The 115343-nt window shown below is 49.8% G+C and carries 86 protein-coding genes, 1 tRNA gene and 2 pseudogenes (1 of these 89 running past the window's edge); 48 read left to right on the plus strand and 41 right to left on the minus strand.

The window, feature by feature from the left end:
* Positions 1-7830, minus strand: partial view of an autotransporter-associated beta strand repeat-containing protein gene (locus tag ACX9GV_RS10455; protein ID WP_473195471.1) — the start only. The gene continues 9231 nt to the left of window position 1, outside the view; 7830 of the gene's 17061 nt are visible here — the first part of the coding sequence; it begins with the start codon at positions 7828-7830; its stop codon lies beyond the left edge, outside the window.
* Between the two features lie 636 nt (positions 7831-8466).
* On the opposite strand from ACX9GV_RS10455, the gene ACX9GV_RS10460 reads away from it, so the two are divergent.
* Positions 8467-8542, plus strand: a tRNA-Asn gene (locus tag ACX9GV_RS10460).
* 401 nt (positions 8543-8943) lie between these two features.
* Here the strand turns inward: ACX9GV_RS10460 and ACX9GV_RS10465 are convergent.
* The 3 genes from ACX9GV_RS10465 to ACX9GV_RS10475 form a co-directional block, all read right to left on the minus strand.
* On the minus strand, positions 8944-9618 hold the full coding sequence (locus ACX9GV_RS10465; RefSeq protein WP_065683270.1) for a DUF4405 domain-containing protein: 675 nt from the start codon (positions 9616-9618) through the stop codon (positions 8944-8946).
* A 14-nt stretch (positions 9619-9632) separates the two neighbouring features.
* Positions 9633-10298, minus strand: coding sequence for a flavodoxin (locus tag ACX9GV_RS10470; RefSeq protein ID WP_473195472.1), 666 nt, complete (start codon positions 10296-10298; stop codon positions 9633-9635).
* Positions 10299-10467: 169 nt separating this feature from the next.
* The gene (locus tag ACX9GV_RS10475; protein WP_473198017.1) at positions 10468-11457 is read right to left on the minus strand and encodes an alpha/beta hydrolase; all 990 of its coding nucleotides are present in this window, start codon (positions 11455-11457) and stop codon (positions 10468-10470) included.
* A gap of 329 nt (positions 11458-11786) precedes the next feature.
* On the opposite strand from ACX9GV_RS10475, the gene ACX9GV_RS10480 reads away from it, so the two are divergent.
* The 5 genes from ACX9GV_RS10480 to ACX9GV_RS10500 all read left to right on the plus strand — a co-directional run bounded on the left by ACX9GV_RS10480 (position 11787) and on the right by ACX9GV_RS10500 (position 16384).
* Positions 11787-12479 (plus strand): heavy metal response regulator transcription factor, encoded by a 693-nt coding sequence (locus ACX9GV_RS10480; protein ID WP_473195473.1) that lies wholly within the window; start codon positions 11787-11789, stop codon positions 12477-12479.
* 11 nt (positions 12480-12490) lie between these two features.
* Complete coding sequence (locus tag ACX9GV_RS10485; RefSeq protein WP_473195474.1) at positions 12491-13930, plus strand: heavy metal sensor histidine kinase; 1440 nt, start codon at positions 12491-12493, stop codon at positions 13928-13930.
* Between the two features lie 263 nt (positions 13931-14193).
* Positions 14194-14616: a carboxymuconolactone decarboxylase family protein gene (locus ACX9GV_RS10490; protein ID WP_260514189.1), complete on the plus strand. Its 423-nt coding sequence runs from the start codon at positions 14194-14196 to the stop codon at positions 14614-14616.
* A gap of 54 nt (positions 14617-14670) precedes the next feature.
* Complete coding sequence (locus ACX9GV_RS10495; protein WP_174334496.1) at positions 14671-15141, plus strand: (R)-mandelonitrile lyase; 471 nt, start codon at positions 14671-14673, stop codon at positions 15139-15141.
* 169 nt (positions 15142-15310) lie between these two features.
* Entirely contained in the window at positions 15311-16384 is a 1074-nt protein-coding gene (locus tag ACX9GV_RS10500; protein ID WP_262186265.1) for an alpha/beta hydrolase, read from the plus strand.
* Between the two features lie 31 nt (positions 16385-16415).
* Here the strand turns inward: ACX9GV_RS10500 and ACX9GV_RS10505 are convergent, their stop codons facing one another.
* A complete protein-coding gene (locus ACX9GV_RS10505; protein WP_473195475.1) occupies positions 16416-17303 on the minus strand; it encodes a LysR family transcriptional regulator in 888 nt (295 codons plus the stop codon).
* Between the two features lie 108 nt (positions 17304-17411).
* Between ACX9GV_RS10505 and ACX9GV_RS10510 the strand changes: the two genes are divergently transcribed.
* The 5 genes from ACX9GV_RS10510 to ACX9GV_RS10530 all read left to right on the plus strand — a co-directional run bounded on the left by ACX9GV_RS10510 (position 17412) and on the right by ACX9GV_RS10530 (position 20701).
* Complete coding sequence (locus ACX9GV_RS10510) at positions 17412-18263, plus strand: aldo/keto reductase (protein WP_473195476.1); 852 nt, start codon at positions 17412-17414, stop codon at positions 18261-18263.
* A gap of 698 nt (positions 18264-18961) precedes the next feature.
* The gene (locus tag ACX9GV_RS10515; protein WP_473195477.1) at positions 18962-19108 is read left to right on the plus strand and encodes a lmo0937 family membrane protein; all 147 of its coding nucleotides are present in this window, start codon (positions 18962-18964) and stop codon (positions 19106-19108) included.
* 217 nt (positions 19109-19325) lie between these two features.
* Positions 19326-19658, plus strand: coding sequence for a BON domain-containing protein (locus ACX9GV_RS10520; protein WP_473195478.1), 333 nt, complete (start codon positions 19326-19328; stop codon positions 19656-19658).
* A 287-nt stretch (positions 19659-19945) separates the two neighbouring features.
* Complete coding sequence (locus ACX9GV_RS10525) at positions 19946-20428, plus strand: hypothetical protein (RefSeq protein ID WP_473195479.1); 483 nt, start codon at positions 19946-19948, stop codon at positions 20426-20428.
* 27 nt (positions 20429-20455) lie between these two features.
* Complete coding sequence (locus ACX9GV_RS10530; protein ID WP_473195480.1) at positions 20456-20701, plus strand: glycine zipper domain-containing protein; 246 nt, start codon at positions 20456-20458, stop codon at positions 20699-20701.
* Positions 20702-21059: 358 nt separating this feature from the next.
* Here ACX9GV_RS10530 and ACX9GV_RS10535 read toward each other — a convergent pair whose 3' ends face one another.
* The 4 genes from ACX9GV_RS10535 to ACX9GV_RS10550 form a co-directional block, all read right to left on the minus strand.
* Positions 21060-21794 carry a Crp/Fnr family transcriptional regulator gene (locus ACX9GV_RS10535; protein WP_473195481.1) on the minus strand — a complete coding sequence of 245 codons (735 nt, stop codon included), beginning with the start codon at positions 21792-21794 and terminating at the stop codon, positions 21060-21062.
* Positions 21795-21994: 200 nt separating this feature from the next.
* Positions 21995-22624 (minus strand): Crp/Fnr family transcriptional regulator, encoded by a 630-nt coding sequence (locus ACX9GV_RS10540; RefSeq protein WP_473195482.1) that lies wholly within the window; start codon positions 22622-22624, stop codon positions 21995-21997.
* A 600-nt stretch (positions 22625-23224) separates the two neighbouring features.
* Positions 23225-24322 (minus strand): ISAs1 family transposase, encoded by a 1098-nt coding sequence (locus ACX9GV_RS10545; RefSeq protein WP_473195483.1) that lies wholly within the window; start codon positions 24320-24322, stop codon positions 23225-23227.
* Between the two features lie 62 nt (positions 24323-24384).
* A complete protein-coding gene (locus ACX9GV_RS10550; protein ID WP_473195484.1) occupies positions 24385-24861 on the minus strand; it encodes a lipid-binding SYLF domain-containing protein in 477 nt (158 codons plus the stop codon).
* 332 nt (positions 24862-25193) lie between these two features.
* Between ACX9GV_RS10550 and ACX9GV_RS10555 the strand changes: the two genes are divergently transcribed.
* Entirely contained in the window at positions 25194-25565 is a 372-nt protein-coding gene (locus ACX9GV_RS10555; protein WP_473195485.1) for a PRC-barrel domain-containing protein, read from the plus strand.
* Positions 25566-25737: 172 nt separating this feature from the next.
* Positions 25738-26232 (plus strand): YbaY family lipoprotein, encoded by a 495-nt coding sequence (locus ACX9GV_RS10560; protein ID WP_473195486.1) that lies wholly within the window; start codon positions 25738-25740, stop codon positions 26230-26232.
* A 335-nt stretch (positions 26233-26567) separates the two neighbouring features.
* On the opposite strand, the gene ACX9GV_RS10565 is transcribed toward ACX9GV_RS10560, so the two are convergent.
* Entirely contained in the window at positions 26568-26831 is a 264-nt protein-coding gene (locus tag ACX9GV_RS10565) for a hypothetical protein (RefSeq protein ID WP_473195487.1), read from the minus strand.
* Between the two features lie 293 nt (positions 26832-27124).
* Here ACX9GV_RS10565 and ACX9GV_RS10570 point away from each other — a divergent pair, with 293 nt between their 5' ends.
* Together ACX9GV_RS10570 and ACX9GV_RS10575 are read left to right on the plus strand one after the other, a co-directional pair.
* Positions 27125-27724, plus strand: a complete 600-nt coding sequence (locus ACX9GV_RS10570) for an ESPR-type extended signal peptide-containing protein (protein WP_473195488.1) — start codon at positions 27125-27127, stop codon at positions 27722-27724.
* A 545-nt stretch (positions 27725-28269) separates the two neighbouring features.
* Positions 28270-34769, plus strand: a pseudogene (locus ACX9GV_RS10575) (autotransporter outer membrane beta-barrel domain-containing protein); the annotation flags it as partial.
* A 216-nt stretch (positions 34770-34985) separates the two neighbouring features.
* On the opposite strand, the gene ACX9GV_RS10580 reads toward ACX9GV_RS10575, so the two are convergent.
* Complete coding sequence (locus tag ACX9GV_RS10580) at positions 34986-35657, minus strand: hypothetical protein (RefSeq protein WP_473195489.1); 672 nt, start codon at positions 35655-35657, stop codon at positions 34986-34988.
* A 311-nt stretch (positions 35658-35968) separates the two neighbouring features.
* Here ACX9GV_RS10580 and ACX9GV_RS10585 point away from each other — a divergent pair, with 311 nt between their 5' ends.
* Positions 35969-37411 (plus strand): protein adenylyltransferase SelO, encoded by a 1443-nt coding sequence (locus ACX9GV_RS10585; protein ID WP_473195490.1) that lies wholly within the window; start codon positions 35969-35971, stop codon positions 37409-37411.
* On the opposite strand, the gene ACX9GV_RS10590 is transcribed toward ACX9GV_RS10585, so the two are convergent.
* The 6 genes from ACX9GV_RS10590 to tmaR form a co-directional block, all read right to left on the minus strand.
* On the minus strand, positions 37408-37890 hold the full coding sequence (locus tag ACX9GV_RS10590; RefSeq protein WP_023490964.1) for a glutathione peroxidase: 483 nt from the start codon (positions 37888-37890) through the stop codon (positions 37408-37410). The genes ACX9GV_RS10585 and ACX9GV_RS10590 overlap by 4 nt on opposite strands.
* A 286-nt stretch (positions 37891-38176) precedes the next feature.
* A complete protein-coding gene (locus tag ACX9GV_RS10595) occupies positions 38177-38818 on the minus strand; it encodes an ABC-type transport auxiliary lipoprotein family protein (RefSeq protein ID WP_473195491.1) in 642 nt (213 codons plus the stop codon).
* A complete protein-coding gene (locus ACX9GV_RS10600; RefSeq protein WP_473195492.1) occupies positions 38815-39756 on the minus strand; it encodes an MlaD family protein in 942 nt (313 codons plus the stop codon). Before ACX9GV_RS10600 ends, ACX9GV_RS10595 begins: the two co-directional genes overlap by 4 nt.
* A gap of 3 nt (positions 39757-39759) precedes the next feature.
* The gene (locus ACX9GV_RS10605; protein WP_473195493.1) at positions 39760-40560 is read right to left on the minus strand and encodes an ABC transporter ATP-binding protein; all 801 of its coding nucleotides are present in this window, start codon (positions 40558-40560) and stop codon (positions 39760-39762) included.
* A complete protein-coding gene (locus tag ACX9GV_RS10610) occupies positions 40554-41699 on the minus strand; it encodes an MlaE family ABC transporter permease (protein ID WP_473195494.1) in 1146 nt (381 codons plus the stop codon). Before ACX9GV_RS10610 ends, ACX9GV_RS10605 begins: the two co-directional genes overlap by 7 nt.
* 359 nt (positions 41700-42058) lie before the next feature.
* Positions 42059-42376, minus strand: coding sequence for a PTS system regulator TmaR (tmaR, locus tag ACX9GV_RS10615; RefSeq protein WP_023492162.1), 318 nt, complete (start codon positions 42374-42376; stop codon positions 42059-42061).
* A gap of 312 nt (positions 42377-42688) precedes the next feature.
* On the opposite strand from tmaR, the gene sbcB reads away from it, so the two are divergent.
* A complete protein-coding gene (gene sbcB, locus ACX9GV_RS10620) occupies positions 42689-44116 on the plus strand; it encodes an exodeoxyribonuclease I (protein ID WP_023492161.1) in 1428 nt (475 codons plus the stop codon).
* A 69-nt stretch (positions 44117-44185) separates the two neighbouring features.
* On the opposite strand, the gene ACX9GV_RS10625 is transcribed toward sbcB, so the two are convergent.
* From ACX9GV_RS10625 to yieE, 3 genes are all read right to left on the minus strand, one after another.
* Positions 44186-45556, minus strand: a complete 1371-nt coding sequence (locus ACX9GV_RS10625) for an APC family permease (RefSeq protein ID WP_473195495.1) — start codon at positions 45554-45556, stop codon at positions 44186-44188.
* A gap of 513 nt (positions 45557-46069) precedes the next feature.
* Positions 46070-47545 (minus strand): amino acid permease, encoded by a 1476-nt coding sequence (locus tag ACX9GV_RS10630; protein ID WP_023492156.1) that lies wholly within the window; start codon positions 47543-47545, stop codon positions 46070-46072.
* Positions 47546-47704: 159 nt separating this feature from the next.
* Positions 47705-48595 (minus strand): DNA-binding transcriptional regulator YeiE, encoded by an 891-nt coding sequence (gene yieE, locus ACX9GV_RS10635; protein ID WP_473195496.1) that lies wholly within the window; start codon positions 48593-48595, stop codon positions 47705-47707.
* Between the two features lie 131 nt (positions 48596-48726).
* On the opposite strand from yieE, the gene ACX9GV_RS10640 reads away from it, so the two are divergent.
* The 6 genes from ACX9GV_RS10640 (at position 48727) to ACX9GV_RS10665 (ending at position 57750) form a co-directional block, all read left to right on the plus strand.
* Positions 48727-49806 (plus strand): YeiH family protein, encoded by a 1080-nt coding sequence (locus ACX9GV_RS10640; RefSeq protein ID WP_473195497.1) that lies wholly within the window; start codon positions 48727-48729, stop codon positions 49804-49806.
* A gap of 195 nt (positions 49807-50001) precedes the next feature.
* On the plus strand, positions 50002-51708 hold the full coding sequence (locus ACX9GV_RS10645) for a GGDEF domain-containing protein (RefSeq protein WP_473195498.1): 1707 nt from the start codon (positions 50002-50004) through the stop codon (positions 51706-51708).
* 254 nt (positions 51709-51962) lie between these two features.
* Positions 51963-53168: a nicotinate phosphoribosyltransferase gene (pncB, locus tag ACX9GV_RS10650; protein WP_473195499.1), complete on the plus strand. Its 1206-nt coding sequence runs from the start codon at positions 51963-51965 to the stop codon at positions 53166-53168.
* 298 nt (positions 53169-53466) lie between these two features.
* On the plus strand, positions 53467-54867 hold the full coding sequence (gene asnS, locus ACX9GV_RS10655) for an asparagine--tRNA ligase (protein WP_473195500.1): 1401 nt from the start codon (positions 53467-53469) through the stop codon (positions 54865-54867).
* A 306-nt stretch (positions 54868-55173) separates the two neighbouring features.
* Positions 55174-56310, plus strand: a complete 1137-nt coding sequence (gene ompC / locus ACX9GV_RS10660; RefSeq protein WP_473195501.1) for a porin OmpC — start codon at positions 55174-55176, stop codon at positions 56308-56310.
* A gap of 249 nt (positions 56311-56559) precedes the next feature.
* A complete protein-coding gene (locus ACX9GV_RS10665; RefSeq protein ID WP_473195502.1) occupies positions 56560-57750 on the plus strand; it encodes an amino acid aminotransferase in 1191 nt (396 codons plus the stop codon).
* A gap of 131 nt (positions 57751-57881) precedes the next feature.
* On the opposite strand, the gene ACX9GV_RS10670 is transcribed toward ACX9GV_RS10665, so the two are convergent.
* The 7 genes from ACX9GV_RS10670 to cmoM all read right to left on the minus strand — a co-directional run bounded on the left by ACX9GV_RS10670 (position 57882) and on the right by cmoM (position 68769).
* Positions 57882-58529: an MBL fold metallo-hydrolase gene (locus ACX9GV_RS10670; RefSeq protein ID WP_023489327.1), complete on the minus strand. Its 648-nt coding sequence runs from the start codon at positions 58527-58529 to the stop codon at positions 57882-57884.
* A 90-nt stretch (positions 58530-58619) separates the two neighbouring features.
* Positions 58620-59168, minus strand: a complete 549-nt coding sequence (gene mepK, locus ACX9GV_RS10675) for a peptidoglycan L,D-endopeptidase MepK (protein ID WP_023489328.1) — start codon at positions 59166-59168, stop codon at positions 58620-58622.
* Positions 59169-59495: 327 nt separating this feature from the next.
* On the minus strand, positions 59496-61337 hold the full coding sequence (ldtD, locus tag ACX9GV_RS10680; protein ID WP_473195503.1) for a L,D-transpeptidase: 1842 nt from the start codon (positions 61335-61337) through the stop codon (positions 59496-59498).
* A gap of 164 nt (positions 61338-61501) precedes the next feature.
* A complete protein-coding gene (mukB, locus tag ACX9GV_RS10685) occupies positions 61502-65956 on the minus strand; it encodes a chromosome partition protein MukB (protein ID WP_473195504.1) in 4455 nt (1484 codons plus the stop codon).
* Positions 65953-66684, minus strand: a complete 732-nt coding sequence (gene mukE / locus ACX9GV_RS10690; protein ID WP_023489331.1) for a chromosome partition protein MukE — start codon at positions 66682-66684, stop codon at positions 65953-65955. Before mukE ends, mukB begins: the two co-directional genes overlap by 4 nt.
* Positions 66665-67987: a chromosome partition protein MukF gene (mukF, locus tag ACX9GV_RS10695; protein WP_023489332.1), complete on the minus strand. Its 1323-nt coding sequence runs from the start codon at positions 67985-67987 to the stop codon at positions 66665-66667. The genes mukE and mukF overlap by 20 nt, the downstream gene beginning before the upstream one ends.
* Entirely contained in the window at positions 67984-68769 is a 786-nt protein-coding gene (gene cmoM / locus ACX9GV_RS10700; RefSeq protein WP_473195505.1) for a tRNA uridine 5-oxyacetic acid(34) methyltransferase CmoM, read from the minus strand. The genes mukF and cmoM overlap by 4 nt, the downstream gene beginning before the upstream one ends.
* A gap of 149 nt (positions 68770-68918) precedes the next feature.
* Between cmoM and elyC the strand changes: the two genes are divergently transcribed.
* Positions 68919-69698 (plus strand): envelope biogenesis factor ElyC, encoded by a 780-nt coding sequence (elyC, locus tag ACX9GV_RS10705; RefSeq protein ID WP_473198018.1) that lies wholly within the window; start codon positions 68919-68921, stop codon positions 69696-69698.
* Here the strand turns inward: elyC and ACX9GV_RS10710 are convergent, their stop codons facing one another.
* The 5 genes from ACX9GV_RS10710 to ACX9GV_RS10730 all read right to left on the minus strand — a co-directional run bounded on the left by ACX9GV_RS10710 (position 69699) and on the right by ACX9GV_RS10730 (position 73315).
* The gene (locus ACX9GV_RS10710; protein WP_473195506.1) at positions 69699-70595 is read right to left on the minus strand and encodes a YcbJ family phosphotransferase; all 897 of its coding nucleotides are present in this window, start codon (positions 70593-70595) and stop codon (positions 69699-69701) included.
* 106 nt (positions 70596-70701) lie between these two features.
* On the minus strand, positions 70702-71451 hold the full coding sequence (gene kdsB / locus ACX9GV_RS10715) for a 3-deoxy-manno-octulosonate cytidylyltransferase (RefSeq protein WP_023489336.1): 750 nt from the start codon (positions 71449-71451) through the stop codon (positions 70702-70704).
* Entirely contained in the window at positions 71448-71630 is a 183-nt protein-coding gene (locus tag ACX9GV_RS10720; protein WP_023489337.1) for a Trm112 family protein, read from the minus strand. Before ACX9GV_RS10720 ends, kdsB begins: the two co-directional genes overlap by 4 nt.
* 123 nt (positions 71631-71753) lie before the next feature.
* Positions 71754-72983 (minus strand): winged helix-turn-helix domain-containing protein, encoded by a 1230-nt coding sequence (locus ACX9GV_RS10725; RefSeq protein ID WP_473195507.1) that lies wholly within the window; start codon positions 72981-72983, stop codon positions 71754-71756.
* A 110-nt stretch (positions 72984-73093) separates the two neighbouring features.
* On the minus strand, positions 73094-73315 hold the full coding sequence (locus ACX9GV_RS10730; protein WP_023489339.1) for a cold-shock protein: 222 nt from the start codon (positions 73313-73315) through the stop codon (positions 73094-73096).
* Positions 73316-74096: 781 nt separating this feature from the next.
* Here ACX9GV_RS10730 and hglS point away from each other — a divergent pair.
* Positions 74097-75509, plus strand: a complete 1413-nt coding sequence (gene hglS, locus ACX9GV_RS10735; RefSeq protein ID WP_473195508.1) for a 2-oxoadipate dioxygenase/decarboxylase HglS — start codon at positions 74097-74099, stop codon at positions 75507-75509.
* A 222-nt stretch (positions 75510-75731) separates the two neighbouring features.
* Here the strand turns inward: hglS and lpxK are convergent, their stop codons facing one another.
* From lpxK to ansB, 9 genes are all read right to left on the minus strand, one after another.
* Positions 75732-76721 carry a tetraacyldisaccharide 4'-kinase gene (gene lpxK / locus ACX9GV_RS10740; RefSeq protein WP_473195509.1) on the minus strand — a complete coding sequence of 330 codons (990 nt, stop codon included), beginning with the start codon at positions 76719-76721 and terminating at the stop codon, positions 75732-75734.
* Complete coding sequence (gene msbA, locus ACX9GV_RS10745; protein WP_473195510.1) at positions 76718-78469, minus strand: lipid A ABC transporter ATP-binding protein/permease MsbA; 1752 nt, start codon at positions 78467-78469, stop codon at positions 76718-76720. The genes lpxK and msbA overlap by 4 nt, the downstream gene beginning before the upstream one ends.
* 35 nt (positions 78470-78504) lie before the next feature.
* On the minus strand, positions 78505-80814 hold the full coding sequence (locus ACX9GV_RS10750; protein ID WP_473195511.1) for a ComEC family protein: 2310 nt from the start codon (positions 80812-80814) through the stop codon (positions 78505-78507).
* A 360-nt stretch (positions 80815-81174) separates the two neighbouring features.
* Complete coding sequence (gene ihfB, locus ACX9GV_RS10755) at positions 81175-81459, minus strand: integration host factor subunit beta (RefSeq protein WP_023489344.1); 285 nt, start codon at positions 81457-81459, stop codon at positions 81175-81177.
* Positions 81460-81520: 61 nt separating this feature from the next.
* Positions 81521-83197, minus strand: a complete 1677-nt coding sequence (rpsA, locus tag ACX9GV_RS10760) for a 30S ribosomal protein S1 (protein ID WP_023489345.1) — start codon at positions 83195-83197, stop codon at positions 81521-81523.
* A gap of 283 nt (positions 83198-83480) precedes the next feature.
* Complete coding sequence (cmk, locus tag ACX9GV_RS10765) at positions 83481-84167, minus strand: (d)CMP kinase (protein WP_023489346.1); 687 nt, start codon at positions 84165-84167, stop codon at positions 83481-83483.
* 225 nt (positions 84168-84392) lie between these two features.
* Complete coding sequence (aroA, locus tag ACX9GV_RS10770) at positions 84393-85673, minus strand: 3-phosphoshikimate 1-carboxyvinyltransferase (RefSeq protein WP_473198019.1); 1281 nt, start codon at positions 85671-85673, stop codon at positions 84393-84395.
* 106 nt (positions 85674-85779) lie between these two features.
* Positions 85780-86865 carry a 3-phosphoserine/phosphohydroxythreonine transaminase gene (serC, locus tag ACX9GV_RS10775; RefSeq protein WP_023489348.1) on the minus strand — a complete coding sequence of 362 codons (1086 nt, stop codon included), beginning with the start codon at positions 86863-86865 and terminating at the stop codon, positions 85780-85782.
* A 324-nt stretch (positions 86866-87189) separates the two neighbouring features.
* Positions 87190-88236, minus strand: a complete 1047-nt coding sequence (ansB, locus tag ACX9GV_RS10780; RefSeq protein WP_473195512.1) for an L-asparaginase 2 — start codon at positions 88234-88236, stop codon at positions 87190-87192.
* Positions 88237-88392: 156 nt separating this feature from the next.
* Between ansB and ycaO the strand changes: the two genes are divergently transcribed.
* The 23 genes and pseudogenes from ycaO (at position 88393) to ACX9GV_RS10895 (ending at position 115311) form a co-directional block, all read left to right on the plus strand.
* Positions 88393-90162, plus strand: a complete 1770-nt coding sequence (ycaO, locus tag ACX9GV_RS10785; protein ID WP_473195513.1) for a 30S ribosomal protein S12 methylthiotransferase accessory factor YcaO — start codon at positions 88393-88395, stop codon at positions 90160-90162.
* 295 nt (positions 90163-90457) lie between these two features.
* A pseudogene (locus ACX9GV_RS10790) lies at positions 90458-90695 on the plus strand (IS630 family transposase); the annotation flags it as partial.
* Positions 90696-91171: 476 nt separating this feature from the next.
* Positions 91172-91540 carry a holo-ACP synthase gene (gene acpS / locus ACX9GV_RS10795; RefSeq protein WP_473195514.1) on the plus strand — a complete coding sequence of 123 codons (369 nt, stop codon included), beginning with the start codon at positions 91172-91174 and terminating at the stop codon, positions 91538-91540.
* A 22-nt stretch (positions 91541-91562) separates the two neighbouring features.
* On the plus strand, positions 91563-92318 hold the full coding sequence (locus tag ACX9GV_RS10800) for an SDR family oxidoreductase (protein WP_023489352.1): 756 nt from the start codon (positions 91563-91565) through the stop codon (positions 92316-92318).
* A gap of 16 nt (positions 92319-92334) precedes the next feature.
* Positions 92335-92946 (plus strand): 3-hydroxyacyl-ACP dehydratase FabZ family protein, encoded by a 612-nt coding sequence (locus ACX9GV_RS10805; RefSeq protein ID WP_473195515.1) that lies wholly within the window; start codon positions 92335-92337, stop codon positions 92944-92946.
* Entirely contained in the window at positions 92943-93269 is a 327-nt protein-coding gene (locus ACX9GV_RS10810; RefSeq protein ID WP_023489354.1) for an acyl carrier protein, read from the plus strand. Before ACX9GV_RS10805 ends, ACX9GV_RS10810 begins: the two co-directional genes overlap by 4 nt.
* A complete protein-coding gene (locus ACX9GV_RS10815; RefSeq protein ID WP_473195516.1) occupies positions 93266-94507 on the plus strand; it encodes an aminomethyl transferase family protein in 1242 nt (413 codons plus the stop codon). Before ACX9GV_RS10810 ends, ACX9GV_RS10815 begins: the two co-directional genes overlap by 4 nt.
* A 258-nt stretch (positions 94508-94765) precedes the next feature.
* Positions 94766-97324 (plus strand): beta-ketoacyl synthase N-terminal-like domain-containing protein, encoded by a 2559-nt coding sequence (locus tag ACX9GV_RS10820; protein WP_473195517.1) that lies wholly within the window; start codon positions 94766-94768, stop codon positions 97322-97324.
* A complete protein-coding gene (locus ACX9GV_RS10825) occupies positions 97321-98550 on the plus strand; it encodes a beta-ketoacyl synthase N-terminal-like domain-containing protein (protein ID WP_473195518.1) in 1230 nt (409 codons plus the stop codon). The genes ACX9GV_RS10820 and ACX9GV_RS10825 overlap by 4 nt, the downstream gene beginning before the upstream one ends.
* On the plus strand, positions 98543-99595 hold the full coding sequence (locus ACX9GV_RS10830; RefSeq protein ID WP_473195519.1) for an ATP-binding protein: 1053 nt from the start codon (positions 98543-98545) through the stop codon (positions 99593-99595). Before ACX9GV_RS10825 ends, ACX9GV_RS10830 begins: the two co-directional genes overlap by 8 nt.
* Entirely contained in the window at positions 99595-100362 is a 768-nt protein-coding gene (locus ACX9GV_RS10835; RefSeq protein ID WP_023489359.1) for a hypothetical protein, read from the plus strand. The genes ACX9GV_RS10830 and ACX9GV_RS10835 overlap by 1 nt, the downstream gene beginning before the upstream one ends.
* The gene (locus ACX9GV_RS10840) at positions 100359-101072 is read left to right on the plus strand and encodes an ABC transporter ATP-binding protein (protein ID WP_023489360.1); all 714 of its coding nucleotides are present in this window, start codon (positions 100359-100361) and stop codon (positions 101070-101072) included. The genes ACX9GV_RS10835 and ACX9GV_RS10840 overlap by 4 nt, the downstream gene beginning before the upstream one ends.
* Positions 101053-101748, plus strand: a complete 696-nt coding sequence (locus ACX9GV_RS10845) for a hypothetical protein (protein ID WP_473195520.1) — start codon at positions 101053-101055, stop codon at positions 101746-101748. Before ACX9GV_RS10840 ends, ACX9GV_RS10845 begins: the two co-directional genes overlap by 20 nt.
* Positions 101745-103070, plus strand: a complete 1326-nt coding sequence (locus ACX9GV_RS10850) for an ABC transporter permease (RefSeq protein ID WP_023489362.1) — start codon at positions 101745-101747, stop codon at positions 103068-103070. The genes ACX9GV_RS10845 and ACX9GV_RS10850 overlap by 4 nt, the downstream gene beginning before the upstream one ends.
* Before the next feature lie 20 nt (positions 103071-103090).
* On the plus strand, positions 103091-103843 hold the full coding sequence (locus ACX9GV_RS10855; protein WP_023489363.1) for an SDR family oxidoreductase: 753 nt from the start codon (positions 103091-103093) through the stop codon (positions 103841-103843).
* Positions 103844-103867: 24 nt separating this feature from the next.
* Positions 103868-104695, plus strand: a complete 828-nt coding sequence (locus ACX9GV_RS10860) for an outer membrane lipoprotein-sorting protein (RefSeq protein ID WP_023489364.1) — start codon at positions 103868-103870, stop codon at positions 104693-104695.
* Complete coding sequence (locus ACX9GV_RS10865; protein ID WP_473195521.1) at positions 104695-106095, plus strand: hypothetical protein; 1401 nt, start codon at positions 104695-104697, stop codon at positions 106093-106095. Before ACX9GV_RS10860 ends, ACX9GV_RS10865 begins: the two co-directional genes overlap by 1 nt.
* A complete protein-coding gene (locus tag ACX9GV_RS10870; RefSeq protein WP_473195522.1) occupies positions 106070-107065 on the plus strand; it encodes an ACP S-malonyltransferase in 996 nt (331 codons plus the stop codon). The genes ACX9GV_RS10865 and ACX9GV_RS10870 overlap by 26 nt, the downstream gene beginning before the upstream one ends.
* Positions 107062-108099, plus strand: a complete 1038-nt coding sequence (locus ACX9GV_RS10875; protein ID WP_473195523.1) for a hypothetical protein — start codon at positions 107062-107064, stop codon at positions 108097-108099. The genes ACX9GV_RS10870 and ACX9GV_RS10875 overlap by 4 nt, the downstream gene beginning before the upstream one ends.
* A gap of 542 nt (positions 108100-108641) precedes the next feature.
* On the plus strand, positions 108642-109505 hold the full coding sequence (focA, locus tag ACX9GV_RS10880; protein ID WP_473195524.1) for a formate transporter FocA: 864 nt from the start codon (positions 108642-108644) through the stop codon (positions 109503-109505).
* A 59-nt stretch (positions 109506-109564) separates the two neighbouring features.
* A complete protein-coding gene (gene pflB / locus ACX9GV_RS10885) occupies positions 109565-111847 on the plus strand; it encodes a formate C-acetyltransferase (protein WP_473195525.1) in 2283 nt (760 codons plus the stop codon).
* Positions 111848-112248: 401 nt separating this feature from the next.
* Complete coding sequence (gene pflA / locus ACX9GV_RS10890; protein WP_473195526.1) at positions 112249-112989, plus strand: pyruvate formate lyase 1-activating protein; 741 nt, start codon at positions 112249-112251, stop codon at positions 112987-112989.
* 297 nt (positions 112990-113286) lie between these two features.
* Positions 113287-115311: an O-linked N-acetylglucosamine transferase, SPINDLY family protein gene (locus tag ACX9GV_RS10895; RefSeq protein ID WP_473195527.1), complete on the plus strand. Its 2025-nt coding sequence runs from the start codon at positions 113287-113289 to the stop codon at positions 115309-115311.
* Positions 115312-115343: the final 32 nt, after the last annotated feature.

The following is a 115343-nucleotide window of genomic DNA, read 5'->3' on the forward strand; positions in this document are numbered from 1 at the left end:
CAGGTTGCCTGAACCAGTAATCAATGCCGTCATATTATTGGCACCGGCAGGCGTGAGGCTATCGCCCGATAAGGTCAGGGTTTGATTGTCTTGCAGCGCCAACTGGGTCAGCCCTACATTGATAAATAGCCCGGTCACATCGTTAGCCAAGGCATAGCCGTAGTCACCGATGGCTACCGTATTGCCCCCCTGAAGGATATTCACTGCGGCTGTCGACAGGGCTGCGCCAGTGAGGTCAGTCAAACTCAGGTTGTTGGCAGTTCCAGTGACATTGCTGGCAGTGACCAACCGCTCTTGGGTACCTTCATCCTGTTGCAGCAGGTTCCCTGAATTGCTGGCGACGGTACTCGCATCGGCCTGTACCGTTCCTGCATCCAGGGCCAATACCCCGGTGGTCACCTGCCCGGTAGGTAAGTTGCCGAAACGTACGGTACCGCCATTGAAGGTCAGATTACCTACCGCCTGATCGCCCACACCAATGGTGGTGACGTTGCCGGTACCCAGCGCCAGCGTGGCCTGGCTCAGTGCGGTAGTATTGGTGCCCGACAAATCAAAACTGCTGGTGCCCAACGCCAAGGTGCCGGTAAAGGCAGACCCGGTGGTGCCAGTAAAATCAAAGCTATTACTGCCGTTTTGCAGCGCCACTGACAACAAGCCCGCCCCGGTTAACGGGTTGGCAAACGTATAATTACCGCCATTGGCGCTGGTCTGGTCAATGGCAAAGGTGGCACCGGCGGCAATATCAACCGCGCTGCTGGCATTGATCGCGCCAGCTCCGGTCAGCCGTAGGGTGCCGTCCGCCACCGTGGTACTGCCGGTATAACTGTTCACCCCGGTCAGGGTCAAGGTGCCGCTGCCGTTCTGGGTCAGGTTGCCGTTACCGCTGATAACCCCGGCATAACTCGCCGCATCAGTTCGGTCGAACACCACCAAACCCGTATTGCTGATATCGCCGCTATAGCTACCGTCTGTGCCCCCATTGCCGATTTGCAAGGTGGCGCCACTGTCAACCTCAGTAACTCCGCTATAGCTGTTGGCCCCGGTGAGCACCAGCGTGCCGTTTGAGGCAGTCAAGCTGCCGGTAGTCCCCGACACCACACCGCTAAACAGCCCACCATCGGTGACCGTCAGGTTACCGCCGCTGATTGCCAGCAGCCCTGCCCCCGCCAAGCTGCCCACGGTCTGGGTAAAGCCGTTGATATCAGCGGTGGTGCTGGCGTTAATCGCCAGTTGGCGGGTGTTGCCCAGCGCATTATCTGAGCCCAACAGCAAGGTGCCCCCGGTCACCGTGGTGGTGCCGGTATAATTGTTACTGCTGTTAATCAACTCGATTAGGGTGGTGGCCTCAATCACCAGGTTGCCTGAACCGGTGAGCAACGCCGTCATATTATTGGCACCGGTGGGGGTGAGGCTGTCGCCAGATAAGGTCAGGGTTTGATTGTCTTGCAGCGCCAGTTGGGTCAGGCCTACATTGATAAACAACCCGCTGGTGTCACTGGCCAAGGCATAGCCGTAGTCACCGATGGCTACCGTATTGCCGCCCTGGAGAATATTGACCGCCGCCGTAGACAGCGCCGTGCCAGTGAGGTCAGTCAAACTCAGGTTGTTGGCAGCCCCCGTGACATTAGTGGCCGTTACCAGTTGTTGTAGAACACCATCATCCTGTTGCAACAGGTTACCGGTACTGTCCGCCACCCCATTAGGGTCAACCTGTACCGTTCCCGCATCGAGGGCCAAGGCCCCGGTGGTCACTTGTCCGGTGGGTAAGTTGGCGAAGCGTGCGGTACCGCCATTGAAGGTCAGGCTACCAACCGCTTGATCACCCACCCCGATGGTGGTGACGTTGCCAGCACCCAGCTCCAATGTGGCCTGGCTCAGCGCTGCAGTATTAGTACCCGACAGATCAAAGTTGCTGGTGCCCAGCGCCAGGGTGCCAGTAAAGTCGGACCCGGTGGTGCCGGTAAAATCAAAGGTATTGCTGCCATTTTGCAACGCCACCGACAACACCCCCGCCCCGGTTAACGGGTTGGCAAAGCTGTAATTGCCGCCATTGGCGCTGGTCTGGTCAATGGCAAAGGTCGCCCCAGCGGCAATATCAACCGCGCTGCTGGCATTGATCGCGCCAGAACCCGTCAGCCGTAGGGTGCCGTTAGTCACCGTGGTATTACCGCTATAACTGTTGACCCCGGTCAGGGTCAAAATGCCGCTGCCGCTCTGGGTCAGGCTGCCGATACCACTGATCACCCCGGCATAACTCGCCGCATCAGTTCGGTCGAACAGCACCAAACCGGCATTGCTGATATTGCCGGCATAGCTTCCGTCTGTGCTGCCATTGCCGATTTGCAAGGTCGCGCCACTGTCAACCGCAGTAACTCCGCTGTAGCTGTTGGCCCCGGTCAGCACCAGCGTGCCGGTTGCGGCGGTCAAGCTGCCGGTTGTCCCTGACACCACGCCGCTAAACAGCCCGCCATCGGTGACCGTCAGGTTGCCGCCGCTGATTGCCAGCAGCCCTTCCCCCGCCAAGCTGCCCACAGACTGAGTAAAACCGTTGATATCGGTGCTGGTGCCGGTGTTAATCGCCAGTTGGCTCGTGTTGCCCAGCGCATTATCTGAGCCCAACAGCAAGGTGCCCCCGGTCACCGTGGTAGTCCCGGTATAATCGTTACTGCTGTTGTTGAGTTCAATCAGGGTGGTGGCATCAATTGCCAGGTTGCCTGAACCAGTAATCAATGCCGTCATATTATTGGCACCGGCAGGCGTGAGGCTATCGCCCGATAAGGTCAGGGTTTGATTGTCTTGCAGCGCCAACTGGGTCAGCCCTACATTGATAAATAGCCCGGTCACATCGTTAGCCAAGGCATAGCCGTAGTCACCGATGGCTACCGTATTGCCCCCCTGAAGGATATTCACTGCGGCTGTCGACAGGGCTGCGCCAGTGAGGTCAGTCAAACTCAGGTTGTTGGCAGTTCCAGTGACATTGCTGGCAGTGACCAACCGCTCTTGGGTACCTTCATCCTGTTGCAGCAGGTTCCCTGAATTGCTGGCGACGGTACTCGCATCGGCCTGTACCGTTCCTGCATCCAGGGCCAATACCCCGGTGGTCACCTGCCCGGTAGGTAAGTTGCCGAAACGTACGGTACCGCCATTGAAGGTCAGATTACCTACCGCCTGATCGCCCACACCAATGGTGGTGACGTTGCCGGTACCCAGCGCCAGCGTGGCCTGGCTCAGTGCGGTAGTATTGGTGCCCGACAAATCAAAACTGCTGGTGCCCAACGCCAAGGTGCCGGTAAAGGCAGACCCGGTGGTGCCAGTAAAATCAAAGCTATTACTGCCGTTTTGCAGCGCCACTGACAACAAGCCCGCCCCGGTTAACGGGTTGGCAAACGTATAATTACCGCCATTGGCGCTGGTCTGGTCAATGGCAAAGGTGGCACCGGCGGCAATATCAACCGCGCTGCTGGCATTGATCGCGCCAGCTCCGGTCAGCCGTAGGGTGCCGTCCGCCACCGTGGTACTGCCGGTATAACTGTTCACCCCGGTCAGGGTCAAGGTGCCGCTGCCGTTCTGGGTCAGGTTGCCGTTACCGCTGATAACCCCGGCATAACTCGCCGCATCAGTTCGGTCGAACACCACCAAACCCGTATTGCTGATATCGCCGCTATAGCTACCGTCTGTGCCGCCATTGCCGATTTGCAAGGTGGCGCCACTGTCAACCTCAGTAACTCCGCTATAGCTGTTGGCCCCGGTGAGCACCAGCGTGCCGTTTGAGGCAGTCAAGCTGCCGGTAGTCCCCGACACCACACCGCTAAACAGCCCACCATCGGTGACCGTCAGGTTACCGCCGCTGATTGCCAGCAGCCCTGCCCCCGCCAAGCTGCCCACGGTCTGGGTAAAGCCGTTGATATCAGCGGTGGTGCTGGCGTTAATCGCCAGTTGGCGGGTGTTGCCCAGCGCATTATCTGAGCCCAACAGCAAGGTGCCACCGGTCACGGTGGTAGTGCCGGTATAATTGTTACTGCTGTTAATCAACTCGATTAAGGTGGTGGCCTCAATCGCCAGGTTGCCTGAACCGGTGAGCAGCGCCGTCATATTATTGGCACCGGTGGGGGTGAGGCTGTCACCCGACAAGGTCAGGGTTTGATTGTCTTGCAGCGCCAGTTGGGTGAGACCCACATTGATAAATAGCCCGCTGGTGTCACTGGCCAAGGCATAGCCGTAGTCACCGATGGCGACAATATTACCGCCCTGAAGGATATTAACCGCTGAAGTCGCCAACGCGCTTCCACTGAGGTCCGTCAGATTCAGGTTAGCGGCTGATCCCGTCACACTACTGGCGGTCACCAACCGCTCCAGCACACCTTCATCTTGTTGCAGCAGGTTACCGGTATTATCGGCCACCTCAGAGGGATCAACCTGTACTGAACCCGACGCCAAGGCCAACTCCCCGGTAGTGATTTGACTGGCAGGGAAATCAGCGAGACTTAATATGCCACCATTGAAAGTCAGGTTGCCCACCATCTGGTTAGCGGTTCCCACGGTGGTCCTATTGCCAGTGCCAAGTTCCAATGTGGCCTGGCTCAGCGCGGCAGTATTGATACCCGACAGATCAAAGCTGCTGCTACCTAGCGCCAGGGTGCCCGTAAAGTCGGACCCGGTGGTGCCGGTAAAATCAAAGCGATTGCTGCCATTTTGCAGCACTACCGACAGCACCCCGGCCCCGGTTAACGGGTTGGCAAAGCTGTAATTGCCGCCATTGGCGCTGGTCTGGTCAATGGCAAAGGTCGCCCCAGCGGCAATATCAACCGCGCTGCTGGCATTGATCGCGCCAGCTCCGGTCAGCCGTAGGGTGCCGTCCGCCACCGTGGTACTGCCGATGTAACTGTTCACCCCAGTCAGGGTCAAGGTACCACTGCCGTTCTGGGTCAGGCTGCCGTTACCGCTGATAACCCCGGCATAACTCGCCGCATCAGTCCGGTCGAACAGCACCAAACCCGCATTGCTGATATTGCCCGCATAGCTTCCGTCTGTGCCCCCATTGCCGATTTGCAAGGTCGCGCCACTGTCAACCGCAGTAACTCCGCTATAACTGTTGGCCCCGGCCAGCACCAGCGTACCGGTTGTGGCGGTCAAGCTGCCGGTTGTCCCTGACACCACGCCGCTAAACAGCCCGCCATCGGTGACCGTCAGGTTACCGCCGCTGATTGCCAGCAGCCCTGCCCCCGCCAAGCTGCCCACGGACTGAGTAAAGCCGTTGATATCGGCTGTGGTACCGGTGTTAATCGCCAGTTGGCTCGTGTTGCCCAGCACATTATCTGAGCCCAACAGCAAGGTGCCACCGACCACGGTGGTAGTGCCGGTATAATCGTTACTGCTATTGTTGAGTTCAATCAGGGAGGTAGCATCAATCGCCAGGTTGCCTGAACCGGTGAGCAACGCCGTCATGTTATTGGCACCCGCTGGCGTAAGGCTATCACCCGACAAGGTCAGGGTTTGATTGTCTTGCAGCGCCAGTTGGGTCAATACCACATTGATAAATAACCCGGTCACATCGTTGGTCAAGGCGTAGCCGTAGCCGCCGATGGCGACAATATTGCCGCCCTGAAGGATATTCACCGCCGCCGTAGATAGGGCTGCGCCACTCAGGTCAGTCAAACTCAGGTTAGCAGCTACGCCGGTGACACTGTCGGCAGTGACCAACCGCTCTTGGGTGCCTTCATCCTGTTGCAGCAGGCTCCCCGAGCTGTCAGCGGCCGTGGTAGGGTCCACCTGTACCGCACCTGCATCCAGAGCCAAGGCCCCGGTGGTCACCTGACCGGTAGGTAAGTGGGTAAAACGCGCGGTACCGCCATTGAAGGTCAGATTACCTACCGACTGCTCACCCGCCCCGATGGTGGTGACGTTACCGGTACCCAGTTCCAACGTAGCCTGGTTCAGTGCTGTAGTATTGCTGCCGGAGAGGTTAAAACTGCTGGTGCCCAACGCCAAGGTGCCGGTAAAGGCGGAACCGGCAGTGCCCGTAAAATCAAAGCTATTGCTGCCATTTTGCAGCGCCACTGACAACAAGCCCGCCCCGGTTAACGGGTTGGCAAACGTATAATTACCGCCATTGGCGCTGGTCTGGTCAATGGCAAAAGTGGCACCGGCGGCAATATCTATGGTGCCGCTACTGCTGAGCTCCCCAGCCCCACTCAGCCTCAGGGTGCCGTCAGTAATCGTCGTTCCTCCCGTATAGGTATTAGCCGCAGTCAGTTGCAGTTCGCCTACACCCAATTTAGTTAAAGAGGTCCCACTTATTGCCCCGGCAATAGTGACGAGAGGTGACCCTACCGCGAGTCCGAAATCTATTACACCACCACCACTGCCCAACACCATATCTTGTGAGATGGTCATTGGTACAGTTACCGCAAGCCTGGCACCATTTAGGATGGTCAATGTTCCCGCATCGTCCCCAAGTGCCTGAGCACTATTAATAACCAATATTCCATCATAAATAGTCCAAGGAGTGATAGCCGTAGTGGTTCCGCTTAACGTCCACGTCGAACTACCGGTTTTTTCAAAGTTGCCGAAACCCCGGTATTGCGCCCCTGTACCAACCGTGGAAACATCAAACGTATCATCGACGCTTCCCCCCAAGCGAAGGGTATCCGCAGCACTGAATGCGATGACATTGCCGTTAATCAAGAAGCCTGAATACAATTCAAGGATATTGCTACCACCAGTAAAGACAATGGCATCTCCCCGTGTACCGAGGCTGTCAAGACCAGCATTAATCGTACCAATATTGATGATGGTTAAATCTGAACCGGTAATCCCGGCACCTGCAGCAGAATCAAACGGTGAAGCCAGATTCCCGGCATTCCCGCCGGTAATGGTCCCTGTATTAGTAATAAATAAATTTGCGCCAGCGACTCCAGCGCCCCCAGCACCATTGGCACCCCGGTTGGCAATGACTGAGGCAGTACCGGCATTGCCACCATTGCCACCAATTATACTGCCAATATTATCCAAGAAACCGCTATTGGCAAATAACACGCCAATACCCCCAGTCCCGCCATTGCCACCACCGCCACCGGAAGTTGCCACGCCATTACCCGCGCCACCACCATTCCCTCCACGACCACCTCTAATTACCGATGAGCTTTGCGCACTGAGAGAAATGTTAACGCCATCTGCTACAATGCCATATCCCCCAGCACCACCACCTCCGCCACCACCCCTGCCACCAGTGACACTACCAGCATTCCCGCCATTCCCCCCATTCCCTCCAACATATGAGCCTCCCTCAGTGGTATCTGTAACGATTACCAGTGCATGTGCACCACCACCACCTCCTCCTCCTCCTCCATTGCCTACTAACGCATTACTGCCATTCGTACCGGCACCTCCAGGCGTTGAAGCACCGTTTCCACCAGGCGTCGACACTGAACTCCCCCCTCCTGCTCCGCCTGTTATACCTGCACCACCACCACCGCCACCACCATTGATGTTAATTGCAGTAACACCATTCTCTCCTGTCCCCATCGCTGAACTGAGTCCTCCTAAACTACCGGTTGTTCCACCAGCATTCCCCCCAGCAGTCATATCCACAGCCAACACCGAGAAAGATCCGGCCAACAGCAAAGCACCACTGAGCAATAGCGCTAATGGTGACAAAGTCATTATCTTCTTATTCTTGGTTAAATTATCGCCCTCTCTCGCTATTACATCCTGCGCTTGTGCTGGCCCCAAGCCTACGGTGGCAGATTTTTTGTGTAGGCTGACCAACTCACTGACCACTACCCAAGTATGTAAAACTGCACTCCAAATGACTTTATAGATCTTGTTCATCGTTGATCACCTCACAGTTGCCAACATAAGTGCCATTTAACAACTTATTTTTGATGAAGATTCAGCATGAACACTAAATCTAAGCCTACCAAAAAATCACGTTGCTACTGTAAAATTGCCTTTAAATCCTCGATTCTTTGGTTGCATCATCGCTCACGATACGCATTGCCCTCTTCCCCTTAATCCATTGAGAAAATATCGAAAGATGCCTGAGTACTACGGGTGGTAACCCATTCACCCGGCATTAATAAAAGAAAAGGGAAAAAGGAAAATAAAACTTGCTGAAAATTATTTAGATAACTCTGTACTAGTTTAGTAAAACGTATGATTTTTGCACTGCAAGGTGGGATGGTTTTGATTTAACCATGATTAGTTTTGGCAATGGTGTACAACGTGGATTCAATATCTCCAGATGACCGCCATAACAAGTGTGAATGATGCTGACCAGACCTTGTTCTGGAGCAAGGCCGAGCAAGGGCCGTATGATAAGTCCCCTGCATGATTTTGATTTAACTTGAGTTACCATGTCGAAAAACAAGGCAATATGTTCAATCTGTCAGCAAACGCACGTTGCACCCATGTTAGAGCTTTGACAAAGGCAATTCGCCCCGCTATTATTCGCCCCGTTCACACGATTCCTCTGTAGTTCAGTCGGTAGAACGGCGGACTGTTAATCCGTATGTCACTGGTTCGAGTCCAGTCAGAGGAGCCATAAATTTAATGCCATGGACAGCCACTGTTGTCCATGGTGTCTCAAAGTAAGATCCCTTTTTTCAAATCAAATTATACTCTGTTCCATATTGGTATACTGGCATCCAACATTTTGGGGGCTTCATTGGGACTCGAATCGGCTAAATTATGGTATCCTTGGCTATGCCATTTCTAGCGCCATTATCCCAATAATGTCATCAGTTTAGACCGATCAACTTGCAGAACATAGCCAATCCGAGCTCACGGAACAAATTAGAAAATCCCACTTAGTTGCCTAAGCGGGATTTTTGCTTTTCAGTGCCCGGCTAACGGTCTAAAATTCGGGTATCTCTGAACTGCCCCCACTGATTAACTGAACGATGGTGATCCCACTATTTTTTGCGAATTTTCATACCGAACCAATTAACCTTGCCAATGTGAATAAATAGCCCCTGTAAACCGCATCAGAGATGCAAATAAAATGGTAATAGCAAAGAAGTCAAAATAGAAAAAAACCGTAGACTCTTCAAAATTAAAAAAGGCAAAATCGACTTGAAGAAGCAAATAGGGTAGTAAATTGCGGCAAATGAAAGCATGCAGTCCATACACCGTAATACTGAAGAAAATAGCGGGCATCAATCGCGTTGAGAGAAACGAGAGGGGTGAAATATTCCAGACCTTAGCAAAAAAATTGGCCAGCATTTTCCAGTGCATGCCCAAATGGACGGCAATGATGATTTGCCCCCAATGAACACTGGTCATGTGGACCTTTCTGACCAGATCAGAGGAACTGTGAATGGGTAAATCAGGCAAGAGATGTTTTGATAACATCAGTCCACTGATAATGGCAGATAACAGTAGCAGTACCAGTAAGAGATTTACGCTGACTTGCATGAACCTGAAAGCAGAATACCTCCCCTGAACCAGTTTTCTAAACCAGTGAATATTTAGCCCATTATGGAGAAAAAGGAACATTAAAAAGACCATACCCAACCATTCATGAATACTTTCCCCCCACAGATGAAATCCCATCAGCGACAACAGGATAATCATCATTACTATATCCTGCACAACTTGGAATTTATATTTTGCTTTCATTCACTGACCTGCTATCACAACCTATTCGGTAATTTTCTTAACCAGTTGATAATCTCCGTTGGCGTATCCTCATCCGTCACATCATTTCTTGAGATGGCGAGGCCCTGGATTACCAACTGTGCATTGGGTTGAAGACGTTTGATTTCGCGCAACGAGTCAGAGAAACGACTGCCACCATGGGTAGTAAAGGGGATAAGCATTTTTCCACTAAAATCATGCTGTTCAAAAAAGCTGTACATCACCATCGGCATTTTGTACCACCAGATGGGATAGCCGACGAATACCTGGTTATAATCAGCAAGGTTGGGTATTTTTTCTTTCAATTCGGGTCGAGCCCCATCTTTCACTTCCTGTTCAGCATATTTCAACAGGGTATCATGCTGACGTGGATAGGGTTTAACCGTTTCAATTCGGAATAAATCGCCACCGGTTTCCTTCTGGATAATCTGTGCCACATATTGGGTACTTCCCAGAACGACACTGTTTTTTTGTAATATGCTCGCCCCCGATATACCATCGACCCCGTCTAATTTTACATCCTCAGGTTGAGAGAAATAGACAATCAGGATCCGTCGCGTGTTGCCATCTACTGCCTCGTCTTTTGCATTTACACTACTGACAGTGAACGCCAGAAATAAAATCAGATATTTTTTCAGTGAAGTGAACCGTAATGTATTCATAGCGTTCGCCTAGAGGTAAAGTGAGTCATCCGTGATCGTCAATGCCTTCGCTGGGCAGGCCGATACTGCTGCCATAAAAATAACTATGGCAGCGGCATAACAGACAAAGTGATACTTCTATCCGCATGTGTTGACGCAAGATAAGAGAAGGGTGTGAGTCGCTTTATTCTTATAAGTTTTTCCCGTAAAACTGATCCAGTTTCCCCATGGCCTGGTTCACATATTCCGGCTTCCAATAGGTTTCAATATGGGTTGCACCGTCAATCAGGAACAGTTCCTTATCTTTCGCGTTGCTCGCGCCTTTAAACGCTTTTTCACTCATATACAGAGAGTCGGCTTTACTGCCTGCTATCATCAATAGTGGCTTATTAATTAAATCCATATTGCTTGCCGCATCGAATCTCATTAAGTCGAGCAGACTGCTGGCGGTGTATCTGAAGGTCGAGTTGGGGTGTGCGTGAGTCTTGCCGTAGTACTCAAAACCCTGCCGATAGAGGTCAAACGGCAGTTTGGCAATTTGTTCATCCGTCAGCTTGGCATCCCCCAGATAAATAACCTCACCGCCAGAGGCCTCCTGTGCTCGCGCATCAGATGCTTGCTTTAGACGTTCTTGTATCGTGGCGAGTTGTGAATCCTGATAACCGTTGCGTCTGACCAGGCCAGAGTCAAACATGCTCAACGTAGCAATGGCGTTAAATCGCTTGTCAGTTTGCCCTGCCTTCAAGGAGTAGCCTCCTCCTCCGCAGATACCCAGCAGGCCTAAACGGACAGTGTCTACGCCAGGATACTGGGTGATGAAATCTGCCATGCCGTGAATGTCTTCAATCCGGTACGCCGGTTTGTCGACATTGCGGGGCAAACCACCGCTCGCGCCCTGATACGCCGCATCAGCAGTAATGGTAATGTAGCCCTGTTCTGCCAGACGCTGGGCATACAAGCCTGCAACCTGCTCTTTCACGCCGCCATTGGGGTGAGCCACAACGACTGCCGGGTATTTTTTAGCGGGGTCATAATTCGCCGGGGTATACACGTTGGCTGCAATGTCCAGCCCATTCAACTTGTAAGTGACCGGGTGAATATTGACTTTTCCTTTCACATTTTCAGTAAGCGCGCCGTCATAGGTCAACGTAAACGGATTTAATTTATAATCTGCTGCCATTGCGCCCCCCGATGAAAGAGTGATCACTGCCGCTAATAATGTTGTTTTAAAAACGTTGTATTTCATTTCAAGAAACCTCCAGATATCTAAAATAAACAACGTATTACCCCGACACTCCTTTTGGTCTTTTTTGCGAGGGGGGTAGGCTTGCAGGTAGTCTACGGGGGGCATGCTGACATCAGCATGACGGCCAGATAACATTTCTGTCAGTTAGAAAAATACTTTTCTGACAAAAATGTCAGGAAAATGTCAGCTTGGTGTTGGTCATGAACCGCTAAGATAAGTGAAATAAGACGTTTATTGCCCTGATGGGTAAAGGAGATACGAACATGCGGTTACTCTTGGTAGAAGATGAGGTGAAGACGTCTTCCTATATCAATCGCGCACTCAGCGAACTGGGTTTTACCGTAGATGTGGCAGCCAACGGTACGGACGGATTGCACCTGGCCCTTGAGTATGATTACGATACGATTGTGCTGGATGTCATGTTGCCTGGCATGGATGGTTATGGCGTTCTGGAAGGTCTTCGCGCCAGCAAGCAAACCCCGGTGCTGATGTTATCTGCTCGCGGTTCGGTTGATGAACGTGTCAAGGGTCTGCGTCAGGGTGCAGACGACTATCTGCCTAAACCTTTTTCGCTGATTGAACTGGTTGCCCGTATCCAGGCGTTGTTGCGGCGACGTCCGAGTGATGGCGTAGATGTCACTCAATTGCACATTAACGATCTGCATCTGGACCTGCTGGCAAGGCGTGTCACAAGAGCCGGTGAACGTCTTGAACTGACCGCAAAAGAGTTCGCTCTGTTAAGCCTGTTAGCCAGACATCAGGGAGAGATCCTTTCAAAAATGATGATTGCAGAGCAGGTCTGGGACATGAATTTTGACAGCGATGCCAATGTGGTTGAGGTCGCGATAAAACGCCTGAGGGCGAAAATTGATGCACCCTACCCGGTCAAACTGCTGCATACAGTGCGAGGCATGGGATATGTCCTTGAAACCCGCCCCGAACGCCAGGCTAAATAGAGAGAGTTATCATGATTAAGCGTTCTATCTCTGGACGATTGGCGCTGATGTTTGCCTTGGCCTCCATACTGATCGTTTCAGTTCTGGGTATTGTGCTGCGGAGTTCCTTGCATGATTCATTGCAAAAGCAGATGCATAACGAATTGCAGTTCAGGGAGTCGCTGATGGCACCCTGGATCCTCTCCCGCACCACGCTGGACGGCTGGCAAACGCTGACGACCAAATTTACCGATTTGGCCACGGCTGAGGGTGGCCGCGTACAGTATTGGATCCTCAGTGAGGATCCCCGGCTTCAGGTGGGTGGCCCGCCACCTAGCGGGGTAACCTGGGCTTCGCTGAGCAAAGGATTCAGCAAAGTTCCCGGTGCCACAGAAGAGTCATGCTCGCTGTTTTTATTGATGTCAGAAATTCCTGCCCAAGGGGAGCGCCCCGCACTGCGCTATGTAGTGGCCATCGACTCCACACCGTATATGGGTACCCTGAATGAATTTACCCGTACACTGATCTTCATCAGCGCAATCGGTGTTTTATTAGTGGCCCAGTTGGGGTTTGTGATTGCCAGAATAGGCATGCGCCCTGTCAACAAACTCAGCGCTCAGGCCCATCACCTTGCACCGGGAAATCACGGGCAGCGCCTGGATACCTCAACGCTGCCGGATGAACTGCAAAAGCTGGCCGTGGCATTCAATGGCGTACTCGAACGACAGGAAATCGCCTGGCGACAACTTGAAAGTTTTAACGCCGATGTGGCTCATGAACTGAGAACCCCGCTGACCAATCTGATGGGGCAAACGCAGCTCGGTCTGTCACGGCAACGCGAAACGCATGAACTCGAAGAGTTACTGGAGTCCAATCTGGAAGAACTCGAGAGAATGACCTCTATCGTCAACGATATGCTGTTTCTCTCCCATGCTCAGGCTGGGGAGCATGCAACCCAGTTAACCGACGTGTCTCTGAGTGAAGAGACCTACAAGACCACGGAGTATGTGGAGCCGTCCTTTGCTGAAAAAAACCTGTCTATTCATGTCGAGGGAGATCTCACGGCACGCATTGATCGGCGACTTTTCCACCGCGCTCTAGCGAATTTACTGGAAAACAGCGCCCGACATGCTGTTCCTGGTACCACCGTGAAGGTGACGATCGGCAGAGAGAATAATCTGGCCTCCATCGCGGTCGCCAACATGGGTGCAGCCATCTCAGATGAGCACCTGAAACGTTTGTTTGAACGTTTTTATCGTGCTGATCCTTCCCGTACACGCAGTGATACACACCATGGACTCGGACTTTCCATCGTCAGGGCGGTGGCGATAATGCATCGTGGCGATGTGTTTGCCAGTAGCCAGAATGGGATCAATACCTTCGGGCTGACTCTCGCCATAAACAGTGAACTCGCTGAAAAAGAGGCACAACGTTATGTGAGGTTTGGCATCGCAGCGCAGGTTAAAAATTAAGAACGTCTAATTATGGCTTAACTCACTTTGCTTAAGGGGTAATCAATCACGCATAACCTGTATTCACTCGATATTCGCGTTGTCACAGGCCTTCGCTTATCGCAAAAACCTCCCTTTCCTTTGGTGAAAATAGCTTCAGCACCGATTCTGACAAACTTGTCAGGCAGCGGTCAGCCTGGTGACATGAAGCATTCTGTAAACTCACGTTATCGTCACCGACATAACCCTCCCATCTTTAATCGTGCCGATAACAAAGGAAATGGATGATGAAAAACAAGATTCAGCAGTACCTGCTCTGCACCGCTCTTACCTTTGCCGGTTCAATGACCCCCCTTGCTCACGCGCAGGATGCGGCGAAAAATAAAACAGAAAAACCGTCTCGGGCGCAACAATTGATGGGGGATATCGCCCCCAAGATGGCGCAACTCACTGACGATGTCCTGTATGCCGATATCTGGGAACGGCCACAGCTCTCAAAACGTGATCGGAGCCTGGTGACCGTCAGTGCTCTGGTGGCGATGGATCGTCCTGACCAGTTGCGTTCTCATCTGCGTCTGGCTCGCCAGAACGGTGTCACTGAGGAAGAGTTGGTCGAAACCATCACCCAGCTTGCTTTCTATTCAGGGTGGCCAACGGCGGTAACAGCGATATCCATTGCAAAAGAAGTGTTTAAAGAAGGGAAATAGTTTTTTTCTGCAATGGATTAATGGGTATTTCTCTCGTTAAAGGATTGAATAGATATGAAAATCTTCCTTATCACACTGGCGGCGCTTTTACTGCCCGGTACGCAGGCTATTGCCGCAACGCAGGAGGCAGTGACCGTCAGCCCTGCGGGCTCACAACCCACGACGTTGGGTGCTCCTGAGTACTTTACCGGCACGGCCAAGGTTGACTCACGGTTTAAAGGCTCTGCCCCGGCCCGAATTTCTGGGGGAACCGTCTCATTTGAAGCCGGAGCACGAACAGCCTGGCACACGCATCCCCTTGGACAGACACTCATCGTCTCTTCCGGCACGGGTTGGGTACAGGAATGGGAAAGATCGGCCCAGCCAATCAAAACTGGCGATGTGGTCTGGATCCCGCCGGGTGTCAAACACTGGCATGGCGCATCCGCAACAGAGCCGATGGTGCATATTGCTGTTTCAGAATCACAGGACGGTAAAACCGTGACGTGGATGGAAAAAGTCACGGACGAGCAATACCCACATTGATGAAACCACGGTTTAGCGGAATACATTGCGCTCAAACATATTATTTATTGGGCGCAAAAAGTACCCGCGTTAATTAGCTCAGCTTATTAACTCATGCGTTTTAACAGCATAGTCATTTGTGAAAATCTCTCTATGATTCAGTTATCCGCGATGACATGAGGAAAATATCTTGAAAACCTTACTGAAAACACTCACCGCCTGTATGTTGGTTGGCGGATTGGTTTCTCAATCTGCCTTTGCTGCCCCCACAACCCCCTTGGTTATCCAGTCTCAGGGAAGTTTTGCCGCAGGTGGCGCTGTCGTTACGACACCAGGGCAGTTTGATGCGAAAAAACCGCTGGATCCGACAGGCCAGACCTATCATGGCGATCACGCTTCTGTGTTTTATCAGATCCCAGAGAACCCACACAAATATCCCATTGTGATGCTGCACGGTGCTGGACAGTCCGCCAGAACATGGGAAAGCACACCGGACGGCCGCGAGGGTTTTCAGAACATCTTCTTGCGCCGTGGTTTCTCGACCTATCTGGTTGATCAACCACGTCGGGGGAACGCCGGTCGCAGTATGGTGGAGGGAACCGTCAAACCGGTTGCCGATGAGCAACTATGGTTTAATCAGTTCCGTCTGGGTGTCTGGCCCGATTTCTTCGAGGGTGTACAGTTCTCCCACGATAAAGAGACATTAAACCAGTACTACCGTCAGATGACCCCCAACACCGGCCCCTTTGATATCAATGTGATTGCGGATGCCATGTCGGCCGTCGTGGATAAATCCGGCCCGGCCATTCTGTTTACCCACTCTCAGGGGGGAGGCCCCGGCTGGTTTACGGCGATGAAGAATGCCAACGTAAAAGGGATAGTCGCGTTTGAACCTGGCAGCAGCTTTGTCTTTCCACAAAGCGAAGTCCCGCCGCCAACCAAGAACGCCTTTGATACCGTAAAAGGGGAATCGGTGCCCCTGGATCAGTTTATGGCACTGACCAAAATTCCTGTTCTGATTATCTACGGCGACAATATCCCGGATAAACCGACGGCCTTGCCTGCACAGGATAGCTGGCGCGCCCGGTTGGCTGTTGCGCGTCAATGGCGGGATGTAGTGAATAAACATGGCGGAGACGTAACGGTTATCCATCTGCCGGAAATTGGCATTAAAGGAAATACTCATTTCCCCTTCTCTGATTTGAATAACGTTGAAATTGCCGATCTGGTCTCAAAATTCCTGAAAGATAAAAATCTTCAGTGATAAATAAATAGTGGAGTCGTTGGTGACTCCACTATTGTTTATAGCGGAGCGCATTCAACAGCAACGTAAACGCAGGGGAAGTATGCTGCCGATTAGGATAGTAAAGGTGGTAACCCGCAATAAACGGACACCAATCTTGCAAAACGGTGATTAACCGTCCGGCTGCAATATGCTCGCTAACAATATCCTCGGGTATGTAGGCAAGACCGATACCGCACAGTGCGGCATTGAGCCGTAAGGCTATATTATTAAAAACTAACTGCCCATCCACCCGAACTTTAATTTCCCTTCCCTCTTTTTCAAATTCCCAGGGGAAGATGCCACCATAAGTCGGTAACCGAATACTAATACAATTATGTTGAGTCAGTTCCTGAGGATGCTGCGGCACTGGATGGGTAGAAAAGTAATCCGGTGAGCCGACGACGACCATGCGAATATCCGGGCTGATGCGTACCGCGATCATATCCTTGGCTATCTGCTCTCCGAGCCGGACACCGGCGTCATAGCGCTCCGACACAATATCTGACAGCCCGTAATCGACCATCAGTTCGACACGAATATCAGGGTATTCCGCCAGAAACGCTGTCAGCGCAGGCTGAACGATATACACCGCTGGGTGTTCCCCCGCAGTTATGCGAAGAGTGCCTGCCGGGCGTTCCTTCTGTGCTTTTAGCCGCGCGATTTCGGTTTCAATTTCCTCAAGTCGCGGCGAAAGCAGATTAAGAATTTGTTCTCCAACTTCTGTGGGAGAAACGCTACGCGTTGTGCGAGTGAGTAACCGCAAGCCCAGTTTCTCTTCAAGCCCCCTGATAGTCTGACTCAGGGCTGACTGAGAGACACCCAGCTTCGCTGCTGCCCGGGTGAAGCTACGCTCTTTGGCGACCAGTGCGAACGTGGCCAGATCATTGTAGTTTTCCATTCTATTTATTAGTCCAACTAATAAAGGCATGCAGATTATAGCATCTAATCTTATTACAGTGCGTGCGTTATGCTTCTTGGTATAGATACATTTACACAGGACAAGATCATGAACACGGTAACATTGAATAACGGTATTCAGATGCCATTGCTGGGATTTGGTGTTTTTCAGATGACAGACCCCGCCGAATGCGAACGGGCTGTTATTGATGCCATAGAGACCGGATATCGTCTTATAGATACTGCCGCCTCTTACCAGAATGAGACACAGGTGGGTAATGCCCTGAAGCAAAGCGGCATTGCACGCAATGAACTCTTTGTCACCACCAAACTCTGGTTGCAAGACACCAACTATGCAGGTGCAAAAGCACAATTTGAGCGCTCACTGAATCGTCTACAGCTTGATTACGTTGATTTGTATCTGATTCACCAGCCCTACGGTGACGTTCATGGTGCGTGGCGTGCAATGGAAGAGTTGCTTGCTGCCGACAAAATCCGAGCGATTGGGGTCAGTAATTTTCATCCCGACCGCCTCGCGGATCTGATGGCGTTTAACACCATTCCCCCCGCAATCAATCAGATCGAGGTTAATCCGTTTAACCAACAACTTCATGCCGTGCCTTGGATGAGCAGTCGGGCTATCCAGCCTGAGGCTTGGGCACCTTTTGCTGAAGGCCGCAATGGTCTGTTTCAGAATCCAATTTTGACAGAGATTGGCAAGAAATACGCCAAGAGTGTCGGCCAGGTCGTCCTGCGCTGGATCTATCAACGTGGCATCGTTTCACTGGCTAAATCCGTTCGCAAGGAGCGCATGATTGAAAATTTCAACATCCTGGATTTTGAACTCAGTGCGATGGAGATGACACAGATAGCTGCAATGGATACGGCCACCAGTGCCTTCTTCTCTCATCGCGATCCGGCAATGGTTGAGTGGCTGGCCAACCGCAAACTGGATGTTTAAGCATCCACATACTCATAGTAGTTCTAAAGTGAATAGTCACTCCATTATGGAGAAACACCGGGCTCTCACTGTCGTGTCACCATTAAAATGAGATATACATCACAATTATTACATGCAAATATTTTAGGGGCTTTATTGGGGGCCCAGCCACCAATAAACGTCAATTTAAAATAATAAAATCAAATACTTAAATAAAAGCTCGAGTCCAGTCAGAGGAGCCAAATTTAGAAAACCTCGCTTAGGCAACTGAGCGGGGTTTTTGCATTTCGGCCTGGTGACCATCGACATCTCCCATACCGCCATGATGGAAAAGAGTGGCAACTGGCCTTGGGTATCTGCCCTGCCATCTCTTTAGTGCGACCAACGGGCGGGCTGTATACAAATGGCCTCTCGGTTTTCATTAGGAATTTACCTAAAAAAGACAGGAAAACCAGAGAGCTACGTTGATACTCGTCACACTTCAAATGACTCGAATTATTTACAAGATAATATTCATTTAATTATCCTGGTGTTCAATTGGGTCATCGGTAGTGGCAAACCCGCCGATGTTATATCGGTGCTTGACGATGACTGAGGATCATGGGTCATCAGGTAAAATGACGAATGGCTAAGTGCTGTAACGCACCGACAGGTTTTATAAATACGGCTATTGTTATTTCGTTTCAGTTAGTCATTCTGTAGCAAATATGGAGGCATGTATGCTTGAGACCGTAGCTATCATCCTATTGGTTTTATGGGCTCTGGGCCTTGTTTCTTCCTATACCATGGGTGGATTTATTCACGTGCTGCTGGTGGTGGCTGTGATTATTATTCTCCTGCGGATTATTCAACGCAGAAGAATTTAATCATTTCGACAAGTCGCTTTACAATGCAAGTCACAAGATACAAAAACGTAGTGAAGATTCTAACTGGTGAAATTAAATATTAGAGTGAAGTATTTATATTCTAAAATTAATTCACTTAACAAGTGGGGTTTTAAATGTGATGATTTATTCTCGTCGTCCCTAGGGAACGTAGAGTAAATACCCCAACCCTCCCCAATTCAACAAGGAAATATATACCATGAAAACAATAAAACTATCTGTATTACTTAGCTTTTTAGCCATAAGCGCATTGGGCATGGGTATACCGCAAAGCGTTGAAGCGGCTGATACGACGTCCAGCCAAACCTCAGGCGAATATATGGATGATGCGCTTATCACCACAAAGGTAAAAACCAACATTCTGAAAGAAAAAGGGCTTTCTTCCATGCAGATCAGTGTGGATACCAAAGAGGGTGTTGTGGTTCTTTCTGGCACAACAAACAGTGTAGAGCACGCGCAACTTGCCGCTACCGTAGCGCAACGGACCCATGGCGTAAAACAGGTTGTCAATAATTTGCAAGTAGTGAAATAGACGTATTCCGTAGAAATACGGTCCAAAAAGCATACAAAAATAGTGCTTTGCAATGGTCTTGGCTTTATTGTTATCCGATTATTTCCCCCTGTTACTAAAGCCAGATCATTATTTCCAGAGTTGGCGTATATATTGACTTTTATCTACATGCTGTTGCAACAGCTCTAGTGGGTGCTCACACGTTAAGCACATGGAGGTATAACGGTAATTTAATTGTGCAGTTTAGCGATAATTTTACTGTCTCTTTATTCACATAACGCTAAAACAATATATATAAGGAAAATATAATGACCAACATAGTACCGAAAAAAATGAGTTACTACCTTGGCATATTAACCTTCTCTGTTGCCATGGGACTTTCTGGCCATGCGCTGGCAGAAACGGATGTTAAAGCGGCCACAGCCCCTGTTGTTACCCTGAAGGACTGGAGCGAATCTTCTGAACAGGAGCAAAATTCTTTTTTGGTGGGTTTAGTCAGTATTGTTGAGCTGGAAAAAGAATGGCAAGGACAAAAGGGCCTTTTACCGCTTTCACAAAGTATGATCGGCACCTGGGCGCAGGGTATGGACGGCATGAGCATTAATAGTCTGCGCGGCAATGTAAACCGCTATATTTCCAATAACCCTGGCGAAAAAGACAAACTTGTCCTTGAAGTGTTGTGGGTTAACCTGGTGCAGCCCAGAATCGAATCGACTTCACCTGCTGCTGCAAAAGATACTCCCAAGCGAATCCGCGAGGTCATGAAAAGTCAAAAACAAAAAAACCTGTAATAGCGCAGGGTACAAAAGGATAAGACGATGAAACAAATTACTATGATCAGCATACTGGCATTGGTGATTTTTGCCGGCCCAGTGGCCTGTTCCAATATGTCAAGAACACAGCAAGGTGGCCTTTCAGGGGCTACCATCGGCGCAGGTGCTGGTGCTGGCATTGGCGCATTGACAGGTGGCAACTGGGTTGTTGGCGCTGCGGTAGGTGGTGCCTTGGGCGGCTTGGCGGGCGGGCTTTATGGCAAATCCCAACAGAACCACCACGCCAAATAACCTGAGCTTTGGATAAAAAATTGATCTAAGGTCCTGTTCTAACATCTGTTATTGCGGCGAAAAATAAGCTGCTAAAAGGAAGAAACAGGAATCAACAAATTAATAGAAATTTTCTGGTTGATAACGCAAACCGATTCGAGGAGTCGCTGCTGCACCAAGGGCACCTGATACTGCTGGGGTCCTTGCAACCCGCGCTAAAAACCTTACCGGTGGTGGATATTGAGTTGTCTGCCGCCGCTCACCCAAAAGTGGCTTACCACCAAACTTTGCTACAGAGCACCCATTGCTGGTTTATCAATACACCACATCGAAGGTGCTGGATAAACAACCAGTTTATATACACTCGTTCGCTTTTTCATCAGCTAAACCTATCGCCAGTTTGTGTCTTTATATTCGTTGCCGATGACATGTATTTTGTGTATAGAGACTGATCACTTAGATAGCAACTGCACGCTGCCTGCTCAAGCCCCCGGCGATCAAGTACCGTCAGTGTTCCCCGGCTGTAACCTATGAGCCCTTGTGTTTGGAAGGCACCAGCGGCGATCGTCACTCCGACACGACGTACCCCCAGCATATGCCCCAATGATTCATGCGTGACCATAAAACTGTCAGATAGCGCGCGATCATGTCGCATCAGTAACCAGCGGGCGAGCCGTGCGTCAAGCTCATGAAAACGCTGACAACCAATCGACAATGCAAACTGGGCCATCGTCACATAAGTGTAGTGTGCCAGAATGCGTTGTAAGGCTGTGCTATGCATCAATTGACTCAGAAATACGCAATGGTCCACGCGCCAAGCAACGCCAGTCCCTTGCACCAATCCTTGCAATGGAGCGTTAACAACTCCGTACATCAAGTGCGTCCCGAGCATACCTTCGCGGCCCACCATGCTAACACCAAGCCCTGCATGCCTGTCGATGGCCGCAAGCAAGGAGATGGCCCCATCACTGGGAAAATAAGCATAAAGCATAGGCACTCCCGATTCACACATGACTTGGTCAAACGTCAGTTCAACCTGTTCGCAAACAGACAGAAGATGCCGCCGCTCTTGGTGGGGTAACAACGCGATAAGGCTATTTTGATTGTTTGGCACGGTTTTTCATCACTTATTGTGTGTGGCCTTGTGTTCCATCACTGATTGACAGAAAACCAACCACACAGTCTAAGGCTATTAAATCGCGCCTGGCGGTTCGTCCACGGGCCGATATAGGAACTGCGGCGTTTATAGACAACGACGCTCATACGCACAAAACTGAAAACCAACTTCCTAACGTCTATGACTTTGCTTCAGCGCTAGGAAGCCCAAATGTCTGGAAGCAACCGGTCATATTCTTTCTTCACCACCGCATAGCACTCACAGGAGCGATGCTCGAGACCGACACGATCCAGCACAGTGATGCGGCCTCGCGTATAGCGGATCAGACCGGCATTCTGTAGCTTCAACGCTGCTTGTGTTACGCCTTCACGGCGCACACCCAGCATGTTAGAGATCAGCTCCTGCGTCATACGTAACTCCGTGCCATGTAGCCGGTCCAGGCTCAGCAACAACCAGCGGCAGAGTTGCTGATCCAGCGTGTGGTGACGGTTGCAGACCGCTGTCTGGGTCATCTGGGTGATCAATGCCTGGGTGTAACGCAGTAGAAGATGTAATACCGGGCCGCCACGGTCGAACTCAGCCTGCATCGCACTCGCTTTCAGCCGATATGCATAACCAGCGCTCTGCACTACCCCTCGACTTGGGGTGGTTCCGCCGCCCATGAATAGCGACACACCGACGATACCTTCGTTGCCGGCGACGGCGATCTCCGCCGATGCTCCATTCTCCAACACATACAACAAAGAAATAATGGCTGTCGTAGGAAAATACACATGGCTCATCAGACGGCCAGACTCGTAGATTACTTGACCGAGAGTCAGCTCCACTTTTTCCAAGTCCGGCTTCCACCAGTGCCACTGTTCGGGAGGAAGGGAAGCAAGTAAATGGTTCTGGATGGACTCAATATCGTTGCACATAGCTGAATCTCCTGGCGTGTCACTATTGTGACGTGGAAGGGATCCGATGAATACATGACTGTTATCTTACACATATATGGCTACGGTACTGTTCGCTACCGCACATAACGAAATATATAGAAATTAATTGAATTTTATTGAAATATTTTGTTATGCATTGAGAAATGTGACGGTGGAAGATGACCCCATTGGTTCCAGTCAAGGGTGGTGATGCCATGTTAAAAGAGGTAGCTCGTGGGATGAGCGACAAATCCGCTTAGTGCGGATTTGAACGCTGCTTGCAGCGGCCCCGATAGGAGCGAACTTCAAGGATAAGGTGAGTAATTAAAGCCTACACATTTTTGACTTGAAGTTGAGGCTATAGACAGATTTATCAGCGTTTAATAACAGAGATTTTAGTCCCTTCAATGCTTACACCGGCCATAAGCCCTTGTTGATCAAAAATAAAAGCATAGGCTGCATCTTTCAACGTGGATGAAGACCAGGGCGGGAGCACACTTTGCTTTTTATTTAACCAAAGAATAACTGGGCCCGATAATTGTCATCCCAACTTGCCTTTTTTAGCTTGTTTCTCTGACTCGGCGCACCACAATTGCTCTGCTTTATGATGTTCAGAACAAACCGCCGGAATAGCGCCATATTCTCGACCGCATCCTCCATCGCTATTCTGGAGGCATCTTCATTGAACACCACATCAAGAATGTAATGCTGGCTGTTCTCGATCCGCCAGTGTTGACGAATATAGTGCCCGAGCAGCTTGTGTTTGGGGGATAACGAGCTGACATAGTAGGCGGTCTCTACCGTTCCTTTTCCGTTGGCGCTACGGTGACGCTCAACGGCGATGATGCTGCGGATTGTCGGCCATTTCTCCGCCAGCTCAGGCGGTAGTCTTGATTTTAATTGAAAGACATAACGCTCTTCTTGGCGGCCATGACCACTCTCTTTGTGCTCGACGATTATCTTCTCTTTCTGTGCGTCAAAGAGTGCCTGAAATTGCGATTGAACGGCTTGATACAGCTTCGGTTGGTTCTTCTTTACCTGAACCACCACATGCGCCTTCTTCTCGCTAATTTTCTCCAGCGTCTCACGCTGACAATGCAGGGCATCAAGCGTCACAACGGCGCCTTTGAGCTCAAGAATTTCCAGCATTTCTTTGACCGTTTCGAGTTCCCCTTTCTTATTTGGGGTTGTTTTCTGGCTTAAAACCAAACCATTTTCGGTATCGTAGGCTGTAACCAGTTGCAGAGCTTCGGCGGCATTTCCGCGGTAGGAGCCGCGTAACACCTTGCCGTCAAAGGCAATTATGGGTTTGCCTTGATGGGTACGCTGTTCATTGACCCAGCAGAGCAACGCTTCAAGCAGGGTATCGATGACAATGCAGCGCAAAATGCGGGCAATGGTGTGACGGCGCGGGATACCGTTGGCAAAAGGTCGATACTGACGGAGCCAATCGGCCTTTGAATTGCCATAGGTCTCTATGTCCCGCCAGCCTTCGGCACCACTCATGATGGCACTGATGACAAGAAACATGACGTCAACAAGGTCATGTTTACGATTGATGTCAGAGCGAGTTTCTTCAACAAGGGTAAGGTGTTCAATCAATGTCATCGAGCGTGCCTCCTACATGGAGACGTGATTAGATCACAGACGATCTGCCCGTTCAAGTTTCATTAACAAAGTGCGATCCCGCCCTGGGATGAAGACAAATTCTTGGCTATCCCTTCATTCACAACCACGATAGTCGGCCCAACACCCAATTCCCAACCATTTGATGTTTGGAGATAATTTACTGCACTGTCATTCATCAGGAATACAACATAGCTATAAGACTGTGCACCTGCCTGTAGCCCCCAAGAGGCGGACACAGAATTATAATAATTAACCGGTTTAGAATTTTTTAACAGCACCCCCTCTCCGTAGCTGCCTCCAAATACCAAACCAGCTTTAATAACGCTAGGAAATACCAAAACTGCACGTGACTGTTTCGCTATTTTTTCGGCCACGGGATTATGTTGGTAAAGGATTTTGAGTGACTGCATTGCATCTCTATCCAAATCTTCAGCAGAGGCAGCAAAAGCGTTCCCTGTAGTCAAACCCAACAATAATATAGCCATAATCGGCAGTGCATTTATTTTCAGCATGTTCATGTTATTCTCCTGGGTTTCAGTCATTGACTTATCTTGTTGCCAAGTCAAATATAAGTTAATAGTAAAAAAGCTTCTGTACGCCAGCGTACAGACAGCCAAGAAATCTCAATATGTTGTTGTTAAATTAATGATTTTAACTCTACTGACCTTTTACGTTACCGGCTATTGCCCAACCAGTGCTCTGGCAGTGACTGGATAAACTGTTCACGCTAAGTCAATGATGAATTATTAGTAGATATGCGTGCTATCGTACAGATAACAGCAGGTAATAGCGTTACTCTTCAGGCAAGTTTTTATTCCTTCCAATATACTCACTTTTAAGAGGTAATCACATGAACATAGATGAACATAAAAAAGCAGGTCCAGGCCCATGTTTGATGGGAGCTCATACTTTAATTGGGGACAATGTTTATAATATCGAAGGCGAAAAGCTAGGCCGAATTGAAGAGATAATGCTCAATGTACATGAAGGCAAGATCAGTTATGCCGTATTAAGTTTCGGCGGTTTCCTTGGTTTGGGGGACAAGCTTTTTGCATTTCCTTGGAGGGCATTGACGTTAGATACACTCAATAAACAGTTTGTTTTAAATATCGAAAAAGACATTTTGAAAAATGCACCTGGTTTTGATAAAAATGACTGGCCTGATATGGCAAATCAAAAATGGGCAAGTGGAATTGATTGCTATTATTCCCGTGATTTTTGAAAGAGGCTTACGACCCAGGGTTAAATGACTATTCTCTTAGCTATAAAGATAGAACGGGTTGCTAAAAGAAATATTTACTCGCGGTACGATATCGTCGATATCTTAACAGTATTGTCATGGGTTTTAATTTTTTAGTTCTAACCTTAATTTTAAACATAGAGGAGAGCGATCTATGATATTCTGGCAACTAGTAGGGGGGATTACCGTATTGACAGTGACTTTGGCAGGATGTACCCGCCAGACTACAACCGTCCCAACAACATCATCCAAGAATCCCCCAGCAGTTTCACAAGCGCAGATAGAGGGCCCTGCGGTGAGCGGCTCAGTTAATATCCGTCAGCGTATTACATTGCCAGCGGATGCCGTATTGACGATCACGTTGTCTGATGCATCACTGGCTGATGCACCATCAAAAGTCGTTGCACAGTTGGTGACGCGTACCGAGGGTCAACAGGCACCGTTCAATTTTGTATTGCCGTATAACCCAGCGGACATTCAGCCTAATGCGCGTATCATTCTGAGCGCAACCATTACGCTAAACGGTCAGTTGCTCTTTATTGTGGATACCATTCAGGAAGTCATTAATCACTATGGGACTCGGGCCGATCTGCTGCTGGTCCCGGTGCAGAATGTTCCTATTAATGTGAACTCGGCACCCACTACGTAACCATCGATTCTTGAATTAATTTGCAATTTGCCTTTGCGCCTAACGGCCAGGGGCTTTTTTCTTTTTATTACCATCACCCCGGCACTGGCTATAAATCCGTCAGTTGTGCCACCGCAGGCGCAACATACAGGCTTCCAGACAGTACCATAGCAGAACCAGAATGGCTAAGCGCTCTAACGTACAGACAGGTTTTATGAGTACGGCTATTTTTATTTCGTTTCAGTTAGTAATACTGTAGCTAAATATGGCGGCATGTCTGCTTGAAATCATAACTATCATCCTACTGGTTTTATATGCTTTGCCCTTATTTCTTCCTATACTTGTAATAATTCAAGTTACTTGTAGGCGGCCAGACCGATAAATACCTTGAACGGCTTGCAACGGCCCGTAGATGTGAGGAAAAATGTTAGAAAAGGTAGCTCGCACCTAGCAACAAAACTGCACAAGTCTGGCACGCATTCAATCCGCATTTTACCAAACTTTTGAATATTTCCGTTCGATCCTTGGGGGAGAATTTCATTGCCAAAATCACCACGGTTTATTTCATTTCTGTCCGCAACAGCATCGATGACAAGGGATTTCTGCAAGTCGCCATGCATTGATTGATATACCGCGTTATAACATTCCTAGTCGATGGGTAGATACTTTAAATTCAATAATTTAAGAATAACCTGCATTGTATGCAGAAACTTATTTCACCGTACTCATCATCAACTGTCTTAATGTAAACTGCCTATACGCAATAATGTGCCATTTTTCATCACATTTCTTAGCGCTAAGGGACTCAACCTGCCAAATCTGCTGCTAATATTACTTAAGACTATGGGTTAAATACTAACCCGTGATTTCAGTTAAGGTTATAACGTAACTTTTACTATTCAAGGATGTACCTATGAATTTAATTTATAAAGTAATTTGGAATGTATCTTTGAATACATGGGTTGCTGTTTGCGAGTTCGCCAAAGGAAGGCAAAAATCTAAAACGGGGCAACGGCTAGCCACACTCGCCCAACCAACCAAGTCATCATCTCGTCAACTTCCTGCAAGGCTTGCCTTACTGGCTGCCACTATTATGGGTGTTCTCGGTAGTCAGTCTGCGTTTGCTATCAGTGCTTCGGATTGTGCAAGCATGGGATCCAGCTGTGTGGCAGTGAGTAACTATACTGAATTAACAGCTGCCCTAAATGGGGGAACGGCCACCACCATCTTAATGTTGAATGATATTACGCTGACTGCGGATATTGCCGTTAACCAAGCGGCCAGTAATCGGAAAGATCTGGTGATCGACGGCGGCGGTTTTACCCTGAACAGCGGACTTTACGGCTTTACCTTTACCTCCCAGAGTAACTCCATTGATTGGGGGGGCCGGGCTCGTTTACCTTGTCCAACCTGGCAGCACTCAACTCCACTACCGCAGGTGGATATACTATTTTTAAGATGGATGCTAACAACAGTGCAATTAACATTACCATCGATAATATTGGCAATATGACTGACAGCATGCTGGCTGTTTTGGGTGTCATGGGTTCAGGAGGTGCACCAAACTTAAACAGCCAGTTAATTCTTGGGAACTTTACCAACCCTTTATCATTAACATTTGGCGTTAACCACCAGCTTGCGCAAGCCAGCAACATCCGATTTACTGGGCACTTTGATTTAACCGCTACCACAGGTAGCTTTCCGGCGGTCTTTTGGACCAACTCGACCAATGCCTACAGCCGTATGTATTTTGACAGCACCGCAGATGTCACCATCACCACCCCAATATTGACTAATGGTGCTGGCGGGAACGGCTTCTATCAATATACGTTGGAAGATGGTGCTAAATTTGTTTTAAACTCGGCACAGAATGTTTTTGGCTCTGATAATAATGGCCTCAAGATCGGTAGCTATGACGCGAGCCAGATTATCGGTGCCGATCTCTTTACCGGCTTTGGTAGCGGCGCAATATTACAACTTGCCGCTCAAAATGGTGGGGCTTATACCACGGGTAATGGGATCACTAACGTGGGTGGTGGTAATACCGCAGGCATGGGAAATGGTGCGGCGCAAACTGGCGATGTGATTTACAATCTGGCAGATGGCTCGACAATCGATGTATCTGCGGCGGCCAGCAACGGTATTCTGGCCAGCAAAACCGGTGTAGCCAATAATAGTGGGATCTATATCAGTTCTGGCGCGGCCATTAATGCCGGTACTGCTGGTGCCGGTATTTCTGCTTCTCATGCTGGTAATGGCAACATCCTGCTGGAAAATAAAGCCGCTGGTGTAATTACCGCTGGCACCGGGATCTCCGCTACCAATAGCGGGACCGCAACCATTGATGTTGCGAATAAAGGCATTATCAACAGCACCGTTGCAGGGATTGCAATCTCTTCTTCTTCAGCCCAAACCGTGAATGTTAATAATAGCGGCGGAACCATTAATGCCACCGCAGGCACCGGGATTAATGTGCTGACAAATGCGCTGTTAAACTTGGTTGGCGGGACAATTAATACCAGCGGTACCGCCAGTGGGTTAACTTTTGCCGGCACGACGAATAGCCATTCCCTGGCAGATTTGATTATCAATCTGGGGGGTAGCGGTGGTGCCTTCAGCAAAGCTGCAGGTGTCAATCTGGTATTGAGTAATGTGGTCCTCAACACCATAAATGATACGGCGTTAACCAGCCTGAGCGGTCTAACCTTCGCCAGTAGCGCCAATGGCCGTAACACCATTAATGTTACGGGGACGGGTACTGGGATTGTGGCATCCAACACCGATCTGGGCACGCTGAATCCAGAGGCATTGGATATCAATGTGTCCGGTGCAGGGATTGGAATCAACGTCACCGGTGGTGGCGTGGATTTATCAGGTAGCAACCTGAATATTAATGTCACCAACAGTGGTGGTTCGGCACTGCAAATAAACGATGGTGCGGCGACGACCACGATTGGTGCTAATACACAAATAAATGCCACCGGTGCCACGGCAATCGATTTTACCGGCACCACGGCTAAAACATTAATTAATAACGGCACTCTGAATGGTGCTGTTACCTTTGCTGGTGCAGCTGATAATACCATTAATAACAATGGGATATTAAATGATGCACTGACCAGCGGTGCTGGTAATGACACGTTGTCGCTTGGCGCGCTCTCGCAAAGTAACGGCCCAATTAATCTGGGTGATGGCAATAATAGCGTCACCATTGAGAATGGTGCTGAAGTGGCCTCCATTACCACCGGGGCTGGTGATGATGTTTTCACCATCAATAATATGACACTGGGCAGTACCTATTTAGGTTTAATGAACGCTGGTTCCGGTACTAATAGCCTCAACTTCAATACGTCAACTGATACTCTGTCAGCCGACACCTCACTGCAAGGCTTCACCAATATCAATCTTGCCAGCAGCTTTATCACCCTATCTTCTAACACCAACGTGGGCAGTGGTGTCATGAATATTGATAGCGGTAGCGAACTGCTGTTTGGCAGCACCTTTAATGGCCTACTGACTGCTTCTTTAGGGCATGTGGTCAGTGGTGATGGTTCAGCCATCGTGAATAACGGTGCCAATGTCACCCTCAGTCAGGCGAATACTTTTGCCGGACTCTGGCAGATTAATCAGGGGGTGTGCTGACCGCCAGCAATAATGATCAAATGGGGGCGAGCCAGTTCTCGCTGGAAGGCACATTAAATCTGAATGGCATAACAACGTTTGATAATACTCTGACTGGCAACGGGTTATTGAATGTTGATTCAGCCAATAGCGCTTTCAATTTTGGGGTTAATACCGGTACCGACTTTGCTGGTACGGTCGATCTGAAGAACAGTACGTTCGTTCTGAACGACACCAATACCGCAGCACTCACCAATGCCACACTGAAACTGTCGGCAGGTAGCCAGACCACGGTGGGTAACGTAGACCGTACTTTGAACGAGCTTGAGCTGAATGGCGGCACCCTCACCTTTGACGGAGCGGCACCTCAGTCGAAGGCCCTTGGCGTCGTCACGGTGACCGATCTGGTGCTGAATAGCGGGACCATCAGCGTAACCGGTACCGAGGACTGGAATAACACCAACCCAGTGGTAGATCCGAATCTGTCGATCCTCGATCAGGACCTCGGTAATATCATGATGGACCTGGTGAACGCAGACAACGTGAGCGGCGATAGCAACAACCTGCAGTTGATGGTCAACGGTACCTTGGTGACTTCCGACACCCAGGCGGTATCGTCCAATATCCAGCAGGGCGGTACCACGGTGGCTACCGCAACTTACAATTATGGACTGACCAGCGCTGATGGCGTTGGCGGCAAAGGTCTGTATGTCAATTACGGCCTGAAATCCCTGGACCTGTTGCCCAATGAGGGTAATGGCTTGTTATTGGCGACGGGTAGCAGTGCATCTTCCAATAAGGTGCTGAATACGGTGATTTCGGGTGTCGGTGGTTTGCAGGTGGATGCCACTAATGGCGCACTGACTCTGGCAAATGGCAATAACAGCTACAGTGGGACCACCGCAGTCAATGCTGGTGAGTTGGTTCTGGGGGCAAATGGTGCCTTTGGCCAGACTTCATTGCTAAATGTGCTTAGCGGGGCCAGTGCCAATATCAACGGGTACAGCCAGACAGTGGGTGCCTTGACCAACGCCGGTACAGTGACCCTGGGTCAGGATGGTGTACTGAACAGCGGCGTACTGACCAATACAGGTACTCTTGATCTGACTGGTGGGACGTTAAACCTGAATGAAGGCGGTACTTCAACGGCAACGGGTGGCCTGACTGGGAACGGTATCCTCAACATCACTGCTGGGGATCTGACCATCAGCGCCGCCAACAGCGGGTTAACTGGGCAAACCAACATTGCAGCGGGTGCTTCGGCAACCCTGAGCGGCGCAGGCTCACTGGGCACAAGTGGCATCGATGTACTTGGCGACCTGAATCTGAATGGTGCCAATACACTGACTAATGCGCTGAGCGGCAATGGTAATATCAATACTAATGCGGCAGTGACCCTGGGCGGCGACAGCAACTTTAGCGGTGCACACCATGTCGGGGCGGCGGGTGTTCTGACGGTGAGTCAAGCCAGCAATCTCGGGGCGGCCGCAGCCACGGTAAACCTGGATACGGCAACCTCCCGCCTAGTGCTGGATGCCGTTAGTGACAGCATTGCCAATACGCTGAGCGGTGTGACGGGGTCAACCGTTGATATCGTTAACGGTTCCGATCTCGCGCTGACGGGGGATAATAGTGGCTTTATCGGCCAGTATGCCTTGGCGGGCAACAGTCGGTTGAGCGTCGCATCCACTAACAACCTGGGAGCAGGATCCAGCGTAACGCTGGCCGGGGCGCAAGATATTCTTGCCTTGAGCGGCTTTGATGGCACCTTTACCAATGACGTCAGCGGTACTGGTATCCTGGAGGTTAACGCTGGCTCAACGGTAACTTTGACCAACAGTAACGCCGTCGACAATACCGTGGCGGTAAATATTGCCGATGCACAGCTGAATCTGGCGGATATCGCGCTGTTCGACCATCAACTGACCGGCAACGGCACGCTGAATGTCGAGAAGGCTGATGCCAATACCGCGTTCGACTTTGGTAGCACCGTAGGCAGTGCGTTCAGTGGTGTGGTGAACCTGCAAAATACCACCTTTAATCTCGATGGGCTGAATGCCTCTGCGTTGACCAATTCCACCCTGAAATTATCCAATGGTAGTCTGGTCTCGGTAGCCGATGGTGTACAGAATATCGGTAAGTTAATGATGAACGGCGGTACCGTACTGTTTAACAATCTGGTTGAGAATTCGGGCGTACTCAGTTCTGCAGGGATTGTCGCTGCCAATAATATCGACACCACCGCGGGCGGTACTGTACGGGTTAATCTACCTGACAATGTCGAACCTAGCCTGGACGGTTTGTCGGTGATGGAACTGGATGAAGGTAGTATCATCGTCGCGTTGGCAACGGGTGCAGCCACCGGTAGTGGACAAGAATTGACCTTGGCCAACGAGAACGGTGACCCTCTCAGTGCTTCGGTGTATCAGGGGGTTTATAACAATGGTAGTAATACCGCTGCCGCAATGGGCACGTTTGATTACGGTATCACCACCGGTAATAACTATGATGGTCTGTATGTCAATTATGGGCTGAAAGTGTTGGATCTGTTAAGTAGCGGTGATGACGCTCTGGTGCTGACAGCGACGTTGGCAAATAATGGCATGCAGTCAAATGATCTCTCGGCGCAAATTACCGGTAAAGGTGATCTGGCCTTTGTTTCAGCCAATGATGGTAGCATCGCCTCATTATCGAATTCGACCAACGATTACACCGGCGCAACTTGGGTTCGTTCAGGTAACTTACGCTTGGATGCTGACTCAGCCCTTGGGAAAACCTCTCTGCTGGCAATGAGCAACCAGACCACTGTAGACCTAAACGGGACTCAGCAGACTGTTGGCGAATTAGCTACGGAAATCGGCAGTACACTGAATTTCAACGGGGGTAAACTGTCGGTCACGGACGGGGGGCAGGTGGATGGTTCCCTGGTGGGTAACGGCGAACTTGCCCTGATTGCCGGGGAACTCAGCATAACCCAAAGTAATAGCGGCTTTACCGGTAGTACTGATATTGCCAGTGGCGCAACGGCTCATTTGTACCAGGTGCAAGGGTTAGGCAGCGGGACAATCAACAATAACGGCATGCTGAATCTGGATAACAGCACCGGAGTATTGTCAAATAACCTGACGGGTAGCAACGGCAATGTGTTATTGACCAACAGTAGCAATGTCCTGTTGGCGGGTAACAACAGTGGCTATTCTGGCGTGTTCACCACCAATGCCGGAACCTCTTTAACCGCCAATAATGCCCAGAATCTGGGTGGCAGCAGCATTGTGAACAACGGTGACTTAGTACTGGATACCGCATCGCAGTGGACATTAACCAACACTATCAGTGGTAATGGTGGGCTGATCAAACGTGGCACTGGCGCGGTAATCATCGAAGGCAGCACGGTCAGTGCTGGGCTGACGACGATTGAGCAAGGACTGTTGCAGTTAGGCAGCTCTGCGGCGACATCAACACTGTCACTGGCAGAGTCCCCTTCTGACAATGCACTGCTCATGTCCTTGGCATCGAATGCCGCTAATCTGGTGAGTGATGTCCTGATCACCGCCGCCGGCTCCCTCGGGGGGTATGGTCAGGTGACCGGGAATGTAGAGAACCGCGGCAATCTGATTATGCCTAATGCCTTAACCGGCGGTGATTTCGGCACTTTCACCATTAACGGTAATTATACTGGTGCCCAGGGAACGGTAGTCTTCAACACTGTTCTGGGCGAAGATTCCGCAGTCACCGATCGACTCTTGATTACCGGTGATACCGCCGGGCAGAGTTATGTCACGGTAAACAATATTGGTGGTAATGGTGCACGCACCAATGAAGGTATTAAAATCATCAATGTCATAGGTAATTCCGCGGGTGAGTTTACCCTTCAAGGACGTGCGGTTGCTGGTGCTTATGAGTACTTCCTGTATCAGGGAGGGCTGAGTTCACCGACTGATGGTGACTGGTATCTGCGTACCCAAGCGGATGATCGTCGCCCAGAACCGGCAAGCTACACCGCGAACCTGGCAGCGGCGAACAACATGTTCGTCAGTAACCTTGCTGATCGCACCGGTGAAACCTTGTACACCGACGTCTTTACCGGTGAAAAGAAAACTACCAGCTTGTGGCTACGCAATGTAGGCAGTCATAACCGTTCCCGTGACGGTAGCGGCGAGTTAAAAACACAGGATAACCGCTACGTTATGCAATTGGGTGGGGATGTCGCGCAATGGAGTCTTAACTCACAGGACTTGTGGCGTGTGGGTGTAATGGCAGGTTATGCCAACAGCAGTAGCTCAACTGTGGCTCAGAATACCGGTTATCGTTCTACCGGTTCCGTAGATGGCTACAGCGTGGGTATGTATGCAACTTGGTTTGCTGATGGTGAGAACAAAACCGGTGCCTATGTCGATTCATCACTGCAATACAACTGGTTTAACAATGAGGTTAGCGGGCAGGATTTAGCGGCTGAAAAATACAACTCACAAGGATTCATTGCTTCAGTAGAGAGTGGTTATGCATTCAATGTGAGTGAAAGTGCTGACCGCAGTTACTTTATTCAGCCAAAAGCACAAATCACTTGGATGGGTGTGGAGGCTGACTCTCATACAGAAAGTAATGGGACTGTTGTCACGGGTGAAGGCAATAACAACATTCAGACTCGTCTGGGTGTCAAAGGCTTTATCCTGCAGCACATAGATAAAGCCAACAACGGCTCGCAATTTAAGCCTTTTATCGAAACTAACTGGATCCATAACACTAAAGATTTTGCTACTAAAGTCGACGGCGTCACCGTGAAACAAGCAGGCGCAGAAAATGTGGCAGAAATCAAACTGGGTGCGGAAGGTCAGATAAATAAACAACTGAACCTCTGGGGAAATGTCGGTCAGCAAGTGGGCAATGATGGCTACAGCGATACCAGCGTGATGTTGGGGGTTAAATATAACTTCTAATCCGGTCGGTATGCGTCACCACGGGTGATCGAATACTGAATCTGGTGCAAGGTTGGATGTTATCCTCCCAAACACCCTGTCAGCAACGCGCTAACAGGGTGTTTTTTTGTTCAAAATTAATATCGCCAAAGCGTAACGTGAAGCTGAGTCGGTGGTGGTGTCTCTACATTGGCCTCTTCCAACTGATGTTCGCCCTCAGAAATGGCTTTCTTCCGTTTAACCATGGGCAACCTCTTTTATCTCATCCTCGGCAGCAGCAATGACGTGTTCTGCCTCCATAGGCAGCACATCCTGTGGGCGCTTCCCACCCAAGAAACTGTTGGCTGAGAGGAACCAATACGCAAGCCCCCACCCATCCTTAGCCTCACCGAAAACCTCAAGAATAGGTTTTAATACCTTGCGCGGCCGGTAGCCTGTAGTCGGGTCTAGCGCGTAGCCTGGGAAGTAGTCAACGCCATTATGTGTGATAGCAAATATTTGTTTCTGGCGTTTCCACTTGTTGGGCTGCGTGCTGGGGTTACTGGCACTCAGCCCCGCCAATTCAGCAACCTGGGCTGCGGTCAGCCAGTCAGCACCTTCCAGTACCGAGTTCCGTGAACGCGCCATAATGGCCGCCTCTTTAAGCAAACTCGGTGTCGGTGGCACCTTCGGTACCAGAGCATCAACCAGCGCTTTAATCGTCTTCTCACGCTGTCCCCGCAAGGTTAGATCGATAAAGGAGACAATATTCGCCAATGTATGAGCTATCTGGTCAGCATGTCGAGCATCCGAGTGATCTATAGTCACGACAATAACTTGGTCAGCCTTGGAGCTATCGAGCCGGATTCGGACTTCCTGTGGTGTCCCAACCAAAGTGGGGAAAGACGCTACATCATGGAAAGTAGTCATTTCAACCTCCGCAATAAATTATAAAGATTATCTTAAATAAGGATGTTCCATATAATCCATTATTGCTACTGCCATTATCACAGCCAAACAGCAGTCATCGAACAAATGACGATGCAGCGCATTAGTTAACCACCCAGGCAACTTACCTTGCTGCAGCTAGTAACTCTTTCACATATTGATGGAAACCTCTTTCCGATGATATGAGCTATTCGGCAACGTTCAGTGCTAAACAACCTTCTACGCATTATCCCTACAACTCCACCGTATTAATCTGCCTGTTCAGGCTCTACACTGAAGGTAATGGAGGGCTTATGCCACAGTTTGAAAATAGATATCATCAGCAGTTATCCGGTTTTTACACCGAGTTGCATCCTACGCCACTTAACGGGGCTCGTTTGCTGTACCACAGCCAACCCTTGGCCCGTGAATTAGGTTTGGATGACAGTTGGTTTACACCGGAAAAAACACCCGTTTGGGCAGGTGAAACCCTGTTGCCAGGTATGCAGCCGCTGGCACAGGTTTATAGTGGTCACCAGTTTGGTGTTTGGGCCGGGCAGTTAGGCGATGGCCGCGGGATTTTATTGGGTGAACAGACGTTGGCGGATGGCCGCAGTATGGACTGGCACCTGAAAGGAGCCGGTTTGACGCCTTATTCGCGTATGGGTGATGGCCGGGCGGTGCTGCGCTCGGTTGTCCGGGAATTTCTGTCTTCAGAAGCGCTTCATCACTTGGGGATCCCCACCACACGGGCGCTGACCATCGTCACCAGTGAACAACCGGTATTTCGCGAACAGCCTGAGCGGGGGGCGATGCTGCTACGCGTAGCAGAAAGCCATATCCGCTTTGGTCACTTTGAACATTTTTATTATCGCAGGCAGCCAGAGCAGGTGAAGCAACTGGCAGACTTTGTGATTGCTCATCACTGGCCACAATGGGCCGAAGAAAATGATCGCTACTGGCTGTGGTTTACTGATGTCGTCGAACGGACCGCACGTTTAATTGCCCATTGGCAGACTGTCGGCTTTGCCCACGGGGTGATGAATACCGATAACATGTCGATCCTCGGCCTGACTCTGGATTTCGGGCCTTATGGTTTCCTTGATGATTACCAGCCGGATTATATCTGCAATCACTCGGATCATCAGGGGCGTTACGCTTTCGATAATCAACCCGCCGTTGCGCTGTGGAACTTGCACCGGTTGGCACAAACGCTTTCCGGCCTGATGACCACCGAGCAGTTACAAACCGCACTGGCTGCCTATGAACCGGCGTTGATGCAGGCTTATGGTCAACAGATGCGTGCCAAGCTGGGCTTGTTAACATCGTCTACCCAAGACAACGAGTTGCTGACTGAGCTGCTGCATCTGATGGCGCAGGAACGGCGTGACTATACGCGTACGTTCCGTTTATTGAGCGCGGTTGAACAGCAAAACAAGCACTCCCCATTGCGGGATGAGTTTATCGATCGCGCTGGCTTTGATCATTGGTATCAGCAATACCGCCTGCGCTTGCAGCAAGAACAAGTGAGCGATGCCGAGCGTCAGCAAGCCATGAAGGCGGTGAATCCGCAGTTGATTTTACGTAATTATCTGGCTCAGCAGGCAATCGAGGCGGCGGAACAAGATGACGTGAACAAACTGGCTCGGCTGCACCAGGCATTGCTACAACCCTTTGCTGATGACCCGCAGTATGAGGATCTGGCGGCGTTACCGCCAGACTGGGGCAAGCATCTGGAGATCTCCTGCTCAAGCTAAAGCAGCTTTTCGATGTGCTCTGACAAGCTCTCTGGTTTAGTGAGCGGGGCAAAACGCATGATTTGATCACCATCGGCGGTAAATAGAAATTTGGTGAAGTTCCACATGATGCGCTGGCTACCTAACATTCCCGGGGCTCTGCGCTTCAACTCACGGAACAGCGGGTGGGCATCGGCACCGTTAACGTCAATCTTGCTGAATAGTGGGAAACTAACGCCGTAATTCAGGCTACAGAAGTCGGCGATCTCTTGGGCATTACCCGGTTCTTGTTTACCAAATTGATTACAGGGAAACCCGAGTACCACCAAGCCACGTTCGCGGTAGCGCTGCCAGAGGTTTTCTAACCCTTGATACTGTGGGGTAAAACCACATTGGCTGGCAGTGTTGGCCACCAGGTAAACCCGTGCGGGGAAGTCTGCCAACGTTTTGCATTCACCCTGCAGGGTCATGCAAGGGATAGATAACAAAGAGGGGTTCATATAAAGGCTCCGAATTACTACTGGTTGGCATGATAAAAACCCCACTTAGGGTGATCAGAAACGAGTCAATTGCATTCTAACTAGATATCATAATGCAACCCACTGATTTTATTGATTTTATTGATTTTATTGATTTTATTGATAGCTGATTTTAACTGAAATCCATTGTTTAAATAGCAATGATTTAAATAGCAACGGTTTAAATGGCAATAGGCATATATCCGTATTGACTCAAGCGACATGGCACATCAGCCACCATGCCGCTTGAAGTAAGGCAAGTTCCCGTTTAACGATTGCTGGCAACCTGCTGTTGTGTCCATGCCACCATTTGTGCCGCAAACTGGTCGCTCGCAGCACCAAAGGCTATCACTACATGCTCCATACTTCTGCCATCAATGGGTTGACGCACCACAAAGCTACGGGTAGCGACCGCTCGGCGATCTGAGAGCCGAACCAGACGCGCATCAAACCGAATCACCACCTCGCCCTGCCCGGCGGTATAGACCGTCTGGAATGAAGATAGATCCCCGCTCAACTCATAGTCGACTTGCAGATTGTCGTCGTCACTGCTCACAGAGGAGAAGCGACCCGCAGCACGAAACTCCTGGATCAAACGGTTGCGCACCAATACTGAGGTAGGATCACTCCAGCGCGAACCACTGTAAATGGTGATCTCAGAACCCTGCGGTTGAACGGCCATACGGGAACCGTTAAGGAACTGGCTGGTGTTAGGCTGCACGATACGCAGCGACTGCCCTAACTCTGGCCCCCCCGCCGAGGAAGAGGGATTAGCCGGTAACAAGTAGACCTGCGATATTGGGCTTTCCGGCAAAATGCTACAACCCGCCAGCATCATAACCGCCATCAGTGCTATCAGTCGTAACCCGGAACGCCACAGGTAATTGGGTAGTGCATTAAGGTAACTCATTTAGGTGTAAACTCCTTGGTACGTTCACGCCCCCTGAGCAAGGCGGAGGGGTTATCTTCCAGACGATTAATGGAAGAGCGTAAAGCCGCTAAGGTTCTACGCAATTCATCCATCGCAGGGCCAATATCATTAAATCCGCGTACACCACTGCTCAGTGCTTGTTGATTTTCACTCACCAGTTTATTCAGAATGGCACTGGTCTTCTCCAGTGATGCCATGGTATTGGCAGCATTACTCACCAGTTGTTTCCCTTGACCATCCAATAAGGTGTTGGCATTGCGCATCAGCCGACTGGCTTGTACCAGCGCGTCATTACTCTGTTTGGTCACCAGCGCCAATTGTTGCAATATGGTGCGAATATCATCACGCTGACCAGCCACGGTATCGGTAATTTTGTCCAGGTTTTCCAACGTATTGGTTAGCCGCCGCTGGTTATCTGGCGTCAGAATCTGATTCAAGCGGATTAATACTTCATTGATATTGGTCATCAAATCTTCACTACTGCTCAGCAACTGATTCAATGGCGAGGGTGTCGCGATAATCACCGGAATATCACTCCCCTGTGCCGTCAACATCGGGCTGCTTTCACTACCGCCACTGAGTTGAATATTGGCGGTGCCGGTTATTCCAGCCATCGCCAAGCGGGCCTGGGTATCCTGGCGGATCGGGGTCGACGCCGTTACCCTGATGCGCGCCCAGACCTTAGTGGGCACCTCTCTATCCAGGCGTAATTGCACCACCTCCCCCACGCGGATCCCGCTGTAATTAACCACACTACCCTGGGAAAGGCCGTTAACTGACTCATTAAACACGATGTCGTACAGCGTAAACTCACGATCACTGCCAGATTTAGTCAGCCACACGCTGAATAGCAACACCGCACTAAAAATGATCAGCGTGAATAAGCCAATGAGTACATGGTGAGCTCGGGTTTCCATTTCTTATTGCCTCTCTGCTATGTTCATGACGGCTTGCTGTGCTGCTCGCCCACGCGGGCCGTGAAAATATTCCTGGATCCAGGGATCATCCGTTGCCGCGACTACGTCCAGTGAGTCCACGACCAACACCTTCTTCTGCGAGAGTACCGCTACGCGATCACAAATGGTGTAGAGAGTATCCAGATCATGGGTCACCAAAAACACCGTTAACCCCAAGGCATCGCGCAGTGTGCGGATCAAATTATCAAATGCGGCTGCACCAATAGGATCAAGCCCGGCGGTGGGTTCATCAAGAAACAGGATTTCCGGATCGAGCGCCAATGCCCTGGCCAATGCCGCACGCTTAACCATACCGCCTGACAGTGAAGCCGGATATTTATTACCTGCATTGCCGGGTAGACCCGATAGCGCCAGCTTGACCTGCGCCAATTGTTCCGCATCATGGCGCTGCAAGCCACCATATTCAATTAACGGCAACGCCACATTTTCTGTCACCGTCAATGAGCTGAACAACGCTCCGCGCTGAAACAACACGCCAAATCGCCGTTCTACCGCTGAACGCCGCTCCCCTGTCAGCGTCATCAGATCCTCACCGAAAACCTGAATTTGGCCTGCAGTTGGGCGGCGCAAGCCGACAATAGTGCGCAATAACACGGATTTCCCGGTACCCGAGCCACCTACGACGCCGAGTATCTCGCCACGGCGTACATCCAGATCCAGATCTTCATGCACACATTGGTTGCCAAAACAGTTACGCAGTTTGCGGATACGGATTATGGCTTCCGGCGTTGACTGGTTCACCATCCCATCTCCATAAAAAACAGTGCAGCGACCGCATCCAACAGGATCACCACAAAGATTGAGTGTACGACGCTGGCGGTGGTGTGAGAGCCCACCGATTCAGCGCTGCCAGTCACCTTAAAACCTTCCAGGCAACCAATAATAGCAATCAGGAATGCAAACACCGGTGCCTTACTCATCCCCACCAGGAAATGCTGAAAACCACCGCTACTTTGCATAATGGTCAAAAACATGGTTGGAGAGATATCCAGAGTCAACGCACAGACTATCAACCCACCAAAAATCCCGCTAATCATGCCGATAAAGGTCAGCATCGGCAAAGCCAGTAACAGCGCCAACACCCGCGGCAGCACCAGTAACTCAACGGAATTGAGCCCCAACGTCTGAATAGCGTCGATCTCTTCATTGGCTTTCATCAGCCCGATTTCTGCTGTGAAGGCACTCGCGGTACGCCCAGCCATTAAGATGGCAGTCAACAGCACCGCAAATTCGCGCAGGAATGAAAACACCACCAGATGAACAGTAAAGATACTGGCGCCAAAGGTTGATAATACCGTTGAGCCAAGAAAGGCAATCACCGCCCCCACCAGAAAAGTGAGTAACATAATGATCGGTACCGCGTTAAGGCCAATCTGCTGCAGATTGGCGACCAGCGAAGTGATACGCCAACGGGAAGGACGCCACAGGCTGACCACCAAAGTATTTAGCGTCAGGCCAATAAACCCGAGTAATTCAACCAGATTTTGCCAGAAATTGGCCATCGACTGCCCCACCGTGGCCAACAATTCAGTCACTAGGCCTGGTGCTTTTTCTTCGGCTGGTTGGTGGAAATCGTGCAACGCATGGCCGACTGTTTCCAGCAAAACTCGCCGCTCGGCAGGTAAAGAAGGGGCAATCTGTTGCAGATTGAATATTCGTTGCTCTCCTAACAGTTTGACCAGTAATGCCGCACCGGCGGTATCCAGAATACCTAGCTGGCCAAGATCAAAAACCACACCGGAATGAATGCGGTTTTGCAATTGCCTCACTGCGGGGTCTAACAAACGATAATTCGCCAATACCCAATCTCCAGAAGCGGAAACTCTGGGTGGCTGGGTGCTTTCATCCAAATTGAGTAATGTTTTAATCTGTTGTTCTGTCATAAAGAGAACCCGTTCCCTAAAGCTGACCAGCCAAACAGCCAACTGAATAATGCTAAGTTAATTAAAGCTCAAAAAAACAGATAACAATTCAGGGCAAGAACATTTTTTATCGCACACACCTTTTTATCGCACATACCTTTTTATTGCACACAAACTAGCGTAGCGGGTTTGAAGCAATTTGCTATCTTATGGCTAAATATCGATAGGTGGAGCGCAGGATCCCGCCAGATGGTAACTGAATGACAAAGCAATCAAAACAGCAGAAATCATAGCGATATCATGGCTGACAGTTTGAGCCACATGGGTACTGCTCAGCAGGGCAAACCTTAACGGTTACGACTTGCCCTGCTTACTTTGCATTACTTCACTTCACCCATGGCTTTCAAATTCTTGGAGAGCTCACGGCGCTCTTTCGACAGATCCGCATTTTTGATGATGTAATCATCAACACGGTCTTCATAATCGCTGCGCATATTGGCGATGATGCCTTGGATGTCTTCAATACTCATGCCAGGTTTGATGTACTCGCTCAAGTTGTCAAGCAGCAGTACCCGCTTCTGGTTATCACGAATTTTTTTCTCGTTATCGACAATTTCACGTTGTAGCTTGTTTTTACGGCGGAACATACGCACAAACTCCAGCACGTTCTGAAAACTCGGCTTAATTGCATTATCCATCTTTATACCCTTGCTTTAGTAATATACAGATTCAATTGAATACGCACACAATGCTACCAAGATACAGGTTTGTCATCGTCAGGCACAACTGTCATTGACGTATTTTACCTATAATTAACACACTGCCCCGCTGTTAATAACAATGGATGTCATCGTGAATGCCCGGTCATCATGTGCTCCACAGGCCATTCTTGATGTATAGCGGTAATGGCATTATCAATCTAGGGTAAAATCAATATCCAGATTTGCTTGGCTTCATCCCTTGTGCGATTACAATAGGCGTTATTCTTATCTCACTGAAGAGATGCCATTTTGAGCAGTAAGGCAAACCCGACTTTTTATATCCATGACTATGAAACCTTCGGTAAAAGTCCATCACTGGATCGCCCCGCGCAATTTGCCGGGGTGCGCACTGATTTAGATTTCAACCTTATCGAAGAGCCATTGGTTGTTTACTGTGCGCCTGCCGATGACTACTTACCGGATCCCGAAGCGGTCATGATCACCGGTATTACTCCACAGCAAGCGCTAGCTAAAGGCGTTAATGAAGCCGAGTTTGCCCGCCAAATCCACCAGGCATTCAGTGTTCCCGGCACCTGTATTTTAGGCTATAACAATATCCGTTTCGACGATGAGGTCAGCCGCAATATTTTCTATCGCAGTTTCTACGATCCCTATGCTTATAGTTGGCAAAATGGCAATTCCCGTTGGGACTTATTGGATGTGATGCGCGCCTGCTACGCCCTACGGCCAGAAGGTATCCACTGGCCAGAAAATGACGATGGCTTGCCCAGTTTCCGCCTGGAGCACTTGACGGCGGCCAATGGCGTAGAACACCAACAGGCTCATGATGCGATGTCCGATGTCCATGCGACTATCGCCATGGCTAAGTTGGTTAAACAGGCACAGCCCAGATTATTTGACTATTTGTTGCAGCATCGTAATAAACACAAACTGAATACGCTGATTGATATTGCAGAAATGACCCCCTTGGTCCATGTTTCCGGTATGTTTGGTGCGGCACGCGGCAATACCAGTTGGGTTTCACCGCTTGCTTGGCACCCAGATAACAAAAATGCCGTTATCATGTGCGATCTGGCTGGTGATATTACCCCTTTGTTGACACTGAGCGCCGATGAGTTGCGGGAACGCCTCTATACCCCTCGCAATCGCTTGGCGGCAGATCAGGCACCAATACCCATCAAACTGGTGCATATCAATAAATGCCCGGTACTGGCTCCTGCCAAAACCTTGCTGCCAGAAAATGCCGAACGCTTAGGTATCGATCGCCAGGCCTGCCTTGAGAACCTGAAGGTACTGCGCCAACACCCGGAAATTCGTGAAAAAGTCGTCGCACTTTTTGCCGAGGCGCCGACTTTCACCCCGAGTAACAATGTTGATGCTCAGTTGTATGAAGGTTTCTTTAGCGATGCCGACAAAGCAGCCATGAAGATCATTCAGCAAACCAAGCCGCAGGATCTGCCGCTGCTGGATTTGACCTTCGGCGATAGTAGAATCAAAGCGCTGTTATTCCGTTACCGCGCACGTAATTACCCGCAGACCCTGGATGATAGCGAACAACGCCGTTGGCTGTTACACCGCCAGGATGTGCTGAATACCGATAGGGTACAAGAGTATCTGTTGCAATTAGATGCGCTGTACCAGCAGTACCAAGGGGATGAAAAGAAAACAGCGCTACTGAAAGCGCTGTTTGATTACGGTAAACAATTGGTGGGATAAACCCAGCCACCGCACAGGGTGAATATCAATTGATAGGGCTCAAGCTTATTTATTGCTGAGCCCCTCCAATCAAACTACGTCCTCGCAGGCTTGCGGCACTGGCAAACGGAAGATGCGGGTAACAAACGCCAGGTAGATCAAACCAATGGATGCCCAAATCAGCCCCAATATCATTGAGCTGGCTTCCAGGTTGATCCACAGCGCACCCACCGTCAATGCCCCCATCAGCGGTAATATCAGGTAATTGAAGATATCTTTTGCCGTCCGATTACGTTTCTCACGAATATAAAACTGTGAGATCACGGACAGGTTCACAAAGGTAAAGGCAATCAATGCACCAAAGTTAATCAATGCCGTTGCAGTGACCAAGTCGAACTCGATGGCAGAAAGCGCTATCACACCAACCAGCAATACGTTGAGGACAGGTGTACGCCATTTTGGATGCACATAGCCAAAGAAACGCTCCGGGAACACGCCATCACGCCCCATCACATACATCAAGCGGGAAACCCCCGCATGAGCAGCCATGCCTGATGCCAGCACGGTTACACAAGAGAATACCAAAATCACTGACTGGAAGAACTTACCGGCCACATACAGCATAATTTCTGGCTGTGAAGCCTCAGGATCCTTGAAACGCGAGATGTCTGGGAAGTAAAGCTGGACAAAATAAGACACCACAATAAAGATGATGCCGCCAATCAATGCCGTCAGGAAGATCGCTTTCGGGATCACATTCTCAGCGTCTTTGGTCTCTTCAGATAATGAGCTGATGCCATCAAAACCAAGAAACGAAAAACAGAGAATGGTTGCACCGGTAATCATTGGCACAACATGGGCATTATCAGACCAGAACGGGCGGCTACTGACTAACGTACCACCACCTTCGCCGTGGGAAAGGCCATACACCACCAACCCCAGAAACACGACCATGATCGCCACCTGCACCACCACAATAATGGAGTTCAGGTTTGCCACCAATTTAATGCCGCGCAGGTTGAAAAATGTCATCAACCCCACCAACACCACTACAAAGATCCAGGATGGTATGCCTGGGAAAATCGCTTCCAGATATATTTTTGCCAGCAGGATGTTGATCATCGGCATGAACAGGTAGTCCAGCAGGGATGACCAGCCAACCATAAAACCGACATGAGGGTTGATGGCTTTTTGCGCATAAGTATAGGCAGAACCGGCAGAAGGATATTTCCGCACCAGTTTGCCGTAGCTCAACGCAGTAAACAGGATCGCCAACAATGCAAATGCATAGGCGGTTGCCACGTGGCCATCTGTCAGGCCAGAAACAATGCCAAAAGTGTCAAAGATAGTCATTGGCTGCATATAGGCCAAGCCCATCATCACCACTGGGACGAGAGTTAGCGTTTTACGCAGTTTTACACGTTGGCCGGCGGGTGCGCCGTTGATGATGTTATCGGACATTGCGCAGCCTCCCCTTACCTTGAGCCTGACGGATACTTAATACCCTAAGACTTAAGGTTGCGGGGAAACATCGCAACAGACGACTGAATTCTAAAAGAGGGACAAGAGAAGCAGGATAACGAGGCGAAATTGCCTTGATTGCTCCATAGTCGCTGCCACGGCAGCGGAAACCGGTGAGTACCGGTACTAAAGTGAAAAAGTGCCCCATTATTCTTATCCTCATGATTCACGACCATAAAGTTTTGTTTGATCGTGACAAACTATTTATCTATCCGGCTCGATGTCCGGCCTCGCTTGGTGTGTGAAATTCACAGTGGTTACGCAATGCAAAAAAATAACCGACGCGTTAAAACGTCGGTTATCTGCATTTCGTATATTTTGCACATTTGGCTGCTGAAAAACAAGCCCTGAAAACCCTTACGACAAACTCTTTTTACAACAAACTATTTTAGTGATTAACAGAGCTGCGGCAGGTGGCAGAACGACCTCCTACCTGCCGCCATCACCAGCAAATCACTGTTTATTAGCATCCCACTTCGGGAACTCCATTTCATCGTATTTCACAATACGGGTACCGCGTGTCAACTTATAGCCAAACCAGATCACCAAGAACAGCGGAATACCAATATAAGTCGCCGTCACTCCATACCAGTCAATTCTGTCTTGCAGGAAAGCCTGATAATTTTGCCCTAAGGTAATGATCAAGCAGAGTACAAAGGCAAAAATAGGCCCTAACGGGAAGAAACCGGATTGATAGGGCAGATCGTTAAGGTCTAACCCGCGTGCCACATAGCCACGGCGGAAGCGGTAATGGCTGATAGCAATCCCCAACCAAGCGATAAAACCGGTCATCCCCGAGGTATTGAGTAACCACAGATAGACTTCCTGGTTGCCAAACATCGAGCTGAGGAAGCAAAGCCCTGCGACCACCGTGGTGGCATACAGTGCATTACGCGGTACACCCCCTTTAGATAACTTGGCAAAAATACGTGGTGCTTTCCCTTCGGAAGCCAAAGTGAACAGCATACGGGTTGAGGCATACATCCCAGAGTTACCGGCGGAGAGCACCGCCGTCAGGATCACCGCATTCATCACTGCTGCCGCAGATAACAGACCGGCGTGCTCGAAGACCAGGGTAAACGGACTGACGCTGATATCTTTCACATCGTTGCGCAGCAAACTAGGATCTGTGTAAGGAATGATCAAGCTGATGATCAGAATCGCAAAGATATAAAACAGCAAAATGCGCCAGAACACTTGCCGCACCGCACGGGGAATATTCTTGCCAGGATCTTCTGATTCACCCGCCGCAATCCCGATCAGTTCGGTCCCTTGGAAGGAGAAGCCAACAATCATCGCCACCCCGATCATGGCTGAAAAACCACCGGCAAAAGGTGCATCGCCAATGGTCCAGTTATGCCAGCCAGCCCCTTCACCACCACGTAAAATGCCGAAAATCATCAGCATGCCGAGGCCAATAAAGATGATCACGGTGCTCACTTTAATCAGCGAGAACCAGTATTCAGCCTCACCGAAGCCTTTAACCGAGATGTAATTCAGCAGAAACATCACGCCAAGGAACAGTGCACTCCAGATCCAGCCCGGCGTATCTGGAAACCAGTAATTCATCACCAACTGTGCAGCGACCAAGTCAACTGCGATGGTCACGGCCCAGTTGTACCAGTAGTTCCAACCGAGGGCGAAGCCAAAGCCCTCTTCAACATATTTGGCCCCATAGGTGGAAAATGAGCCGGAAACTGGCATAAATGCGGCCAATTCACCCAAGCTGGTCATCAGGAAATAGACCATCAGGCCGATAAGCGCATAAGAAAGTAGTGCCCCCCCAGGACCAGCCTGAGAAACTGTTGCCCCTGATGCAACAAATAGACCGGTACCAATAGAGCCGCCAATGGCAATCATGGTCAAATGCCGCGCTTTCAACTCACGGCGTAATCTCGGTGCTGGTTGCCCCGTTGTTTTTATATCCATTCGAGCCTTTCTTACCCTATATTTATACTGGTATGTCAAAAATGAGGGGCAGATTGTAGCAAATACCCGCCAAGGCACTAGCAGCAATGCGCTAATATAAGATAGCTTCATAATCCAACGCTGATTATTAGCAAAACCCTAATGTGCTAACTTCCCCCTTCACTGGCGCTCAAGATCCGCTAGCGGGACCGCGCAATAATTCAAGAAACGTTGTAATGCATGAGACAGATGCTTCTGCCGATGATGGATCAAGTACAGCGTCCGCCTCAGCGGCGGTAATGGGATCTTGAGTTCAACCAGCACCCCACTGTTCAGCTGTTCCTCAACCACTCGCCGTGAAAGGCAGCTAATACCAATACCGTAACGCACGGCGTGCTTAATCGCCTCGGAGTTACCCAACTCCATGACCAACTGAAAATGGGGTAATTTTGCCAGCAACAGGTGATCCAGCACTTCTCGCGTGCCGGAACCCTGCTCACGCAGGATCCAGGGCGCACGGGCCAGCGCATCCAACGTGATGGGGTGTTGCAACAACGGATTATCTGGCGCGGCAAAGACCACCAGCTCATCGTCCAGCCAGGGATGAGTCACCAGTTCCGGCCTATGGCATGGCCCTTCTATCAAGCCCAGATCAACACGAAAATCAGCGACTGCGACAATCACCTCCTGGCTGTTACCGACGTTTAATTCCAATGGTGTAGCAGGAAAATCTTTCCGATAGCGGGCCATCATCTCTGGCAGCATATAGTTACCAATCGTGCTGCTAGCCGCGATACGCAAAGCAGCACTATCATGCCGGAACAGTTGCTCTATTTCGCCAGCCTGTTCCAGCAGCGCCAGGGCTTTTGGGTACAACAAACGCCCATGCTCATTAATGACCAAGCGCTTGCCCACCCGGTCAAACAGCAACACATGCAATTGCCCTTCCAGATCAGCCAGCGCCGCGCTAACTGCTGATTGTGATAAAGCCAATACCGCAGAGGCTTGTGTGGTTGAGCCCCCTTTTAGCACTTCGCAGAAGACTTCCAGTTGGCGCAAGGTGATGTGCATATTCTGCCTCAAGGTCAAACAACGACCGTTCTATACCAGTTATTCCGATAGGTTATAAATATATAATCAATTTCTTTTTTAGATCACCAGCATTTATCCTTCCAGCTAATAAATTGATAGAGGATTGATTAATGGCAAGTGATACCACCCCAGCCTGCCCTGCACGCCATTTACCCCAATTTGGCATCACCAAGCTGCTAGCGGGTCTGCTGCTGACCGGTGCATTAACCGCACTGGCAGTCTGGGCGAGCAATATTCCCTGGATTGCTGATTTGGGGCTAGGTGCCCTAACGCTGGCAATCTTACTCGGCATCGTGGTGGGCAACACGGTTTATCCCTGGTTGCAACCCCGTTGTCATGCTGGCGTCCAACTGGCTAAACAGCGCCTGCTGCGCCTGGGGATTATTCTTTATGGTTTCCGCTTAACCTTTCAGCAAATTGCTGATGTAGGCGCCGCTGGCATTATTATTGATGCACTTACCCTTGGCACTACCTTTCTACTGGCCTGCTGGCTAGGCAGAAAAGTCTTTGGCATTGATAGCCAGACCACCATGCTGATCGGTGCGGGCAGCAGTATCTGTGGTGCCGCCGCCGTGATGGCTACTGACCCGATATTAAAAGCTGACTCCAGCAAAGTGGCTGTCGCCGTCTCTACTGTGGTGGTTTTTGGTACCCTGGCTATCTTTGCTTACCCCTGGCTGTATCATCTCAATCAGCACTTTCAATGGCTGCCGTTCAACCAGCAAGCCTTCGGTATCTATATTGGGTCTACCGTTCATGAAGTCGCCCAAGTGGTGGCGGCGGGTCATGCCATTGGACCGGATGCAGAAAATGCGGCAGTGATCACCAAGATGATCCGCGTGATGATGCTGGCCCCTTTCCTACTGCTGCTATCCGGCTACCTTAGTCGCCGTAATAGCAATGGTAACCAGAGTGAAAAATCTGCCATTACTATCCCTTGGTTTGCGGTGTTATTTATCGCGGTGGCCGGGTTGAATTCGTTAAATTTGCTGCCAACCATGGTGGTACGGCAACTGATCACCCTCGATACCTGGATGCTGGCGATGGCGATGGCGGCATTGGGGTTGACCACCCATATCAGCGCGGTACGGCAAGCCGGTGTAAAACCCATTTTGCTGGCAACATTGCTATTTATCTGGTTGGTTATTGGCGGAGGTGCCATCAATCAGTTAGTACAGCATGTACTGTAATAGCCTTTTACTCTACCCAGGTTGATTCAAGTGACAAAGCAAGCAAGTGGCACCCCAATCATCAAGCCAAGCACACATGACTTGAAACAACCTGATATTATCTATTCCTCAATTTGGCATCAGTAAAATTATGGGGACAAGCCAATAAGCACAATGTTATAGTCAGCCGGTTATTCTGTGGGGAAGCAGGCTGGCATGAAAGTAAAATACCTAATCTATCTATTTACCTTTGCCATTATGCTGAGTTTTTCCCTATTTGTTTTCAATGCACTACGAATAGCAAATACCCATTACGTTCAAAATGAAAGCAACCTCTATAAACTCCGGCGAACTAAAGATATTTCTGAAGCATTCCAGGCTGTACTATCGGCTCACCGATTAAAAAGACTAAGTCAGATCAACCAGACGATTACCGAAGCCCAATGGCGGGATGCTGATGAACAGGCTCATGATAAAATAGCCATCATAAAATCACATGCTGAACATAAAAACCAAAATTTTCAAAGTGTTAATCAAAAATTCACCCTGCTGTCGATGATTAGTCTGCTAGAAAAGTTACTGGATAATGATGTACAGCAGATTTTACAGAGCAATAATTCCGCCACGGCTCATCTTTTCAATATCAACAGTGCCTATTACATTGGTCAAGCCAATAAAGCCTTTTACCAATATAGTTATGATCCCCAAATGATCAATGCAGACTCACTGTTGTTTATCGAGTCTATTTCTTTCAATAATCTTTTAACGCTGTCCCTGACTGAATTAATTGATCAGATTATCGATGTCAACCTCAGTAGCTTGGAACGTAAAGATGCTTACCTTAAGGCCATCCAATTAACCGGGGTTATCAAATCGCTTAATACCCGCTTGACCTTTATTGAACAGACTTACAATGACCCGAAAATATCTAGCTTAGTAGATAGCATAAAAAAATACATTTCAAGTGATCAACTTAACTATATCTCTCAAGGTCTCTACCAATCGATTGATCTCAATAGCAGTTATAACGCTGATTCCATTTATCAATACATCAACGAAATCAACCAGCTTTCTCAACAGCTTTATCAGCGCAGTTTTGAGCTGCAAATTGCCGCCACGCAAAATAAGCTGTACCACAGCCAGACCACTATTTATGGTTTAATCGCCCTAACAGGGCTTATCATCTTGTTTGTTTTGTTACCGCTATTGATTTTCTGCTCAAGAATCACTCGGTGGCTGACAAAAACGCATAACAATATTCTACGTCTGTCTAAAGGTGATACAAGCATCGATAATAATGAGGTGTTTTATAGCCAAGAACTGGTGGCTATCAACGATGCTGTCACCCAACTGAAGCAGTACAATCAGGTAAAGCTGGCACTCGAGCAGGAAAAACATCAATTAATCAAAGATCTTGAGCTTTCATCGTTCTTTGACCCACTCACCAACATTTATAACCGTCGCAAATTTTTTATCGAATACAATTTACTGCCTGCCAACAGCTATCCCCATACATTCTGTCTGATTGATATCGATAAATTTAAACGGCTCAACGATACTTATGGTCATGATATTGGTGATCGTGTGTTGGTGATGTTCGCTGAACTATTACGCAACCATTTCCGCACCAGCGACATTTTTTGCCGCTACGGTGGCGAGGAGTTTGCAGTGTTGCTCAACCGATGTTCACAGGAAGAGGCATCCCGCTTGATGAATCAACTCCGTGAATTGGCTGAACAACTCTGCCTAGAACTGCCAACCGGTAAGCGGGTACGTTTTACCATCAGTTGTGGTATCGCTTCCGTTAACAATATTGAGGGGCTCGCTTCAGCCATTAAACAAGCTGATGAAGCGCTCTACTACTGTAAAAAAAGCGGTCGAAACCGGGTCAGCATCTATACCAGTCAGGGTTTTATCCCCTAAACTGGGCAAATACTGACAGGGATATGGCAAAAAACCACTAGGAGTCTTTACTCGTCACCATTCTAGCTGCTGGTATAGCCGTTTCCCCCACAACGAATGCTACACATAATAAAGACATTATTTAATCCTCGACCAACACCTGCCATTTGTGATGTGATGAGGCTTCAATAACAGGATAATCCGGGTATACTTCACAACACTTTTTTGCTTATCCGGTTTTGGACATGCGCCTGACGAGGATGCTGTAACGCGCTATGACTCTATACGCCTCCCCGATTTTGACTTCACTGCTTGATACTGATGCCTATAAACTTCATATGCAGCAAGCAGTGTTCCACCGTTACCCTGACGTTACTGTCGCTGCGGAGTTCCGTTGCCGTGGCAACGAATTACTGGGTGAGTATGCCGACGAGCTCCGTCATCAGGTTGCCATGATGAGCCAGTTGGCACTGACTGAGGCTGAATATCGCTATCTTTCTGGTCTTCCTTTTTTCTGCGCGGATTACCTGAACTGGTTACGTGATTTTCGTTATGACCCGCAACAAGTAGCGATTAGTGATCACCATGGTCATCTACAGATCCGTATCGCTGGCCCCTGGCAAGAAGTGATTATGTGGGAAGTTCCGCTACTGGCGGTGATCAGTGAGGTTGTCCATCGCCACCGTTCACCCTTAGTGACACCGGAGATGGCAGTCACTCAATTGCAGAGCAAACTGACGCTGTTCAAACAGGCCAGTAGTGATATTGATATCTCGCGTTTCAAGTTGATGGATTTTGGTACCCGCCGCCGCTTCTCCCGCGATGTGCAGTACGCTATTGTCCATAGCTTAAAAGAGGCGTTCCCTTATCTGGTGGGAACCAGTAACTACCATCTGGCTCATCAATTGGATCTTGCTCCGGTGGGTACACAAGCCCATGAATGGTTCCAGGCACATCAGCAGATAAGCCCGGTTCTGGCCAACAGCCAACGTGTCGCTTTGCAGGTTTGGCTAGACGAATATCCAGACCAGTTGGGCATTGCGCTCACCGATTGTATTACCATGGATGCCTTCCTGCGTGATTTTGACATGCAGTTTGCCCAACACTATCAAGGGTTACGCCATGATTCTGGTGACCCGGTTGAGTGGGGAGAGAAAGCGGTTGCCCATTATCAGCAGCTAGGTATCGACCCCATGAGTAAAACACTGGTATTTTCCGACAACCTGGATCTGGATAAGGCCTTGGTGCTATACCGGCACTTTGATCAACGCATCAATCTGGTTTTTGGTATCGGTACACGCCTGACTTGTGATATCCCTGGTGTCGACCCACTGAATATTGTGATCAAACTGGTTGAGTGCAAAGGCAAACCCGTTGCCAAACTGTCAGACAGCCCCGGTAAAACTATCTGCCAGGACCCGGCATTTGTAAAAGCCTTACGCAAAGCCTTTGCTCTGCCATTGGTAAAAAAAGCCAGTTAACAGAGCAACAGGTGAGCCAATACGACTTGCTTGTCGCTTTCTATATATAGAAGCGACAGATCTTGCTGATGTCACTCTTTTGCTGTGACTGAACAAATGTTGCATTATGGCGATGATTTCTGCTTGTGCTCCATAATGCGACAAGTAACATAGTGATATCTCCGTTTTCCAGGCCGCTGGTTATCAAACCAAGGCAGCGTGGGCTGAGCCGAATAAATAATGAATACCCCCTCCTGCTGCTGGCAAGACGATGGGGATGACTATTTGTGAACCACACCTATATATAAGAGAGAAATTTATGACAGTAGTGCCTGTAGTCGATGTACTGCATGGTCGTGCCGAGGTTGGCAGTGAAGTCACCGTGCGCGGTTGGGTACGTACCCGGAGAGATTCTAAAGCCGGGATCTCCTTTCTGGCCGTTTATGACGGTTCCTGCTTTGACCCGTTACAGGCCGTGGTTAATCACTCTCTCGCGAATTATCAGGATGAAGTGCTGCATTTAACCACCGGGTGTTCGGTTGAAATCACCGGTACTGTCGTCGCATCCCCTGGCGAAGGCCAGAGTTTTGAACTGCAAGCCACGGCCATCAAAGTCGTCGGTTGGGTTGATGATCCCGATACCTACCCTATGGCCGCTAAACGCCATAGCATAGAATATCTGCGCGAAGTGGCTCACCTGCGCCCACGCACCAACCTGATCGGCGCTGTGACACGTGTTCGCCATACCCTGGCGCAAGCTATCCATCGCTTCTTCCACGAAAACGGTTATTTCTGGGTTTCTACCCCACTGATTACCGCTTCGGATACTGAAGGTGCCGGTGAAATGTTCCGCGTTTCTACCTTGGATCTGGAAAACCTGCCACGTACTGATAAAGGCGCAGTAGACTTCAGCCAGGATTTCTTCGGCAGAGAGGCATTCTTGACCGTTTCTGGTCAATTGAATGGCGAAACCTATGCCAGCGCGCTGTCTAAAATCTACACCTTCGGCCCCACGTTCCGTGCCGAGAACTCGAATACCAGCCGTCATCTGGCAGAATTTTGGATGATCGAACCTGAAGTGGCCTTCGCCACACTGGATGATGTCGCCAGCCTGGCGGAGAAGATGTTGAAGTATGTTTTCCAGGCAGTACTCGACGAGCGAGCTGACGATTTGCAGTTCTTCGCTGAAAGAGTGGATAAGGACGCCGTTGATCGTTTAAAGCGTTTTGTCTGTTCTGACTTCGCCCAGGTCGATTACACCGAGGCCATTGATATCCTGATTGCCTGCGGGCAAAGTTTCGAAAACCCGGTTTCCTGGGGGATTGATCTGTCATCTGAGCATGAACGTTATCTGGCTGAGAAGCATTTCAAAGCGCCAGTGGTAGTCAAAAACTACCCGAAAGATATCAAAGCCTTCTATATGCGCATGAATGAAGATGGGAAAACTGTGGCTGCCATGGATGTTTTGGCACCTGGCATTGGTGAAATCATCGGTGGTTCACAGCGTGAAGAGCGCCTTGAGGTGCTGGACCAGCGTTTGGCAGAGATGGGGCTGAATAAAGAAGATTATTGGTGGTATCGTGATCTGCGCCGTTACGGCACTGTGCCCCATTCAGGCTTTGGTTTAGGGTTTGAGCGTTTAATCGCCTATGTTACCGGCGTACAAAACGTGCGTGATGTGATCCCATTCCCAAGGACTCCACGCAATGCCAGCTTCTAATTCCAGTTATCTATAGAATACTTTTTAATCAATTCGTTATCTTTTCAAAGGCCAGCCATGCTGGCCTTTGTCTTTTTTTATTATTGACTCAGGTCACAAAGTTCCCTATATTACACATTCTGTTACACATTGTTTCTTTGTGAAATCAATTTTCGACATTAGTAGCACTTTCGCTCTAGATTAACGAGCGCGTGAATGGAACACTGCGTGCAGACACAGGACGACACCAATCTAGCAACAATAGTTCCCTAAGAATTATTGTCGGCAGTGGCAGGTGTCCGAATAACACTAATGAGGGTAACAACGATGATGAAGCGCAACATTCTTGCAGTAGTAATCCCAGCTCTGTTGGCAGCCGGTGCAGCTAACGCAGCAGAAATCTACAACAAAGACGGCAACAAAGTTAACGTATATGGTAAAGCTGTTGGTCTGCATTACTTCTCTAGTGATAAGCAAGACAATGGCGACAAATCCTACGCTCGTCTGGGCTTCAAAGGTGAAACCCAAATCAATAGCGAACTGACCGGTTACGGCCAGTGGGAATACAACTTTGCAGGTAACAATGCTGAGTCTTCACAAAGCGGTGACAAAACCCGTCTGGCTTTTGCTGGCCTGAAGTTCGGCGATATGGGTTCATTCGACTACGGCCGTAACTATGGCGTTGCGTATGATGTTGAAGGTTGGACTGATATGCTGCCAGAGTTTGGTGGCGATACTTACACCAACACTGACAACTTTATGACCCAACGTGCTACCGGTGTTGCTACTTACCGTAACAGCAACTTCTTCGGCCTGGTTGATGGTTGGAACTTTGCTCTGCAATACCAAGGCAAAAACGAAAACCGTGATATCAACAAGCAAAACGGTGACGGTGTAGGTGTTTCTACCACCTACGCACTGATGGATACCGGTCTGAGCTTCGGTGCTGCTTATACCTCTTCTAACCGTACTCTTGATCAGAAATCAACATTTACTTATAACCCGCAAACTGATAAGTATAGCGGTACTACTTCTAACGGTAACGTTGCTGACCTGTGGACTGTTGCTGCTAAATACGACGCTAATAACGTCTACTTGGCAACCATGTATTCCGAAACTCGCAACATGACTCCATTCGGCGATGTACAAGGTTTAGTTGCTAATAAAACTCAAAACTTTGAAGTGGTTGCTCAGTATCAATTCGACTTCGGTCTGCGCCCATCCATCGCTTACCTGCAATCTAAAGGTAAAAACTTGGATCAAGACGTTAACTCCGGCCTAGGCAACGACCAGGATCTGGTTAAGTATGTTGATATCGGTGCTACTTACTACTTCAACAAAAATATGTCTACCTATGTTGATTACAAAATCAACCTGTTGAACAACAACGACAACAACTTCTACAAAGCTGTTGGTATCGCTACTGACAACATCGTAGCAACTGGTCTGGTTTACCAGTTCTAAGTTGTTGCACTTAATGGCAGCTTTACGTTGCCAGTTAAGTTAGAAAACAGGGCTTCGGCCCTGTTTTTATTTTAATGGGGTTAACCCTTTTTTATACCGTCGATACCCCCTTTTGCAGCTATTTTTTATGCTGAATCAATCCGCATCACAAGATCACGGTGTTTTTGTGGTAAACAGTTGGCAAAGCCCGTAACTGGCGTTAACCTAACGTTTCTGTCTGCTTAACTCTAGGCCATGGAAGCATTTGACATGTTTGAAAAAATCACCGCCGCACCCGCTGATCCCATTCTGGGTCTGACTGACATTTTCCGTGCGGACACCCGCCCAAATAAAATTAACTTAGGCATTGGTGTCTACAAAGACGAAACCGGTAAAACACCCGTATTGACCAGCGTCAAGAAGGCTGAACAATACTTGCTGGAAAATGAAACCACCAAGAATTATCTTGGCATCGAAGGTATCCCTGAATTCGCCTTCTATACTCAAGAACTGCTGTTTGGCAAGCAAAGCCCGATCATTACCAGCAAGCGTGCCCGCACTGCGCAGACCCCGGGGGGTACTGGTGCCCTGCGAGTAGCGGCAGATTTTATCGCCAACCAAACCACGGCCAAACGTATCTGGATCAGTAACCCAAGCTGGCCAAATCATAAAAATGTTTTTGCCGCGGTTGGCCTCGAAGTTCTGGAATATGACTATTACGACGCCACCAATCACTCTCTGGATTTTGCTGGTCTACTCAATAGCCTGAAACAAGCCCGTGCTGGTGATGTGGTGCTGTTCCATGGTTGCTGCCATAACCCAACCGGTATCGATCCTACTCAACAGCAGTGGGCAGAGTTAGCTGAGCTCTCTGCAGCCAACGGCTGGTTACCACTGTTTGACTTCGCTTATCAGGGCTTTGCCAAAGGCCTGGAAGAAGATGCTCAAGGCTTGCGTATTTTTGCCGCCAAGCATCAGGAACTGTTGGTTGCCAGCTCCTACTCGAAGAATTTTGGTCTGTATAACGAGCGTGTTGGTGCTTGTACTCTGGTTGCAGCCGATGCTGAAACTGCCGACCGCGCTTTCAGCCAGGTCAAAGCAGCAATCCGCGCCAACTACTCTAACCCGCCCGCTCATGGTGCTTCTGTGGTTGCCACCATTCTAGGTAATGAAGCGCTGCGTGCTATCTGGGAACAAGAACTGACCGATATGCGCCAGCGCATTCACCGTATGCGCCAGTTGTTCGTCAATACCTTGCAGGAGAAAGGCGCTGAGCAGGACTTTAGTTTTATCATCAACCAAAACGGCATGTTCTCTTTCAGCGGATTAACCAAAGAGCAAGTGCTGCGTCTACGTGACGAATTTGGTGTCTATGCGGTGAATTCTGGCCGTGTAAATGTTGCTGGCATGACACCAGACAATATGGCGCCATTGTGTGAAGCTATTGTGGCTGTCCTATAAGCACCACCAGCACCATGCTGCAATAACATGCTGTAATAACCAAGGGGGCGCAAATGCGCCCCCTTGGTTTTAACTTAACTTTAATTTTATATGATTTTATCGGCTGGTTAATTGTTTACTGGCTAAGTCAGTTACCAAATGGCCGGTTCTGAGCGCAGGAAGGGGTTAGTTTGGCGCTCATGACCAAAGGTAGACATTGGTCCATGACCAGGAACAAACGCCATATCGTCGCCTAGCGGCAGTAATTTAGTGCGGATTGAGTTAATCAGCGTCTCATGGTTACCGCGTGGGAAGTCACTGCGGCCAACACCACCGTTAAACAATACATCCCCTACCCATGCCAGACGAGATTTTGCATCGATAAACACCACATGGCCCGGTGTATGGCCAGGGCAATGGAGTACATTCAGCGAATGTTCACCAATCTGCACACTGTCCCCTTCTGATAACCACTGGGTTGGGGTAAACGCCTGGCACTCTTCAAGGCCAAACATGCGGCTCTGTTCAGGTAAGTTTTCCAGCCAAAAAGCATCTTCTTTATCGGGGCCATAAATAGGCACCTGATAGTGTTGTGCCATTTCAACGGCGGCTCCCACATGGTCAAGGTGCCCATGGGTCAACAGGATCTGACTAACCTGCACCCCCATTTTGGCGACTTCAGCCTTGAGCCTGTCTGCATCACCACCCGGATCAATCAAGGCAGCCTGTTTGGTCGCCTCACACCAGAGCAGTGTACAATTTTGGCTGAATGCCGTGACAGGAATAATGTGGTATTTCATAACACTCCAATAACGATAAACCCATCGCCATTCAGGTTACCGGAGAACAGCAACGTGAATGGCGATGGGTATTTTTGAGTTAGGCGCCGATTACCAGGTGCGTAGCGGGCCGGTATCAATATGTACAAAGTTGCTGCGTGGATAATATCCTACTCCGCCCGCGCGCAGTTTCAGCGCCGCTTTGCGGATATTACTCAATTGGATCCCCTCAATACGGAAATCCATCGCCTGCCCTTTGGTATGGTAACTCTGTTTAGCCACACCGCGACGCTGCTCACGCATTTCACTATTGGTCTCTAGTGAACGGTAACCAGAAATCAGTTGTACTGGTTTTTTAGTCCCCAGCATCACCTGCAGGCGATAAAGCTGATCAAACAGACCCGGGTCAATGGTTTTCGTTTTATTGGCGCGATAATCACGGAATAGATGGTTCAGCCTTACCAATTCTGCTTTGTTATAACGTTTGCCATCAAAGAATTCAGCCTTGATGGATTCCCCTGTATTCAGGTTGTTCAACAGCAGAATACGCGGGCGAGCAGTTGAAAAACTGGCAAGCGCCTGCCCCGGGAGCAGTGCGATGCCCATGGTGGCCATACCTAACGCCAGCCATTTACGGCGATGATGGTCAATTTTGTCCATAATCCTTTTTAAACTCGGTAATAATTTCAAAATATATACCAAAGATGATTCATATCGTCATTTGCGTATAATCAGAAACATCTTAGGTATAAAAAATACAAGCAGTGAGCACCATAACCGCACGCGCAAGCTGAGTCAACCCGCGATACACCGCCGTTTACAAGCTCTAACAAAAAAAATGGCACACTGTGTTGCCATTCAATCTGTATAACAAACTCATAACTGTTGGGGCCAAAGCAGACTCGCCTATCACCCCGATAGGTATCATGGGTTTAAGAAAGCGGTTCCCCAGTCAGGTCATCAAATACCCCACTGGGGAAAGGGTTATTACTGCATCAACTTCTCAGCCAGAGCCAAAATCTGCACCCCGGATTTTACTGTCACATCATAGTCGTAAATATCTGTGCGGAACTGCGGCTTGCCATCATCAGCAATCCACGCGGTCAGATAATAGAGCTGAACCGGTATATGCTGGCGAATATTGACGTAAGTGGTGTTGCCCCGTTTAAGCGTTGATGACACCCGCGTGTTATTCCAGCCGGCATCTTGCAGTAGCATATTAGCCAAATCTGAGGCTTTGCCAACACGGACACATCCCGAACTTAACGCCCGAATATCTTTCGCAAACAAACCGCGGTTCGGCGTGTCATGCAGATAGATAGAATCCGAACTTGGCATATTAAACTTGAAGCGCCCGAGCGAATTACTGGTGCCAGGTTCCTGTTGAATACGATAAGGAAAGTTACGCGGAGAAGTAATGCTCCAATCAATCATTGCCGGATCGATAGCTTCCGAATCATTGCTCCATCCGGAGTACACGCGATAGCCATGCTTCTGGAAATAGCTGGGATCATGCATGGCTTTTGGCACGATATCTTCGCGGATTAACTTGACTGGCACATTCCATGGCGGGTTAACCACCACATTATTCAGCGCGCTACTCATCAATGGCGTTTTCCGGCTCGGTCTGCCGACAATAACCGGTGAAGAGAGCACTTCAGTACCATTAATGTAATAAACCAAAGAATAATTAGGGATGTTCACCATAATGCCGGTGTCCACATGCCCAGGCAAGATGCGCAAGCGCTGGATATTCAACGCCAGCAATGAAGCACGCATTTGTGGTGAAACGTTGAGCCATTCACGGGTCCGAGGACCGATCACCCCATCCGGTGTCAGCCCTTGCCAAGTTTGGAAACGTTTGACACCTTCAACCAAATCATCGGTATAGCGATTATCTGTTGCTGAAACAGACTTCGCCTGATGCGCTGGCGTATTGGTCGAAGAAGCTAAATCTTGAGTCGATGCAATAGCCGGACTGACGACGGTTGCTGCCGCATCACGGTTTTTCTCTTCATCCACCGAAAGGTCATCAACCACTACCGGTGGCGTAGTCACTACGGTGTTAATAGCCTCGGTAGAATGGCTGGCTTCCCCTGAGGGTGCCGTCAACATGGCGGTACGGCTCAGGATCTCGCGCAATGCAGGAACATCATCACTCTGCTGCCCAGGACGCAAGCTGACCTTATTGAGCACCATCGGCCATGGCCGACTATCTGCCAGCATGTCGCGCAACGCCTGATGCATTTTCTCATATTGCGGATGCTGCGGAGCCAATGAATTAACATAACTCAGCGTGTTACCTTGCTGTACAGCAAGCTGCCACTGATTGATCACCGGGTTCTGCGGTACCGCCAATTTATAAGGTACCTTGCTATACAGCCAGTTGCTACCATTGGCCTCTATTGACGATACAAATTGCAGATAACCGAGCATCGCATCAGACAGTACAATATCACGGGCCATATCCCTCACTGCAGGATCGGTGAGTAATTTCACCCATTCAGTGAATTGCGGCTGTATACCGGAAATAGCCAACTCAGCAAGCTGTTGCTGAAATTGCAATACTGCCTGGCTATCTTGCCACATCGGCTGCATCTGGTTGGCCGCATACAACGGTGCCAGCGTCTCCATATAGTGTGGCACCACATTTTTTGGCAGCGCCGCAAGCAGTTCTGTTCGACTCTGTTCCACCGAGAGAGCAGATGGTGATAAGACAACCTGTGGTACCTGCTCGGTCGCACCAGCAAAAAACGATAGGGCAAGACCAGACGCAATTGCGTAGCTCAATACCAAACGTCGTACTCTGTATCCATTTTTCCGCAACATCCCTCGCCCCCTGTAGGCTCACAAAAATACTACCAATACACGTAACTTTCTTTAGTATACAAATAGAACAGCCTTATTTGATCTTGGCTGTAAAAATATCGCCAATTGACACAAAAATAGCTGCCCTAAACCTGGCAGCTATTTCCCGGTCATCAGTGCCTGTTTCAAGCTTGCGGCGTTTCCGCCACGGTGGTGCTCAATGCAGGCTGGTCGCTGGCAAAACCGCGTAAACCCACAACGTGTACGTGCTCATGATTCTGGAACACTTTACGTACCAACTTATAGGTAGTGCCTTTTTCCGGGCTGATATTCTCTGGCGCAGCGATGATCAGTTGCATCTCCAGACGATCACACAACTCAAACAATGTCGCAATAGATTTAGCATCCAGACGGGCAGCCTCATCCAGGAACAATAAGCGGCAAGGTGAAATATCCTTACCACGCAAACGGCGAGACTCTTCTTCCCAACTTTGTACCACCATCACCAGAATCGACATCCCGGTACCAATCGCTTCCCCGGTGGATAAAGCACCACTCTCGGCACGTAACCAGCCATCAGCACCGCGGAATACTTCCACCTCCAGCTCCAGATAATTACGGTAATCCAACAGCTCTTCACCAATGGTTTGCGGTGTCCGTTGCCCCATATCAATCTGTGGATTCAGGCGCTGATAGAGTTTAGCCAAGGCTTCAGAGAAGGTTAACCGGTTACTGCTGAACAGATCCTGATGCTGTTCCTGCTGCTCAGACAGCACATCCAGTAACGTCGCATGGGCTTCCCGTATATTGACATTCAGCCGTACACTTTTTACCTGGCCGAAAGAAACCGCTTGCAAGCCTTGGTTCAGCATACGGATACGGTTCTGTTCACGCTGAATGGTCTTGCGGATAATATTCGCCACACTCTTTGAGCTGATCGCCAGCTTTTGCTCACGCGCCGTCAACTCTTCGGTCAGACGAGCCAGTTCGATCTCCATCTGTTCGATGGCTTCCACTGGATCATCAGTACGGATGATATCCTGACGAATACGTTCACGCAGGTGCTGGTAGACCGCAATATAGAATTGAATTTTACGTTCTGGGCGTTTGGGATCTTCAGACAAGCGCAACACATCACGCAAATGTTCATTATCCGCGACCGCCAGACGCAGCGCCCCCAGCGCCTTATCCGACATAGAGCGCAGCTCGTCACCGTCCATATAGGCCAATTCGCGACGATGCAGGCGACGCTCCACCCCATTGTCCTTCACCAGACGCATCACCATACACCAGCCCGCTTTAGCGCTCACCACCTGCTCACGCAGTTGATAATAATCGCGCTCCAGCTTACGTAGTTTCTTCTGCAGGCTATCCATTTCAGCCTCACAGAACGTCAGTTGTTTTTCTAGCTGACTACAGCGCGCGCGGTTATTGCTGACTAATGCATGCAGTTCATCGCGACGAGTGCGTGCACGCACTTCGGCATTGGCATCCGCCTGGACACCAATATCCACCAGTTCCTGGCTCAACTCTTTGAGCATGTCGCGCTTGGCATCATAGGAGCTTTTCAGCGAAGCCAACACCTGACTGTACTGGGTATATTGGCTCTGATACTGACGTAACTGTTCACGGGCACGGCTACGTTCAGCTTCGGCATGTTCCAGCCGTTGACGTAGTTTATCATTCAGGTCGTTGTTGGCGTTCTGCATATCCGCAGAATCGCTATAGCTAAAATGCGCACGCCGCTGTACCACCTCGGTCAAGGCAAATACCTGTTGCTTGGCCTGGCGCTGGCTGGCTTGTGCCTGGATATAGTCCTGCTGTAACTGCTCGTGTTGTTCGGGGTCGCTTTGTAATACCGCCAGCAGAGGTTCCAATTTGGTTAAAGAGGCACCATGTTGTTGCAGATAACGCGCCGCGTCCTGTGCTTCTTCCAGCTCTTCACGGAGCTCTTCGGCACGATCGAGCAAGGTTTCATCATTCAATAATGAGACCAGCGGTATCAGGCGGTTCAGTGCAGCGACGCCCTCTTTGGCCTGATCATACTGCTGCCGCTGCTGTTGATTCTGTGCTTCGTGGTTATTCAGCGCACGCTCAATTTCACCACGACGACTGTGCAGCGTGCGAATATCTGCCTCAGGATCCGCATCAAACGCCACCGCCAAGTGGGCACCGATAAAACGGCTGAAAGCTTGATGGGCCCGCTGCGTTTTCTGAACATCGAACGACAAGGTAGCATAACGCTCAGCCAAGCTGTCACGTTCGGCATACAGCACTTCCAAGCGATTTTCACGCGCGGCACGGCCAAACAACGGCACTTCAGGATAACGGGAATAACGCCACTGGCGATCCGCTATCTTCACCACCACCGCCTTGTCCTGTTCTTCAACAGCAAATACGCTGTCATCGAATGACTGTGGGTCCCCTTCAATCAGGTAAAGGTCTTCAGGGCAATCCTCCAACCCTTCGAGCAGTTCGCGTACCAACGACAGGTCCGGTACCACAATCGCATGGCGTGACGGGCCGTACAACGCAGAGAAATAAGGGGCGTCATCCAGGGTGACATCGTCATATATTTCCGATAACAGCACACCACCAAACCGTTCAGCCAGCGTGACCAAACGCGGGTCTTCGGCACCACTGGGCTGACTAAGACGCTCAATTTGCCCCTCAATTTCCCGTTTGCGGCTGGCAACCTCATCACGCTCAACGGTGGTTTCACGTTCACGCTCCAGTAACTGCTGCATATGCTCAGTCACTTGTTGGCTATCTTCGAACGTTTCCCCACTCTGTTCACCAAGCTGATGCAAGGCATCCTGAGCCGCCAACCAAATCGGCGCTCGTGTGGTCAACTCTTTAATGCGTTGCTGAATCTGCTCCAGTTCCTGGCGCATCTCCATACGGATCTCACCTGCTTCACTGACGCTTTGCGACAATGATTCCAGGCGCAGTTCCAACTCCTGCTGCAACGTGACCAGTTCATCGGGTTGATAGGTTTCCCCGTTACGTTTACAGAACTCTTGCAGTAGGCGTTCAGCATCCTGTTGTGCATTCAGGCGTTGCTCCAGTTCGTTCAAACGCATACGCAACGGCTGCACCCGCTCTGCCTGATGCTGCTGTGAAGGCCAATCACGTAATAATTCACGTGCGCTTTGCCAAGCTTCACTGCGGCTGACTTCGCCAGCAATTTTACATACCAGTTGATAAGCTTGTTCAAACTGGCTGTGTGCAGCATCAGCCACACTGAGTTTCTGTTCTAACATCAGCAGGGCTTCAGTCGCTTCCTGCTCACGTGCTTGAAGGGTATCTAACCACTCATGGGCATTTTCTGCTGTCAGGTCACTAACCTGACACAGGGAACGAGCGCGCTCTAAGGCTTGTAATGCCTGTTGGTACTGAATGGCTCGGGTTTGCTGCACATCCAGCGCTTGCTGATAATCAGCGAGTTGGCTTTTCAGCTCATCAACTTCCTGCTCGGCCGCTTCGCTGCGTGCCTCGCTTTCTGCCTGCTGTTCAGCCGCTTGCTCCACCACCTCATTTTGCTCTTCCAAGCGATAGGTCAGCTCTTCCAGGTCACCTTGATAGCGTTCAATCTTCTCTTGCTGACGCATCGCCGTCTGCACCAGATTGAGGTGATCACTGGCGGCCTGATAGTCGGTTTCCAGGTCCGATTCTGCCGCACTTTGTTCTGCCAATTCCCGCGCCATTTCAACGTGGCGCAATTGCTCATTGGCCAGCTGTTTACGGCTACCCAGCAGGTCATTACGCAATACCAGCGCACCATCGAGATGGATGCGGCGTTCATTGGCGTGGCGCATATAGTCGGCAGCCACATAAGATGTCGCGTCAGAGATCAGATGTTTGAACAGATCACGATCCGATTGGGTGACACGAATCGCTTCCAACGTCATACGGTTTTCACGCAATGCCGCTTCCATATCCTGGAAGGCTTTGCGCACTCCGCTGTTTTCTGGCAACAGATAATCACGCAACGAGCGGGTAATGGCACTGGAAATACCGCCATACAGCGACGCTTCAATCAGGCGGTAAAATTTGCTGCGATCCGCAGAGGAACGTAAACGTTTGGGGATCACCCCCAAATCAAACATCAAGGCATGGTAATCAGTGATGGAGTTGAATTGCTTGAACTGCACCCCTTCCATCTCTTCGACACGTTCTTTTAATTCTTGTAACGGAAGCACCCGCGCCTGGCGTTCACCCACCATCTGGGTTAACAGCTCTGTCGGTTGTACGGCGGTCGGCAAGCCCTGGATAGTGAACGGTTTGATATCCACTTTACGATCACGCCCAGCCACCTGTTGTAAGCGTACCCCCACCAGCACCCGCTGATGGCGCGAGTTGACCACATCCAGCGTGGCATAACAGACACCCGCACGTAATTTACCGTGTAGCCCTTTGTCGCGCGAGCCACTGGTCGCCCCGGCTTCAGTGGTATTACGAAAGTGCAACAGCGTCAGATCGGGAATTAACGCAGTCACAAACGCCGCCATGGTCGTCGACTTACCGGCTCCGTTCCCCCCAGACAGGGTAGTCACCAGTTCATCCAAATCAAAGGTCCGGGCAAAGAAACCATTCCAGTTAACCAGCGTCAGCGAGCGAAATTTACCGCGTTCAATCATTCCTGTTCATCCTCTGCACTGTCGGTGATGGTTTCTGCTGCAACCTCTTCCGCCTCGTTGATTTCATCATTTAATGACAGGCTGTTTTCCACCGGCATTGCTTCACCATCACGGATCATGCGCAATTGGGCTTCACGTGGATCATCACCACTGCGCACGTCAGCACCGAAGCGGAACACCGCCTCGGTAATACGGAACTTGCTGCTGTCATTGCCCATAAAATAGACCATCCCCAAGCGGCGCAAGCGATTGAGGGAAGCACGCACTTTTTCATGCAGTTTCTGCCGATCAAGGTCCGAACCGGTGGAACGCTGGTTAACAAACTTAAGCAGTTTATTCTCGTCCGCCAGGCTCAATAATTCTTCATACAGTTCTTGCTGGCTGAAAATCCCCTCGTGCGCCAGACGCTCAGGGCTAAGATAGAGGTAACAGAGGATCTTGCCCACCATCATATCCAATTCGGAAAGCACTGAACGGGCGATCAACGTCGTGGAGCGAGGGCGCAAGTAGAAAAAACCTTCCGGTGCACGGATTAACTCTACGCTGTAGCGTGCATAAAATGATTCCAGCTCGTCCTGAAAATCCATCAGGAAAGCATGGTTGTCCAACTCATCAATAGCAATATGACGGCCGGCACGTAATTGGCTGTCTAACGCCGGGAACAGCGTGTTTGATAATGCCTTGGCCAGCTTGACTGGCATTACTTGTTCAATATTTGTCGATGACATGGGCCTGCACCTTGGCTCCGTAATCATTGATTGCCTGCCAACGGGCTGGCAACCCTGAAAAATCAGCTTCAGCCACACCAAGGCGCACTGCCTGGTCGACCACAATACGAGCAACATCAAAATGACGCGCACGCGGGTATTGCGCCAGATAATCGCGCATCACTGCGCCTAAATCGAGCGGCATTTTTTGTTCCTGATAAACCTTCAGTGCCTGTTCAATCATCAATGTCAGCTGTTCACGGATCTCACTGAACTCTTCATACTCCAGATCCGGTGGCAATTCACCGGTCACTTCCTCACCACGCAGTGCCAATTCTTCATCGCGCATATCGAAAAGACGCTCGGCATTGGCAAAGGTCAGCGCCCAGGGGGAGTCGAAATAATTTTGTACTGATTGACGCAGGCGTTGGGCAAATACGCGGTTTTTATCCATATCGATAGCGGTACGGATAAACTTGTGAACATGACGATCATAACCGATCCACAGGTCGATGGCTTGTTGGCCCCAACTGATAATGCGGTCTAGTTTGCTTTGCAGGTCAAATACCAGCTTATCAACAAACCCTAACTCCCCATCACCCAGCGTGGCATCCTGAATACGCAACAAATTGGCCTGGAGTTTATCACCTGCGGCCTCCAACGTATCCTGTAATTCACGCAAGGTCCCAGAGGTTTCCGATAGCAGCGACTCACAACTGGAGATCGCTGCGCGCCAATCTTGATTGAGCAGCGCGGCAATGTCTTCTTTGACGCTCTGCTGCTGTTCATCCATCAGGCGTTGGGTCAAGTCAATGCTGTCAAAAATCTCCGCCACTGAATATTTCAATGGGGCAAAGACATTACGATGCCAGTGAAAATCATCGCCGCCCTCTTCCGCCGCATCTGCTGCACGCTTGAGCTCTTCCGCCACAATGGACAGTTGCATGGAAAGGCGCAGAGTAGAAAACTCACGCTGACGAATATAATAATCGGTAATACCGATGCCCAGTGGGGTCAGGCGATAGATGGCGTTGCCATCCGCCAATTCACTGGTAAACCGGTTCAACAGACGCTGGCGCACCATGTCGTTTATCGCATTGTTAGCACGTATCGCTACAGTTTCATGCGTCTGTTCAAACCCTTTGCTGACATGGCGAAATGCATCAACCAGCTCGCCTTCGCTCATCTCACCATCCAACCGCTCACCATTTAACGTGGCGATGGCGAGCAGAAACGCAAGACGCTCAGTCGGGAGCGAAATAGAGAAATCATTTTTCCGTGCCCAGGCGACCAGTTCGGGTACAGTCTGGGAAAACTCACTCATAGTTCGTCCTTCAGGTTTGCTTTATGCGCCATGACGTGAATATAGCGCCCCAAACTCACATACGGATCTTGCCGGCAATAGTGCTGCTCAAGCGCCAGTAACTCGTCAAATTTTTGTGTCTGCAATTGCCTGCTTTGCAGATAATCATGGAAAACCCTCACGCCGGTTTTCCCTGAAATCTGCATCCCCATCTGTTCCAACCAACCATAAACCTGGAGTGGATTCAGTGGATACTGCGGCGAAAGCGAACGTTTGCGACGCCGTCTCACTTCAGGGTCGACCAGTTGGAAATTACCCAACACCACATTGCGCATCAACAACCCGTTGGCGTTAAAAAACATCAGCGACAGTGCGCCACCGGGTGACAAGCATTCAAATAACGCCTGCAATGCCGCTTGCGGCTGCGCAATCCACTCCAGCACCGCATGAAACAAGATCAAGTCAACGGGCTGTTCCAAATGCTGACCTATCTCTTGTGCCGAACTCTGTATGAATTGCATCTTGTGGCGCACACCTTTCTGCTCTGCCAGCAACGCAGCACGCTGGATCATCTCACCAGAAAGATCACACAACAAGACCTGATGCCCTAATTCAGCCAGTTGGCAAGCCATATGGCCTTCTCCACCACCGGCATCCAGAATACGCAACGGCCGCTGCGGCAACTGGGCCAACAACTGGGTCAAGTCGTGCCAGAGCACCGCCTGACGGATTTTCCCCTTGGTGGTGCCGTAAATATTACGTGCAAACTTGTCAGCTATATCGTCAAAATTGCGATCATGCATGCTCAACGGCTCCGCTGATTCTATCTTGGTTTGCAGCAAAATACCCCCATTCAAACCTGCTATTTTTGCACAGACTGGCTTAGAATAAATCTTCTTACGACATAATTGCGCCTGAATGGCGCTTTTTCGCCCAAAAGGAGCGTTTTTTGCTGTTATTTCATCTAAAAAAACTCATCGGCAACCTGATGATGCCCCTGCCCATGTTGTTATTGCTGATGGGGCTGGCGTTGTCACTGCTGTGGTTCACTCGCTGGCAAAAAAGCGGCAAAATTATTTTAAGCCTCAGTTGGTTGCTGTTACTGCTACTCAGCCTGCAACCCATCGCCGATCGCCTGTTACGCCCACTGGAATCAGACTATATGACCTATCGTGGCAACGAGCCGATTGACTATATCGTCGTGCTGGGTGGCGGTTACACGTTTAATCCAGATTGGGCACCCAGCTCAAATCTGCTTAACAACAGCCTGCCACGGGTCACCGAGGGTGTCAGGTTATATCTGGCACATCCTAGTAGCAAGATGGTGTTTACTGGCGGACGTGGTGCCAATACCTTGAGTAGCGCTGCCACCGCAGCCCGTGTCGCTGAAAGCCTGGGGGTTCCCTCTAGCGATATTGTCATGCTAGAGAGCCCGTTAGACACCGAGCAAGAAGCCGAACAGGTTGCTAAATTAGTCGGGCAACAGCCGTTTCTTCTGGTGACATCGGCCAATCATCTGCCACGTGCCATGGTGTTCTTTACCGCGCTTGGGTTACACCCTATCCCGGCACCTGCCAACCAGTTGGCGATCAGCTCCCCCTTGAACATCTGGGATCGCGTGATGCCATCTGCCATGTTCCTTGGGCACAGCGAACGCGCAGTATATGAAACCCTGGGTAGGCTCTGGCAGCGGTTAAAGAGCAGCAATAATAGCGCCAGCGAACAGGAATGATTAATTGGCCAGCCAAGGCAGCAATTGTTTCGATGCTTGATCGAACAGCGGCCGGTCGAGCTTGCCGGTATGGATCATTCTCGCCACCGCTTCCCACACCACATATAACCAACGCCGACATAAAAAAGAGTCGGCTACTGGCGCTCGTTGTAAGTAACGGAACAGCAACTGTTCAGGCATACCTGCTTCACACAGCCGGAACAGCTCATATTCTCTGGGTGCCCACAGCACCATTCCTGGATTGAGCATTGCCAGTAATTGGTCGGTTTTGACATCTTTGAGCATACTGCGTAACGAAAGGTTACCGTGAACCAACACACAAGGGTCATCAAAACCAGCAAAAAACGTCGTTAACATTTCACGCGTGCGATAAAGCAGACGACGGTCCGCCATGGTCAATAACGGTGAGTTCATATTGCTCACGCTGGACCACAGAACTTCGACACGCTGTTGATACCAACTGAACCAGTCATTTTCCTGCGTACTATCTACAGTACCGACACAGCCATGGCTATCAATACGATGCCAGGCTAATACCCCATCGATAATCTGCTCCATCAGAACATTCCAACGATCAGGTGTCCGCGTTGGGGCTTCAACCGAGACACCACGCAACCGTTCGATTAGCATGATCTCTTTATAGGAGGACTGATGGCTATAGACCACACCAAAAACCGTGGGTAAGCGTATATCCCCTTCACGTGACAGCATCGAGAGTTTGTAGGCTTCCTGTTGTGCAATACCTTCACAAACATAACTTTTCGCCATCAACGGGATCGCATGATCCTGCTGGTCGTACAATGAATACATATGCGCATAGGGCTGCTCACTGACGCGCTCCAAGCGACTAATCGGCTCCCCCAAAACAAGGCTTAATTCGGCACGCAACTGCTCCATGGGACGGGGTCCTCCAGATTAAGAAAAACCCGCCATTCAAGCGGTCGCGGTATGCGCTGCGCTTGAATCGGCTTGGGTATAACATTGTTGTCCGGCCAAAATCGGCTTACGACTTTAAACTGTCTCGCACCCGCTGTAAGTCTTCTGGCGTATCGACCCCGACGCTCGGGGTAGCATGGGCTACCGCAACGTGGATCTTTTCGCCGTACCACAGCACACGCAACTGCTCGAGTAATTCAATCTGTTCAAGCTGGCTAGGTTGCCAACTAACGTAACGGCGCACAAACCCGGCACGATACGCGTAGATACCAATGTGGCGTAATAAGCTATCGCCGATACTCGCTTTCGATTGGGCAAAACGTTCGCGATCCCAAGGAATGGTGGCGCGGGAAAAATAGAGGGCATACCCTTGTGCATCCATCACCACTTTAACCGCATTCGGGTTAAAGGCTTCTTCCGCCGTGGTTATCGGCACGGCAAGCGTCGCCATGCCAGCACGGCAAGCCGCCAGATTTTCTGCCACTTGGCGTACAATAACCGGCGGGATCAAGGGCTCATCCCCCTGTACGTTGACGATAATTTGGTCATCCGCAAAGGCGTACTTTTCAATCACCTCCGCCAAGCGTTCAGTACCGGAGTGATGGTCAGCACGGGTCATACACACCTCACCCCCCGCCATTTCTACCGCTTGCGCCACATCGGGATGATCAGTGGCGACAATAACGCGAGACGCGCCCGATTCACGTGCACGTTCCATCACATGCACCACCATCGGTTTTCCGTGAATATCCGCCAAGGGTTTACCCGGCAAACGGGTAGAGGCATAACGCGCAGGAATGATAGCAATAAAACTCATGCAGGTTTCTCATCTAATGACAGTGAACGCGCTTCATTCTCCAGCAATACTGGGATGCCATCGCGCAATGGATAGGCCAGGCTGTCTAATTTGCAAACCAGCTCCTGATGAGCTTTATTGTAATAGAGCTTGCCATTGCACAGCGGACAGGCAACGATTTCGAGTAAACGGTGATCCATGCTTTCTCCAAGGGAAGAGCTATCTTCAGGGAATTTTGTCAGAGAATAGCATAACGCTATAGCACTATTTAATCATCGTCTGATCAACGTAAGTAATGAGCTGAATCATCGCCAGGTGAGTATTTAAGCATTTTCGTCCCGCCACTGCCTCCATGCGGTGGCTAACTGCGTGGGTACCTCCCCCAGCGTAATCTGCTGCGCGCCATGCCAATCAGCCAGACGGGTTATTGCTTGTGAGATATCCTGACAGCGTCGTTTATTCAACGTGATACCCGGCTCTAAATGGAGACTTATCACAGCAAAAATACCTGGCTTGCGGTGCATTTTTGCATCCACTCGCCCTATCAGCTCACCTCGGTGCAGTAACGGTAAGGTGAAATAGCCGTACTGTCGTTTCTCTTTTGGCGTATAGCATTCCAGCCGATAGTCAAAATTGAACAGTTCCAGCACACGGCGACGATCCCAAACTACTGGGTCAAAAGGCGAAAGCAAGCAGGTCACGCTGGACTTCAATTTCCCCTGTTCTGCCAACGCCAACTCAGTGGCCAGTGATTGATGTACATAAAACTCCCCTGCCAAGCCCTCAACCCTAACGGGCAAAATCTCGCGTTGCTCTGCTAACAATGCCAGCATCTTTTTTGGCTTAACCTGCTTTAAGCGGTAATAATCCGCCAGCCATTCGGCTTTAAAGATGCCCAGATAGCGACAGCTACGGCGTAACATCGCTTGTTGTGCCTCCGCTGGTGGTAAGCTATGCGCTTCATCATTCCATGATGGCAACCGTCGTTGGGTGAGATCGTAGACTCGATGAAAGTTGCGGCGTTCAACCACCATTAATTGGCCTGCCGTGAACAGCACTTCAAGATGGCGTTTTTCCGGCTTCCAATCCCACCAGCCGTTGTTGCCTTTCTTTCCGGCACTGAAATCGGCAGAGCGCACGGGACCATGATGCTCGATATGCTGCAACAGTTTTTCAATGGCCAAGTGATGTTTATCCACCCAAGCCTGCGAGTATTTCCAACCCATTGTTTGTGGTGCCAGCATGCGATGACGTAATAACGCAAAGTCATCAATCGGAATAAAGCAGGCTTCATGGGCCCAATACTCGAATAATTGCCCACTGGCTAAAGCCTGCTCTAACCAGGCTGGCTGATAGTGGCCCAAACGACTGAACAGCACCAGGTAAGGGCTACGCGCCACCACACTAATGGTATCAATTTGTAATAAGCCCATACGCTCGATGGCAGCCATGACATCGTCGGGACGAGCCTGGCGTTTCATCGGGGTAAGCAAGCCTTGAGCAGCAAGATGAAGGGCTCGGGCAGAGTGAAGCGAAATAATGGGGTTTAGCATCCTGCTATCCAGCGATATTGAATCGTTGTCTGATGATAGAAGATATTGGCGGGGTTTTCATCACCAGTGCGTCAGGGGGAGCGACTCCGGCACTGGTGAGAAAGTGGGGATCAGAACGCGATAACGTCTGCTGCGGTCAACCCGTGAGAACTACGATAAATTGAGAACTCAACGTTCTGGCCTTCGTTTAACGATTTTTTGTTGGTATTGGCGATCGCCCGACGACTAACATAAATTTCGTCACTACCATCGACCGGAGAAATAAAACCATAGCCTTCAGCCTGATCAAACCATTTCACTCGGCCCATTTTTAATCCACTATTTTTAAACATTATTTAATTCCTTACATTTGTGCACCCTTAACAACACTTTTTTTATTATCGTCCGGATGCTATCAGCCCCTACTTGAGTTTCTTGTGACAGAGCTCTCGTGGGCAAAAATAAAAAACGTACTAGCACTTACTGTTAATACGCGATCACTTGCTCAATAAAGCAAGCCTATTCCAGCAATATGGCAATTTAATGACAAATCAACCTATTTTATGTTGCATGTTTGTCAGCCATGTTCTGTGACCTGCCCCTCTGGGTTCCACCCTGACTGGGACAAGCACCAACGCTCAGCGTTTTGTCAAACCACTGGAATTATTTTGAGTATCAATACAGTTATGAAAGCTATCTTCCGGCAAATCACTGGTTTCAGAATCATTACTTATTAGGAAGGACTTAGGAGGTTCATCTTTGCAGTGTAATCGGATGATGACGTCTGGCGAGGAACTGCTTAACGCTAACTTCATAAATCTTAGCGTCTAAATCTTAACTTTCTAAACCTTATTTTCTAAACTCAAACCCACCTGCATAGCAAGGGAAGTTGCATTTACTCATAAACCATTAATCAATACAAGAGGTTTATCACATTTTTCGCAATAAATTACACCATAACATTTTATCCCAGTGATTATACTCTAGATAAGTTGAATTATAGTCAGGAGCTAAGCGACTCCCCAACCGTTTGAATGAACTCAAGTATGACCAACAATGCTTTCTGCCGGACACCCTATTATCCGCGCAGCGCAAGACCGAGTTTTCAAATTCTTAACGTTAAGGAGCAAGCATATGAGTGGCTCGCCTTTCGTCTCACCCAATGACATTCGCGCCAAATTCTCGCGGGCTCTCTCGGCCATGTATCAGAAAGAGGTTCCATTGTACGGCGAATTACTTGATCTGGTAGCGGAAACCAACCGACAGATGTTGAGTGAAGATGCCGCTTTAGCGCACTGCCTGCAAATTACCGGCGAGATTGGCCGGTTAACCATGGAGCGCCATGGCGCTATCCGTGTCGGAACAGCACAAGAGTTACAAACGTTGCGGCAGCTGTTCAACGTGATGGGGATGTCACCGGTCGGTTACTATGACTTGTCAACTGCAGGAGTGCCTGTCCATTCAACTGCATTTCGTGCGGTACACGAGTCTGATCTGGAAGTCAGCCCATTTCGTGTGTTCACTTCGTTACTGCGACTCGAACTGATCGAAAACCCGCCATTGCGCCAACAAGCTGAAAAGTTACTGGCACAGCGTTCTATTTTCACCACCAGAACACAGGAGCTGATCGCACTACACGAGGCTGAGGGCGGATTAACCACTGAGCAAGCCAATGAGTTTGTTGAACAAGCCCTTGAAACCTTCCGTTGGCATAGTGTGGCCACAGTCAGCGCGAGCGAATATCAACAATTGCACGATCAACATCGTTTAATTGCCGATGTCGTCGCCTTCAAAGGGCCGCATATCAACCACTTAACACCCAGAACGCTGGACATTGACCGGGTTCAGTCTGCCATGCCTGAGCGCGGCATTTGCCCTAAAGCAGTGATTGAAGGCCCACCACTGCGCAAGTGCCCTATTTTGTTACGACAGACCAGTTTCAAAGCGCTGGAGGAAAAGGTGCTTTTCGTTGAGCCAGATGGCCGCCAGATGGCCGGGCACCATACTGCCCGCTTCGGTGAAATTGAACAGCGTGGCGCCGCTTTAACGCCCAAAGGACGGGCACTTTATGATCAGTTGCTGCAAGCGACCAATGACCGCTTTCAAGCAACGCCGACCGAAAGCAATGCGGCTCAATATAATCAATTATTGGCAGATCACTTCCAGGGTTTCCCAGACGATTACCAAGTATTACGTGAGCAACAACTGGCCTGGTTCCGTTATTTCCCTACCGAGCGCGGGCTGGCTGCCAAAGAGTCAAGAGATCAACACAGCACGCTCGAACAGCTTATCGCGCTGGATCACATCCGTTTTCAGCCGTTAGTGTATGAGGATTTTCTCCCCGTCAGCGCGGCTGGTATTTTTCAATCTAATCTGGGTGACAGCCAGCGTGCACAATATGATTCCGCATCAAGCCGTATGGCTTTTGAGCAGGCGTTAGGGGCTAAAGTCATTGATGAGCAGCAACTGTACCAACAGACACAACAACGCTCTTTAGCGGCTTGCGCGCAGGCATTAGGGGTTCATACTCTAAATGGCGGCGACTAATCGTGCTAACGATGGGTATGATGCAGGTTAGCTGACCGTTGAGCGCATGGATGCGCGATACGAGCCCCCACGGACGGGTTCACGGCGTGTCGGCGTTCCGCATCATGCCCACCAGCCGGACGCTCAATGTGAAGCGGCATTAGGCACAATTATTAGGGGTTTGACTTATGTATAAGCAGGTCATGCCCTCTCCGCTCCTGACAGCAACTTGAAGGCAACTGACTAGCTACGCACCTTGTTAAGCTGCTGCTCGATTTTCTGTAACAGTTGTTCTGCCTGTTCGGCAGGAAGTACGGCGTCAACCGGTAGATACCACCAGTTTGCTTGGGCAAAGGCGCGGCACTTCACCGCGTCTTTTTCGGTCATCAGCAGTGTTTGCCCGGGTTGGGTCAACACCGTTAATTGTGACTGGGTGTATTGTTGATGATCAGCAAAAGCCACCTCGTGATCAACTTTCACACCCAGTTTCTCCAGCATGGCGAAAAAACGTGGTGGATGGCCAATCCCTGCCATGGCAACAACCGGTGTCAGCTCAAGCACCGGGCGTTGCTCGCCACTCATCACATTCACTGCCTGCTGTGCCTGTAATTTCATGGCGATTTCCCCCGCTTGCGCCACGCCGCCATTAGCCACGCAGGCATCCACGGTGTTAAGACGGGATACGCGCTCACGCATGGGGCCTGCGGGTAACCACCAGCCATTGCCAAAACGGCGTACCCCGTCAATCACCACCAATTCAAAATCACGCTGCAACGCATAATGCTGGAGGCCATCATCGGTAATCACCCCATCCAATTGATGCTGCTGCAACAGTGCCTGAACCGCCTCAACACGCTTAGGAGAAATCGCGACAGGTGCACCGGTTCGCTGATAGATTAAAACCGGTTCATCACCCGCTTGTTGTGTGGTGGTCTGCGGCCCCAATACTAACGGATAGACCGCTGACTTCCCGCCGTAGCCTCGCGACACCACACCAATGCGGTAGCCACGTTGTTGCAACTGCTCTACCAGCCAAATCACCATCGGCGTTTTGCCATTGCCGCCAGCAGTAAGGTTGCCGACGATAATAATCGGTACCGGAGCTCGCCAACTTTTACGGAAGCCGCAGCGATAACTCAGGCGAATTACATTGCTCACCAGGCCATAGAGCCAAGAGAACGGCAACAGCAGCAAATACCATAGTGAACCGCCAGACCAGATGCGCTCTATCATTGCTGACCAAACTGCATACGGTGAAGTTGCGCATATACGCCTTTCTGCTCAATCAGCGCCGCATGTTGACCACGTTCGAGGATAATCCCATCTTCCACCACCAGAATTTCATCGGCTTTCTCAATGGTAGACAAGCGGTGGGCAATCACCAACGAGGTGCGGTTTCTCTGCAGTTCATCGAGCGCAGCCTGAATAGCACGTTCAGATTCCGTATCCAGCGCCGAGGTAGCTTCATCCAGGATCAGAATCGGGCTGTCACGCAGCAGCGCCCTGGCGATGGCAATACGTTGGCGTTGACCGCCAGAAAGCATCACGCCATTTTCCCCAATAACCGTATCCAGGCCATGTTCCATTTTGTCAATGAAATCCATGGCATAGGCCATCCGTGCGGCTTCTGCAATCTGTTCACGGCTATAATGCTGTTCACGGGCATAGGCAATATTATTGGCAATGGTATCGTTAAACAGGTGTACATTCTGCGATACCAAAGCGACCTGATCACGCAGTGAAGCCAAGGTATATTCCCGCAGATCATGCCCATCCATTAATATTTCCCCTTCCTGAACGTCGTAAAAACGCGTCAGTAAGTTGGCAATGGTTGACTTGCCTGAACCAGAGCGCCCCACTAAGGCGACGGTTTTACCTGCTGATATCGTTAGGTTGATATCCCGCAGTGCCGGAATTTCGCGGCCGGGGTAACAAAAGGTCACGTGACGAAATTCAATATTGCCAGTGGCACGCTCTATTTGGCGCGTGCCGGTGTCTTTTTCCTGTTCCATATTCAGGATGGAAAACAGTGTCTGGCATGCAGCCATACCACGTTGAAACTGAGCATTGACGTTAGTGAGTGATTTCAGCGGACGCATTAAGGCGATCATGGCTGAAAACACCACGGTGATAGTCCCGGCAGTCAGGGTTTCCATCACACTGGGGAAACTGGCGGCATACAAGACAAATGCCAATGCCAATGAAGCGATCAACTGAATAATGGGATCAGAGATTGAAGAGGCGGAGACCAGTTTCATCCCTTGCTGACGCATACGGTTACTGACGTTATTAAAACGTTCAGTTTCCACTTCTTGGCCACCAAAGATCAGCACTTCTTTATGCCCTTTCAGCATCTGCTCAGCACTGGTAGTCACCTGCCCCATGGTATTCTGCATGTTTTTGCTGATATTGCGGAACCGTTTGGACACCATGCGAATAGCAAAGGAGACGATGGGTGCCAGCAAGATCAGGATCAACGACAGTTGCCAGCTATAATAGAACATCATGATAAACAGGCCGATGATCGATGCCCCTTCACGCACCACGGTGACCAGTGCACTTGAAGAGGAAGATGCCACCTGTTCAGAATCATAGGTAATTCGTGAAAGCAGCGTCCCGGTGGATTGTTGGTCAAAAAATGCCACCGGCATTCTCATCATATGACCAAATAGCCGGCGACGCATCTGCATCACCACCATGCCAGACACCCAGGAGATGCAATAGCTGGAAACGTAGCTGGTGACACCACGCATTAACATCAGGCCAATCACCACCAGGGGCATCCAGACCAGTACGCGGCTGTCGGCTTTACCAAAACCCTCATCCAGCAGGGGTTTGAGCAGCGACAACATCAGGGTGTCCCCGGCTGCGTTTAAAACCAGCGCAATAGCGGCCACAATCAGGCCCGCTTTAAAAGGTGTGATCATCGGCCATAGGCGACGGAATGTCTGCCAGGTGGAGAGATCTTTATCATTCATCATGCAGATACCAGCATCGAAAGAAATAGCGGCCTATTCTACTCATTATCACTCTTTACGCCAAACCACTGATGGTACCAACGTGGATTTATTTGTTCCCGAAAACCTTTAACTTGCCAGCTATTGTCGAAAAAAAACACGCTCAACTGCCCAGAATGCGCAGTATCGTGCCAGGCAATATGATTTTGCCGATAATCTTTAATCACTTTTTCCGCCGGTAAACGCCAGGCGTTATAACGGGCAACCGAAGCCATCGCCAGTTCTGGTGCCACTGCGCGCAAAAAAGGGGGGGATGATGAGGTCCTGCTACCATGATGGGGTACCTGCAATAGTGTGGCGGGTAATTTGGCGCGTTGGCGTAACAGCCCCTGCTCTGCCCGGCGCTCGATATCGCCAGTTAATAAGAGGCTGAACTTGCCATCATCAACCCGTACCACACAGGAGTCATCATTACCCGCTTGCTCTACCCGCTGTGGCGGCCACAATACTTGGAAATTCAACCCGCGCCACGTCCACTGTTGCCCTTGTAAACAGGGCAAATGGCGTTCATGAATTAGCGGCGTATGAACAGCAGCCTGGGGAAATGCCTGCTCCAACACCGGCAAGCCGCCAATATGGTCAAGATGGCTATGGCTGATAATAATATGCTCCAGAGAAATCTGCCGCCAATGCAAAAAGGGTAAAATAATACGCTCTGCCGCGCTGGAGGTTGTCCAACGGTTGCCGCTATCATAAATCACCGCTTTCCCTTCACGCTCAATCACCACCGCCAGGCCATGTCCCACATCCAGCATATCTACCCGCCAGTGATAATCTGCTGAACGATCCCGCCAGAGCAAACAGACCAGTACCACCGTGATACAGCCTGCAGGAAAGCGGCGCCACCACTCAAAACGCCAGCCGATCACTGCTAACCAACCAAGCGTGCTGAACTGCAGCAGCACCGCCCCCACCTGCAACCACCCTTGCTCTAACCAGGGAAGCGGCCATAGCGCCCAACTAATGGTAAGGTCTGCCAATTGCCAGCACCAAAAGCTCAGCCAAGGGATAAAAAACAGTATCATCGCCAGTAAAATCAAAGGGACCGACAACAGTGAGATAATGGGGACCGCCCAGAGATTGGCCGGTAAAGAGGTCCAACTGACACCATGGAACAAACCAAATTGTAATGGTATCAACAACAGCGTCATCCCGAGCTGGATATGCAGCCAACGTAGCGGCGCCCACCCCCAAAAAGAGGTAAATCGTACCGGTAATGGTGCCCATTCAAACCAAAAAATCAGTGCCGCCACCGCTAAAACAGAGAGCCAGAAGCTGTCCGACAGTATCGCCAGTGGATCAAATAACAAAAGCAGGCAGATACACCACAACCAAACCTGCCAAGAAGAGCAAGAGACCCCCTTAAAACGCAACCAGAGCCATAATGACAGGGCAATAAAAGCACGCATTGCTGGCGGCTGCCCTCCTGCCAGCCAGACATAACTGAGCGCCATCACCCAGCCAGTAAGTAGGGGCAATCGATAACCGATAAGGCGTGCAGGCAGAAAAAACTGCACCCCACGCGCACCAGCCCAGGCAAACGCCGCAGCAAGGGAAATATGTAAGCCAGAAATCGCCATCAGGTGTGCGATGCCGGTTTTCATCAATTGTGCCCGGCTGTTGCCATCCATCAACATGCGCTCACCAAATGCCAACGCCAATAACACCGGGCGTTGTGCCAGCGCCCCCCACTGATTATCCATAGTGGTAATAATTTGCTGCCGCCAGTGGCAGTTTTCATTCACCACCGTTGCCGAACGGAGATAACCGCGTAAGGGTTGTCGATTAGCCATCGCCCAACGCTGGCCATCAAACCCGCCTTCATTCAAACTGCTATGTACTGGGCGAAAGCGAACCTTTAGTGCCCACTGCTGCCCGGCACATATATTTTCACTGGGGCTTTGGGCAATAAACGTCAGTGCAGGAATGAGCCAACGACCATTCACTTGCTCAATGCGGAACTGTACCTGCGGTATCTCTACGCCTTCCAGCTTGATACTGCGCACAGTAGCCATAACATCTTGATCCCCGCCCACCGATAACGTAGTAACTTGGCGCATCAAGACGCTGGCACTCCCCGTTGCCAATATAAACCCCAGTAATAGGTAACATAACACCTGGCACCAATACTGTTGTTTTTGCCGCCATAGCAGCAGGGCGACAAAAGCCACGCCACTCAACTGTGACCATGAGGGTAAATACGGCAAAAACAGCAGTGGCAACATCCCTATGACTAGCGCCATCGCTGCTGTATCGATCGAGACCCTGATATCCACGCTCCTTACCTGATGTTTTATAACCAAGTCCATTCAAATTGCAGGTAGGCGGCAAGTACGTGAATCCCTGGGAGCATAGATAGCTATGTGACCAGGGTGAACACGCGTAGCCAACACCGCTGCAGCTTGAATGGTGACAGTTATATCCACTGGGGATATTAACGCTCAGCTAAGTCGCCACCAGTGGCTGATTCAGTGCATGGGAAGTGATACGCAAACTATCGGTGATTGACGTTGCATTGCTGTGATCGTTGCGAGGGCTGGGTGAAAAGCGGCGAGGCGGGTGAAAATTAACAACGGGGAGAGGAATAGTGTCACTATAAAAAACGGTGCCCTTACTGAGGCACCGTTTTAGCTTTCATTTATTACAAGCAACAACTCTATGAATTATAATTATCCATAGATATTGGCACGGTCACGTAACTCTTTACCTGGCTTAAAGTGAGGAACGTACTTGCCGTCCAACTCAACTCTATCACCCGTTTTTGGGTTACGACCAACGCGCGGAGCACGGTAGTGAAGAGAAAAACTGCCGAATCCGCGAATTTCAATGCGTTCACCTTCGGCTAATGTTGCTGCCATATGTTCAAGCATCTCTTTCACAGCATCCTCAACGGCCTTCGCCGGGATATGAGATTGCTGACCAGCAAGTCTTTCTATAAGTTCAGACTTGGTCATAGTTCCTCCAAGCTTTGCAGCTAAACTACCGTATCGGGGCGGTCAATGCCGCCCCCCGTCATTACTCGCCTTTAGCCGCTTTGAAAGCTTCAGCCATAGCGTTAGAGAAATTGCTTTCTTCCTGCTTGCTGTTATTCACAGTAGCGATAGCATCTTTCTCGTCAGCTTCGTCCTTAGCACGAACAGACAAGCTTACAACGCGATTCTTGCGGTCAACACCCGTGAATTTAGCTTCCACGTCGTCACCCACTTTCAGAACCAGAGTTGCATCTTCAATGCGGTCGCGAGAGGCTTCAGATGCACGCAGGTAACCTTCTACACCGCCTGCTAATTCAACTGTAGCACCTTTCGCGTCAACTGCTGTGACTTTACCAGTAACAATAGTCCCTTTCTTGTTCACAGACAGGTAGTTATTGAACGGATCTTCAGCCAGTTGCTTCACGCCCAAAGAGATGCGCTCGCGCTCTGCGTCAACCTGCAGGACCACTGCTGCAATTTCGTCGCCTTTCTTGTATTCACGCACGGCTTCTTCCCCTGCAACGTTCCAGGAGATGTCAGACAGGTGAACCAGGCCGTCGATGCCGCCGTCCAGGCCGATGAAGATACCGAAGTCAGTGATAGACTTGATTTTACCTTCAACACGGTCGTTTTTGTTGTGGGTTTCCGCAAATTGCTGCCATGGGTTGGATTTGCACTGCTTCAGGCCCAGAGAGATACGACGACGTTCTTCATCGATATCCAGAACCATCACATCCACTACATCGCCCACGTTAACCACTTTGGACGGATGGATGTTTTTGTTGGTCCAATCCATTTCAGAAACGTGCACCAGACCTTCAACGCCTTCTTCGATTTCAACGAAGCAGCCGTAATCAGTCAGGTTAGTCACACGGCCTGTCAATCGAGTGCTTTCTGGGTAACGCTTGGCGATAGCAACCCATGGATCTTCACCCAGTTGCTTCAAGCCCAGAGAAACACGGGTACGCTCGCGGTCGAACTTCAGCACTTTAACGGTGATTTCGTCGCCAACGTTAACGATTTCACTCGGATGCTTAACGCGCTTCCAAGCCATATCGGTGATATGCAGCAAGCCATCAACGCCGCCCAGATCAACGAATGCACCGTAGTCAGTGAGGTTCTTGACGATACCTTTAACTTCCATGCCTTCCTGCAGGTTTTCCAGCAGTTGATCGCGTTCTGCGCTGTTCTCGGACTCAATTACTGCACGACGAGAAACAACAACGTTATTACGCTTTTGGTCCAGCTTGATCACTTTGAACTCAAGCTCTTTGCCTTCCAGGTGCAGAGTATCGCGGACCGGACGCACATCAACCAGAGAACCTGGCAGGAACGCGCGAATACCGTTCAGCTCAACAGTGAAGCCACCCTTAACTTTACCGTTGATAATACCAATAACGGTTTCAGCTTCTTCGTAAGCTTTTTCCAGCGTGATCCAAGCTTCGTGGCGCTTCGCTTTCTCACGGGATAGCAGAGTTTCACCGAAGCCATCTTCAACAGCATCCAGCGCAACGTCAATTTCGTCACCAATCTGGATTTCTAGCTCACCCTGTGCGTTTTTGAACTGCTCTACCGGAATGGCGGATTCAGATTTCAGACCGGCGTCAACCAGTACGATATCTTTATCAATAGCAACAACCACGCCACGAACGATGGAGCCCGGACGAGTTTCAATTGTTTTCAGGGATTCTTCAAAGAGTTGAGCAAAAGATTCAGTCATGTTGTTAATCTTCAGGGTTCTTTAGTTTAACGTCCATTTAGCATCCCGCCGAATGGGGTTGTTTCACATACCCAGTCATTGGCTCCATGCCGACCAGGTTTCTATAAATGTCATCATGCACATTACCGCAACAACAGGCGCAAATTAGATGGCCCACTGGCTGCACTGCAGTTGCATGAATCACGATATAAATCACAAGGGCAAAATTTTACCCGATATATTTCAATACTGCTACGCAATACGGTGGCAAATATGACAAAAAAGAAAGGTGCCGCCGTATTTATTACTGCGGCAACGCCAATATTTTATGTGCATACGCCAACGCCCGCTGGATCACTTCTTCGATCGACATGCTGGTAGAATCCAGCACCAGAGCATCAGTAGCTGGCACCAAGGGCGCAATAGCCCGATTACGGTCACGGTCATCCCGTTCCTTTATCTCGGCTAAAAGACGCTCAAAGTTAACACTAAAGCCCTTTTCCTGCAACTGCAGCATGCGACGATGCGCGCGCTCTTCTGAGCTGGCGTCAAGAAAAATTTTAACTCGCGCATCAGGAAAGACGACGGTACCCATATCACGACCATCGGCAATCAGGCCGGGATCCTCACGAAACGCTCGCTGGCGGCGCAATAATGCTTCGCGCACCCGCGGGAAAGCAGCCACTAGCGATGCCGTATTACCAACAGTTTCCTGGCGGATCTCGTTGCTGACATCCTCGCCTTCCAAAATAACCTGTAACTTGCCGTCCTGCGCAACAAAGCGAACATCAAGATGGGCGGCCAAGGGAACTAATGCCTCTTCAGAGGTGATATCCACCTGATGGTGTAATGCAGCCAGAGCCAATACACGATAAATGGCACCAGAATCCAGCAAATGCCATCCAAGGGATTCGGCCAACGCTTTACACAGCGTGCCTTTACCCGCTCCACCTGGCCCATCAACGGTTATTACCGGGGCTGTAGCCATCATTATTTCTCTCCTTCGGGTAGAAAACCTCACAGGGATGCGCCTGCTATCTGCCCCCACTGGAGCAGATTCGGCGGCGTATTATACTCCCCTGTCAGCTTTACTGTTACCCCAGAACGCACTGGTTGCTGAAAATAAAACCATTACGCTGCAAAAGCCACAGATAGAATTCAATCAGCTACGACCATCCTGGCGAGTGAGAAATCATCAATAGAGCAGAAATCAGGCCTATTGGCTGATACGTGCCAATTGTTCAAAATAATCCGGAAATGTCTTGGCCGTGCATTTGGGGTCAAGAATCGTCACCGGGGTATCAGACAGGGCCACCAGAGAGAAACACATCGCCATGCGGTGGTCGTTATAAGTCTCAATTCGGGCAAACTGTAACTTGCTCGGCGGTATAATGTGGATGTAATCCTCCCCTTCGTCCACTTCGGCCCCCACTTTGCGCAACTCAGTGGCCATGGCCGCCAGTCGATCGGTTTCTTTTACGCGCCAATTGTAAATATTGCGGATAGTGGTTGGGCCTTCAGCAAACAGAGCGGTGGTAGCAATGGTCATGGCAGCATCTGGAATATGATTCATATCCATATCGATACCTTGCAACTCACCACGGCGACACTCGATAAAATCATCCCCCCAGGTAATATGAGCCCCCATTTTTTCCAGTACATCGGCAAACTTGGTATCGCCCTGGACACTTTTTTTGCCGATCCCGGTGACACGCACTGTGCCGCCTTTGATCGCCGCAGCGGCCAGAAAATAAGAGGCTGAAGAGGCATCCCCCTCCACCAGATAATCCCCCGGTGAACAATACTGCTGCTGAGCAGCAATATGGAATACCTGATAGTTTTCGTGAGTGACCTCAACACCAAAGGTTTTCATCAGGTGTAGCGTAATATCGATATAAGGCTTGGAAACCAGCTCACCTTTGATATGGATGGCGGTATCCTGCATTGCCAGCGGAGCCATCATCAGCAGAGCGGTCAGAAACTGGCTGGAAACACTGCCATCCACCGTCACATCCCCACCGCGAAAACCACCCTGCAGGCGCACTGGTGGGTAGTCGGTCTGCTCAAGATAATCTATTTGCGCGCCCCCTTGACGTAGCGCCTCCACCAAATGGCCAATCGGCCGCTCCTTCATGCGGGGTTCGCCCGTCAGAACCACATCACCCTGCCCCAGGCACAATGCCGCTGCCAATGGGCGCATTGCCGTACCGGCATTGCCAAGGAACAGTTCCAGCGGCTGTTTTGCTACCAGAGGGCCAGCCCCGCCTTCCACGACGCAACGGGTGCGATCATCAGAGAGTTGGTACTTCACCCCCAGCGCCTGCAACGCATTCAACATATAACGGACATCGTCGCTATCGAGCAGGTTAGTCAGCCGGGTAGTTCCCTGAGCCAGTGCAGCCAGCAGCAGAGCACGATTGGATACGCTCTTGGAGCCGGGTAAATTGACGGTGCCTTCGACTAAAGCAACCGGTTGTAACGTCAGGGAATCGACCATATCAACAACATTCTCCACAATCTGATCAACGAAACGGCCCCGGGATATCACCGGAGCCGCTTTAATACCAAAGGACAACAACTATACACGTCAGTAAACGTCAGGCTCAGCCATGACGACGTTCAAAATCAACCATAAAATCAGTTAATACCTTCACACCTGCCAACGGCATAGCATTATAAATTGAGGCGCGCATTCCCCCTACTACACGGTGCCCTTTCAGCGCTTGTAGGCCAATAGCTTCCGCTTCACTCAGGAAGACTTTATCCAATACAGGATCGGCTAACTGGAAAGGAATATTCATCAAGGAACGGTTAGCCGTGGCAACGCGGTTGCGATAAAAATCCGACTGATCAATGGTGGCATACAGCAGTTGCGCTTTTTCCTGATTACGCTTTTGCATTTCCACCAGGCCACCCTGCTCTTTCAGCCATTTGAACACCAGGCCAGCAAGGTACCAGGCAAACGTCGGCGGCGTATTGAACATCGAATCATTTTCCGCTAATACCGTGTAATCGAGCGTCGAAGGAGTTTCGCGGCGTGCTTTACCCAGCAGATCGTCACGCACGATCACCAGCGTTAAACCAGCGGGCCCAATATTTTTCTGCGCGCCGGCATAAATAACACCAAAACGGCTCACATCCAGCGGACTGGAAAGAATCGTTGAAGAGTAATCGCCAATCACCACTTTATTAGCAAAATCAGGCAATTCATCCACCGCAATGCCATCAATCGTTTCATTTGGGCAATAGTGTACATACGCGGCATCATCACTGAGCTGCCACTCTTTCATCGGTTTGATGGCACTTAACCCGTCCACCGAAGTTTTAACATCAATAACATTCGGCTGACAGTATTTCTCTGCTTCAAGAATGGCACTGTGAGCCCAGTAGCCACCGTCGATATAATCCGCTTTGGTACTATTGCCCAACAGGTTTAGCGGCAACGCAGCAAATTGTGCACGTGCGCCACCCTGGCAGAACAACACTTTGTAATTGGCAGGGATTTTCAGCAAATCACGCAGATCCTGTTCAGACTCTTCGGCAACGGCAATAAATTCCTTACTGCGGTGGCTGATTTCCATTACTGAAGTCCCCAGCGCATGCCAATTACACAGTTCTTGTTGAGCACGACGCAACACTTCAACCGGCAACATTGCCGGGCCAGAGCTAAAGTTATAAACCTGTGTCATTTCCCCTCACTACATTGACTGTTTGCCGCACAAACCGGTGTGTCGACTCACCCTTCGTTATTCAAGTTGCAGTAATCGGCCACCACCTGAATAAACCAAATTAAATAGATGTTGATACACTAAATAGATGTTGATACCCAATGGCGCCACTCGCCGTCCTATTGAACCGCAACGCCAAATCCACCCATCAGGTTTTATCACTCACCTAACGCGGCTGCAATGCTTATTCTTGTAAGGGCAGGAAACATCGTCATTCAAAGGGCGGGGTTTTGCAGCGAAGATAAACAATATCAGGGGGCATCACACCCCCTGCAGATAGCATGATTAGTACTGATTAAACATCGCCTGGATCTGTTTGGCGTCTTTGGTTTGCGTTAAAGCTAATTGCAGCAAAACTCGGGCTTTTTGCGGGTTTAATGTCCCTGAGGCCACAAAACCATATTTAGTATCATCCACTTCCGCATCTTCGGTGGTTGAACCGGTCGGAACACGAGAAGAACGAACCACCGCCACGCCATCATTTGCGGCTTTGGCCAATGTATCAAACACAGTTTTATACAAGTTGCCATTACCAACACCGGCACTGACAATCCCTTGATAACCTTCTGCGATCAAGGCTTTTGCTGGAGCATCTGATGCATTGGCATAGTTATAGATGATGCCTACCTTCGGCAAGGTGGTTAATTTGCTGACATCGAACGGTGTTGCAGTAGTATGTTTACGCTGCGGTGAACGTTGATAATCAACTTTACCATTGTGGATATACCCTAGCGGTCCAAAGTTGGGGGACTGGAAAGTTTGCACTGCCGTGGTATTGGTTTTGGTCACATCGCGGCCATCGAGTACCGTATCATTCATAGCCACCAGCACACCACGTCTGGCCGACTGTGGATCCGCTGCGGTAACCACCGCATTATATAAATTGAACGGGCCATCCGCACTCATGGCGGTAGCTGGGCGCATGGCGCCAACGATCACCACCGGTTTGTCACACTTGACCGTCAAATCAAGAAAATAGGCCGTCTCTTCCAAAGTATCTGTGCCATGGGTGATGACAAAGCCATCGGTTTTGGCGCAGTCCGCATTGATTTTTTTTGCTAACTTGAGCCACACCTCATCATTCATATCCTGCGAACCAATATTTACCAGTTGCTCCCCTTTCACATTGGCAACTGTTTTCAGCTCTGGAACGGCATTGACTAACGCCTCCACCCCCAACTTGCCAGCGGTATAATTTGATTGGGTAGCAGATTGCCCCCCACCAGCAATGGTTCCCCCCGTAGCTAACAAGGTGATATTAGGCAATGCCAGTGCAGAACTGCTCACCCCGGCCATGAGTAATGCCATGACACTCAATTTTATTGATTTCATTGTCTTATCCCATGATTGATAAAATAATAATCTGCCGAATTATATAATTTATCATTATAAAAACTGTGATATTCATGCAAATTTAGGAATATATGGAGCTTCAGCCTAAAACCTCGTATTATTGTGCGTTCTCTGTATGCCCAATAAGTGACCACCATGACGCAAACTTTTATTCCCGGTAAAGACGCCGCACTGGAAGATTCCATCGCCGGTTTTCAGCAAAAATTATCTGATCTGGGTTTTAATATTGAAGAAGCCTCTTGGCTCAATCCAGTTCCCCATGTCTGGTCGGTGCACATCCGTGATCGCGACTGTCCGCTGTGCTTCACCAATGGCAAAGGTGCCAGTAAAAAGGCCGCCTTGGCCTCGGCATTAGGGGAATACTTTGAGCGTCTCTCCACTAACTATTTCTTTGCTGATTTCTATTTAGGTCAGCAAATTGCACAAAGCGACTTTGTCCATTATCCACACGAAAAATGGTTCCCTATCCCGGAAGATAATGCATTACCTGCGGGGTTGTTAGACCCACACTTGCAGGCGTTTTACGACCCTGAACAGGAACTGCAAGCCAGTGATCTGGTGGACCTTCAATCAGGCAATGCGCAGCGCGGTATCTGTGCCCTGCCCTTCAGCCGCCAGTCAGACCAGCAGACGGTTTATATTCCGATGAATATTATCGGCAACCTGTATGTCTCCAACGGCATGTCTGCGGGCAATACCACCAGCGAAGCTCGCGTTCAAGCGCTTTCTGAAGTGTTCGAGCGTTATATCAAGAACCGCATTATTGCTGAATCCATCAGCTTACCGGAAATTCCCAGCGCGGTGTTAAGCCGTTATCCTGAAGTAGTTGAAGCTATCGCCAAACTGGAGGCCGAAGGTTTCCCAATCCTCGCTTATGATGCTTCGCTGGGTGGCCACTATCCGGTGATTTGTGTGGTGCTGTTCAACCCAGCCAATGGCAGTTGTTTTGCTTCCTTTGGTGCCCACCCGGATTTTGGTGTCGCATTAGAGCGCACTGTCACTGAACTGCTGCAAGGGCGTGGCTTAAAAGATCTTGATGTCTTTAGCCCTCCTACCTTTGATAATGAAGAAGTCGCCGAGCACACCAATCTGGAAACGCACTTTATTGATTCCAGCGGCTTAATCTCTTGGGATATGTTCAAGCAAGATGCGGATTATCCTTTTGTCGATTGGAATTTCAGCGGCACCACGCAACAAGAGTTTTCCACCTTGATGAGCATTTTTAATCAGGAAGAGGCTGAAGTATACATTGCGGATTACCAGCACTTGGGGGTTTATGCCTGCCGTATTATTGTGCCTGGCATGTCTGATATTTATCCGGCAGAAGATCTGATCCTGGCCAACAACAGTATGGCAGCCCATTTACGTGCCACTTTATTGCAATTACCAGACAGCCACTGGCAAGCAGAAGAGTATCTGGCTCTGCTGCAACAGTTGGATGATGAAGGATTAGACGATTTCACCCGGGTGCGTGAATTGCTGGGCCTCGCTACTGGCAAAGACAATGCCTGGTACACATTACGCGTGGGCGAACTGAAATCGATGCTGGCCTTGGCGGGAGGCGATCTGGAGCAGGCGCTGATCTGGGCCGAATGGACACTGGAGTTTAATGCCTCACTGTTTAGCGCTGAACGCAGCAATTATTACCGTTGTTTGCAAACATGCCTTCAGTTAGCTCTGGAAGCGGAACGCGACCCCGCTCAATATCATAGTGCTTTGGTCAAAATGTATGGGCAACCCGCCCTTGACGCAGCCTCTGCCGCCATTAATGGCAGCGAACGCTTCCATGGTTTGTTTGCTATTGACCCGGCCTTAAACGCCTTACCGGCACACCAGGCATTACTGGCGGCTTACAGCAAACTGCAAAAAGCCAAAGACCGATACTGGGTGCAGGGATCAGTCTAAACACACAATAATTCGAGTTGCATGACAAAACGCAGAGTGTTTTAAACAGTGCTTACGCTGGCCCGCAGGGTGAACCTCATGGATGAGGTTCATTAATCCCCAGGAGCATGGCTGGGGTGACATACAAATCCGCCTGGCGTGGATTTGAACGTTGCTTGCAGCGGCCCCGATAGGGGCGATCCTTATGAACGAGATGAATAACTGCAGCTAACACCCAAGCAGCCTGAAGCCTGAAGCCTGAAAAGTATCAATCTGTGATCATTGAAAACGCTTAATTTTGTTCGTTACGAGGAGCATGCTTTTTGCCATGAAGATATTTATCACCGTAGAACAGCAAAACGCACTCGAACACCTACAGGACACCAGCAGGGATTAGCACGTTTATGAGCGTATAAAGGCCATCCTTCTCGCTTCTGAAGGCGGGAAGGTGCTCTGTGATGATTGCTCAGGCTTTACGTTTGCACTAAACAACGGTTGATCACCATATCCGTGGATACCTGAATAAAGGCAAGCTAAAACCTAAACATAGTGGGCTGTTTATCAGCTCGGCTTAATGATAATTTTCAGGTGCTGAAGCCAGCATCTTTAAGTTAATCGGGTATATATCAACAAAATACTCACCACTATTCTTTTACGATGACAAAGCTATCTAAAAGACCATCTGAGACCAGTTAAAGAGGAGTCAAAAAGGAAAATAGTGATTCACAGGTGTTTTCATTCTACTAGATACAAAACGCCTCATTCTGTCATAGACCGAATGAATTAAGAGTTTTCTTATTATTTTTTTTTATTTTTCGTGTTACCGTATCTTCGCCTGACGCCTTTAGGCATATACACACCAAATATTCGATTTGCTTGCAGGTAGCAACTGATCGAATTCCCAGGTACATAGATAACTATATGACTGAGGTGAAAAAAGGCAGCTAACACCTACGTAGTTTAAAGTAAAAACACTATAACTACGTTTAATGAAGATGTTTCAATGGATTGAGAAAGAGAGTCAGGACGAATGAATCTTGGTGTAGATATTATCGAAATCGCACGGGTAAATACCGCGTTAACACGTAGTGGTAATAAGCTGGTGCAACTCTTGTTAACGCCGGCAGAGCAAGAGTCCTTAGGGAATCTGACCGAAAACATCGAGCGCATGGCCGGTTTCTGGGCAGCCAAAGAGGCTGCAGTGAAAGCGCTTGGTACTGGGTTTCGTCTAGGGATCTCATTCCACGACATCCAAATCATGCACGATGATCTCGGATGCCCTTATTATATCTTCAGTGGTGAATTTTCCCGAATAATGCAGGAAAAAAACCTCACCAGTTCCACGCTGAGTATTTCTCATTGTCAATCGCATGCGATTGCCGCTGCAGCATTGGGTTAATTGTTAAAATAAAGGAATATTTATGTCTCACTATCCCGATCTCGGGGGTAAAAACGTGGTCGTCACTGGCGCCAGTGGTGATATCGGTTTAGCTATTTGTGAAAAATACCTTGAGCAAGGCGCTAACGTTTTCGCTATTTACCATTATGATACTAGCGGGTTGGAAAAATTAAAAACCTCTCATCCACAAGGTGAGAATCTGCATATTAAGCAATGTGACATTGCTGATGTCAGCGAAGTTTCACGCCTGGCCGATGAGCTTGAAAAAGAGGCTCACGCAGTTCATGTACTTATTAATAATGCAGGGATCTACAAAGATAACGTATTTTCCGCGTTGACCTACGAAGAGTTTGATCAAGTTATTAAGGTCAATCTGTACGGCACCTTCAGTATGACTAAACAGTTACTACCTTTATTACGCCATGCGCGCAATTCAGCAGTAGTGAATATCTCCTCGGTATCTGGAATCACCTCCAGTTTTGGCCAGAGTAATTACAGTGCTGCCAAGGCTGGCATTATCGGTTTTACCCGTACTCTTGCTAACGAAATGGCGGCAAAGGGCATCCGTGTCAATGCTGTGGCACCAGGTATGATCGAATCCAAAATGGTGAAAAAAGTACCGCGCCAGATTGTGCGTACAGTAATGTCCGCCATCCCCTTGAAACGTCTTGGTCGTGTTGACGAGATCGCCAATGTGGTGGCTTTTTTAAGTTCAGACGCATCCAGCTATATCGTAGGGCAGACTCTAGTGGCGGATGGCGGTCTGGTGATGCGTTAACCGACAGGAAAGTTGAATGGCTAATTATAACAGGAGTTTAGTTACTCCGCCTTTGTTACTGAAAATGGGGGCTTGGCGTGCACCCATATTCATGGTTGACCGCATCGTGGACTTTTCGCCAGGCGAAAAGGGCTCGATCACCGTCATTAAGCACGTCACCTTTAACGAGTCCTACATTCCCGGGCATTTTCCTGATAACCCGGTGATGCCAGGTGTGATGATCGCCGAAATCTTTGGCCAGTCCAGCGAATACCTGAGCCTGCTGAACGATTTTTGCCTATTGCATGAACGAGAAACTCAACAGCAATTGAAGAAGTTCGATGACGTTTCACGTGCATTGAGTACGCCAGAAGGCGCGCAACGCATAGTTACAGAGCGTGCACGCGTCATCGGTGTACTAGCGTCACAAGACGTAAAATATAAGAACATGGTCTCGCCGGGCGACACCATTGAAGTCAACAGCCGACTGGCTTACGCCGATATCCATGGTTTCCACCATTACGAAGTGGAAGCTCGAGTCGGGCGTAATGTAGTTTGCTCAGGACGTATTGTGAATTTTCGTACCGATATCAGTAATGCTGAAAGCAAAGGCATGCAAGTGAAATACCAGGGAGAAACACCACTATGAGTAACATCTCGCTTATTGAAACGATTGAACAGCGCAAATTTGTGCTGGAGAAAATCAAAACAGGCCTGATAGAACGCCTGAATCTCTATCAAAACGTCAATCAGATTGACGACGATACCCCATTGTTTGGCAGCGGTTTAAAGCTGGACTCAGTGGATGCTACCGAAGTCATCGTACTTCTCGACGAAACCTTCGGCATCCGTGTGAAAGAAGGTGATGATCCTTCCTACATGCGTAACGTCAACACTCTGGCCTCGTTTGTTATCGCCAAACAGAGAGAAATCAACAACGGATCAGCAACAGCAGGAGCGGACAAGGAATGACCAAACTCACTGAAATTCATCAACAGCACGGTGCAATCCTGGGAGAACGCAACGGCGTTGCTATTCCACTCAGCTATTGTGCAGCGGATGAAGAATACAAAGCAGTACGTAAAAACATTTTGCTGTCCGACTACTCCCACTTTGGCATTGCGGCCATCAGCGGCGATGACGCTTGGTCACTGCTAAACCAACTGGTTTCCGGTGATGTTTCATCGATCCGCGATGAGCAGGCCATGTACAGCCTGATCCTCGATGAAACTGGCAACATCATCACTGATTTGTATATCGCCTGTGATGACGAGCGTTTTTTGCTGATATCTGAGTGGGTCAGCGGTGAAACATTATGTGAATTGCTGCGTGCCAAACTGGCAGAAAATGAAGAAGAATTCGCAGACATCGAGTCAATCGAATCTCTAACACCAGAATGGGGCATGCTGCACTTTGAAGGCCCATACGCTTGGGAATTGCTGGCTGAAGTGTACGGGATGGACGTTATCGGTCTGCCCTTCCAAGAACATATGCACGTTGACGACGAACTGATTCTCCTGCGTAGCGGCAAACACGGCGAATACTCCTACAAGCTTATGGGGCCACAGGATGTATTAGCCGACGTCTGGATGCAAATGCTGGAAGCCGGTGAGAAGTACGATATGCGCACCGGTGGCTTGAACTACCAACACTTGGTACGTCTGGAAAACCCTTGCTGGGAACCTGACACCCTAAATACCTATACTCGCTGCCCAATCTCATTGCAGATGCAGTGGGCTGTGCGCTACGACAAAGAAGTCTTCACCGGTCTGGAAAGCCTGAATGACCGCTTGGAGGAAGGTGTCAGCCACAGAGTGGTGGGGATGACCCTTGCCGGTAAGCCAAATGCGATCCCTCAGCGTGGCGACAAAGTGATGTCTGACGGTAACTGCATTGGTGAAGTGATCATCTGTGACTATTCGCCAGATTTGAACGCCTGTCTCGGCCGCCTGTTCCTCACAGATGACATGGCATGGGCAGACATTGACGCTTATCAGGTAGTAACAGCCAACGGTCCAATCACGGTAACCACTTCTGCGGTGCCTTTCGCCCGTAACTATAGCTTCTTGGTCAACCCTTCAGAGCATAGTTATGTGGACAGCACGCGCCCACGCGATTTGGTGCAACAATCCGAATGGAATAAGTTGAAAGAAGAGAAAATAAAGGCCGAAAAAGCAGCACTGGCCGCAGGAAATGCACCAAAAGCATAACGTATTTATACCCAAAATAATTTAAGTTACTTAACAAAAAGCTGAATGTTTCGAACAGCGCTAGCCCTTTAGGACCAGGCCCGATTTTGGTCCGAATAACGCGGCAATCGATGAAATCCCCAGTCACATAGCTAACCCTGTGGCTGGGGATGACAGAGCGCAGCTAACACGCAAGTAATTTGAAGTATGGGACTATGTACGCCATGGAAACATGGCGTATCCACATTCGATTTCTGGTTTGCTGACACGGAAGACACTATGACAGTCACTCGCAAAAGAGTGGTGATTACCGGTATGGGTCACCTCTCTTCCATTGCCAATAACGTTGCCGATTTTAAACAGGCACTGCTGAATAAAACCTGTGGGATAAAACCCAGCAAAAAGTATCTCGAATGGTTTGAGGATGCGAATGCCTCCGAGGTGTTGCAACCGTTGAGTTGGCCAGAACTCTCTGCTGAAACCGTCGCCTCATTGGACAACGCTGCCCTGTGGGCCTACAAGGTTGGTCACGAAGCCTTAGATCAGGGGCAATTACCTCATGGTGTGCTCCGCGATAAAACGGGACTGATTATCGGTGTTTCCTCGGCCGGTACCGAAGCGTTTATGCCGCTGATCGAACATCAGATGGAGCGTTTCTCGCTGAAAAAAGCGATGGTTTCAGGTAGTTTTTCTTCCTGTTGTGCCATTGTTTCTTCACTACTGGGACTAAAGGGCGGTTTTGAACTGGTTGCCACCGCTTGTACAGCCAGTACCAACGCCATGGGGATCGGCTATGACCTGATCCAGAACGGCAAAAACCCTACGGTTCTGGTCGTAGGCACCGAACCTATCTACCTGCCGACCTTTGCCGGTTTCTACGCGCTGCACGCCATGAAGCGCACCCCATCAAGCCCGTTCTCCGGCACGCCAGGAATGTCAATTGGTGAAGGTGCGGGGGCGTTATTGCTGGAAGAATACGAACACGCTATCGCCCGTGGTGCCACCATCTACGGCGAAATGGTCTCTTATGCCACCTCTTGCGATGCCTACCACGAAACTGCTCCAGACCCACGCGGTGACGGTGCGGTGCAAGTCATGCGCCACGCAATGCAAAATGCAGAAATCGAGACAACGGATATTGATTATATCAATGCCCATGGCACCGGTACCGAGGCCAACGACCGCTGTGAAACCTTAGCCATGAAGAAGGTCTTCCCGAATATCATGGATATTCCAGTGAGTTCGACCAAAGCCTATGTCGGCCACAATATCGGTTCCGCAGGGATTATTGAGCTCATCGCCTGTTTTCTGACGTTGCCAGAAAACAAGATCCTGCCAACGCTCAACTTTAGCACGCCACGCCCGAACTGCGATCTCAACTACGTGCCTAATGAGTTCCAAGAAGCCGAAGTCAAAATGTTCATGAAGAACAACTATGCCTTCGGCGGTAACAACTGCTGTGTGATAGCCAGCGTGAAGCCAGAACAGAGCCCAGCGAGCCAATACCAGGCTAAACGTGTCGCCATCACTGGGATGGGGGCTGTCAGTTCTGTGGGCCACACGCTGCACAGCATACTGGAAAAAATGTGGGCGCAGGCGCCGATCTCTCAGCTTCATCCTCTGGAACTGGACTCCTCTACCAGCCAGGAATTTCGCGAAATCGTCAATACCATGAAGAACAACCATGAAGTGGTTGACTACATGCAGAACAATTTCGGCGAAACGGATATGACGAGCAAACTGAGTAAACCTTCAGGCGTGCACCAGGTATTAGACCTGGATCCGCGTAAAACACTGCGCCGTTTTGATCCGCGCAAAGCCAATACCATCAGCACCTTTGCCCTGCTGGCCATTACCCAGGCAATGACTGATGCTGGGCGTAAAATCAAACGCGACGGTCAAACGCTGGGCATGATCCTGGGGATGTCAAAAGGGCCACAATCAACGGTGGTTCGCTACCTTGAGAGCCTGTTCCCTGACCCAACCAAAGTGCGCACCTCGGAATTCCCTGGGTCACTGATGAATGCCATCTCCACCTTCTGTTCCATTTCCGAAGGGATCAAAGGCTATAACACCTCGCTGGCAACCGGTATCAACGCTGGGCTGGGAGCGCTGACTTATGGTTATGAATTAATTCGCCAATCTGTGCAACCTCAAGTGATTGTCGGTGGTGCTGATGAAAACATGGGGACATTTGCCATCTATCTGTTGGCGCTCAACAGCGATCTGCAGTTGACCTGCGATCCGGCGGATTTCAAGGTTTACAGTCAAGATGCCAAGGGCTATGTCCCGGGTGAAGGGGCTGGCATGCTGTTGATTGAAGATTTACAGCACGCCCAAGAGCGCGGCGCCCATATTCACGCCGAGATCGCCGGTTACGGTAAATCCAACGACGGCAGCTTCTTTAAGCAAGATGATATTCCAGCCAGGGTCGAATCGATGACGGCCGCTATCCGCCAAGCCTTGCAGGAAGCCGATATCAAGCTGGAAGAGGTGGATCTGGTTTGTGGTACCAGCGATGGTACTCCCCTGCGTGATGCCACTGAGATCGGGGCAATTCGCGAAGTGTTTGGTGAAGCTCGTCGCAATCTGCCGTTTGTTAACTATAACGGCTGGTTTGGCTTGGTGGAATCTTGCATCGGTATTCTCAACATCGCTGTGGTCGCCGAGATCATGAAGCGCGGCGAAATACTGCCTATCCCGTATACCGAGCATTTCGCTGCTGACGATATCGCGTTTGTCACCAAACCGTTAAAGAAAAATGTCCGTACCGCGCTGGTGCTAGGTGCCACGGAAGGAGGCAACCATTATGCCGTACTGCTGAGGAGTATGGCGTGATTGATAACGTCGCCCTCAGCGGTTGGGGCGTGACCAGTGCCTATGCGCCGGATTTTCCGGCGCTGATTAATGGTCTGGTGGAAGGCAGATTGATCGGTTCACAGCCGTGGTTTGCCACAGAAAGTGAATGGCAGGATCTGCGTTTAAGCTGTAACCCGCACTATGTACCCGAAACTCAACCCTTCGGCTCGGCGTTTTCTCGCCTGCAACCAGTGATTGACCAAGCTTTAGCCAAGGCTGGTTTAGGTCAGGAACATTTGCAGGGAAAACGAGTGCGAGTTTATCTGGTCGGCCATGGTCAGCGTGCTGACATCGCTGATTACCTAGGCTATCAGGATCGCAATGATCAGGAAGAGCTGCTGTTCTTTCCAAAAATCAAACGGTTGCATGCCAGCAATTTTGATCAGGATCGGCTGGTAAAACAGTTGACGCAAACCTATCAGCTCAGTTGGCCGGCGGTTTCGCTCTATTGTGCTAGCAACTCTGCTTTAGCGGCAGTCCATCTTGCTCAGTCATCCATTGCCGCCGGAGAGGTTGATCTGGTGTTAGTGATTGGCTGGCTGGAAACGCAGACTCAGGACATCATCTTTCTTGGCGGGCAAGATATGCTGGGGGAAGGCAGTTCACAGCCCTTTAGCAACCATAACAGCAGTATCTTACCCACCAACGGTGTCGTCGCGTTGATCCTTGAAAGTGGGCAACACGCTCAGCAACGAGGCTTTAAACCGAGCGCCATATTACGTAGTTCGATGTTTTGCCAGAGCAGTGGCGGCCGGGGAAGCAGTTCCTTTACCGCCGATTTCCGTACTATCGCTCAAACACTAGAACGCGTACTGGTAGATGCCGATCTGTCGCCACAAGATATTGCCTGCGTTTTCCCCCATGCCAATGGAGTGATCGCCAGTGACAAAGCCGAGGCGATGGCGCTACAAAAACTCTGGGGAAAGGCGGGTATCCCGGTCGTCAGCTACAAAGGCCAGTTAGGTTATATGGTCTCTTGTTGCGGGCTGCTCGATCTGATGCTAATTGCTGACGCTCTGCAACAACGCCGCCTCCTAGCGCTGACCAGTCGTTATCCTATTGATGAAACGCTGCAAATTCACGTTCATGCCGATAGCCCGCCGTTGGCATTGGAAAAAGAGCACATTATCAAATCAGGCATCGGGCTCGACGGTTCAGCGATCGCCATGGTGATCTCCGCTAACTGGGAGGGTGCAAATGAATGAGGTGAAACGAGTGATACCGGCCGCAGCCATTAATCTGGTGGGGTTTTCCCTGCTTGAACCCCGTTTGCCGATGCGGCGGTTTTCGCCGAGCTGGTACAACGTATGGGAAGCTTGGCTGCATAAAAAAGCCAATGCCAAAGCGGGCAGCAGCCAATGGTTGTTCCGCCGTTTCGGTGTAGACAGTGACATGTTGCCTGAAGAGGCGTTGCGCAAAGCCAATTATCGCGACTGGTTAAACAGCATGAATACCGCCTGCACTCAAGCGGTGGCCCAACTGGGCAGCAAAGGGGAATTCCACCTGCGCCATGAACGCAATGCCCTGTTTTATGTCGACTCTTGGGGAGAAACCTCAACCATTGAAGGGATCAATAGCTGGCGCGATTCACTCAGCGTCGACATTCTGCCCAAAAGTATCGTGCGTGATTATGGCATCAAGGATTTCACCTGCAAATTACGCGGTGAGCGTAATGGTTTGATGAATGCCCTGCTGCTGGCACAAGACTGCCTAAACAGCAATATGGCCGATAACGTCATTATCTGTGGCCAATTCCGCAGTTTCCCGGTGCTGGTTTTTTCGGAAACCGAACGTTTTCCGTCATCCAAGCAGCGGGGAGAAGTGCCAGCCAATTGCCAATTCAGCGTTGAGCGCGTCGGCTGCCTTATCCTGAAAAAAGCAGCGGGCCAGGGGGTAACTTTACACCTGAGCGACTACCAGAGCCTGACTGGCTCACCGCAACAGCGAGCCATGCAGTTGGCAGAGCAATATAAAGCCTCTCTTGGCTCCGATACCCATGCCGTATTGGGCGTCACGCCACCAGCGCTGTCATTACGTGCTATGCAGCAACAGGCTTTCCAGCAATTACCGGCCAGCCAAGTCTGTGTATCACTCAGTGATCTCTATGGCGACAGCGGCTGTATGAACCCAGCGCTGGCTTGGCAATATCTGCAGCAAAGCAAGAACAGCGGGCATAGCTTGCTCAGTGTGCTTGATGGTGAAGGTGGTGCTTGGCTGTTGGAAAGCTGGGTACCAGAGGAGCAGCTATAATGATGCGTTACGGGTTTCCACTGCTGATGGCGTTAACGGCTATGCTATTACAAGCTAAGCTATTACAAGCCAAGCCGCTACAGGCCGAGACGTTCAAGGATTACCATGCTGTGTACCGCATCCTGCCTGTACGGGGGGAAAAACCAATCGGCGAACACCGCGTCACTCAACGTTGGGATCAGCAACATAGCCGTTATGTGCAACAAGCCAGCATTGCATTTTCCTGGAGAGTATTGCTCAACACACATCATTACCGCTATCAGGATGAGGTGTTCTACGGGGTGGATAACAGCCTGAGCTACCGTATATCTGAGGACAATGATGGCAACACACGCACGGTGAAAGGCGAGATGCCGGCGAAGGCAGCGGGACTGACGCTAAATATTGCCGATCAGCAGGGAAACCGGCAGAAAAGTATCGATAAAACACAATTTGAGTACACCCTATTCTCATTGCGTTTTCCGATCCCCTGCCATTCAACACTCGTGGGCACCGAACGCAGTGAGCAAGTGCTGGTGCCCATCAGTGGCGATATCGTCTTGACTCAGAGTCGTTATGTCAGCATGACCGACCTTCACCTACCAGGGATAGCGAAACCGTTTAATGATCTGTGCCTGATAGAAACGACCGACAGCAGCACAGGGATAAGCCGACATTCATGGATCAATCGCGATGGCTATCTGGTGTACGAAATTTCTGCCGATTACCGCCTGTTACTGGTCGAAGAGGCTTCTAATTTACCGTCAAATTATCGGGGAAAACCATGACCACCCTACAAACTGCACAACCGTTACCTGTTGTGTCGATGCAACAGGCCAGCAAAAAATTCGGTAAAGGCACGGGTGCCATAGTGGCACTGGGATCAATCACCACCGAAATTCATGATGGTGAATTTATCGCGCTGTGTGGGCCTTCCGGTAGCGGTAAAAGTACGCTGTTGAATCTGATGGCTGGGATTGATTACCCCACCAGCGGCCATGTCTATCTGCTGGGTAACGATCTTTCCATGCTTAATGACAAGCAAACTGCACGCTTGCGGGCAGACGCCATTGGTTTTGTCTTTCAATTCTTTAACCTACTGCCAGTGCTAAGCGTATTTGACAACGTTTATTATCCGCTGATGCTCAACGGCTTTAGCCGCCGAGTCGCACAAGGCCAAGTGATGGATATGCTTGAGAAAGTAGGGTTGGCGGCACATTACAAACGCACACCAGGCGAACTTTCCGGTGGGCAACAACAACGCGTGGCGATTGCCCGTGCACTGGTGAAACGCCCACGGCTGATCGTCGCCGATGAACCCACCGGCAATCTGGATACCCGCACTGGGCAAGAGATCATCGATCTTCTGCTCACCATGAATCAAGAACTGAAAACAACATTTGTTATTTCCACCCATTCATTATCGTTGCGCGATCAGGCCAAACGGGTGTTGGAAATCAGGGATGGGGAGTTGGAAAATGATTTTCTTACCGCTTAAACGTTATGCCGTCGCTATATTGCTATTGACCAGCGGCCTTTCACAGGCTAGCAACTCACAAGCTAACAATGTAGCCCAACCGCAACAGGGTGTGCACAACAACACGCGTTTACAGATGATCCTGGGGGTTAACGCTCAAGCCTCAATGGACTCATTAACCAACGCCGCCGGTCAGTTACAAATGCTGTATCAACAGCACCCAGATTACCGCATGGCCAAAATGTTCTCTGGCTATGCACAGCTGTTTATGGCTAAGGATTTCCTGCTCAAGAAGAACTATATGCGTGCAGCAGAAAGCTCAAAACTGGGTTTTTTCTACATTGATGAAGCAGCAGAAACGGATGAAAATGACTGGCAGATGCGCTACCTGCGTGCCAGGATGGATGCCTTTGTTCCTGCATCCAATGGCCGCTGCGTTGTGGCATTGCAAGATCTGAACTTTTTACAACAGAATCCAGCCGTACCGGCCGATTTGAAACCGATGATATTGCTGATGTCGGCGAACGCGCTAACCGATTGCCAACGCGAAAGCGATGCCAAAGCCGCATTGGCATCACTGGCTCAACTGGGTGAAGAAGGGAAACGCCTCGCTGCTCTTAAAGGCCGTGCGGCACCAGCATGGACGCCAGCTGAACTGAAAAACATTCTCCAACCCTTGGCGGAGATACCGCTATGATGAATATCTTGTTCTGGATCTCCAACATTATTATTGTTTATGCACTGTTGGTGGTGATAATAACGGCAATCCGAAAACCAACGGATATCCGTTACACCTTCCTCAACCTGTTCCGCCAGCGCCGCCGTTCTGGAGTCACGCTGCTGGCTATCACGCTGGGTGGCGTGGCCGTATTTATCTTCGGTGGCTTTGTCGATTATTCGTTTTGGGCCCTGCGTGAGCAAACCATCCGTACCAACCTCGGTCATATCCAATTGTACGAGAAAGGGTATCTCAGCAGTGGTGCTAACAATTCGCTGCAGTACACCATCAATAATTATGATGAGGTGAAAAATATTCTGCTGGCCGACCCAGTGATAGCACCGAAGATCACCACCATTACCGGTCAACTGGCATTCAGCGGCATCATCTCGCAATACGACAAAGGAACCTCTACTTTCTTTACCGGTGTGGGGATTGAACCACAAACCTCCTTGGTGCTGGGCTCTCTCGATAGAATCATTTCGGGTAGCGACCTGTCACGGGTTAGGCCGCAGGAGATTACCATCGGTTCGGGTATCGCCAATGCCCTCTCTGCAGGCTATGGCGATTGGGTAGATATGTTGGTGGTCAACCCGCAGGGTGGGCAAAATGCCATGTCTTCCCAGGTGAGAGGCGTCTTCCAGTCTGGTATCAAAGAGTATGACGATACGGCAATCAAAATGCCGCTGCAAACTGCCCAGCGCCTGTTGCAGACTGACGGTGTCAGTAAAATCATCATTATGTTGCAGGACACCGAGCAAACCGAGAGAGTACTGGCGCGCATCAATCAGTTGATCAGCGATAAAAAGCTCAACCTGGAATCGCGCTCTTGGGATGAATTGGCGATTTTCTACCATCAGGTGGTTAACCTGTTTGAAGGGATTTTCCTGTTCATCAAATCGATTGTCAGCGTCATTGTAGTGTTCATGATCGGTAATACGCTGATGATGAACGTGATTGAACGTACTCGGGAAATTGCGACGTTGCGCGCCTTAGGCCTCAACCAATCCTATATTGGTCGCCTGTTTGTGCTGGAGGGGATCATCATCGGCATCATTGGTTCGGTGCTAAGCGTCAGCTTTGGCATATTGATTGCTACACTCATCAATATCAATGGAATACCAATGCCGCCGTCTCCGGGCTACACCCAAGGCTATCTGGCTTTTGTGATGTGGGATCAGGATATCAATCTGTTCTGGTTCTCCTGTGCGTTACCACTGGTAACCGCATTAATCGCATCCATTATCCCGGCTCGCCGGGCCTCGAAACTGGTGATTGCGGAAGCATTCCGCTTTGTTTAATACTCTCAGGGAGAAAAAAGATGTCAAAAGGACAAACTGTACTCATCACTGGCGCTGGCCGTGGCATTGGCATGGCTATCGCTGAAAAGCTGGCACAAGAGGGCTACGATCTGATCCTCAACTACCGCAAGGATCAGGGAAAAAGTGCCGCCAACCTGCAACGTTTTGTAGCAGCAGAAACCAGGGTCAAGGTGACATTGGCTAAAGCGGATATCGCCGAACCACGTGATATCAGTGAAATGATGAAAAAGCTGCGCCAAGAGGGTATCGAGCGGATCGATCACCTCGTGCTGAATGCCGCCGCTGCGCCGTTCAAACCCTTTATGGAGATGACACGCAATGACTGGAAACTGTTGCTCAATACCAACTTGATTGGCAACACCGCCTGCGTCCAGGAAATAGTGCCGATGATGACTGAAGGCGGCACAATTTGTGCAATTTCTAGCCTGGGTAGCCGGCGCGTATTACCAAATTACCCGCTCGGCATTGCTAAATCAGCGTTGGAAAACCTGGTGAGCTACCTGGAAATAGAACTGTATGACCGCAAGATCCGAGTCAACGGTATCTGCGCTGGGATGGTGAATACCGATATGATGCCGTTCTTGAAAGAGCTGTGGCCAGAGATGTTCGAGCGCTACGAAAGTAAACCACGTCGTTGGCTGGTGGAGCCGGAAGAAGTGGCCAACATCACTGCTTTTTTGGTCTCTGACCAGTCAAGCGCGATACGTGGTGCCACCCTGATGGCCGATCTTGGCATGACACTTGAACCCTAAGTATTATCAATAAGGATTATAACGATGAAACGTCAACTCGCTGGATGCCTAATACTTTTGGGCCTTTCAGGTCTAGCTCAAGCAGCAGAACAAGTGCCGAGTTCACTTGAACGTGACCAATTGAACAACCTGACTCAGGAAGATCAGCGTGCGCGCGAAATTATCCGCCGCGCCGATCGTGTGCGCGCACCGGATCAACCTTTCCGTTACACCTTAACCCTGCTCGAACATAAAGGAGGGCGTGACGTGACAGAGAACCAGCAGGTGCTGGATGTCTCCATGCGTTTCTACAAACCTTCTGAGCGGGTAGAGAAAGGGGATGCACGAGCACTGGTACGCTTTGTCTCTCCAGTGCGCGACAAAGGCAAAGCCTTGCTCTCCGACCTGGACAAAATGTGGTATTTCTCCCCTGACCTACGGCGTCCGATCCCTATCTCACGCCAACAGCGCCTGATGGGCCAGGTCTCTAACGGTGACGTGGTGGCCGCTGACTTCGATTATTCCTATATCTCCAAGTTGGTGGGTGAGGAAGCCTGTGGGGAGAAAACCTGTTACAAACTTTCATTGCAACGCCGCTGGCCCCATGTCACCTACCCGGCCATCACTTATTGGGTAGATAAAGAGACTGGCTTCCCCAACCGGGCCGATTTTCTTTCTGCCGATGGCGTCTTGCTCAAGCGTTCCTATTATCGCGATTTTCAGCAGGTGCTGGGCAAAATGCGGCCAACGACTATCGTCGTAGAGGATGCTCTGCAAAAAGGTAACTACACGACCATGCGTTATAGCGACGTCCGTTTGGAATCGTTGCCGGAAAGTTACTTCCAGAAAGAGTATCTGATGAGACTGAATTAATGATGGCGACTAACTGGCTTTCCGTTACCGGTATGCTGTTGTTAGCTGGCACCTACAGTGATGCCAGTTGGGCAGTTGATTGCCAGCTACAACGTGGTTATGCGGGTATTGAGGGGGTTTCCTCCCATACCTCTGCCTCGTTGTGGCAGTTCGACAGTCCGGCGTTTCGTAATAACACCGCTGCCAACCTGTACCTTTCCAGTGTCGGGCTCTGTAAATTGACTGACACCTTCAGCGTCAAGGCGCAAGCCAGTGGGCAATATGTTGCCCATGCCCGTCAGCCGGGAACTCTGGAGGATAAACGCCGTCAAGGGTTTGGCGTTATCAACGAGGTGGTCGGCAGCTGGAAAGTCAGTGACAGTTGGTACATCGATGCCGGTAAGATACGCAAAACCAGCGGCTATCTGTTCTCTGTTGCTCCCCTTGATTTATCGCGCAATATCATTGGCAACATACGTAACGTCCGTATCTTTGGCCTAGCGGATCGTTGGCGTAATTTCTATGATGAAGGCGCTTATGGTGTCAGCAATTCATTGTATCGCAATGAAGGCACCTACACACTGGCGGCCTTTCCGCGCTTGAAGCGTAACACTCAGCGCCAGGAAGCTGCCTCTGAATGGGATCCACTACAGCGGACCAACAGCACCGACAGATATTATGCCAGCTATACCGCCACCGGGTTGAAAACCTTCAACCCGACCATATCCGTACTTGTTGGCAACCAGAAAACGCTGGCAATCGGCACCAGCGGCAACCTGACAGATAAGCTGATCCTCAGTGTTGAAGGGTCGGTTTCTCATGGGCAGACCTGGCGTCATCTGGACACCGCATCAGCACGTGCCATACGTGAGTATCGTTCTGTACAAGTGCCATACAAAATGCGCTCTGACGGTGCTCAAGCAGACATCGGTGCTGGTTTACGTTACACCAGCGACGATCAAACCGAATACGGCGCGGAATATTACGGCCAGAGTCAAGGCTACAGCCGCAGTGAGTGGAAGGATAACTTCGATACTATCCGTTTCGTTAATGGCGGTTATGCCAATCCACTACCGCCAGAGATTGCCGCACTTTATCGCGCATCCTATCAACTTTACTCCCGCATGATGGCGGCAGAAACCGACAATGTTGCCCGTGGTGGAAATCTGCTCGGAAAGCACTATGTCACACTTTATATCCGCACCAATAAAGGACAGGTTGGCAATATCGACTGGTCAGTCTCTGGCATGGCCAATCTGGCGGATGGTAGTAATATGCTGAATCTGCATTTAAGCACGCCGTTAAAAAACAGTATTGAGGTTTATACCGGTGTTGCAGCCAGTTTCGGCAGCAAGGACAGTGAATTTGGCACCTTCGGAGAAAAAGGAAATATCTATGCAGGTATACGAATCAATTGGTGATACAGACATCACCACTAATATGGCCCAAGGTTGGATGATGATCTTCCCTGGCCAGGGCTCCCCAGTCATCGGCATGGGCAGCGATGTTTGCGACATCTCAGCCGGTACCAGAGCAGTATGGGACTGTGCCAGCGATGTTTCTGGGCTGGACGTGCGCAAGCTGTGTCAGAAAGGGCCGATGACGCGTCTGACTAAAACCGTTTACCAACAGTTGGCTGTCACTACTGTTAACACAGCGATGTTGACATCGTTACGTGAGCGGGACCCTGTGTTGGAAACAGGATATGCTGGGCACAGTGCCGGGGAATACACCGCTCTCTATGCTGCTGGAGTGATGGATTTGGAGACGCTGTTTCGCGCTATTACGTTACGAGCCTCCATCATGCAAAATCTGGCCGAACAGCGCAAAGGGGCGATGTATGTGGTCAAACCTTACAGCTATAAGGCACTATGCGAGCATATTGACAATCTGGATCTGTGGGATGTATTGAATGTATCCTGCGATAATGGGCGGCAACAGCAAGTGGTTGGTGGTGAACTGACAGCGGTAAAGACGCTGATCAACCATCTCACGCGTAGCGGGGTGAATACTATCAAGCTGGGCGTCAATGGTGCCTGGCATACGCCGTTGATGAGTGAAGGGGTAACTCAGATGCGTGAGGCATTGGCTAGCCTGCCCTTTTCTTCACCCACCCGCCCAGTGATCATGAACTATAGCGCTAAAGTGGAAAATGACGTGGCCCAGATCAAAGAAAACCTGGCGCTGCATCTTACCCATACTGTACGTTGGCGTGAAAGCATGGATCAGTGGGCGCAAATGGGGTACTGCCGCTATCTGGAGATCAGTAATAAGAAAACCCTCAGTCATCTGCTCGCAGAGCATTATGGCTCTCGCGAGGATTATCACATCCAGCACTATTACCATATTGTGGGCAGTCAACTCCAGCAAGCGGGGTTAAGGGCCGCATGATCCCAAGATTTGCTCCTTTTAGTAAAAAATACCTACGGGTAGCGATAATACCTGTGGTGCTGACCTCCAGCATTCTGACTTCGTCATTGATTCGCAATGCGATTGACATCACCTTGCTGGAGATTATCACCGGGTTAAGCGCGATTTGTCTGTCCATCGTCTGGACCATGATGCGCGATGGCCGGGGCTATTGGGCATATAGCATATTTACCGCACGGGCTTTCGAAAGCCCGGAAGTGCTGGCGGGCTATACACAGCGTAATATCGAGGGGATGGCTAAATTACTATACCGACCTTTTTGGGCTTCTCTGGTGACCCTGAGCTTGGTGGTCGCGTTAAGTTGCCTGATTTGGCTGGGCGGTGCAGACTGGCGCTATACCTTGATTGCGTTACTTGGCGTCGTGATATTGCCTACCTTGATGCTGATCCAGCTAAATAAATCGATCCCGTTCAATATCATACTCGCGTTAAACTCCTACAACGATATCAATGCTTATCGCCCCCGGCAACGCAGCCTGCCAGGCTATGTGGCTGAAGATTTGTTATTGAGCCTGCTGATAAACTTCGCCTTGGTATTTCCCATTGCTCGTAAACCCGCATTTAGCCTAGCCGCTGGCTACTCAGACCCTGCCTTTGTCATCGCGTTTATGATCCTCATGGGTATCGTGATACTGTTTATGTTGGCGTTTGCCAGCCGGTCAAGACGTTATGTGCTATTCGGGGAAATATTGAATGGTACGCTAGATACTGACGCGGCACCGTTTGCTCCCTGGTCATTCACCAGTAAACTGACTCGCTTTAAACGTGCTCTAATCTGGTTGTTGGCTACGCTGTTATGGAGCATCGTGATCTGTCTGATTTTTGCTGCTTGGCATATCACACCACAATTTATTCCGCTCTATCTCTGCGCACTGTTGCCGCTCCTGGCAGTCTATTGTGTGGAGCGCTATCAGACTCTATACAGTAATTTCAATGAAGCACTGGAAATGCGTAAACGTCATCTAGCACATGCCAATCCTAAGGCAATAAAATGACGATATAATGCAGTAGCAATATACTCGCCACTAGAGAAGGTGCGGCCTGCTTGGTCGCACCTCACTGATAAATATACCTGTCATCAATAAAGCTGCAGCGGTGTTGGCTGCAGTTATTAACCTCTTCCCTGAGGCATCCCGCGTTCAAATCCGCTCCTTGCCGATTTATCTCTCACCCTGAGTTCATCTAGTTGGCATGTGACTAGCGCTTCCCATCGCTTGCCGATGATGTTATTAATTTTATGCACACATGAAATATTAATTAATAGTCAGAAGAGTAAATCCCATTTCAATAACAATTGATACAATACATTAACTATTTAAAATAGTTGCTCAGGGTTAAATTCAAATTTTTTTGTAAACATTAAAAAAAGTTTTATTATTTAAAATCAATTAATTAATACCATAAACCCTACAAATCATACGCTTTTTAACCATTTTAGTTTTGCGGGTTATGATCTACATCAATTTTTGCCCTATACTGCTTTGCTAGTATCTTCGTGTTTAATGTTTCATTTAAATTCTTAAGAGCGAGAGTAAGTTTGAGAGCTGGCAACCCCTTTGATATGTTGTTACCTGCTGATATGGCAAAAGTTGCCGAAGATGTAGGTGTTTATAAAGCAACTAAGCACCCGCTAAAGACCTTTTTTTTAGCGATATATGCTGGTGTATTCATTTCTATTGCTTTTGTTTTTTATATCACTGCCACTACCGGTACTGCTGGTGTTGTTCCTTTTGGCCTGGCAAAACTGATAGGCGGGATTTGCTTTTCCATGGGGTTGATGCTGGTTGTCGTCTGTGGTGCTGACCTGTTTACCTCCACCGTTTTGACGGTAGTTGCCAAAGCCAGCGGCCGCATTACCTGGGGCCAACTAGCCACCAACTGGTTAAACGTTTATATTGGTAATTTACTTGGCGCTCTGTTCTTTGTCGCTTTGATTTGGTTTGCTGGTCAACATATGGCAGCCAACGGTCAATGGGGTTTGAATGTTTTACAAACCGCTAACCACAAATTACACCACACTTTTACTGAAGCAGTTTGTCTTGGCATTCTAGCTAACTTAATGGTTTGTTTGGCCGTTTGGATGAGCTATTCAGGGCGCAGCCTGACAGACAAAGCCGTTATCATGATCCTGCCAGTGGCAATGTTTGTTGCCAGTGGCTTTGAACACTGTATCGCCAACATGTTTATGATCCCGATGGGTATCGTGGTTAAGTATTTTGCTACCCCAGAATTTTGGCAAACTGTTGGGGCAACACCAGAACAATTTGCTCATCTGACCGTAAACAGTTTTATTATGGACAATCTGATCCCCGTCACTATTGGTAACATTATTGGTGGTGGCCTGCTGGTTGGGTTGAGTTACTGGGTAATTTATCTGCGTGGTGGTGAACAGAAGCATTAATTCTGTTCGCTGGCATGGCACGGGTTTAACAAAAAATCCACATTAGAGGTAGGTATATCATGACCGAACTTAACGAAAAATTAGCAACTGCTTGGCAAGGTTTCACCGAGGGTGATTGGCAGAAAGAAGTCAACGTACGTGACTTTATCCAAAAAAACTACACTCCTTATGAAGGTGACGAAGCCTTCCTGGCCGGTGCCAGCCAAGCGACCACTACACTGTGGGACAAGGTGATGGAAGGGGTCAAACTGGAAAACCGCACCCATGCGCCAGTTGATTTCGATACCAGTGTTATCTCTACCATTACTTCTCATGATGCTGGCTATATTAATAAAGACTTGGAAACCATCGTCGGTTTGCAGACAGATGCACCACTGAAGCGGGCATTGATCCCATTCGGCGGCATCAAAATGGTTGAAGGTTCATGCAAGGTTTATGGCCGTGAACTGGATCCACAAGTGAAGAAGATTTTCACTGAATATCGTAAAACCCACAACCAGGGCGTATTCGATATTTACACCAAAGATATCCTGAACTGCCGTAAGTCTGGCGTGCTGACCGGTCTGCCTGATGCATATGGTCGTGGTCGTATTATCGGTGACTACCGCCGTGTGGCACTGTACGGTATTGACTTCCTGATGGCTGACAAGCTGAAGCAGTTCAACTCACTGCAAAGCAGATTTGAAAATGGTGAAGACCTGCAAATGACCATGCAGTTGCGCGAAGAAATTGCTGAACAGCACCGTGCACTGGCTCAAATGAAAGAAATGGCCGCCAAATATGGTTATGACATTTCTGCTCCAGCCAAAACTGCCCAAGAAGCAGTACAATGGACTTATTTCGGTTACCTGGCTGCAGTTAAATCCCAGAACGGTGCTGCCATGTCATTTGGCCGCGTATCTACCTTCCTGGACGTGTTTATCGAGCGTGATATCAAAGCCGGTAAACTGACAGAAGAGCAGGCTCAGGAACTGATTGACCACTTGGTCATGAAGCTGCGTATGGTTCGTTTCCTGCGTACCCCTGAATACGATGAACTGTTCTCTGGTGACCCAATCTGGGCGACCGAATCTCTGGCAGGTATGGGTGTTGATGGCCGTACACTGGTCACCAAAAACAGCTTCCGTTTCCTGAATACCCTGTACACTATGGGGCCTTCACCAGAGCCAAATATGACCATTCTGTGGTCTGAAAAGCTGCCGTTGAACTTCAAAAAGTTCGCTGCGAAAGTGTCTATCGACACCTCTTCCCTGCAATATGAAAACGACGATCTGATGCGCCCTGACTTCAACAACGATGACTATGCCATTGCTTGTTGCGTCAGCCCGATGGTCGTTGGTAAACATATGCAGTTCTTCGGTGCTCGTGCCAACCTGGCGAAAACCATGTTGTACGCCATCAACGGCGGCGTTGATGAAAAACTGAAAATACAAGTGGGTCCAAAAGAGCCACCGATGATGGATGAAGTGCTGGACTATGACAAAGTCATGGAACGCATGGATCACTTTATGGATTGGTTGGCCAAGCAATATGTGACCTCGCTGAACGCCATTCACTATATGCATGACAAGTACAGCTATGAAGCTGCGCTGATGGCACTGCATGACCGTGACGTTTATCGTACCATGGCTTGTGGTATCGCTGGTTTGTCGGTGGCTGCCGACTCCCTGTCTGCTATCAAATATGCCAAAGTTTCCACCATCCGTGATGAAGACGGCCTGGCCGTTGACTTCAAGATTGAAGGTGAATATCCACAGTTCGGTAACAACGACTCACGTGTTGATGATATCGCTTGTGATCTGGTAGAACGTTTCATGAAGAAAATTCAGAAACTGCATACCTACCGTAATGCGGTACCGACTCAGTCTGTTCTGACCATCACCTCTAACGTGGTTTATGGTAAGAAAACCGGTAACACCCCAGATGGTCGCCGTGCTGGTGCGCCATTCGGCCCAGGTGCCAACCCAATGCATGGCCGTGATCAGAAAGGTGCGGTCGCCTCTCTGACCTCAGTGGCTAAACTGCCGTTTGCTTATGCTAAAGATGGTATCTCTTACACCTTCTCCATCGTTCCTAATGCGTTGGGTAAAGATGATGATGTGCGTAAAGCCAACCTGGCGGGTCTGATGGATGGTTACTTCCACCATGAAGCTTCCATCGAGGGGGGGCAACACCTGAACGTTAACGTCATGAACCGTGAAATGCTGCTGGATGCCATGGAAAACCCTGAGAAATATCCTCAGTTGACCATCCGTGTTTCTGGTTATGCGGTGCGTTTCAACTCGTTGACTAAAGAGCAACAGCAAGACGTGATTACTCGTACTTTCACTCAGTCGATCTAATCACTGCGTCTTGACAGGGGGAGTTTATCTTCCCCTGGTAAAATAGACTTGGGCCGGATATTCCGGCCCTTTTAGTAAGCGAAATTGAGTAAACGAAATCTATTCCGGTTACGCTGCCAGAGCCTTAATCCCGCGCCATTTAAGCGATATTCGCCTAACTTCTCTGAATCTGCCGAATAATGTCCCCCTGCAATAATCATAATGGTGGCTGACGATGACAAAAGCGATAACGCGACGGACGGCAGAAAGAGGTATACTACAGCAGTAATCGGCGTGTACCCGGGCAACCCATCGCCCTACTCGTTACTCAGGCCGCTCCGTTATGGTATTACGGTCTATGTCTGGGGTAACGAGCCTATTTTAGGTTGCGTTTGACAGTCAATATTGGAGAACACCCTGCAATGTCCTTAAAAGGTCGCATCCACTCTTTTGAATCCTGTGGCACCGTTGATGGCCCGGGTATCCGCTTTATTGTTTTTTTCCAGGGTTGCCTGATGCGCTGCCTCTACTGCCATAACCGTGATACCTGGGACACTCATGGCGGAAAAGAAGTCACCGTTGAAGAATTGATGACGGATACCGTGGCTTATCGCCACTTTATGAATGCCTCTGGCGGTGGCGTCACCGCATCAGGTGGTGAGGCTATTCTGCAAGCAGAGTTTGTCCGTGATTGGTTCCGTGCCTGCCAACAGGAAGGGATCAGTACCTGTCTGGACACCAATGGTTTTGTTCGCCGTTACGATCCGGTGATTGATGAACTGCTGGATGCTACCGACCTGGTGATGCTTGATCTAAAACAGATGAACGATGAGATCCACCAGGTTCTGGTTGGTGTCTCTAACCAGCGCACATTGGAGTTTGCCCATTATCTGGCGAAACGTAATCAACGCACCTGGATCCGCTATGTGGTCGTTCCAGGCTGGTCTGATGATGACGCATCTGTCCATATGCTGGGGGAATTCACCAAAGATATGAGCAATATCGAAAAGATCGAACTGTTGCCTTATCATGAATTAGGTAAACATAAATGGATCGCCATGGGGGAAGAGTACAAACTCAGTGATGTACATCCACCGAAAACTGAAGTGATGGAGCGAGTAAAAGGGATCCTTGAGAGCTATGGCCACAAAGTGGTTTACTGAGGCCCTACTTTCTCCGACACCCGAGTTCCATAACGTGACAGTACACAACGCTGGCTCTCCCCTTTAGCCTGAGGCTTGAGCCCAGTCATGGGTCACAGAGTCAGCGACTAGATGCATAAATACGTTGTGACCAGGGCGAACGACAAATCCGCCTGCGGGCTGCCGCCGGCGGATTTAAATGACGCTGGCGGTGGTGCGGGGTGGACCTCATGAATGAGGCGCCTAACGCTAGCCAACACCACTGGCCCTGAAGTATCACGGTATAACCCCTTTTCCTCTTTTCATCAGGAAATCACGATGGCAAAACGTTTTAGCTGGCCGATAAAATCTAACCCTGTTCATGCTGCTTATCAGGCAGCATTTTCTTTACATCAGGCGGGGAAGTTGCAGGAAGCAGAAAGAGGCTACCGCCAACTACTACGCTCTTCACCGAATCATACCAGTGCTTTGCACTATCTGGGGGTTATCTGTTTGCAAACCCAGCGGCTAGAAGAAGCGGAGACGTTAATCTCACGTTCGTTGCAACAACAAGAAGATGCTAGCGCTCTGTTAAACCTTTCATTGGTGTGCCAGGCGCTTAATCAATCTGAACGCGCGATGACATTACTTGAACGCGTTTTAGCGCTGACGCCGAATAATGCCCAAGCTACCAATAACCTGGCCAATGAATACCTCAGGCAAGGTGAGGTTGCTCGTGCACTCACGCTGTATCGCCGTGGTACAGAACTCAATCCGGGGTATCTATTAAACTGGATGAATCTCGGTGTCTGTTTGCGTAATGAAAATCAGTTTGACGAGGCGGAAACTGCATTACGCCAAGCGTTAGCACTGAACCCTCAACATTATCAATCTGCTACGATTCTGTCTTCACTGCTGGAAAACCGCAAACAGTGGGCCGAAGCGATTGCGCTCTGCGAACGGGTTAACGATATTGCCAGCCTGTGCAGACTGAAGCGGAAATCTGCTGATTGGCAAGGGCTCGATACGCTGGAGGCACAATTACACAATCTGGTGGTTGCCGAACACCAGCAAGAGATCGACCCACATACCTTAATTAACTATCCGTGGCTCACCCGCGAGCTTCACCGCAATGCAGCGCGCCAGTTTGCACAGATACGTTGGCCAATACAGTTAGCAAATCCATTGCCACACCCAGCTCACCCTACCAATGCGCGCCTCAAGATTGGCTATCTTTCGGCAGATTTTTTCGATCATGCCACCATGCACCTGCTGGCTGGCGTGCTGGAGGCACATGATACCGAACGCTATGATATTCACCTCTATTGCTACAGCCCGAAAAAATCGTCTGACAATTACACACAACGGCTAGCAGACAGCGGTTTACCCCTGCATTACCTGCGTGGCATTAGCGATAAAGCTGCCGCACAACAGATCATGGCGGATAACGTTGATATTTTAGTGGACCTGAAAGGTTTCACCACCTACACGCGCTTGGGCATCACCGCTTATCGACCAGCACCGATAACCGTGAGCTGGCTAGGTTATCCTGGATCACTGGGCCACCCAGCGCTGGCGGATTATATTATCGGTGATGCTCAGGTTACACCGGTATCTCATGCTGGTGACTATAGCGAAACGCTGGCACTTATGCCGGATAGCTATCAGCCAAACGACCGCAACCGCCCGCTTCCTGCCCCACTTAGCCGTAAAGATGTTGGTCTGCCAGACAATGCAGTGGTCCTGTGTAGCTTTAACCAAATAGTAAAATATAGCCCCGCTCTATTTACGCTGTGGAGCCGGGTGCTGAATGCGGTGCCCAATACGGTGCTCTGGCTCCTGGAAGGCAATTCACCAGTCGTTACTGATAATCTTCGCCGTGAAATGGTTGAGCGGGGTATTGCTACCGAGCGGATTATTTTTGCACCTTTTATGAAACTTGAGCAACATCTGGCCCGCTTACAACTAGCGGATATCGCACTGGATACCTTCCCTTGTAATTCGCACACCACCGCCAGTGATGCATTGTGGGCAGGGGTTCCATTAGTGAGCTATACGGGTGAAACCTTTGCCTCGCGTGTCGCCACCAGTCTGCTACATGCGGCTAATGTTCCCGAGTTAATCGCTGCCGATGAAAACAGCTGGCTGCAATTGACCTGCGAACTGGCGAACGATGCCGATAAGCGTGCAACGCTCCGTCAGCGCTTAATTGCTGGGCGGCAAACCTCTGCACTGTTCGATACCCAACGTTTCACGCACAATCTTGAACAGCTCTACGATGCCATGTGGGCCCAACGGGATCAGCCCCGCGAGCAACGGACGCCGCTTGTTTTAGAGGAAGATGGTCGTGTTAGGGGAAGATGATCGTGCACAGGCAATAAGCCAGGCTTAGTCAC

It is taken from the genome of Serratia sp. 25CWL12, from assembly GCF_055790885.1.

Coding starts and splice junctions, on each gene's coding strand:
- ACX9GV_RS10465 (WP_065683270.1), bottom strand. CDS start 9,618: ATGAAAGCAAAATATAAATTCCAAGTTGTGCAGGATATAGTAATGATG.
- ACX9GV_RS10470 (WP_473195472.1), bottom strand. CDS start 10,298: ATGAATACATTACGGTTCACTTCACTGAAAAAATATCTGATTTTATTT.
- ACX9GV_RS10475 (WP_473198017.1), bottom strand. CDS start 11,457: ATGGCAGCAGATTATAAATTAAATCCGTTTACGTTGACCTATGACGGC.
- ACX9GV_RS10480 (WP_473195473.1), top strand. CDS start 11,787: ATGCGGTTACTCTTGGTAGAAGATGAGGTGAAGACGTCTTCCTATATC.
- ACX9GV_RS10485 (WP_473195474.1), top strand. CDS start 12,491: ATGATTAAGCGTTCTATCTCTGGACGATTGGCGCTGATGTTTGCCTTG.
- ACX9GV_RS10490 (WP_260514189.1), top strand. CDS start 14,194: ATGATGAAAAACAAGATTCAGCAGTACCTGCTCTGCACCGCTCTTACC.
- ACX9GV_RS10495 (WP_174334496.1), top strand. CDS start 14,671: ATGAAAATCTTCCTTATCACACTGGCGGCGCTTTTACTGCCCGGTACG.
- ACX9GV_RS10505 (WP_473195475.1), bottom strand. CDS start 17,303: ATGGAAAACTACAATGATCTGGCCACGTTCGCACTGGTCGCCAAAGAG.
- ACX9GV_RS10510 (WP_473195476.1), top strand. CDS start 17,412: ATGAACACGGTAACATTGAATAACGGTATTCAGATGCCATTGCTGGGA.
- ACX9GV_RS10515 (WP_473195477.1), top strand. CDS start 18,962: ATGCTTGAGACCGTAGCTATCATCCTATTGGTTTTATGGGCTCTGGGC.
- ACX9GV_RS10520 (WP_473195478.1), top strand. CDS start 19,326: ATGAAAACAATAAAACTATCTGTATTACTTAGCTTTTTAGCCATAAGC.
- ACX9GV_RS10525 (WP_473195479.1), top strand. CDS start 19,946: ATGACCAACATAGTACCGAAAAAAATGAGTTACTACCTTGGCATATTA.
- ACX9GV_RS10530 (WP_473195480.1), top strand. CDS start 20,456: ATGAAACAAATTACTATGATCAGCATACTGGCATTGGTGATTTTTGCC.
- ACX9GV_RS10545 (WP_473195483.1), bottom strand. CDS start 24,322: ATGACATTGATTGAACACCTTACCCTTGTTGAAGAAACTCGCTCTGAC.
- ACX9GV_RS10550 (WP_473195484.1), bottom strand. CDS start 24,861: ATGAACATGCTGAAAATAAATGCACTGCCGATTATGGCTATATTATTG.
- ACX9GV_RS10555 (WP_473195485.1), top strand. CDS start 25,194: ATGAACATAGATGAACATAAAAAAGCAGGTCCAGGCCCATGTTTGATG.
- ACX9GV_RS10560 (WP_473195486.1), top strand. CDS start 25,738: ATGATATTCTGGCAACTAGTAGGGGGGATTACCGTATTGACAGTGACT.
- ACX9GV_RS10565 (WP_473195487.1), bottom strand. CDS start 26,831: ATGCATGGCGACTTGCAGAAATCCCTTGTCATCGATGCTGTTGCGGAC.
- ACX9GV_RS10570 (WP_473195488.1), top strand. CDS start 27,125: ATGAATTTAATTTATAAAGTAATTTGGAATGTATCTTTGAATACATGG.
- ACX9GV_RS10580 (WP_473195489.1), bottom strand. CDS start 35,657: ATGACTACTTTCCATGATGTAGCGTCTTTCCCCACTTTGGTTGGGACA.
- ACX9GV_RS10585 (WP_473195490.1), top strand. CDS start 35,969: ATGCCACAGTTTGAAAATAGATATCATCAGCAGTTATCCGGTTTTTAC.
- ACX9GV_RS10590 (WP_023490964.1), bottom strand. CDS start 37,890: ATGAACCCCTCTTTGTTATCTATCCCTTGCATGACCCTGCAGGGTGAA.
- ACX9GV_RS10595 (WP_473195491.1), bottom strand. CDS start 38,818: ATGAGTTACCTTAATGCACTACCCAATTACCTGTGGCGTTCCGGGTTA.
- ACX9GV_RS10600 (WP_473195492.1), bottom strand. CDS start 39,756: ATGGAAACCCGAGCTCACCATGTACTCATTGGCTTATTCACGCTGATC.
- ACX9GV_RS10605 (WP_473195493.1), bottom strand. CDS start 40,560: ATGGTGAACCAGTCAACGCCGGAAGCCATAATCCGTATCCGCAAACTG.
- ACX9GV_RS10610 (WP_473195494.1), bottom strand. CDS start 41,699: ATGACAGAACAACAGATTAAAACATTACTCAATTTGGATGAAAGCACC.
- tmaR (WP_023492162.1), bottom strand. CDS start 42,376: ATGGATAATGCAATTAAGCCGAGTTTTCAGAACGTGCTGGAGTTTGTG.
- ACX9GV_RS10625 (WP_473195495.1), bottom strand. CDS start 45,556: ATGTCCGATAACATCATCAACGGCGCACCCGCCGGCCAACGTGTAAAA.
- ACX9GV_RS10630 (WP_023492156.1), bottom strand. CDS start 47,545: ATGGATATAAAAACAACGGGGCAACCAGCACCGAGATTACGCCGTGAG.
- yieE (WP_473195496.1), bottom strand. CDS start 48,595: ATGCACATCACCTTGCGCCAACTGGAAGTCTTCTGCGAAGTGCTAAAA.
- ACX9GV_RS10640 (WP_473195497.1), top strand. CDS start 48,727: ATGGCAAGTGATACCACCCCAGCCTGCCCTGCACGCCATTTACCCCAA.
- ACX9GV_RS10645 (WP_473195498.1), top strand. CDS start 50,002: ATGAAAGTAAAATACCTAATCTATCTATTTACCTTTGCCATTATGCTG.
- pncB (WP_473195499.1), top strand. CDS start 51,963: ATGACTCTATACGCCTCCCCGATTTTGACTTCACTGCTTGATACTGAT.
- asnS (WP_473195500.1), top strand. CDS start 53,467: ATGACAGTAGTGCCTGTAGTCGATGTACTGCATGGTCGTGCCGAGGTT.
- ompC (WP_473195501.1), top strand. CDS start 55,174: ATGATGAAGCGCAACATTCTTGCAGTAGTAATCCCAGCTCTGTTGGCA.
- ACX9GV_RS10665 (WP_473195502.1), top strand. CDS start 56,560: ATGTTTGAAAAAATCACCGCCGCACCCGCTGATCCCATTCTGGGTCTG.
- ACX9GV_RS10670 (WP_023489327.1), bottom strand. CDS start 58,529: ATGAAATACCACATTATTCCTGTCACGGCATTCAGCCAAAATTGTACA.
- mepK (WP_023489328.1), bottom strand. CDS start 59,168: ATGGACAAAATTGACCATCATCGCCGTAAATGGCTGGCGTTAGGTATG.
- ldtD (WP_473195503.1), bottom strand. CDS start 61,337: ATGTTGCGGAAAAATGGATACAGAGTACGACGTTTGGTATTGAGCTAC.
- mukB (WP_473195504.1), bottom strand. CDS start 65,956: ATGATTGAACGCGGTAAATTTCGCTCGCTGACGCTGGTTAACTGGAAT.
- mukE (WP_023489331.1), bottom strand. CDS start 66,684: ATGTCATCGACAAATATTGAACAAGTAATGCCAGTCAAGCTGGCCAAG.
- mukF (WP_023489332.1), bottom strand. CDS start 67,987: ATGAGTGAGTTTTCCCAGACTGTACCCGAACTGGTCGCCTGGGCACGG.
- cmoM (WP_473195505.1), bottom strand. CDS start 68,769: ATGCATGATCGCAATTTTGACGATATAGCTGACAAGTTTGCACGTAAT.
- ACX9GV_RS10710 (WP_473195506.1), bottom strand. CDS start 70,595: ATGGAGCAGTTGCGTGCCGAATTAAGCCTTGTTTTGGGGGAGCCGATT.
- kdsB (WP_023489336.1), bottom strand. CDS start 71,451: ATGAGTTTTATTGCTATCATTCCTGCGCGTTATGCCTCTACCCGTTTG.
- ACX9GV_RS10720 (WP_023489337.1), bottom strand. CDS start 71,630: ATGGATCACCGTTTACTCGAAATCGTTGCCTGTCCGCTGTGCAATGGC.
- ACX9GV_RS10725 (WP_473195507.1), bottom strand. CDS start 72,983: ATGCTAAACCCCATTATTTCGCTTCACTCTGCCCGAGCCCTTCATCTT.
- ACX9GV_RS10730 (WP_023489339.1), bottom strand. CDS start 73,315: ATGTTTAAAAATAGTGGATTAAAAATGGGCCGAGTGAAATGGTTTGAT.
- hglS (WP_473195508.1), top strand. CDS start 74,097: ATGAGTGGCTCGCCTTTCGTCTCACCCAATGACATTCGCGCCAAATTC.
- lpxK (WP_473195509.1), bottom strand. CDS start 76,721: ATGATAGAGCGCATCTGGTCTGGCGGTTCACTATGGTATTTGCTGCTG.
- msbA (WP_473195510.1), bottom strand. CDS start 78,469: ATGATGAATGATAAAGATCTCTCCACCTGGCAGACATTCCGTCGCCTA.
- ACX9GV_RS10750 (WP_473195511.1), bottom strand. CDS start 80,814: ATGGACTTGGTTATAAAACATCAGGTAAGGAGCGTGGATATCAGGGTC.
- ihfB (WP_023489344.1), bottom strand. CDS start 81,459: ATGACCAAGTCTGAACTTATAGAAAGACTTGCTGGTCAGCAATCTCAT.
- rpsA (WP_023489345.1), bottom strand. CDS start 83,197: ATGACTGAATCTTTTGCTCAACTCTTTGAAGAATCCCTGAAAACAATT.
- cmk (WP_023489346.1), bottom strand. CDS start 84,167: ATGATGGCTACAGCCCCGGTAATAACCGTTGATGGGCCAGGTGGAGCG.
- aroA (WP_473198019.1), bottom strand. CDS start 85,673: ATGGTCGATTCCCTGACGTTACAACCGGTTGCTTTAGTCGAAGGCACC.
- serC (WP_023489348.1), bottom strand. CDS start 86,865: ATGACACAGGTTTATAACTTTAGCTCTGGCCCGGCAATGTTGCCGGTT.
- ansB (WP_473195512.1), bottom strand. CDS start 88,236: ATGAAATCAATAAAATTGAGTGTCATGGCATTACTCATGGCCGGGGTG.
- ycaO (WP_473195513.1), top strand. CDS start 88,393: ATGACGCAAACTTTTATTCCCGGTAAAGACGCCGCACTGGAAGATTCC.
- acpS (WP_473195514.1), top strand. CDS start 91,172: ATGAATCTTGGTGTAGATATTATCGAAATCGCACGGGTAAATACCGCG.
- ACX9GV_RS10800 (WP_023489352.1), top strand. CDS start 91,563: ATGTCTCACTATCCCGATCTCGGGGGTAAAAACGTGGTCGTCACTGGC.
- ACX9GV_RS10805 (WP_473195515.1), top strand. CDS start 92,335: ATGGCTAATTATAACAGGAGTTTAGTTACTCCGCCTTTGTTACTGAAA.
- ACX9GV_RS10810 (WP_023489354.1), top strand. CDS start 92,943: ATGAGTAACATCTCGCTTATTGAAACGATTGAACAGCGCAAATTTGTG.
- ACX9GV_RS10815 (WP_473195516.1), top strand. CDS start 93,266: ATGACCAAACTCACTGAAATTCATCAACAGCACGGTGCAATCCTGGGA.
- ACX9GV_RS10820 (WP_473195517.1), top strand. CDS start 94,766: ATGACAGTCACTCGCAAAAGAGTGGTGATTACCGGTATGGGTCACCTC.
- ACX9GV_RS10830 (WP_473195519.1), top strand. CDS start 98,543: ATGAATGAGGTGAAACGAGTGATACCGGCCGCAGCCATTAATCTGGTG.
- ACX9GV_RS10835 (WP_023489359.1), top strand. CDS start 99,595: ATGATGCGTTACGGGTTTCCACTGCTGATGGCGTTAACGGCTATGCTA.
- ACX9GV_RS10840 (WP_023489360.1), top strand. CDS start 100,359: ATGACCACCCTACAAACTGCACAACCGTTACCTGTTGTGTCGATGCAA.
- ACX9GV_RS10845 (WP_473195520.1), top strand. CDS start 101,053: ATGATTTTCTTACCGCTTAAACGTTATGCCGTCGCTATATTGCTATTG.
- ACX9GV_RS10850 (WP_023489362.1), top strand. CDS start 101,745: ATGATGAATATCTTGTTCTGGATCTCCAACATTATTATTGTTTATGCA.
- ACX9GV_RS10855 (WP_023489363.1), top strand. CDS start 103,091: ATGTCAAAAGGACAAACTGTACTCATCACTGGCGCTGGCCGTGGCATT.
- ACX9GV_RS10860 (WP_023489364.1), top strand. CDS start 103,868: ATGAAACGTCAACTCGCTGGATGCCTAATACTTTTGGGCCTTTCAGGT.
- ACX9GV_RS10865 (WP_473195521.1), top strand. CDS start 104,695: ATGATGGCGACTAACTGGCTTTCCGTTACCGGTATGCTGTTGTTAGCT.
- ACX9GV_RS10870 (WP_473195522.1), top strand. CDS start 106,070: ATGCAGGTATACGAATCAATTGGTGATACAGACATCACCACTAATATG.
- ACX9GV_RS10875 (WP_473195523.1), top strand. CDS start 107,062: ATGATCCCAAGATTTGCTCCTTTTAGTAAAAAATACCTACGGGTAGCG.
- pflB (WP_473195525.1), top strand. CDS start 109,565: ATGACCGAACTTAACGAAAAATTAGCAACTGCTTGGCAAGGTTTCACC.
- pflA (WP_473195526.1), top strand. CDS start 112,249: ATGTCCTTAAAAGGTCGCATCCACTCTTTTGAATCCTGTGGCACCGTT.
- ACX9GV_RS10895 (WP_473195527.1), top strand. CDS start 113,287: ATGGCAAAACGTTTTAGCTGGCCGATAAAATCTAACCCTGTTCATGCT.